Source organism: Undibacterium sp. FW305-107 (genome assembly GCF_058788535.1).
On sequence record NZ_JBYTAV010000002.1, the window covers coordinates 57,672 to 160,186 of the forward strand.

Sequence of the window (102,515 nt, forward strand, 5' to 3'; positions counted from 1 at the left end):
GCAGGATTTTTGCGACGAAGCCCGGTGTCAGGGCTTGCAGCGGCTCTGCTGCCAAAAACAGAGCCAGACGTTCCATGAGATTACGTAATTCTCTTACATTTCCTGGCCAGTTGTAGTCTTGCAGCAGCGTGACGCAACTACCTATTTCCGCATGCAGATTGGCGTGTGGCCTGACCCCCATGGCTGCCAGTGCATGTTTGAGACACCATTCAGCAAGGGGCAGCAAATCGTCGGGGCGCTGCCTTAATGCAGGCAGATGCAGACGCAATACGGCCAGACGAAAATACAGGTCAGCACGAAACTTTCCTTCTTTTACCTTGCTTTCCAGATCGCAATGAGTGGCGCTGATAATGCGTACATCCACAGGTATGGGGCGCATGCTGCCCACACGATTGATCTCGCGCTCTTCAAGTACGCGCAATAACCGGGTTTGCAAAGTCAGCGGCATTTCACCGATTTCATCCAGGAGTACCGTGCCTCTGTGGGCAATTTCAAATAAACCGGCGTGGCCGCCACGCTTGGAACCGGTAAAAGCACCTTCTTCATAGCCAAATAATTCAGATTCCAGCAAGCTTTCAGCGATGGCACCGCAATTTACGGCGACGAAGGGCTGGCGCGCCCGTGTGCTTTCCCTGTGTAGTGCCTGAGCCGCCAATTCCTTGCCAGTCCCGGTTTCACCTTGTAACAACACCGTTGCCGGGGAACGTGCAAATAAGGCGATGGACTTGCGGGTGGCTTGCATAAGGGCGGAGTCACCCCGCAAATCATTCAGACCATGCTTGGCGCGTAGTGATTCAGCTGCAGGGTGATGCCGTCCGCGGGCAGATTCCAGCCGTGTCAGACGGGCGATTTCGAGCGCGTCGTCAAAGGCTTGTCGTATTGACGTCGCGGAATACATGAAAATGCCAGTCAAGCCTGCTTCTTCAGCCAGGTCGGTGATCAGTCCGGCACCGACAATGACCTTGATCCCACTTGCTTTAAGTTCACTGATCTGGGCACGCGCATCTTCTTCGGTCACATAGGTACGCTGCTCCAGCGGGAAGCCGAAAGTCGTTTTGAAATCCGTCAGCTCAGGCATGGTCTCCTGGTAATTGATGAGGCCTATGGCAGGCGACACCTTGCGCGCCCTGGCCAGCGCCTGCATGACGTCAAAGCCGCTGGCCTTGGCGATGACGACCGGGACTGGCAGGCGGTTCTTGAGGTAGGCTCCATTCGAGCCTGCGGCGATGACTGCATCGCACCTCTCGGTTTGCAGACGTTCTTTCAGATATTGGGCAGCTTCTTCGAAACCCATGTGTATGGGCTCTATGTCAGCACTGACATCGTATTCGACCATGATGTCGCGGAACATGTCGAACAGGCGTGAGATGGACACCGTCCAGATGACTGGCTTGTCCTGATTATCGCGTATTGTCGGTGGATGTTTCATTAATGTTTCAACTGATGTTTCGATTCTCAATATGAAACGGTATTATGAAACAAAATTGAAGTCATGCACAGACTTTGTTCTGCCCTAAAAGAAAATAAGTGTTTGATTTATATGAGGTTGGCAAGGAAATGTCTTTGTCATCCTCAGGCTGGCACGCCGATTGCAATATGCAACCCAGAATCTGTTCATTAATCTGAAAGCATACACATGAGTACATACTCCGCAGGTGCCGCCTTCCGCAAGGCGATGCAGGAAGAATCCCCGCTGCAAGTCGTCGGTGCAATCAATGCCAACCATGCCTTACTGGCTAAACGTGCCGGTTTCAAGGCGATCTACCTTTCTGGCGGCGGCGTCGCTGCCGGTTCCCTGGGCTTGCCTGACCTGGGTATTTCCAATCTTGATGATGTCCTGACCGATGTACGCCGTATTACTGACGTTTGCGATCTGCCTTTGCTGGTCGATGTAGATACCGGCTTTGGTTCATCTGCCTTCAATGTGGCACGTACCGTCAAGTCCATGATTAAGTTCGGTGCTGCGGCTATCCATATCGAAGACCAGGTGGGCGCCAAGCGTTGTGGTCACCGCCCTGGCAAGGAAATCGTCAGCAAACAGGAAATGGTAGACCGCGTAAAAGCTGCCGTAGATGCGCGTACTGACGACAACTTCGTCATCATGGCGCGTACTGATGCGCTGGCAGTTGAAGGTCTGGAAGCCGCAATAGACCGCGCTTTGGCATGCGTAGAAGCTGGTGCTGACATGATTTTCCCGGAAGCGATTACTGAGCTGGCGATGTACAAGCAATTTGCCAATGCCGTCAAAGTACCTATCCTGGCAAATATTACCGAGTTTGGTGCGACGCCCCTGTTCTCCGTCGAAGAGCTGGCAGCGGTGGATGTAGGTCTGGTCTTGTATCCTTTGTCAGCTTTCCGTGCCATGAACAAGGCGGCAGAAAACGTCTATGGCGCGATACGTCGTGATGGTACGCAAAAGAATGTTGTCGATACCATGCAAACCCGTATGGAACTGTACGAGCGCATCAATTACCACGACTTTGAACAAAAGCTGGATGCACTGTTCGCACAGCAAAAAGCCAAATAATAATGATATAAGCTGTCCCACCCTTGTGCCACATCAAGCTGGCGGATGGGAACAGCCTTGAATATGAACCTCTGGAGAAATAATCATGACTGAAGCAGTTCCTTTCAAACCTAAGAAATCCGTCGCCCTGTCTGGCGTTACTGCTGGTAATACAGCCCTGTGTACCGTAGGCAAAACCGGTAATGACCTGCATTATCGCGGCTACGATATCCTGGACGTGGCTGACGCCTGCGAGTTTGAAGAAATTGCCCATTTGCTGGTCCATGGCAAATTGCCTACCGTCGCAGAATTGCGCGGCTACAAGGCCAAGCTGAAAGCCCTGCGCGGCCTGCCAGCGAATGTCAAGGCAGCACTGGAATGGTTGCCTGCATCATCTCACCCTATGGATGTCATGCGAACTGGTGTTTCTGCACTGGGCTGCGTATTGCCAGAAAAAGATGATCACAATAACCCTGGCGCACGCGATATCGCTGACCGTCTGATGGCTTCGCTGGGTTCCATGCTGCTGTACTGGTACCACTATAGCCATAATGGCAAACGCATAGAAACTGAAACCGATGATGAATCCATAGGCGGCCATTTCCTGCATCTGCTGCATGGTGAAAAACCAAGCGCTTCGTGGGAAAAAGCCATGCATACGTCGCTGATCCTGTATGCAGAACATGAATTCAATGCGTCCACGTTTACTGGCCGCGTTATCGCTGGCACAGGTTCAGACATGTATTCCGCCATCACTGGCGCGATTGGTGCCTTGCGCGGCCCTAAGCATGGCGGCGCAAATGAAGTCGCATTTGAAATCCAGAAGCGTTACGACAATCCTGATGAAGCAGAAGCCGATATCAAGAAGCGTGTAGAAAACAAGGAAGTCGTGATCGGCTTCGGTCATCCTGTGTACACCATCTCTGATCCACGCAACAAAGTCATCAAGGAAGTGGCGCGCAGCCTGTCCAAAGAAGCTGGCGCAATGAAGATGTTTGATATTGCTGAACGTCTGGAAACCGTGATGTGGGATATCAAAAAAATGTTCCCTAACCTGGACTGGTTCTCTGCTGTGTCATACCACATGATGGGCGTGCCGACTGCCATGTTCACGCCTTTGTTCGTGATTGCCCGTACTTCAGGCTGGGCGGCACACATTATAGAACAGCGTATCGATAACAAGATTATTCGTCCTAGTGCCAACTATGTTGGCCCCGAAGATCTGAAATTTGTTCCTTTGAATAAACGTAAGTAAGCAGAGGTTGCAATATGAAAGTGCAGGCAGATCTGTCCAGACTCAGCACCAGACGCGCTGCGAGGCAAGATCTGCCGCGCCTGCTGGAACTCATTGCCGATGATGATCTTGGCAAGAACCGTGAAGGCGTAGGCTCGGAGGACGCATGTTATGCCGAAGCTTTTGAGCGTATAACAGCCGATGACAATCAGTTTCTCATGGTGGCGGAACTGGATGGTCGCATCATCGCCATGCAGCAGGTCACTTTCATCCCTGGTCTGAGCAGGAAAGGTTCTACCCGCGCCATGATAGAAAGCGTGCGGGTCGATGGCTATCTGCGCGGGCAGGGCATAGGCCACTGGTTCATCGAGCAAGCCATAGCCCTGGCACGTGAGCGCGGTTGCCAGCTGGTGCAACTGACCAGCGACAAGAAACGCATACAGGCGCATAGGTTCTATGGAAGCATGGGCTTCACAGCATCACATGAAGGCTTCAAATTGCAACTCTGAACTGCTCTGAATCACCTTGAACTGCCCTGAACACCAAATACTAATATTTAAAAAATAGCGAGCCATGAATACTCAATTCCGCAAGCCACTACCTGGCACTACTCTGGACTACTTTGATACACGTGAAGCAGTAGATGCCATCGTGCCAGGCGCGTATGACAAGCTGCCATATACATCTCGCGTACTGGCAGAAAACCTGGTGCGCCGCTGCGACCCGGCTACGCTGACTGATTCATTGCGCCAGTTCATAGAACGCAAGCGCGACCTGGATTTTCCATGGTTCCCGGCGCGCGTAGTTTGCCATGACATTCTGGGCCAGACTGCGTTGGTTGATCTGGCTGGCTTGCGCGATGCGATTGCCCTGCAAGGTGGCGACCCGGCGCTGGTGAATCCCGTTGTACCTACCCAACTGGTGGTCGATCATTCGCTGGCGGTTGAATGCGGTGGTTTTGATCCCGACGCTTTCGACAAAAACCGTGCGATTGAAGACAGGCGCAATGAAGACAGGTTTGACTTCATTAACTGGACCAAGAAGGCATTCAAGAATGTTGATGTGATCCCGCCTGGCAATGGCATCCTGCACCAGATCAATCTGGAACGCATGTCGCCAGTCGTGCAGGTGACGGATGGCGTAGCCTATCCAGATACCCTGGTCGGCACAGACAGCCATACACCCATGGTCGATGCGCTGGGCGTCATTGCGATTGGCGTCGGTGGTCTGGAAGCGGAAAGTGTCATGCTCGGTCGTGCATCCTGGATGCGTTTGCCAGATATCATCGGTGTAGAGCTGACAGGCAAACCGCAGGAAGGTATCACCGCAACAGATACAGTGCTGGCATTGACAGAATTCTTGCGCAATCAAAAAGTCGTATCGTCCTATCTGGAATTTTATGGCGAAGGTGCATCCCACCTGACCCTGGGTGACCGCGCCACCATTTCCAACATGGCGCCTGAATTTGGTTCCACTGCGGCGATGTTTTACATTGATGAGCAAACCATCAAATACCTGAAACTCACAGGCCGTGATGATGAACTCGTCAAGCTGGTAGAAACCTATGCCAAAGAAACCGGCCTGTGGGCAGATACCCTGAAGAATGCTGAATATGAGCGCGTACTGAAGTTTGACCTGTCTTCCGTCGTGCGCAATATCGCTGGCCCATCTAACCCGCACAAGCGTGTGCCTACTTCAGAACTGGCAGCGCGTGGCATCAGCGGCACGGTAGAAAATGAGCCTGGCCTCATGCCTGATGGTGCCGTCATCATCGCTGCGATTACCAGCTGCACCAATACCAATAACCCGCGCAATATGGTGGCTGCCGGTTTGCTGGCACGCAATGCCAACAAACTTGGACTTACTCGCAAACCCTGGGTCAAGAGTTCACTGGCACCTGGTTCCAAGGCAGTGACCCTGTACCTCGAAGAAGCCAATCTCATGCCTGAGCTGGAGCAACTGGGCTTTGGCGTGGTGGCCTATGCCTGCACATCCTGCAATGGCATGTCGGGCGCGCTTGATCCTGTCATCCAGAAAGAAATCATAGACCGTGATTTGTATGCGACGGCTGTGTTGTCGGGTAACCGTAATTTCGATGGTCGTATCCATCCGTATGCACAACAGGCCTTCCTCGCTTCGCCACCGCTGGTAGTTGCTTATGCGATTGCTGGCACTATCCGTTTTGATATTGAGAAAGATGTACTGGGTCTGGATGCGGCAGGCAAGCCGGTGACTTTGAAAGACATCTGGCCGACTGACGAAGAAATTGATGCCGTGGTTGCTGCCAGCGTCAAGCCTGAGCAATTCCGTAAAGTGTATATCCCCATGTTTGCCAAGCAGGCAGATGATGGTGAAAAAGTCAGCCCACTGTATGACTGGCGTCCACAGACGACCTATATCCGCCGCCCACCGTATTGGGAAGGCGCACTGGCAGGCGCGCGCAGCATGAAGGGCATGCGTGCGCTGGCAGTCTTGGGTGACAACATCACGACTGACCATCTGTCACCATCGAATGCCATCATGCTCGACAGTGCTGCTGGTGAATATCTGGCCAAAATGGGTTTGCCAGAAGAAGATTTCAATTCTTATGCGACTCACCGTGGTGATCATCTGACTGCGCAACGCGCCACCTTTGCCAACCCGACTTTGAAGAATGAAATGGTCATCGTTGATGGCAAGGTCAAGGCAGGTTCACTGGCCCGCATAGAACCAGAAGGCACGGTTACCCGCATGTGGGAAGCCATAGAAACCTATATGGAACGCAAACAGCCTTTGATCGTGATTGCCGGTGCTGATTATGGCCAGGGTTCTTCGCGTGACTGGGCAGCCAAGGGTGTGCGCCTGGCGGGTGTAGAAGTGATTGTTGCTGAAGGTTTCGAGCGCATTCACCGCACCAATCTCGTTGGCATGGGCGTTTTGCCACTGGAGTTCTTGCCAGGCGTGAACCGCCTGACGCTGAACATAGACGGCACAGAAACCTTTGACGTCATAGGCGAACGCATGCCACGCGCAACCCTGACCCTGATCATCAACCGCAAGAATGGTGAATCTGTGGCGGTGCCTGTGCTGTGCCGCCTCGATACGGCAGAAGAAGTATCTATTTACGAAGCTGGTGGTGTCTTGCAGCGTTTTGCGCAAGACTTCCTGGAATCTGTCAAGGCTGCGTAAGTTTCATGCGATATATTTCCAGTGCTTTTCTTGATAGAAAAGTGCTGGATTTGATTTGAATTAAAAAGAGAAATTTTAAAGAGAAGTATATGGCCCACCTCCCACAAATCAAAATCCCGGCGACCTATATGCGCGGCGGCACCAGCAAGGGCGTGTTTTTCCGCCTGCAGGATTTGCCTGAGGCTGCGCAACAGCCAGGTGCAGCACGCGATGCTTTGCTGCTGCGTGTGATAGGCAGCCCCGACCCTTATGGCAAACAGATTGATGGCATGGGCGGTGCAACTTCCAGCACAAGCAAGACTGTCATCCTCTCGAAAAGCAGCAAGCCTGACCATGATGTTGATTATCTGTTTGGCCAGGTCGCTATAGACAAGGCCTTTGTAGACTGGAGCGGGAATTGCGGCAACCTGTCTGCCGCAGTCGGTGCCTTTGCCATCAGCGCTGGTCTGGTGGATGCTGAACGTGTACCTCAAAACGGTATCGCCACCATCCGCATATGGCAGGCGAATATCAGCAAGACCATCATTGCTCATGTTCCTGTGACTGAAGGAGCAGTGCAGGAGACTGGCGATTTTGAACTCGATGGAGTGACTTTTCCAGCAGCAGAAGTACAACTGGAATTCATGGACCCGGCAGCCGATGAAGAGGGTGCTGGCGGCTCCATGTTCCCGACCGGTAACCTGGTCGATGATCTCGACGTGCCAGGTGTGGGTACGCTCAAAGCGACCATGATCAATGCCGGCATTCCCACGATCTTCATCAATGCCGATGCCATAGGCTATACCGGGACGGAATTGCAGGATGCCATTAACGGTGATGCCAAGGCGCTGGCAATGTTTGAAACCATACGTGCACATGGCGCATTGCGCATGGGGCTGATCAAGGATATCTCTGAAGCGGCACAACGCCAGCATACGCCCAAGGTGGCCTTTGTTGCCAAGGCTGTTGACTACACGTCGTCCAGTGGCAAGCAAGTCCAGGTGGCTGATATCGATTTGCTGGTACGTGCCCTGTCCATGGGCAAGCTGCACCACGCTATGATGGGTACTGCAGCCGTGGCCATAGGTACTGCTGCTGCGATACCAGGCACACTCGTGAATCTGGCGGCTGGCGGTGGCGCTCGTACTGCGGTGCGTTTTGGCCATCCATCCGGCACTTTACGGGTAGGGGCAGAAGCTACGCAAGTCAATGGCGAATGGAGTGTTACCAAGGCCATCATGAGTCGCAGTGCGCGCGTGCTGATGGAAGGTTGGGTACGCGTACCCTCAAACTGACAAAATTTTGGATTTGAAACGAAGTAGCTTTATGCAAGTGAAAGTGCAGGCCTCGCCACGTGCCAGTGCCACTGTCCAAAAATAATAATTAATGCTCAGGGCCGACGCGAATGTTAAGAACATTTTGTGATATCGAAGGAGACAGCATGACCTACGCAGCGTTTTATCAGGAATCTATACAAGACCCGCAAGGGTTCTGGGCCAAAGAAGCGCAGTTGATAGACTGGCACAAGCCTTATGATAAGGTACTCGACCATAGCAAGCCGCCATTTGCCAAATGGTATGTGGGTGGTGAAACCAATCTCTGTCATAACGCAGTCGATCGCTGGCTGGCTACCCAGGCAGACCAGCCTGCGCTAATCGCGATTTCTACCGAAACCAATACTGAAAAAACTTATAGCTTTGCCGAGCTGCACGCAGAAGTGCAACGCATGGCAGCTATCATGCTAGGCCTGGGTGTGAAGCAGGGCGACAGGGTCTTGATTTATATGCCCATGATTGCCGAAGCAGCCTTTGCCATGCTGGCCTGCGCCCGCATAGGGGCTGTGCATTCTGTCGTATTTGGTGGCTTTGCTTCCAAGAGCCTGGGCACACGTATTGATGATGCCAAGCCTGTGCTGGTGGTATCAGCAGATGCGGGTATGCGTGGTGGCAAGGCTGTGCCTTACAAACCCTTGCTGGATGAAGCCATCACCCTGGCTGAACACAAGCCTGCACATGTCTTGCTGGTAGACCGCGGCCTTGATGCCATGCAACTGGTGGCCGGGCGTGATGTTGATTATGCGGCTGCAAGAGCGCAGCATATGGATGCTCAGGTGCCTGTGACCTGGCTGGAATCCAATACCATATCCTATGTCTTGTACACTTCAGGCACGACGGGCAAACCCAAGGGCGTGCAGCGTGATGTTGGCGGTTATGCAGTGGCACTGGCGTCGTCGATGAAGCATATTTTCTGTGGCAATCCAGGTGAAACCTATTTTGCGACATCAGACATAGGCTGGGTGGTCGGCCACTCTTATATTGTTTATGGCCCGCTGATTGCTGGTATGGCCACCATCATGTATGAAGGCACGCCGATACGCCCTGATGCGGGAATCTGGTGGAGCATAGTTGAGAAATACAAGGTCACGCGCATGTTCTCAGCACCGACTGCTGTGCGTGTACTCAAGAAGCACCCATCTGAGCTGATGCGCAAATATGATTTGTCTTCACTCAAAGCCCTGTACCTGGCAGGCGAGCCGCTTGATGAAACCACCTCAAGCTGGATCGCCAATGAACTGGGTGTCTCCATTATCGACAATTACTGGCAGACTGAAACTGGCTGGCCCATTTTGACCGTGGCACGAGGTGTGGAGCAGACTGCCACCCGTCTGGGCAGCCCTGGCATTGCCATGTATGGTTATAACGTGCGCATCATTAATGAAAACACGGGCGCAGAATGTGCCGCCAATGAAAAAGGTGTGGTTGCCATCAAAGGTCCGTTGCCGCCCGGTTGCATGCAAACCGTGTATGGCGATGACCAGCGCTTCGTCAATACTTACTGGTCCAATTTCTCTCACGAGCAGTTGTATTCCACCTTTGACTGGGGCATCAGGGATGCTGACGGCTATTACTTCATCCTGGGTCGTACTGACGATGTCATCAATGTTGCGGGACACAGGCTGGGTACACGCGAGATAGAAGAAAGTATCTCCAGCCACCCGCAAATTTCTGAAGTGGCTGTCGTAGGCGTTGAAGACAAGCTCAAGGGACAGGTGGCAGTCGCGTTTGCCATACTCAAAAAACCTGAACTTGCAGAAACGCCGGAACAAAAGCGGGCACTGGAGGCCGAGGTCATGAGCGTGGTTGACAAGCAGCTTGGTGCTGTCGCGAGACCATCACGCGTGCATTTCGTCAGCATGCTGCCGAAAACCCGTTCCGGCAAGTTACTGCGCCGTTCCATACAGGCGATTTGCGAGGGGCGAGAAGCTGGGGATTTGACAACGATCGAAGATCCGTCTTCCTTGCAGCAAATCCAGGCGGCACTGACTGCTTGAAAGTTTCGAAATTGGTAAGCTAAAAAAATAAAGGGAGTATTTGCTCCCTTTTGTTGTTTACATGAACATGTTCAGAGTTGCAGCGCCGCAGCCAGGGTTTTCACTTCCTCTTCTGACTCTTCCAAAATACTATTGAGCGTGCCATCGCCTACAACAAAATCGATTTCTGAAGAATACTGTTCTGACTCTTCGGCATAAGAATGGATATCCATAGGCGAATGCGTGGTAGCAAGTTCATTAGCCAGCAGCAGCGTGTCGCCCAGGGTTTCAGGGGGCATGGCGCGCAGACCAAACCAGAGAGCTTCAACGGCTTCCACCACTGCTTGCGGCAGCATCAGGCTCTTGATGACGGCACCGCCTATCTGCGCTTCGGACGATTCGCGGTCTATGATCGTGTCAGAAAAGGATGGTAAATCATCGACGCTGGAATCTGGTGCTGGCTCATCACGTTCCAGCAATGAGGGAAACTCATCCACCCGTGACAAGAGGTAAAAATTGCCCACCTCATGGACGATACCGGCAAACATGGCGGTATCAGGGTCTAGCTTGGTGATGCGCCTGGCGATGACTTGTGACAGGGCCGCAACCTGGGCAGTGTGTTCCCAGAGCTTATTCGTCATGACTTGAAGTTGCTTGTTTTTGCTGCTGCCAGCCAGTTGGCGCACGACCAGCGAAGCAACCACGGCACGCAGGGTGCGAAAGCCCAGCCGGCTGATGGCAGCCTTGACATTGGTGACATCATTGCCACGGTTGTAAGCAGCAGAATTGGCAATGGCCACCATGCGGGCGGCCAGGAAGGGCTCATTCAGGACTAACTTTGTTGCAGTATCTATACTGCAATCAGGATCATCCAGCGTTTGTTGCAGCTTCAGGGAAGCCGCCACATTCGTAGGGAAAACCAACTCCCCCCGTTTGGCTTGTTCAGCTATGCTGTTAAGCGCATCGATTTTATTCATCGCAGGTGTCTTTTGCACAAGTTAAACAAACATATGGTGGGCGCAAACCGCACCCTATCGGTCAACACTGCACTTGTTTGTTGATTAACAAATTCAGCGTGGCGTCACATTCATTGATAATGTTTGCAGAATGAAGTCATGAGATTTCATTCTGCTTCAGATAGTGATGCAGGTCAATCAAGCGATGGAAAATAAATCCAAACTCGCTCAATTTGTCTTTTGACTGTCTATCCACTTGTTCACTTTGGCTTCCAATAAGGCCAGCGGCAGGGTGCCATCGCTGAGTATCACGTCATGGAATTGGCGCAAATCAAAGCGCTTGCCCAAAGCTGCGCTGGCTTTTTGCCTGAGTTCGACGATTTTCAGTGAACCTATCTTGTAGCCCAGAGCCTGACCCGGCCAGGCCATATAGCGCTCGGTTGCCTGACGTGAGGCGGCTTCGCTATAACCCAGCGTGGATTGCTGGTATTGGATGGCCTGTTCACGCGTCCAGCCCTTGGAATGCAAACCGGTGTCCACCACGAGCCGGGTGGCACGCAAGAGTTCATCCGTCAGATGGCCAAGGTAGGCGCTGGGGTCGTTTTCAAACAAACCCATTTCTTTGCCCAGGGTTTCTGCATACAGGGCCCAGCCTTCGGTATAGGCATTATTACCACCGAACTTGCGGAATTTTGGGATGTCGAGTTCCTGTGATGTTGCTAAATGGAAATGATGACCCGGCTGCCCTTCATGCAGGTACAGGGTTTTCATGCCAGTGGTACTGTAGTCTGCAGGATTATTAATGACAGCCCAGAATACGCCCGGACGCGAGCCATCAAAGGCAGGCTGGGTGTAATGGTCAGATGCTGTCTGCTTGCTGATTTCCGGTTCGGCGCGAATGTCGAGCGCCGCTTTTGGCATCTTGTTAAACAGTTCTGGCAATTTGGCCTTGACCATTTTTTCTATCTGCCGGTAACCATCCAATACTTCTGCCTCAGTCTTGTAGGGACGATACTGGTTTTGCGTATCTATCCAGGCAGGCAAGCCCACCGGATCACCGGTGTAGCCCAGTTTTGGACCCAGGGCGACAAATTCATTTTGTATGCGTGCCACTTCTTTCAAACCTATGGCATGTATGGTTTCCGGTTCGAGATTGGTCGTGGTCTGGTCGCGTACCAGTGCTCGATACCATGTGTCGCCACCCGGCAAGGCACCAAAACCACTGCTGCTGCGACTGGCAGCCAGATAATCTTGCGACAGGAATTGATTAAACTGGCGCAATGCAGGCAAGACTTTAGTTGTCAGCGCCTGTTTGTATGCCTTGCTCAGGCGTTGCTTATCTGCCTCACTGAAATTGTCTGGAAAATTCTTGACTGGCGCAAAGTAGGCATGATCCTCCACCTTATCGGTCACCAGTTGCGCAAACTGGGGCAGGGTAGAATTGACCAGTGCCTTTGGCAAGACGATGCCGCGCTTCATACCTTCCCGCATATTGTCTGTGGCCTGGTTCATCCATACCGGTAATTGCGCCAGGCGGCGTAAGAAGACTTCGTATTGCTTGACGGTCTTCAAGGGTTGTGCGCTTTGTCCAGACGCAAAATGGGCCAGGGTGACAGGCAGATTGTCCATTTGATTGACTGGTAACAGGTGACCATCAAATTTGGCCATTTCCAGGTTGGACTTGAGTTCATAGTCCAGGCAGTCGTAGGTGACAGCATCGGCCGCTGATAATTGCTCGTGTTTGATGCGCGCCAGTTTGCTGGCAATATCCTTCCACATGGCGAGTTGTTTTGCCCTGACCGATGCAGACAGCGTCAAGGGCAGTTTGTCGTCATAACGGGTGTCACCGTTATAAGTGGCGCCTATGGGGTCAAAAGCGGTTTGTTTTTCATAATATTCGTCAGCCAGCTTATTTAGTTGCTGGCTCAGGTGCCGGCTTAATTGCGTATTTTGCGTAATTTCTTGCTGCCCGGATTGCGCAGCTGCAGCATGCTTATTTGTCGTCCTGGCATTGTCATTTGCGGCCATGACGCTGGTGCAACTGATCAAACCTGCAGAAATAAGAACACTTGATAATAAGCGCAACTTAAGCATAAGAGTTTCCTAAAGAATATTGAAATAAAATAGTTTGCAAGCATACCACTGTGCGGGCACAAGTTTGCTATGACCTTAGTGTGCGTATGGCAGTTCCCATGAGCGGAATCTTCTTTAAATAAAAAACGGTTTATCTGGCATTTTTTCATAAAGCTTTTTGAACTTTGACCGTTATCTGTTTAGATCACGCATATTCCATTTGATGATTCACCAATTCCGAAGTGCGTGCGGATGGAACTGATATCGGGCTGGCAAGCCATGCGTGGTCGCGTCCTTTTTTGTATGCGAGGGACAGACTATTGCATAAAAAATGGTCACGCCCTCGATATGCGTTCCAGGTTTTTCTCATTGACAGCTCAAGGCTGGAGCGCATCATGAAAATTGCTTCCTCGGATATTTCCCTTTCTTCACAACACGCTGCCACCACGACTCTGGAAACGCAGGAGAAGTTACGAGCATGGATAGGTAAGGAGCGCCCCGATTTTGAAGGCAGGAACGCTAATGGCCCGGCGAATTTGAGGAATGCATCCAGCAATGTACAAATCTCTGATGCCGGCAAGGCTGCACAGTTTGCGCCACCTGCGCCGCCAGCAATTCCGACGAGCTCTGCTGCACCAACCGATGCAGTTCAACAAGCCACAGATGAAGCCGAAAATGACCCGCGTATACGCCTGATCAGATACATCATAGAGCTCATGACCGGCAAGAAAATCAATTCCCTGAGTAGCGCTGATGTGCAGCCAGATACCACCGCACCGGCAACACAAGCAGCCGCTCAGCCTGCCCAGCCACCGGCAGAAGGCACAGCACAAAATCCGCAGCCAGCACAGAAAGGTTGGGGCGTAGAGATAGACAGACATCAATCCTACACAGAGACGGAGCAGACTTCTTTTCATGCCACAGGAAAAATCGTCACTGCAGATAATAAGGAAATCAGTTTTGATCTGTCGTTTGAATTAAGCCGTAGCTATCACGAAGAAAGCAATACCAATATCCGCCTTGGTGACGCTAAAAAAGTTGATCCCCTGGTTATTAATTTCTCTGGCAATTCTGCGCAATTGACCTCGCAAAAATTTGCCTTTGATCTGAATGGCGATGGCAAGAAAGAAAATATCTCTTTCGTTCAGGGCGCTGGCTTTTTGGCACTGGATAAAAACAATGATGGCAAGATCAATAATGGCAGTGAACTATTTGGCCCCGGTACCGGGAATGGCTTTTCTGAACTGGCCGCTTATGACAGTGATGGCAATCACTGGATAGATGAAAGCGATGCAATCTACCAGAAATTGAAAGTGTGGACCAAGGATGGTGCCGGTCATGATCAATTGCAGACCCTGAAGCAGGCCAATGTCGGTGCACTATATCTCGGTAATGCCAGCACTGACTTCGATTTAAAAAATGCACAAAATCAGTCTAATGGACAGATTCGATCTTCTGGTATCTGGTTGAGCGAAGATGGCAAGGCACATAGCTTGCAGCAAGTGGATCTGTCGGTGTAAATATGCTCTGACAGGACAAGTAAAAACAGCTCCGCGGGTTCAACTCCGGAGCTGTTTTTGCGTAGGCGATTAAATACCGTTTAAAACTCTTCCCAATCATCATTGGTAGCTGCAGTTGGCTTTTCCATGCTGGACGTTTTTTTGGCAGGTTTTTCTGCTTCTTTTGTTGGCGCCTTGCTGATTTTTAAAGGAGCTACTGCGGTTTTATGCGGTGATTTTCCACTCACCTTGCTTGCCTTGCTGACGGTGGGAGCAGGTGATTTTTTTGCCACGGCATCGAGCTTGAATACACTCACCGCCTGTGCCAGTGCGCCAGCCTGCTCCTGCATACTCTCGGCGGCAGCTGCAGCCTGTTCAACCAGGGCAGAGTTTTGCTGCGTCATTTCATCCATTTGGGTAATGGCGAGATTGACTTGTTCTATCCCGGCGCTTTGTTCCTGGCTGGCAGCAGTGATTTCACTCATGATGTCGGCCACATGTTTGATGGAAGTGACAATCTCATCCATGGTCAGGCCAGCTTCATCAACCAGTTTATTACCCAGATTAACTTTTTCTACCGAGTCGTCGATCAGGGTCTTGATTTCCTTGGCGGCGCTGGCGCTACGCTGTGCCAGGTTCCTGACCTCGGCGGCCACCACGGCAAAACCTCGGCCCTGTTCACCGGCACGGGCGGCTTCTACTGCTGCATTTAATGCCAGGATATTGGTCTGGAAGGCAATGCCATCAATAACACCGATGATGTCAACAATCTTGCCCGAACTATCCTTGATAGACCCCATCGTATTGACGACCTGGCCAACGATTTGCCCGCCCTTGGTAGCAACCTCGGTAGCAGAGATTGCAAGCTGATTGGCCTGGCGTGCATTGTCGGCGTTTTGTTTGACGGTGGAAGTGAGTTCTTCCATCGACGAAGCGGTTTCTTCCAGCGAGCTAGCCTGTGATTCTGTCCTGTTGGACAAATCGGCATTGCCGGAGGCGATCTCGCCAGAAGCCGTGGAGATCATTTCGGTACTGCTATGCACCTGGGTGATGGTCATGACCAGACTGTTATTCATATCTGCGAGGGCGCTCAGCAATTGCCCGGTTTCATCACGTGAGCGTACTTCTATGCGGCCGGTCAGATCGCCATTGGCCACCTTGGTGGCGACTTTGACGGCTTCATCCAGCGGGTTGGTAATCGAGCGTGAAATCCATGCAGCAAAGGCCGCACTGATGAGGAAGGCAATAATGCCCAGTATGATCATCAGGTTGCGAGAAAACATGATGATGCCTTTGATTGCTTCACCATTGGCACTCATGTCTTCTTTTTGTATCGCACTCAGTTTATCTATGTCGATCAGGGATTGTTTCAATGCAGGGAAGGTGGATTTCCCCATCATGGCGATGGCTTCATCTTTTTGATCCAGCTCGATCAGGTCACCGGTCTTGCTGAAAGCAGCCACAAAAGCTGCATTGGAAGCGACCAGTTTTTCAACCGCTTCTTTTTCTTTCGGTGCCAGGGCCAGTTTTCTTGAGATGTCAAGCAGGGCGTTTATTTTTTTCTTGTTTGCATCAATGGCAGCATACTGACTTGTCCGGGCTTTCTGATCTGGTGTAATAAATAACTCCAGCGTGCGACTGCCATTTTCCTGTATCAGGGCTGACATTTCCAGGGCACTGGTCACTCCCACCGCATCATCTTCGAGAATTTCTCTATTCCGGTCAGCGATTTCATTCAACCTTACCACGCTGATGACTACCATGAGCAACATGGTGAGCAAGGTCAGGCCGAAACCAAAGCTGAGACGTACCCTGATTTTAAAGTTACTGAAGTTCATGGTGATGATTCCTGTACAGATCAGTTTTTAGGGGGGCAGCAACAGCGAATTTAGGTTTTAGCATACCTAAAATTGCGCCGTTCTGCTAAGTAAATTGCTTGTTAGTCGTCGCGGTTGTCAGTTTCCTGACAAATTAGACAGACCCTTCAGGTAAAATCGGAGAAAACATGATCAAATTGAGGAATTATGAAGCTTGCAACATTGAAAGATGGTTCCAGGGATGGGCAATTGCTGGTGGTTGCCCGTGATTTAAAGACGGCAGCCATTGCGGATGGCATCGCTCCGACTTTGCAGCGTGCCCTGGATGACTGGAATTTTATTCAGCCCCAGCTTGAAGAATTATATAACCGCCTGAATTCTGGCCGGGCAGCCTATAGTTTTGAGTTTGAGCCAAAAAACTGCATGGCACCCTTGCCGCGTGCTTATCAGTGGGCTGATGGTTCATCCTACGTTAATCACGTAGAACTCGTGCGCAAAGCCAGAAATGCCGAGATGCCAGAAAGCTTCTGGCATGACCCCCTGATGTATCAGGGCGGCAGTGATGATTTTATCGGCCCTTGCGATGACATCGTCATGACTTCAGAAGAATGGGGTATAGATTTTGAAAGTGAAATTGCAGTTGTTACAGGTGATGTGCCCATGGGCGTCAAGGTACAGCATGCGGGTGAGCACATACGCTTGCTGATGCTGGTGAACGACGTGTCCCTGCGTAACCTGATACCGGCTGAGCTGGCAAAAGGTTTTGGTTTCTTCCAGTCCAAACCGGCATCCAGCTTTTCACCAGTTGCAGTGACGCCAGACGAGCTGGGTGAAGCATGGAAAGACGGCAAAGTCAATCTGGCTCTGCGCTCCAGCATGAATAGCATGCTGGTCGGCCAGCCAAATGCCGGCGTGGATATGGTGTTTTCTTTCCCACAACTGATCACGCATTTGTGCAAGACCAGAAATGCCAGGGCAGGCACCATCATCGGTTCTGGTACGGTGTCGAACAAGGATGCCAGCAAGGGTTATAGCTGCATCGCAGAAAAACGCGCGCTGGAAATGATTGCCGTGGGAGAGCCTGTGACGCCGTACATGAAATTCGGTGACAGCATCAAGATAGAGATGCTGGATAAAAACGGCAAATCCATTTTTGGAGCGATTGATCAAAGCGTAGTTGAGTCACATCTTTAATTGCTTGAGTTGGTTTGTGACGGTTTGTGGCGGTTTGCAAATTGCGCATCCCGCCCATAATTTTTTGGAGTCATCGCATGTCTTTGATCTTTTCTTATTCCCTGCGTGGCGCTGTCATCGCGGCCCTGAGTCTGGGTAGTGTGATAGCGCAGGCACAAATCAGGGTGGGCATCAATCTGTCCACTACTGGGCCGGCAGCGGCTATCGGTGCTTCTTCCAAAAATGCCATCATGCTCTGGCCTAAAGAAATTGGTGGCAAAAAAATTGAGTACATCATGCTGGATGACGCCAGCGACCCCGGCAATGCAGTCAAGAATGCGCGCAAGCTCATCACCGAAGAAAAGGTCGATATCATCGTCGGCCCGAATACCACACCCAGTGCATTGGCAATGCTGGAAACCGTGGCAGAAAACGAAACACCCATGATCACCCTGGCAGCATCGGCCAGCATTGTTGAACCCATGGATGTCAAACGTGCCTGGGCTTTCAAGATGCCACAAAATGATACCCATATGACGACGATCCTGACTCAGCATATGGCTGATAATGGTGTCAAGACGGTGGCCTTCATCGGTTTTGCCGATGCTTATGGGGAAGGCTGGTGGCGTGAGTTTTCCAAACTGGCTGAACTGCGGCATATCAAGATCGTCGCCAATGAGCGTTTTGCCCGCACCGATACCAGCGTCACGGGCCAGGTCTTGAAAATGATGGCAGCAAAGCCAGATGCAGTGCTGATTGCCGGTTCTGGTACGCCAGCGGTCTTGCCGCAAAAGACCCTGATAGAGCGTGGTTACAAGTCGCAGATTTACCAGACCCATGGCATCGCCAGCCAGGAATTTTTGAAGCTGGGTGGCAAGGATGTTGAGGGGACTTTATTCCCTACTGGTCCAGCAGTAGTGGCACTGCAACTGCCTGAAAAGCATGCAGTAAAAAAAATCTCCACAGAGTTTGTGCGCAAGTATGAAGCAGTCTATGGTGCTGGCACAACGACGCAATTTGCCGGTGATGCCTGGGGCGCGTACATGTTGCTGGCGAATGCAATTCCGGTTGCCTTGAAAACCGCACAGCCAGGTAGCAAGGCTTTCAGACAGGCTTTGCGCACTGCTTTGGAAAACACCAAAGACCTGGTCGTGCCTCAGGGTGTCATCAATATGAGTGCAAGCGACCATGTAGGCCTGGACCAGCGTTCACGTGTCATGGGCAAGATACAGGGCGGAAAATTTGTGTATGCCTATGGCGGTTAAAATCCAGTTGTGAATACTTGGAAGCGCGCTCAATTGATAGAAAATTGAGCGCGTTTTTTTATTGCCTCCCCAACTGGAAAAAGACATTTTTTGCCCCACTTTGCCCTACTGCAAAGCCCAGGTAAATAGGGCCGATAAAACTATTAAAACCTGCAAACAGGCTGGCACTCTTGCGCAGTGATTTGAACGAAATATCTTCACCCCTGTTCCAGACATTACCCGCTTCCAGCGAAGTACCAAGGAACAGGCTTTGTCCTGCCAGATCAAACTTTACTGCACGCAGCAGATATGTAACGCTGCCATAGACCATGAAGTCGCCGGTGAACTGATCTGGCTGGTAGGCTGATAATTGCTGGAAGCCACCCAGGGTAGAACCTATCCCGCGTACATCCGTGCCTTTCTGGAACAGGCCAGCCGCGTTCAATTTAAGGTTGATACTATGGTTATTGATGCTATTGGCCCAGGTAGTATTGATGGCCACTTCCTGGAAATTTTTACGGGTGTCACTGGTGCCCAGAAAAGCGCTGGCATCCACCTTGTAACCATAGCGGGGGAAGCTGGCATCACTGAGCTGGTCTATGACGACAGCCGACTTCAGGCCAAATTGTTGTAAATCAGCGCTGGGCAGGGATTCAACTTTCACGCTGCCATCTTCGTTTAACAGCAGATAGCCACCGATTTTAGGGCGCACGCGGTAATGGTTGAAATTCAAACCCAGTTTGGCTTCACCGAGTATGCTTTGTTCCCCTATGCGAAAACCGAGGTCCAGGCCCAGTTTGTCACTGCGGAAGTTGTATTCTGCAATACGGGTATTGCCGCTATATAAGTTCCTGGTGTTCTGGCCTATTTCTGCAAACGGTGCCAGGTACATGCCTTCACGTTCAAACACAGGCTGGCGTAATTCGGTGTGATATTTAATGCTGTTACCAAATTCAAGATCATTACGCCATTCGAGGCCGCCATCAGTAAGCCATGGCCGACGGTGGCCAACCTGCAGCTTGAAGCCGCCAGCACCTTCAAAGCCGCTGGACAAGGCCAGGCCAAAGCGCAGGAAGTGCGGACCCCAGTTGCGGCCATAGGCATTCACCCGTATGCCGTATTCACCATCGCGCTCGATCAGTTCATGGTTGACGCTGTCAAACTCGCGGGCATTATTCAGTATGGTCAGTTTGCGATTGATGTCTTCCGCCTTGTATTCTGTGCCTGTCCGTATGTTCAATTGGCGGCGTATATCACTCTCGGGTACTGCACCATTGGTGGTGATATCGACAAACTGGATTTTGATTGGCGGTAATTGTGGGTTCAAACGTATCTCATGTCTGACTGCATACATTTCTGGTGGCAGACTTAAGGTCAGCAGCTTGGCATCCAGTTCATGAGTCGCTTTTTCACCTACCTTGACGGCTTCTTTTGATCTGGCAAAATCCATGAATGTGATGTTGCCAAGACCTGGTTCTATCAAGATATCATTGGGGCCGAGCAGGGCTTTTTGTGCCTCTACATTTTGCTCGGTCAGAATGTTGACCATTTGCTGGCTGACATTGAACAGGGTGAGCAACTGGTCGCGCGGCATCAGTGGCGTACCTATGTTGACGGCGATCACGACGTCTGCACCCATTTGCCTGGCGATATCGACGGGCAGGTTCCTGACCAGGCCACCGTCGGACAATAACTTGCCATCTATTTCTATAGGGGCGAATACGCCGGGGGCTGCCATGCTGGCCCGTATGGCCTTATGCAAGGGGCCTTTGGTAAAGATCACCATCTTGCCAGTTTCCATATCTGTTGCCAGCGTGCGGAAAGGGATGGGCAAACGATCAAAATCAATGTCAGGCTGTAGATGGGCAGTCCAGTTTTGCAAGATTTCCAGAAACTGGCTGGCTTGCACTACGCCCGCGGGCAGGCGCACGCCATTCGCGCTCAGGCCCAGTGTGGCACCGAGAGGGTATTGTTCATCTTCCTCCCTGACGCTTTGCGGCAGATAACGTCTTTCTACTCTGTCTAAAGCGATATCGTTGAGCTTCAAAGCATCAAGACGGGTTTCAATTTCACTGGCAGAAAAACCGGCTGCATACAAACCACCAACCACTGCGCCCATACTGGTGCCAGCGATGCAATCTATAGGGATATGCAATTCTTCCAGTACCTTGAGTACGCCCACATGGGCAAAGCCACGTGCACCGCCACCAGACAATGCCAGGCAAATTTTGGGTTTCTTGAGCTGCGGCCCCTGGACGGTAATACTTTCTGCAGATGCAAGAGATGATGTTATCAAACAAGTGAAAAGACTGAAAACTACCAGTAATAATGATTTGTGCATGTTGTAATTGGTGGAAACATGGAATTCTTGGCTCAGGGTCTATATACTAGCGCATGCATATCAAACGATGCTAACCTAGGTCTAATTGCATAAGAGATTATCCTCGCCTTTACAAAAAAACTACCCATGAACCTACATCAATTGCGCTTTGTACGCGAAGCTGTAAGACAGAATTTTAATCTGACTGAGGCTGCCAAGGCCTTATTTACATCGCAACCCGGTGTTTCCAAGGCAATTATTGAACTTGAAGAGGAGTTGGGCGTCGATATTTTCACCCGTCATGGTAAACGCATACGTGGCCTTACTGAACCGGGCAGGGCGGTGTTGAAGTCGGTTGAGCTGATTATGCAAGAAATTGACGGGCTTAAGCGCATAGGTAAGGAATTCGCGGCGCAAGACAGCGGCAGCTTTACCATTGCCACTACCCATACTCAGGCACGCTATGCCTTGCCCAAGGTGGTGCAGGCCTTCATGCAAAAATACCCCAAGGTCAGATTGTCCTTGTTGCAAGGCAATCCAAAGCAAATTGCCGAAATGGTCATGCGTGACCAGGCTGATATTGCGATTGCGACTGAGGCCATCGCCGGATTTGATGGTTTGATTTCCTTGCCATGTTACCAATGGGAGCATGTCGTTGTCGTGCCGATTGAACATCCCTTATTGAAATTGAAGAACGTCAGTCTCGAAGAAATTGCCAATTATTCATTGATTACCTATGATGCTGCCTTTGCCGGACGCAGCAAAATAGACCATGCCTTCCAGATCCGTAATCTGAAGCCGGATATCTTGCTTGAAGCCATCGATGCAGACGTCATCAAGACTTATGTAGAGCTGGGCATGGGGGTAGGTATTATTGCCGGCATGGCCTTTGATGCTGAGCGTGACAAGAATTTACGCGCCATACCTGTGGGCCAATTATTTGGCATGAATGTTTCACGGGTAGCGATCAAGCAGGGCGCTTATCTGCGCAGCTATATTTATACCTTTATAGAGTTACTGAATCCTACCCTGAACCGTAAAATGATAGACAATGTCATGCAGGGGAATAAGGATACCTACGATTTATGAGCATGCAGGCATTGAGTAGCTGGCCTGCTGAACAACGCAGACAGGTGCGTGGCATATTGACGGATATTGATGATACTTTCAGTAGCCATGGCAAGCTGACAGTGGCCGCGCTGGCTGCACTTGACCGTTCGAAAATCGCAGGCCTGCGGCGTATAGCTGTGACTGGGCGGCCAACTTACTGGACTTTGCCTTTGTTAAGGCTATGTGATTTTGATGCCATCATTGCTGAGAACGGCGCGAGTGCTTTCTGGATAGATGGAGAGGGCAGGCAGCAGGCCATGTACTATGCTGACGCCCAAACCCGTGCGCAACACAGGCAGCGTCTGCTGGACTTTGCAGACATCATGCGCAGGCATTTTCCGAATGTATTACCCGCTGCTGATGCCGCACAACGCATAGGTGACCTGGCGTTTGATATAGCGGAAAATATTCCTGCGATACCGCTAACGCAATTGAATGAAGTCGTGGCCCTGATACGTGAACATGGTTTGCATGCGACCACCAGCAGCATCCATGCCCATGCCTCAGTTGCACCTTTCAGCAAGCAAAGCATGAGCCAGCGGGTGTTGCACGAAGTATTTGGCATCTGCGATGAAGTCGCAAAGACGACTTATGTATTTATTGGTGATTCTGCCAATGATGCCAGCATGTTTGCCCATTACCCGCTTTCAGTTGGGGTGGCAAATATCTACAAATATCTGGACAGATTTGAAGCCCACCCGGCCTATGTCTGCCAGTCCAAATACGGCGAGGGATTTGTAGAGCTGGTTGATTTTCTGTTGAAAGATAAAAATGAGTGAAAATAAAATGCGCGAATACTATGCGCAACGTGCACAGACCCTGGAAAAGGTTTACCAAAAACCTGAGCGCCAGCAAGATTTGCGTGAAATCCAGGGCAAAGTACTGGACGTATTAAAAGACCAGCGTGTGCTGGAAGTTGCCTGCGGCACAGCTTACTGGACTGAGCGTTTTGCGCCTGTGGCAGCGAGCGTTGTGGCAACTGACTATTGCCAGCCCATGCTGGATGTAGCGCAGGCAAAGACTTATCCTGAAGGTAAAGTGCAATTTGCTCTGGCCGACTTGCATGACTTGCCAGCAGCAACGGCAGGTCAGTACACGGCTTGCTTTGCCGGGTTTTTCTGGTCGCATGTCATGCGTGATGATCAGACCAGTCTGCTGGGTCATCTCAGTAAGGTGACAGGTAAAGGCACTACGCTGGTTCTGATCGACAATAATTATGTCGAAGGCAGCAGTACGGTCATCGCCCGCACTGACCTCGAAGGCAACACCTTTCAGTTGCGCAAACAGGAAGATGGCAGCAGGGTAGAGATACTGAAAAACTTCCCTACCGATAGTGCATTACGCAAGAAATTTGGCCCTGTCGTGCGCGATATCCGTATTTTCAGGAATACTTACTACTGGATGCTGACTTGCGTATTGAAGTAGGCCTTTGATGAAATGAGTTCTAGTATTGTCCCTCGAAAGCCTGCCGTGATACATTGCAAGTCGTTTAAATTTTTTCTGGAGTAATTCATGGATCTGCAAGCTTGCACAGAAGCGATACGCGCTAAAGTTGGTGATGATAGTGGTTTGAATGCCACCCTGAAATTTGATTGCGGTGATGAAGGCGTGGTATTTGTTGATGCGCTGGCGACGCCAAATACAGTCAGCAATGAAAATAATGAAGCTGGCTGCACGATCACCATTTCCCTGGAAAATCTGGCAGCTTTGCTGACAGGCCAATTGAATCCCATGAATGGCTTCATGATGGGTAAACTGAAAGTTTCTGGCGACATGAGTGTTGCCATGCGCTTGCAGACTGTGGTGTAAGTCTGGCCTGACAGACAAGCTTAATAAAGCGGCATTTCCTTTAGCGATGGCGAGGAAATGCCGTTTTCATTTTGGATTTGCTATATTGCTTTCCTCAAGGTATTTCCTTAAACCAGTGACATCGCACTCAAAGCCAATGCCGAAGTGCCGTCTGGGTACAGGGCATCATAGCAGCGTGTGCAACTGCTACAAAACAGGTGTGAACGCTTGACGAATTTATAGCGCAGTATCAGTTGCAGCTGTACGCCGCTGCAATGGGGGCAATGCTCACGCATATTACCTGCCGAGGGCGCATCCTCGGATTGAAAACCTTCTTCTAACATTACTCCTTCTATGACGTCGCGGGGATCAAGCTGCATCAGGATAAAATCTGGTGCGCGGGCATTACGCCTTTCTGAATAACCATCTTGCTGTTGGGAAAGTAGATGTGCACTGGCTGTCATCATGTTTAGCTCCTGGAATGACTTCTGCCGCTGCTGACAGTCAACAGGAGGGCAGACTTTCAATCTAGTAAAATTCAGGCATGAAGACAAGGACGATAGCGAGAAAAAATGAATTCGCAGAATACATTAGCCAATAAGATATGGACCTTGACTGTGCAACCCGAGGGCTGGGCCTGCGAAACTGTGGACGAACTCAGTTTGCTGGAGGCTGCCTTGCTGGAAGGTATACGCATCCCCAATTCATGCCGTAACGGTACCTGCCGCACTTGCATGTGCCAGATGCTATCAGGAGAAATTAGCTACCAGATAGACTGGCCCGGCCTGAGCCGGGAAGAAAAGCAGGAGGGCTGGATACTGCCCTGTGTCGCCCAGGCCTGCTCGGACGTGGTGCTGGATGTGCCAGCGGCAGTCAAAGTGTAGAGGCTGTCAGCACCATTATTATTCAGCATTACTGCATTGCCTGAGCTGCCCATCCAGGCGGCTCCAGCAGGCGGTGCTGGCTTCAGGCACAGGGTGAGGCACGCCATCATTATCTATCCTGGCCAAACGGGTATCCCAGGCCTTCACGCCTTTCTTATCCAGTTGTAGCCTTATGACCCAGCCACGGGTTTGCGGTTCATTGTCGAGTTCATCCATGACAAAATTGCCCAGGCTATAAATGACAGGTTTTCCCTTGTAATGTTCTACATCCTGTATCACATGGGGATGACCGCCTATGATGGCATCGGCACCTGCATCTATCATTACCTTCGCTAACTGACGCTGCCTGTCGACGGCAAGTTTGTCATTTTCCCAGCCCCAATGCATGAAGGGGATCACCAGGTCTGCACGATATTGCTGACGTGCCTTGCGTATATCGAGTACTACCTGTTCATCTTCACTCCAGGCGACACCGGCTGCGTGCGCTTCCGCTTCAAAGCTGCGTGGCATGTATTCGTTATAACCCAGCAGGGCAATGCGCAAACCTTTCTTTTCGATGATCAGCGGTGTATGCGCTTCACGCAAATTATTGCCACCGCCAAAGCGCTTGATCTGCTGCTGGTCGAGTAAACCCAGCATCTCCTGGAAAGCTGCACGGCCAAAATCACCGGAATGATTATTTGCAATCGACACTGCATCTACATGCTGCTTCAGGGTAGCGAGGGTACGGGGATGTGCGCGGAAGGTGAAATTCTTGTCGGCTGCATCGCCTGTCGTGGCCACTACACATTCCAGATTGACGACGCGGATGTCGGCATTCTTGAATAATGTGGCAAAGGCAAAGAACGGGTCTTTGCCATCAGCGATCATTTTGCCTGGTTTGCCATCAAGGACGACATCACCGGCAAACAATATGCTGACACTGTCGTCTTGGGCATGGGCTGTTTGTGCGAGCGTACTAGTCAGCGTGAGAGCCGCAAGCAGATGACTTAAACGTTTGAGATTTTTCATTGCTGTACCTCCTGCAAAGTGCAGCGGTACTGCAGTTCACGCTCTACATCACCAGCATAGATTGAATTTTGCGGCGTCAGAGGAATCTCTTTGCTGGTGACTTTGAAGGGCGGGCGGTAAGTCGCCTGATGGACAGGGACATCGCTGCGACGAGTCTGGAAATAAGCGTACAGCTTGATGTAGTCTATTTGCTGTGCCTTGCCAACCATGACCGCCTTGAATGTAAAACGTTCCCCTACATCAGTAGTCCTCACATCATAAGGGTCTTGCACTATCTGGCTTTCTATCGTTTGTTCGCTGCCAGCATAGCTGACATAGCAGCGCAATAAAGGTTTGGCAATACAGGGCAACTGGCTGCCCATCAGTAAAAGACTGCTGAATACAAAAAACCTGGCGTAGCTTTTCTTTATCCCTGCACTTTTCAAGCATCTTTCAACTGACCACATAGCTTTGCCGCCCTCAATTAGTCGAGCGGTGATTATCACAGGATTTGTCGGTACAGGGAAGTCTGCTTTTGTGTTTTTTATATGCCGCAACAGCATTCGGTTTTTCTATGCTGTTGCGATCATTTGCACATTCAGTACTGTTTGCTGTTTGCTGCAAACTTCAAATAATTTGCTGGCAAGGCAAAACGCTCGCCATAGCTGGCCTGCAATTCTGCGGCACGTTCAGCAAACCGTTCTGTGCCAATATGATTGATGAATTGCACTGCACCACCCGTCCATGCCGGGAAACCTATGCCAAAAATTGATCCTATATTGGCATCGCGGGTCGATTCCAGTACACCTTCTTCCAGACAGCGCAGGGTTTCTATCGCCTGCATGTATAAAAACCTGTCTTGCAGGTCGGCATAGGGCAGGCTGCATCCGGCCCTACCAAACAATGTACTTAGTTCAGGCCACAGATATTTCTTGCCACCGTCTGTGGGATACTCATAAAAACCTGCGCCAGCAGCCTTGCCAGCGCGTTGATGTTGATCAAGCATGACATTGATGATGGCGGCAGATGCGGGTGCCTGCCAGCTTTTACCTTCGGTTTCGAGATCCGCCTTGGTTTGCGCGGTGACATGGCGGGACAGACTCAGCGACACCTCATCCTGAACGGCCAGCGGGCCAACCGGCATGCCGACGGAGAGTGCCGCATTTTCTATGAGTGCTGCTGGCAAGCCTTCTGCCAGCATGCTCAAGCCCTCGTTGACAAAGCTGGCAAATACCCGGCTGGTGAAAAAGCCGCGCGAGTCATTGACGACGATGGGCGTCTTGCCTATCTGCAGTACATAGTCGTATGCACGGGCGATTGTTGCCTCACTGGTTTGCTTGCCCTTGATGATTTCCACCAATTGCATTTTCTCGACAGGCGAAAAGAAGTGTATGCCTATGAAGCGTTCTGGATTGCTGACTGCTTTTGCCAGTCCGCTGATTGGCAGGGTGGAGGTATTGCTGGCCATGATGCCATCGGCTGCCAGCATGTTTTCTGCTTCGCTGGTGACAGTCGCTTTGAGTTCGCGGTTTTCAAATACGGCTTCGATGATGAGATCACATCCTGAAAAATCACTGGCGCTTGCAGTAGGCTGTATCAGTTCCAACTGGTTCGCTGCCTTTTCTGCAGATAAGCGACCTTGCCCTACTTTTTTGTGCAGGCCGTTGGCAATATTGGTTTTGCCCTGCTCGGCTTTTTCCAGCGTCGGCTCTTTCAATACCGTATGTATGCCACGCGCTGCACTGACAGCCGCTATGCCAGCGCCCATCATGCCTGCACCTATCACACCGAGCTTGCTGACTTTGGATTTTGCGATGTCTCGCGGGCGGCTTTTGCCTGTGCTGATTTCCTGCATCTGGAAGAACAGAGTACCTATCATGTTCTTGGCAACCTGGCCCGTGGCGAGATGGGTGAAGTAGCGGCCTTCAATTTTCAGGGCATTGTCGAAATCAACTTGCGCACCTTCTACCATGGCTGCCAGTATGGCTTCAGGCGCTGGATAATTACCCCTGGTTTTTTCACGCAACATGGCCGGTGCCACCATGATCATTGGCAGCAGCTTGGCAGAGTTGGCTGCGCCACCGGGCAGTTTATGGGTTGCATCATCCCATGGCTGTTGTGTCTGTGGATTGGCCAGTATCCAGGCGCGCGCCTGCTGCAACATGTCTTCATTGCTGCTGGCGATGGCATGTACCAGGCCAGCCTTGACGGCTGCTGCTGGAGAGACCTGCTTGCCTTCCAGCAGATAAGGCATGGCTTCCTGCAAGCCCAGCAGGCGTACTGTACGCACCACGCCGCCAGCGCCCGGTAATAATCCCAACGTCACTTCAGGGAAGCCGATTTTTGTTTTGGCATTATCCAGGGCTATGCGGTAATGGCAGGTCAGCGCCAGCTCAAGTCCACCGCCAAGGGCGCTGCCATTGATGGCGGCAACAACGGGCTTACCGAGTTTTTCGAGTCTGCGCAGCACTGCCTTGTTTTTCTCCACCATCTCCAGGCAGGATTTGGCGTCTTGTATGCTGATGAGTTCTCGCAAGTCACCACCGGCAAAAAAACTGTCCTTGCCGGATGTCAGGATGACGCCGCTGAGTTGCACTTTTTCTTCTTCTAGCCGACCGACGGCAGATGCCAGTGCATCACGAAATGCCGCATTCATGGTGTTCACCGACAAGCCTGGCATGTCGATGTTGAGAGTGACTATCTGATGTTCGTCTTTGCTGTAATTGATCATGATGTTTGCTTTCCCGCTACATTTCTGGTTTAAACGCGCTCTATGATGGTGGCGATGCCCATGCCGCCACCCACACACAGGGTGATGAGGCCGCGCTTTAACTGACGCGCTTCCAGCTCATCAATCAGATTACCCAGCAACATGCAGCCGGTTGCCCCCAGCGGGTGGCCGAGGGCAATCGAGCCGCCATTCACATTGACTTTTTCTTCCGGTACTTTGAGGTCTTTCATGAACTTCATGACGACCGCTGAAAAGGCTTCATTGACTTCAAATAAATCGATATCTTCCACACGCAAGCCAGCTTTATTTAATGCTTTCAGAGTGGCGGGACCAGGACCTGTCAGCATGATGGTCGGATCGGTTCCTGTCACGGCAGACGCAACGATGCGGGCACGCGGATTCAGGCCCAGGCGTTTGCCCATGGCTTCGGTACCTATCAGGGCGAGGGCAGCACCATCGACGATGCCGGACGAGTTACCAGCAGTATGCACATGGTTGATACGCTCAATGTGCGGGTACTTGCGTATCGCGACGCTATCAAAACCCATTTTGCCCGGCATTTCAAATGAAGCCTTGAGCGAGGCCAGTGCTGTCATGCTGGATTGTGGTTTGATGAATTCATCTTCTGCCAGTATTACCAGGCCATTCATGTCGCGCACAGGGCGCAGGGATTTGAAGCGACCAGCAGCCCGCGCCGCTGTGGCTTTTTCTTGTGAGCGCAGGGCAAAGGCATCGACATCTTCGCGGCTGAATCCTTCCAGCGTTGCAATCAGGTCTGCCCCTATACCTTGCGGTAAAAAGTCAGTTTGCATGCTGGTTTGCGGGTCGGCTGCCCAGGCACCGCCATCTGATCCCATGGTCACGCGTGACATGGATTCGACGCCGCCAGCGACTACCAGGTCCTCCCAGCCTGAACGTACTTTTTGCGCCGCCAGGTTGACTGCTTCCAGGCCGGATGCGCAAAAGCGGTTCAGTTGCACCCCTGCCACTTGCCAGTCCCAACCTGCAGCCAAGGCGGCAGTCTTGGCAATGTCTGCTCCCTGGTCACCAACGGGGGTGACGCAACCCAGCACAACATCATCGATCAACGCAGTATCGAGCGACAGGCGTTGCTGCATATCCTGCATCAGGCCAGACAGCAAGGAGATGGGTTTGACACTGTGCAGTGAACCATCTTTCTTACCCTTGCCACGCGGTGTGCGCGGCGCATCAAAAAGATAGGCTTCAGTCATTTGTATTCTCCTGTCTGGCGGTTTCTGTATGAGAGGGATATGTGGCTTTATTGGTGCTCAAGTGTATGATGATACAATTAATAAAGCAAATGCTTGATTAAATGGTGTGCGTCTGATTTGACCACAGGATATGAGGAAAACACGCAATGACACAGAACATCATCAATAATCCTGAGTTTCAAGGCATGCTTAAAATGGTGATAGAGGAGAAAATCCCGTTTTGCCATTTGCTGGGCATGAAGCTGGACAGTTTTGACCCGGATACACCGCGCCTCAGCATAGGCATGCGGGACGAGTTATTAGGCAATTTTGCCCAGGGCATGTTGCATGGCGGCGTAATTGCCTCTGTATTGGATAGCGTGGCAGGTTTTGCCATCTTGCTCAAAATGGCGCAGCAAAACCCGCAAGATGATGTGATGTCGCAGATCAAGGAATTTGGCAAGATGAGCACGATAGATTTGCGTATCGATTATCTGCAACCTGGGCGCGGCAAACATTTTGTTGCGACTGCCGAAGTCACGCGGTTAGGCAAACGTGTCGCCAATGTCCTGATGGACCTGCGTAATGAAAAAGGTGACAGAATTGCGACAGGCGCAGCCGCATTCATGCTGCATGGCCGCGCCTGATTGCCTTTCTGCCCACTTGTACTAGGATATAGATACAAACTACAACAAGGGGGAGCAGCATGAGCATACGTCTGGAAAAAGCCAATGGACTGGCCACCATCATCTTTGATAATCCAAACTGCATGAATGTCATGGGAGCGGCAGAGATACGCTCCCTGAACCAGTTGACCGAGTTGTTGGCAGAAGACCATAGCATACGCGTCGTCATTATCCGTGCCGAGGGCAAGGTATTTGGCGCGGGAGGTGACATCGCCAGCTTCAAGCCAGGTGACCCGGCATCCCCCGAAGCCATACGTGAAATTGGCGCAGAGCTGAACCAGGCAATATTGCGCCTGCATAAACTTCCTGCCATCGTGATTGCCTCTGTCCACGGTGCGGTAGCTGGTGGCAGCATGGGGACCATGAATGCGGCTGATCTGGTAGTCGCAGCCAAGGGCACCCGCTTTAACATGGCTTATGCCAAGATAGGTGCGAGCCCTGATGTCGGTAATACCTGGTTCCTGCCGCGCCTGGTTGGCAACCGCAAGGCACTGGAATGGTTATTGTTTTCGGAAAATTTTGATGCCGATGAAGCCCTGGCTTTTGGCTTGATTAATCTGGTTGTACCACCAGAGCAATTGAAAGATGTAACTGAGAAGCTGGCCCTGAGACTACTGCGCGGCCCACAAGAAACTTATGCCAGAATGAAGCGTCTTGTATATCAGTCAGATGCAACTTCGCTCGAACAGCAGGTTAGCGATGAAATCGAGGCTTTTGCTTCTGTCACGATGACGCCGGACTTTGCCGAAGGGGTATCTGCTTTCCTGGATAAGCGGACCGCTCATTTTGGCTGCAAGCTGAATTAGCCGCTATTTTTGGCAATTACAGAGGTATATGACAGTTTTGTGACGAGTTTTGCGTCTTAAAGGTGACTTTTTCCTCTGAAACTGCAAGATAAATTGAGTGCGTCGTGTTTTATTTTACTTTTTCCCGAAATTCTGCGTATAATCGTTTAGTCGTTGAGATTCAAAGTGGTAGTGCAGTATCAGTCTGTCATTTCTTACTTGGTTGAAACGATCTATCGGGCATATGCCCACATTAACTGAAATAGGAAATTGTAATGGCAACAGGTATTGTTAAATGGTTCAATGATTCAAAAGGTTTCGGCTTCATCACTCCAGATGAAGGCGGTGAAGATCTGTTTGCTCATTTCTCCGCTATCCAATCTAACGGCTTCAAATCTTTGAAAGAAAACCAACGCGTTTCTTTCGAAGTAACGACAGGCCCTAAAGGCAAGCAAGCTTCTAACATCCAAGCAATCTAATTGCTGATTTGTTAGTCTGCTAATGTCTGGTATAGCACCAGATTTGCTCTAAAAAATCCCCGATTTATCGGGGATTTTTTTTTGCAAAAAGACAAAATTTTCTTCCCCGAATAGTTGCAAACTTATTTATACTCAATTTGCAGCAGTTACACTAAAGTTGTCCCTGATCAAGACTCTCGTTAAGAATTTTTGTATTCTTGTTCCACATTTGCCAGGAACGTTACAAGGGGAAAATAAGATGTTCAATCTGACAATCAGGTTAAGACTGATAGGTGTGATGGCTTTCATGGCAATCATGTTGGTCATTGGTGGATTGATGGGGGTTTATGGTGTCAGGAACAGCAATGCCGTCATCAAGGAAATTTTTACCAATCAATTACCCTCGGTCGAGGCGCTGGGGCAATCCCGGGTCTTTATGTTGCGTGCCCGTACTGCTATAGACAGGGCAATTGCTCATCCCGAATTTCCGGATAATGCGGAGACCATCAAGCGTTCAGAAGATTTTTTTAATCAGTCTGAAACATACTGGAAAAAATACCTGGCCTTGCCGCAAGATGCCGAAGAAAAAAAGATTTCTGATGAAGCCACTGCCTTGCGTGATAAGTACGTTAAAGATGCGCACTTGCCGATGTTCAATGCTATCAAAGCTGGCAACAAGGAAGAAGCCGACAACATCAACATGAAGTTGGTACCACCTGCCTTTAGCGCGTATGCTGACAAACTAGCCGCGCTCAGTGACTATCAATTTGCCGGTGCCGCCAGGTCGCTTAAAGAAAGTGAGAGTGCTTTTGCTACCTTCTTGTGGGTGGACATACTGGGTGTGATTGGTGGATTGGTTGCTGTATTTATTTCGGCTTACTTTTTGCTCGCTGCCATTTCTCATCCGTTGAAGCTGGCAATTGATCAATTTGAAGCCATAGGCAATGGCGACCTGACCCAGCAACTCAAACCTGCTTCCCGGGATGAAATGGGGCAACTGGTTTCTGCTCTGGAAAACATGCGCCAAAGCCTGATGCAAACCGTCACCATGGTGCGAAATTCAAGCGGATCTATTGCCATCTCTTCTGAGGAAATTGCCACTGGCAATATGGACTTGTCCAGCCGCACTGAGCAGCAAGCTGCCGGCATTGAAGAAACTGCTTCTTCCATGGAGGAACTGACATCGACCGTGCAACAAAATGCTGACAATGCACGTCAGGCCAATACCCTGGCATCGAATGCATCTGAAGTCGCCAGCAAAGGTGGCCAGGTCGTCGGTGATGTGGTGCATACCATGTCATCGATCAAAGAGAGCTCGAAAAAGATTGTCGATATCATTGGCGTCATTGATGGCATCGCCTTTCAGACCAATATTCTTGCCTTGAATGCGGCAGTAGAAGCTGCGCGCGCGGGTGAGCAGGGACGTGGCTTCGCCGTGGTAGCGACTGAAGTACGTAACCTGGCACAGCGCTCTGCCAATGCGGCAAAAGAAATCAAGGAACTCATCAGCAGCTCTGTTGATAAGGTTGAGGTCGGTTCACGCCTGGTTGATGATGCTGGCAAGACTATGAACGAGATTGTCATCTCTATCAAAAGTGTGGCTGACATCATGGCAGAAATTACTGCGGCCAGTGCTGAGCAAAGAGACGGCATTAACCAGGTCAGTATGGCAATTGGCAAGATGGATGAGGCGACACAACAAAATGCTGCCCTGGTAGAACAAGCCGCAGCTGCGGCAAGCAGCATGCGGGATCAGGCAAATAATTTGAATAATGCTGTCAGCATTTTCAAGATTGATGCCAGTGACGGTGCAGACAGCCGCAGTAAAGCGCCCGTTGTTTCTCCCGTAAAAGCTGTGCCCAAAGAAAATCCTGTTACCAAACGCGCAGTAGTCAAGTCGCTGCCTGCAGTTGCCCCAGCTGCACCGAAAAAGAATGCCAAAGCAGCACCGTCGTCTTCACAGGATGAATGGGAAGAGTTTTAAAAATGAGTTCTAGTGATTTTTCTCCGCATCAGATACGTGATCTTGATGCGGAGCAGTGATTCAGAAAAATTCAGAAATTCCTGCTCAGGATTTTTTCCAGTAATTCGGCTGACTGTAGGCATGACGCAAAAAGTCGATAAAGGCCCGTATGCGCAAGGGCAGGTGACGACGTTGGGCAAAGATCGCATAGATATCATTGCCCGGCGCATTAAATTCGTCCAGCACAGTAATCAGCTTGCCCGATTCAATTTCGGCACCCACTTCCCACATGGACCGCCAGGCCAGGCCCTTGCCTGACAGCGCCCAGTCATGCAAGACTTCACCGTCATTGCAGACCATATTGCCTTCCACCTTCAGCGTGACGTTCTTGCCATTCTGGCGAAATGTCCAGCCGCGCTGGCTGCCGTCAGCGCTGAAGGCCAGGCAATTGTGCTTGCTGAGTTCATCCAGGGTTTGTGGTGTGCCGTGGCGCTTGATATAAGCTGGCGAGGCGACCACCACGCGCTTGTTATCCGCCAGCTTGACGCCAATCAGGTTGGAGTCAGTCAGCGCGGCGATGCGTATCGCCACGTCTATGCCTTCGCCAATCAAGTCCACCACGCGGTCATTCAAACTCAGCGTCAGTTTCACGTCACGGTGTTCGCTCAAAAAGGAGGGCATCAGTGGTGCCACATGCTGGCGTCCAAAACCAGCGGGTGCCGAAATCGTCAGCGTACCGCTGGCGCGGGCGCTGCGTTCTGATACTGCACCTTCTGCTGCTTCCAGGTCGGCCAGTATGCGCTGGCAATCTTCGAGAAAGGCCTCACCCTCATTGGTCAGCGCCAGCTTGCGGGTGGTGCGTTGCAATAGCTTGACGCCCAGGCGTTCTTCCAGTGCATCCAGGCGGCGGCCTATCATGGCAGGAGCGACGCCTTCAGCACGCGCTGCTGCTGACAGGCTGCCCCTGGTTGCCACTTCAGCAAAAGTAGAGATTTGTTTGAACTGATCCATAAGAGCCTGGCTTCTTATCTGTTCATTTGCAACTAAAATGAAAAGATGTAGTGATGAAATTCGATGATTATAGTATTTTATATTGAATATACTGCTTTCATGATGATTGCTATTCAATTTTTTAAATTTACGGCTCAGCCCGCCTCAGGCACCAACTAAAACCATGCCCATCTCCGCCATTGCTTTTGACGCCTACGGTACCCTGTTCGATGTCTATTCCATCAGTGAACAGGCGGACAAGCTGTTTCCCGGCAAGGGGCGGGAATTGGCTGAGCTCTGGCGTGACAAGCAAATTGAATATACACGCCTGCGTACCATGTGCAGCATGTACAAGCCATTTTGGGAAGTGACACAGGATGCCTTGCTCTTCAGTTGTCAAAAGCTGGGGCTGGAGTTGAACCTGGATGCGCAAAATACCCTGATGGGGCAGTATGCGAGGCTGAAAGCTTTTCCGGAAAACTTGTCCGTCCTGCAAGCCTTGCAGACACAAGACATGAAGATGTCGATTTTATCGAACGGTAACCTGCACATGCTACAGTCGGCTGTTGATGCTGCTGGCATGCAGGGCATATTTAGCCATTTGCTGTCGGTAGAAGTCGTCAAAAAATTCAAGACCGCACCTGAAGCCTATCAAATGGCGCCTGATGTATTTGGTGTGCCAGCAAAAAATATCCTGTTTGTGTCCAGCAATTGCTGGGATGCCTGCTGTGCCACCTGGTTTGGCTACACCACTTTCTGGGTCAACCGGCAAAATGCACCGCTGGAACAACTGGGCGTCACGCCGCATGGCGAAGGGCGCACGCTGCAAGACCTGATTCCCTTCATAGCAAAACACCGCAACTGATTTCGTTTTAATTCATTTTTTCTGGAGACCACAATGACACAACTGACTTTACCTGAAGGCATGCAAATCAGCGGCGAAATCAAGCCAGGCTTTGCCGAGATTCTGGCACCGGAAGCACTGGCCCTGGTTGCCAAGCTGAGCCGCGCATTCGAGCCACGCCGTCAAGAATTGCTGGCTGCCCGCGTAGAACGTGCCAAGCGCCTGGATGCTGGTGAGCAGCCAGACTTCTTGCCAGAAACCCTGCATATCCGCGAAGGTGACTGGAAGATCGCGCCTATCCCCAAAGCACTGGAATGCCGCCGTGTAGAAATTACTGGTCCGGTAGAGCGCAAGATGGTCATCAACGCCTTTAACTCGGGCGCTGACAGTTACATGACAGACTTTGAAGATTCCAATACACCGAATTGGGATAACCAGATCACCGGACAGATCAATATGCGCGACGCCGTGCGCCGCACCATCAGTCTCGAGCAAAACGGCAAATCCTACAAACTGAACGACAAGATCGCCACTTTGGTCGTGCGTCCACGCGGCTGGCACCTCGATGAAAAACATGTGCTCGTCGATGGTAAACGCATCTCCGGCGGCATCTTTGATTTTGCCCTGTTCCTGTTCCATAACGCCAAAGAACAACTGGCACGCGGCGCTGGACCTTACTTCTATCTGCCGAAGATGGAGTCTCACCTGGAAGCGCGTCTGTGGAACGATATTTTTGTCATGGCACAAAATGAAATCGGCCTGGCGCAAGGCACCATCAAGGCGACTGTGTTGATCGAAACCATCGTTGCTGCCTTCGAGATGGATGAGATTTTGTATGAGCTGCGTGAGCATAGTTCTGGCCTGAACGCTGGTCGCTGGGATTATATTTTTTCTTGCATCAAGAAGTTCAAGAACGACAAAGACTTCTGCCTGGCAGACCGCGCCAAGGTCACGATGACAGCGCCTTTCATGCGCTCTTATGCTCTGCTTTTGCTGAAAACCTGCCACAAGCGTAATGCGCCAGCTATCGGCGGTATGGCTGCGCTGATCCCTATCAAGAACGATCCAGAGAAAAACGACATCGCCATGGGCGGCGTACGTAATGACAAAGCCCGCGATGCAACGGACGGTTACGATGGCGGCTGGGTAGCTCACCCAGGTCTGGTAGAACTGGCGATGACAGAATTCAAAAAGGTTTTGGGCGATGCACCTAACCAGATTTCCAAACAACGCCCTGACATCGAAGTCAGCGCCAAAGACTTGTTGAATTTCCAGCCAGAAACACCGATCACCGAAGCGGGCCTGCGTTACAACATCAACGTTGGCATTCACTACCTCGGCGCATGGCTGGCTGGCAATGGTTGCGTACCTATCCATAACCTCATGGAAGATGCCGCAACTGCAGAAATCAGCCGCTCACAAGTCTGGCAATGGATACGTTCTGCCAAGGGCAATCTGGAAGATGGTCGCAAGGTCACGGCCGACATGGTCCGTGCGATGATCCCTGAAGAATTGGTCAAGGTCAAAGAAGTGGCAGGCACAGGCCCAACTTATGACCGCGCTGCGCAAATTTTTGAAGAGATGTCGACTTCTGAAGACTTTGCCGAGTTCCTGACTTTGCCTTTGTACGAAGAAATCTGATCTTGTAGCAGTATTGCAGCCTTCTCCAAGACCGCAGGATGGCAAAAAAAGCGAGCACTCAGGTGTTCGCTTTTTTATTGCACTTTAGGAAAGTGCATCAATGATTTTTGAAAAACATGTTTAATTAATCAGTAAACCCAGGCATAAATTGCCAATCCATCACACATTTTAACAATAAGGCAATATAAGTTTGTTATATTGTTGCCACTGTGCCAGCGCGATTTTTGGACTGCTGCACAGCAAATCCGGGCAACCCCATACCTTAGAAAAGTGAGTGAAAAAATGAAACAATATGGAGCTGAATTTTTGGGAACATTCTGGCTGGTGCTAGGCGGCTGCGGCAGTGCCGTGCTGGCAGCCGCTTTCCCAGGTGTAGGCATAGGCTTGCACGGTGTGTCACTGGCTTTTGGTTTGACGGTGCTGACCATGGCCTATGCGATAGGCCATATCTCTGGTTGCCACCTTAACCCCGCCGTTTCTATCGGCTTATGGGCGGGTGGTCGCTTTCCAGCCAATAAATTACTGCCTTACATCGTCGCCCAGGTGCTGGGTGGCATCGTTGCCGGCGGTGTCTTGTACCTGATCGCCAGTGGCAAGGCTGGTTTTGATGTGTCTGGCGGTTTTGCTTCAAATGGTTTTGCCGAGCATTCGCCTGGCGGTTATTCCATGGTGGCTGCACTGGTGACTGAAGTGGTCATGACCATGATGTTCCTGGTCATCATCCTCGGCGCGACAGACAGCCGCGCACCACAAGGTTTTGCACCTATCGCCATAGGCCTGGGTTTGACGCTGATACATCTGATCAGCATCCCTGTCACCAATACTTCGGTCAATCCTGCCCGTAGCACGGGTGTAGCCATCTATGTCGGCGGCTGGGCTTTGCAGCAATTGTGGCTGTTCTGGGTAGCCCCTATTGTCGGCGCTGTGCTGGGTGCCGTCAGCTACAAGGCGATTGCTGGCGAGGCGAAATAAGCAGCGAGAAGATATGAGGCTGCACGCCTCGCACAACTCTTGTGCAGGTCCGCGAAATATCATGCAAAAATTGTCGGGTGTCATGCATCTGCAAATCTGACATGGTATTCTCGGACCTTCATTCTTTTTATGCTCATCATGTCCAGCAATCTCATTAATTCCGAAGATGTAATTTCAGCGACCGCAACCTGGCTGGACAAAGCCGTCATCGGTTTGAATCTGTGTCCGTTTGCCAAGGCCGTGCAGGTCAAACAGCAAGTGCGCTATGTCGTCAGTGAAGCGAAGACGCCAGAAACCTTGCTGGAAGACCTGGAGAGAGAACTGGAATTGCTGGCCGAAGCCAATCCGGATAAGATAGAAACCACTTTGCTGATTCATCCACTGGCATTGAATGACTTTCTGGACTTCAATGATTTTCTGGATGTCGCCGATGGCATGCTGGAAGAAATGGAACTGGATGGCATCTTGCAAGTCGCCAGCTTTCACCCCGACTACCAGTTTGCCGGCACCGAACAGGATGACATAGAAAACTATACCAATCGCTCGCCATACCCGACCTTGCACCTGTTGCGCGAAGAGAGCATAGACAGGGCGGTAGAAGCCTTTCCCGAAGCCGAGCAAATCTATGAAAAAAACATGGAGACCATGCGCGAGTTGGGTCACGAAGGCTGGCGCCGGCTGTTTTCCAAATACGCCAAAAAGTAATTCTTTATAAGCTTATCAAAATCATGCATATCAATTGAATTCTTATATTGATATGCAAATAAGTAATTTACGATTCTTGCATTTGCGCAATTTCCCTTAAGTAGTATGAAATGGAGATACTGGTAGGGTGTATCTATTTCCAAGTCATTGATTAACAACAGAAAAATCATCATATTTAATTCTATTTTGGCGATGAGTCACAAATCTGGTGAAAATCATCAATGATTTTTGCCGCATCCCCGGCGCCATTCTTCTCCACTTCCTTGCAAATCACTTGATTGAATAACCACGCTTCTGTAGAAAATTTGCTTTTGCCAATTGCTGAGCAGGCGTTTCTTCTGATTTTCTGCTGACAAGTGCCTTGTTATTTTGCAGAGCAACATGTACAGTAAGAGGTTGATTTTCCGCATTTTTCACCCTTTAGTCTTCTATCTCAGTTTCTATATCTATGGCTTTAATCGTCCACAAATACGGCGGTACTTCGATGGGTTCGACAGAACGCATCAAGAACGTCGCCAAGCGCGTCGCCAAATGGCATGATGCCGGTCACCAGATAGTCGTGGTGCCTTCAGCAATGTCTGGCGAAACAAATCGTATCATTGGCCTGGCAAAAGAAATCTCTGCCCAGCCTGATCCCCGTGAACTCGACATGATTGCCTCCACCGGTGAGCAGGTCTCTGTCGGTTTGCTGGCCATTGCCCTGCAGGCGATAGGCAAGAAGGCTGTGTCTTATGCTGGCTGGCAAGTTGCCATCAAGACTGATTCTGCCCACACCAAGGCCAGGATTGCATCGATTGATGAAGCCAAGGTCAAGGCTGACCTGGATGCAGGCAAGATCGTCATCATTACCGGTTTCCAGGGTGTGGATGAGCTGGGCAATATCACGACCCTGGGTCGTGGTGGTTCTGATACCTCTGCCGTGGCTGTTGCTGCAGCGCTCAAGGCGCAAGAATGCCTGATTTATACTGACGTTGACGGTGTTTATACGACTGACCCGCGCGTCGTATCTGATGCGCGCCGTCTGAATACCGTTACCTTTGAAGAAATGCTGGAAATGGCTTCGCTGGGTTCCAAAGTCTTGCAAATTCGCTCCGTCGAATTTGCCGGTAACTACCGCATGCCTACCCGCGTTTTGTCATCACTGACTGACCCATTAATACCGCTGGAAGAAGAAGCGAATTCTGGCACCCTGATTTCGTTTGAGGAAGATACACACATGGAACAAGCTACCATCACCGGCATCGCGTTTAACCGTGATGAAGCAAAAATCACCGTCTTGGGTGTACCAGACAGACCAGGCATTGCCTATCAAATCCTGGGCCCGGTTGCTGATGCCAATATCGAAGTCGATATGATCATCCAGAACCAGTCTGTCGAAGGCAAGACTGACTTTACCTTCACCGTGCCACGTGGTGAATACACCAAGGCCATGGACGTGCTGGAAAGCAGCGTCAAGGCGCATATCGGCGCGGGCAGCATCGTGGGTGACTCCAAGGTCTCCAAGGTATCCGTTGTTGGCGTGGGTATGCGCAGCCATGTTGGTATTGCTTCCCAGATGTTCCGCACCCTGTCGGAAGAGGGTATCAATATCCAGATGATCTCTACTTCTGAAATCAAGATATCTGTCTTGATTGATGAAAAATACATGGAACTGGCTGTCCGTGCCCTGCATAAGGCATTCGGTCTGGAAAGTGCTTAAAAATTTTTTCTGGTCTGACTGTTGACCAAAGTCATACAAGCAGCTATTATCACGGTCTCAATTACAGCTGAGTTTTTGGCGGTTGTAATAGTGTGGAGATGTGGCCGAGTGGCCGAAGGCACTTCCCTGCTAAGGAAGCATTTGGGGTAACCTGAATCGTGAGTTCGAATCTCACCATCTCCGCCAGCAATACTGAAAAAGCCCCTGGGTAACCAGGGGCTTTTTCTTTTTGTCTTTTACCTTCGCCTTTTTATTGCGGCATATGTCACGGTTGCTGTAAGGCTCTGCATAGTTTTGTGCTGGTTTGCATATGAAATTGAATTCTTTCATTAAATATAAAACCCCCTGAAAATCCACAAAAAGAAGCTTCTTTGAGCTAAGTCAGCGCATGTTTAGCGACCCATCCCACAATTTATGGAGTAAGGGCACTTCCGGCAACATGAGTTCCCACAATTTGACCACGCCCAGTCGCCGGTGCCACATCTTCTTAATCTCCGGGTTGCGTTGACTGATAAGTCGGGACGCACTATGAAATTTGTGCTTTGCAATACTTTGCCAGTGTGGCGAAATCCAGTTGTTAATTGAATTTGAATTAGAAAAGGTGGATGTAGTTGGCAAGCTGATCTACGATGACTAATGAGGGCATCAATAATATTTTGATGTTTATCCAAAAAAACATCAAAATAAGCAGAGTTCATTTCATCAATAGGCGCGAAATGAGTTTTAAATAGTGACGTTGATAAAAAGCGGCAGATAGGTCCGGCAAGTGCTGTCTGAACTTTTATGAATGAAATGTCACAAAAAATATTTTATTTTCTTCGACGTTGTTAAATCGAATTGTCAAATAGCAGAGTACTACCCCTGGGTCTTTGAAAGCAGCTTTAGTCGTCGGTATCAATGGTTATTCTTGTAGTCCAGCATCTGGCTGTGTCGCATAGATACCCAGGTATTTTGATGGGAGTTTGTGCTGATCCAGCATTTATCCAAATGCCATCGGAGAACATATGAGACTCACAAATTTACGCATAGGCACCAGGCTTGTATCTGGTTTCTCCCTGATATTACTATTGCTCCTCGGGGTCGCCTTTCTCGGGGTGCGTGGCATGACACTATCCAATGAGGCTTTGCATCACGTTGTGACCATCAATGTGAAAAAGATGGAAGTGCTTGAGGATATGTCGAAGTCCGTACATATAGTTTCCCGGGTGATACGCACGATCGCCTTGCTTTCGGACGAAGCAATGGCAAACAACGAGCAAAAAAAAATTGAGGACGCACGGGCTCACTACAACGCAGCATTTAGCATGCTGGAGAAAATGCCGCTGGATAATGCCGGGAAGGCTTTTGTTGCGAAAATAAAAGAAGACCAGGTGGCGGCAAGAGCGCTCAACGACAAGTTTTCTGAGATGGCCAAGACTAATAAAGAAGAAGCCACGATATTTTTGCTGAAAGTAGCAGGGCCAGCCAATGCCAGGTGGCAGGATGCGATTCAAGAGTTTATAGACTTGCAGGAAAAAAAGAATCAAAACGACGAGGAATCGGCAACCAGGGCATACAGCTCAGCATTGATTATGATGGTCATCATCACAGGTTTAGCTTTCATTTCTGGTGCTGCCATTGCCTGGTTTAGTACCCGTTCCATTACCGGGCCTCTTGCGATCGCCGTTGATGTAGCCAGGACAGTCGCCAAAGGAGATTTGACAAGCGACATTCAAGTTACTTCTACGGATGAGACAGGTCAGTTAATGCAGGCACTAAAAGAAATGAACGACAACCTGATCGACATCGTTGGCAAGGTTCGCAATGGTACTGATACGATCGCAACAGCCACGGGTGAAATCGCATCCGGTAACCTGGATTTGTCTTCAAGAACAGAACAGCAGGCTGGTTCGCTGGAAGAAACTGCTTCATCAATGGAGGAATTGACATCTACGGTGAAACATAATGCAGATAGTGCGCGGCAAGCCAATGAATTGGCGATTTCTGCATCTCAAGTTGCTATCAAAGGTGGTGCAGTCGTTACTGAAGTAGTGAGCACAATGGGATCTATTGATGCATCATCGAAAAAAATCGTCGATATCATTGGCGTGATTGATGGCATCGCATTTCAGACGAACATCCTTGCATTGAATGCCGCTGTTGAAGCAGCGCGAGCTGGTGAGCAGGGGAGAGGTTTTGCCGTCGTTGCCAGCGAAGTGCGCAACCTGGCGCAGCGGTCTGCTGCGGCAGCCAAGGAAATCAAAACTTTAATTAATGATTCGGTCGAGCAGGTGGAGATAGGCTCACGTCTGGTCAATCAGGCTGGCTCGACCATGGAATCAGTCGTCTCAAGCATACAAAATGTGACCAACATCATGGGCGAAATTACTCTGGCAAGTAAGGAGCAAACCACTGGCATCGAGCAGATCAACCTCGCCGTAACGCACATGGATGAAACAACACAAAAAAATGCGGCATTAGTTGAAGAAGCGGCAGCTGCTGCTGGTTCTCTGGAGGAACAAACACGTGTTCTGGCGCAAGTCGTCAGCATTTTTAGAATGCCTGGGCACCTTGCTGAATTTGCTCAGCAAAAGAAAACCAGTCAGCGTTTTGGGACAATGAGCACGGCAAAGGGAAAAAATAGCGCGGTCAAGCGCTTGTCCACAAATGCAGATTCGTCCAGACAAGCAAAATCAAATAGTGCCAGTGCGACCAATGAATTGGAAGAATTGTGTGACTCATAAGTGTTATTCAAAGAGATTAATGCAAAGATAGTCAAGTACGAAAACAATTGATGAGGACGATGTCAGGAGAAATTCGCTGGCGTGGATGTTGTTTGTCTGTGTCTGGGTGTTTTCCGGCCAATTCCCTCAAAAAATGATGGAGGAAATCAGTAGAACTCATTTCATTGACTTATTCGAAGCGTGATTTACCGGGTGGACAAGTTGTAAAAAAGTGATTACATTGAATAATCAATTTTCATTCAATCATTTTCCCAATATTAAAACGAGTTTTGTCTTATCAGGAATAAACCACTCACCGGGGGAGTATTCATGTCTGCAAATACCAAAAAATTCCGTTTGATTACGCGTAGCGACTTTGATGGACTGGTTTGTGCAGTCTTGCTCAAGCACCTTGACCTGATTGATGACATTCTGTTCGTGCACCCCAAAGACATGCAGGATGGCAAGATTGCGGTCAGCGACGCTGACATCAGTACCAATTTACCTTTCGTTGATGGCATCCATATGGCTTTCGACCATCATTTGTCTGAAACCCTGCGCAATGCAGAGGGTGGTGCCAGAAAAAACCATGTCATCGCACCAGAGGCTCCTTCCGCAGCACGAGTGGTATATGACTATTACGGTGGCTTGAAAGTTTTCCCTGCTTCCTGGGATGGCATGATGGCGGCTGTTGACAAGGGTGACTCGGCGCAATTCAATCGTCAGGAAGTTTTGCATCCCCAAGAATGGGATTTATTGAACTTTCTCATGGATGCTCGTACCGGTCTTGGGCGTTTTCGCGACTTCAGGATATCAAATTATAACCTGATGATGAAATTGATCGATCTGTGCAAAACACAGAGCATAGAAGAAATCATGCAAGACCTGGATGTCAGGGAAAGAGTGGACCTGTATTTCGAACATGAAGAGAAATGCAAGAAGCAAATCCTGGATTGTGCAACCGTGCATAAGAATCTGGTAGTACTTGATTTACGCAATGAGTCGACGATTTTTGCAGGGAATCGTTTTCTGATTTATGCCTTATTCCCTGAAACCAATATTTCTATCCACATACTCTGGGGTTTGAAAAACCAGAATACCGTATTTGCTACCGGCAAATCGATTTTGAATCGTAGTTCCAAAACCAATATCGGTCCATTGATGCTGGAATTTGGTGGTGGTGGCCATGAAAATGCCGGTACTTGCCAGGTTGGAAATGAGCAGGCAGCAGAGGTATTGGCGACCTTGATCAGCCGTATCAACCAGGATGGCTGACGATCTGGCTGAATGCTTTGGTTCAGAATTGTATTTGTATTCCATCTGGCAGGAATTTCGCATACCTGCTCAGGGAAGTGCTAATCTCGCTGGCTGCAATTGCGTAATGAAAATCCTCCGCCGTTTCGCCGGTTTTTTTTGCACCAAAGCGTTCATGGAATTTCCAGACGGACTCATTGCCTTTCCTGACATCGAAATGTGCGCTCTTAAATCCCAGAGCCAGTGCATAGTGATACACCATCAACGCAGATTCTATGGAACTGCTGCTGGCTGAACCTGCTTGTATGATCCAGGAACCCCAGCAGAATGAATCAGCTTGCTGATCATACAGGCGTACGGTACCTATATTATTGCCTTCCATATTTTGGATGATGAAGTAGATTTGCTTGTCATCACAGGCATATTTTTCCAGCCATTGCTCTTGTGGTTTGACATCGGCAGAGGTGGTGGAAATGAAACGGGATTTTTGTTCATCTGTGCGCAAAGCGACGATGTAGCCGGCGTCTGCTACGGTGGCATTGCGCATGACCAGTTTATTACCGGTTATTTTTTGTGGTTTGAGGAAGGCCGGCCCGGCAGCTAGCCCCTGATCTGCAAGGCGTCCGGCAATGCCTGCATGTAAGGCGCATGTCTGTATTTGTGCGGCTATACTGGCTAGCCCCTGTGATGGTGATGTTGGTAATGCTGGTGAAGCTGGTGACATGGTTCATTCATCTAAGGTTTTCACGATAGACGATTTTACTGTGCCGTTTGCCCGTCGTACAGGCAAACGGCAAGTTTGGAGCTTATTTCACTACCGGGACGGCATTGACGGTGATGTTCTTGTAGTAAATATGGCTGGTTGATTCAAAGCCTGAATCCAGGCCGAACAATATCCACAGGCTGCCATCGGCTTCGGTTTTTACATTCAAAGGTGCCTGATTGCTGAGTTTCTTCTCCATATAGGGTGCTCTGCCACAATCCGTACTGGCATTGCCTATGGTGCCCAGTACCTGGGCATACTTGCCCGAACCTGCCTGGCCGCCTCGGTCTATATTCATGACGAACTCATTGCCTTTTTGTATTGTCAGTGGTTCGATGGGGGATGCGCCGCCAAAAAACCAGACACTTTCACCAGGTGAACCGCCAACACCAAAGCAACCAGTGGCCACATTGGTGACGATGGTGGCTTGAAAACTTAAAGCGTATTCAGTGTTGGGTGCAAAGCCAGAGTATTTTTTCTTGATGTAAATGAACAGATCATCACTGCGGTTGGTGCCAAAAGTATACAGGCCCTTGCCACTGAAAGGCAGGGGCAGGGTGCGGTACTCAGTGACGATGTCAGTCGGTTTGGTCTCGCTGCTAAAGTCCGATGTGCCAAAGGCCCAGCCAGGCGGTTCACTACTGAAATCAGTGTTGATCTGGACTGGCAATGGCTTGGGAATATAATCACTGCTACCGCCGCAGGCAGTCAGCAAGGTCGTGATGAGAGTCGCTGCAAGGAAATGTAGGGGTATTTTCATAATGAAAACCGAAAAAGGGTTTAAGCGTTTGCCAGTTGGGGTGGTATGGCGAAAGAGAATAGCGGCCGGAAGAAATTAAATCGTTCTCGAAATGTCAGATAATTGTCTTCAATTTGTAAATCCTGCTTAGCGCTTATTCGGAAATTGTCTGAAAATTGTAAGTTGCGTCGCAGCAGTGGGCAAATTGCGTAAAATCGCGCGCTGCTCTACTACAATGCGGGCAAAGGAGAGATTTATGTTTCGTGTAATGTTGGTGGAAGATGACGCCAAGCTGGCAGCGCTGGTTGCCGAATACCTCAGGGAATACGAATTTACGATAGACATCGTCAGCCGTGGCGATGCCGCCCTGAGTCATTTTCAACAAACCTCACCGGATATTGTGGTACTTGATCTGATGTTGCCGGGTATGGATGGTATGGTCGTCTGCCGTCAGTTGCGCGCAATCAGTGCCGTGCCTATTTTGATCTTGACGGCGCGTGAGGATGCCTTCGATGAAGTTTCGGGTCTGGAGCAGGGCGCAGATGACTATGTCAATAAGCCCGTGCAGCCACGAATATTATTGGCCCGTTTACGTGCCTTGCTCAGACGTGTCAAGGAAGAGCTGGCAGATGAAAACGCTGATCTGGTCTATGGCGCATTTCGTGTCTGCCGTAGTGACCGCACCGTGTTCTGGCGCGATGAAACAGTCTCTCTGAATAGTGCAGAGTATAAATTATTGCTGGTGCTGGCCGAAGCCGCGGGCAAGGTCCTGTCGCGTAACGATATTCTGATACAGATGCGCGGCATAGAGTTTGATGGTCTGGACCGCAGCATCGATAATAAAATTTCCCGCTTGCGGCGCAAATTCGATGATCCGCATGCCGATAAAATCAAGACAGTCTGGGGAGAGGGTTATCTGTTCAGCCCGTCTGCCTGGGACTAGCAGATGAATCGCCTGTTCCTGCGTTTTTTTGCTTTGGTGATGCTGTCTGTCAGTGTCGCCACGATTGCCATCTATGTGTCCATCACTATTTTTTTTGGTGATCCTCTGGAAGAAGTCGCACAGCAGCAGGCATCCGGACAAATTTTATTATTGACTGAGTATGTCGATCAGGCAGGCCAGAATGAATGGCTGACACGCCTCAACAAAATCAGGGAAATCGCCCACACCCGGATGGATTTGATACCGTTGCAGCCGGTACTTGCAAAGCTGAATCAGGCAAGGCAGGCGCAACTGATGCGCGGCGAGGTTGTCATCGATGTTGCAAGCAAATCTTTTTACCGCCGTGTTGACCTCAAGGGCGAGCGCTACGTAGGCAGTGATGAAGAAGTCATTCATGCACAAGATTTGCCGATCGATGTTGCCCCCGTTCTCAAGACTGAAGCGCTGCGCTACATCATCGTGGCACTCTGCCTGCTGATCCCGATTGCAGTCTGGTCCAGCTCGCACTGGCGTGGCTTGCAGGCGCTGGAGAAAGTTGCAGATGAATTTGGTGCCGGTCATTTGAAGGTCAGGGCGCAAACCAAAGAGCGCGACAGCATACACCCGCTTGCACAGCGCATGAACCAGATGGCGGCTCGTATAGAGAGCTTGCTGGAGGCACAAAAAAATCTCTTGCATTCAGTTTCACATGAGTTGCGTACGCCTATTGCGAGACTGGAATTTGCATTGGAGCTATTGAGAAGCGCAGCAAAAAATCCACAACTGGAACCCAGAATGCAAGCCATGGAAGCCGATATCAGCGAACTCAATGTGCTGGTCAGCGAATTGCTGGATCTGGGCAAGCTTGATCAGGATGTCAGTCTGAATCGTAATGAATTTGACTTGAGCAATAGTCTTTCAGATTGCGTGGGCAGCTTGCAGCACGTGCTGGATGTACATCAGCTCAACAGAGATTTTTCTGAGGACCTGGGGACATATTGTGGTGATCAGCGCTTGCTGAAACGGGCAATCAGCAATCTCTTGCGCAATGCAGCCAAGTATGCCACTGCGCGCATCTGGCTACATGCCAGAAGAAGCGAAGATGGCGGCGTAGAAATCATTCTGGAAGATGATGGTCCCGGTATTCCGGCGGCGGAAAGAGAGCGCATTTTTGAGGCTTTTTACAGGCTGGACCGTAGCCGTGACCGCAGCACCGGCGGTTTTGGCCTGGGCCTGGCTATTGTGAAAAAAGCTATATCCGCACATGACGGTCAGATACTGGTGCAAGAAGGGCAATATGGCGGCGCCAGATTCATCATTTCTTTGCCTTTTTTTGCACCAGGAACAGCAATACAGCAGTAATAAATTCCAGGCTTACAAATTGATGACATTTGCCAGACAAGTTGGGGAAGACTCGCAACTGACTGCTATCTATCATTGCTCAATAATATTGCAAAGCGGTGTTTGCATTCTGATTCGCTCTGATCAAGGTCTGCCATGAAAGTATTGCATTTTTACCGCACATATCACCCTGATACTTTTGGTGGTATAGAGCAAGTGATACGGCAACTGGCGGTGGGAACTGCGCGCCTGGGTGTGGATGCAGAAGTGCTGACCCTGACACGCAAGCATGACAATCTGGAAATGGAGCTGGAAGGACACAGGGTACACAGAGTAAGGCAGAGTTTTGAAATTGCTTCAACAGGATTTTCCTGGCAGGCACTCTCGCGCTTCAGGGAACTGGCGAATAGTGCCGACATTATTCACTATCACTTCCCTTGGCCTTTTATGGATTTGATGCATTTGTTTTGCAGAATCAGAAAGCCAACTATCGTGACCTATCATTCGGATATTGTGAGACAAAAATTTCTGGAAAAAGTGTATCAACCTTTGCGCCACTGGTTTTTGAATGACGTGGACAGGATCGTTGCCACTTCGCCTAATTATCTATCCAGCAGCCCGGTCCTGAATCGCTATCGTGACAAGACTGAAGTAATCACTTATGGCCTCGACAAGGATATTTATCCTCAGCCATCGCCAGAACTGATAGACAAGTGGCAGCAACGCTTTGCGGGCCGCTTCTTTTTATTTGTCGGCATGCTGCGCTATTACAAGGGTTTGCATATTTTGCTGGAGGCTGTAGCCGATACGGATATGCCTGTGCTGATTGTCGGGAATGGGCCAGAAGAAGCTGCCCTGAAGCAGCAAGCCAGAGAGTTGAGGCTTGAGAATGTGCATTTTCTGGGAGCACTGCCGGAAGAGGATAAAGTCGCCTTGCTCAGTCTTTGCTATGGCGTGGTATTCCCTTCCCATTTACGTTCCGAGGCATTTGGTATCTCGCTGCTGGAAGGGGCGATGTATGCCAAGCCCATGATATCAAGTGAGATAGGAACAGGCACCAGCTATGTCAATATTGCAGGCGAGACCGGTATGGTGGTACCGCCAGAAGACGTGCTGGCCTTGCGGGCAGCCATGACGCGTTTGTGGGACAAGCCTGCACTGGCGGCGCAGATGGGGCAATTTGCACAAAAACGTTATCAGACCATATTCACTTCTGAAATGATGGCAAAGAACTATGTGCGTTTGTATGTTGATGTAATTTCTGGAAATACCAAAGAGCCGTAGAGCACATTGAGTGAATAGGATGAATAGAATGAGTTTCAGTATGGGTATTGATGTTGCGAAATTGGAAAGAGGTGTCTATGATGCGGATTTCTCACGCCCTTATACCTGTAATGCCACTTCGCTATTTTGATGATATCGACGATATTGAAGATGGGCCGGGTATACATACGACTACAATTGACCAGCATGAAATCTATAATATTTGCCTCCCTTTTTTGCGTCGCCGACCTTGCTTGTGCCCAGACCCCGGCGGCTAGCATGTTGCCGGACGGTAGTTCCGATATGTATATCGGCCTTGGTGTGATTTCCGAACCCAGTTGCGAAGTGGGTGGCGAACAAACCACGCGCATCATGCCCAATGTACAAATGCAGTGGAGTAATGGTGTTTTCTTACGTAACACCAATCTCGGCATGCATTTGAGTCAATCCAGTGCCTATGAGTATGGCCCTTTGCTGTCATATCAAAGAGGTTGCAGCGCATCAGCTGCGCGCAAGCTGGCAGGCTATGGTGATGTGGATGGCAGTTTTCAAGTCGGCGGTTTTTTTAACTTTCGCCCATTGAGCAATCTGCGTGTAGGTAGCAAATTATTATTTGGAACTGGCGCGGGCAGGAAGACGACATACTTGAATATAGAAGGACGCAGTTATTACAAAATAGCTTCCCATCATGGGCTTGCATTGTCTGCGGGCCTGACCTGGAGCAAACGCTACTACGATTCCGCCAATTCACGGTTTGATCCTAATCTTAGCGATGGATATCCTGTGTATGTCAATGGTTCAGGAAACAGTTTTACTGGCACGGGCAATGAAGTTCTTGTTGCAAAGTCAGGTAAAGACGTCGTGAACACAAATGCCAATGTCAGGAATGTCTACCTGGGCCTGAATTGGAACTGGGAGTTGAATTCGTCCTGGATAGTCACTTCGCATGTGACTGGAGTACACCAGTTTGACATTGACAGAGACAGTTTGTGGTTGGGTAAGAAAAATTACGTCACCGTGTATTCCGGCCTGGCATATCGATTTTAATTTTATATAAGCATGATCAATAAGTACGCCTCCATTTTTGTCCTGATGCAGTTAGCTTCAGTGCAGGTTTTTGCGCAAATAAATAGCGCAACGCCAGCCACGAAGCCAGCAGCGGCACAGGTATTGGAAAGCCAGGCGGATACTGAATGGATCAGCTACCGGAATGCGTATCGATTGATGATACAGTTTGAGAAATATGGCAAACCTAAGCATCTGATCCAAAACCATTTTCAGATATCCAGTAAGAACGGTAATCCTTTACCAGATACTCTGCAATTGCATCTTGTCAGCAAAAGCATGCGGCTTAGTCTGCCCCTGGATGTAGTGGGCCGTACCAATCTTCCTTTGCTGAAATCAGCTTATGATGAGAATGCTGAACTGGTCTTGAACCAGGCGTCAGGGCAAATCAGTTTTCAAAGTCGTATATCCATCGTTGCCAGGGCTGACGGCATTTACGAAATTGCTGAATTGCGTCTGGCGTGTGAGCAGGCACAGGCTTATTTGAAAAGCGTGGGAGATGTTAAAACCAGTGCCAAATCCTGTGTAGGTGTGAGATTTTCGTATCTGAAAAATCTGACCCAATCAGGGATCAAATTTAGAGGTGCCGATATGCAATTACATGCACTTGCATGGCAAGAGAATGGCGCCTTCCCCGACGAAAACAACAAAGCCTATAAAACGGTGACCCTGCGTTTTGCAGACACTTCAGAAAAAGGACAAGTGCTGGCACAACAGCCACCTGTAGCTATTGCGCCAGTCTTTGAGTGAAGCTTGCAGTTCCCGGCGTCTTACCAGCGACGCCAATGCCTGCCACCACCCCAGTATGGTCCGCTCCGGATAATAATCGGAGGAGGGCTGACATAGACACTGGATCCATATCCGTACCCATAGCCGTTATGTGCCGGTGCCACTACACAACCGGATAAACTCAGCATGCCAACAAGGATGCTGGCGATGGCAATGATGTTTCTTCGCATGATGTACTCCTGTTTGTACTGTTCGTACTATTTGTACCAGAACTCATTGAGTATCATTTTGCCAATGGAAATAAATGAATTCTGCTCTGGACTTAATGTTTGACAGGGCTATTGCGTTGACATCTTTAGTGTAAAACTCTGTTGCTGATGTTTCAAAAAATAATTTGTAAGAATTGACGTTGATTGCTTTTCGGAAATTCTTTGCAGGCATACAAGCAAGCAAAGATTTGACTAAAGAATTGCTGCGTCGCGGAACTTGATGCCATGTGGTATGGTCTTAGGTTTGTTCTTCACGACTATTGCCACAATAATATCTATATGCAAACCAACAGTATGACCTTGCGCCCGACTCTTTTGTCCCTGGCCATCATGGCAGCTTTTAGCCAATCCTCTTTTGCACAAACTGCAACTCCAGCAACCCCACCCAAGGCCGAATCTACTGAAAAAGCAGATGTCAAAACCCTGGAACCAAAGATGCAAAAAGTGGAGGTGCAGGGCGCGCGCGCTTATGACGAGCGCCGTCAGGATACTGCGACCAAGATCGTCGTCACGCAGGAAGACATCGTGCGCTATGGTGACACCACCGTCAGCGAAGTACTCAAACGCTTGCCAGGCGTGACTATTGGTGGTGTACAGGGCCGTGGCGGTGATATCCGTATGCGTGGCCTGGGTGCCGGTTATACCCAGATTATGCTGAACGGCGAACCCAGCCCTCCTGGCTTTTCGCTGGATTCTCTTTCCCCTGATCTGATCGAGCGCATAGAAGTGATCCGCGCTGCGACTGCAGACCTCAGCACTCAATCGATTGCAGGCACCATTAATATCGTGTTGAAAAAGACTGTGCAAACTGCGCAAAAGGAACTCAAGCTGGGTTTGTTTGAAGATGGCGGCAAGTATGGCGAAAACGTTAATTACCAGATTTCAGATAAAGCTGGCCGCATGTCGTATTCCCTCTCAGGTAATCTGAACCACGGACAATATGAGCGTCCTTCGTATTCTGATGAAGTTCGCACCGATGTGAGTGGCAAGCCTTATGTCAAAACGCATACCGATAGCCTGGGTTGGGGTACTTTCAATAACCTGGGATTTTCACCCAGAGTGAATTGGAATTTTGAAAACGGCGACACCCTGACTACGCAGAGCTTTGTCAACGCGAATCGCTTTGACGGCTATTTCAGTGAAGCGAGGACGACCACGATACTGGGTGACTTGCCATTTCCTCTTCGGGTAAAAGACGTCTTGCCGATTTATGTGAGCGACCTGCAAAAGGTGCACTCGGATTTCTCCATGTTCCGCACTAATTTGAACTGGATACACAAGCTGGCCGATAGTGCCAAGCTGGATGTCAAATTGGGTGTGAACTACAACAAGCGCAATTCTGATGTTGAATTGTGGGGCTATGGCCCGAGTAATGCGCAGATACTTGATCGCAAAACCAATTCAGGCGCGACCGACAAAGGTTTGACCATGAGTGGCAAATATAGCGCGCCATTCGTTCAGGATCATTCCTTTGTGTTTGGCTGGGATGGCGCATATAGCAAGCGCAATGAAACACGCACGCAAAATGATAATGTCAATTTTGTTGGTAGTACTTTGCGGGCGAATAATCTTGATGAAACCTTTAATGCCGATGTAACCCGCCTGGCTGTGTTCGCTCAGGACGAGTGGAATGTGACGAAACAATGGTCAGTCTATGGTGGTTTGCGTTGGGAAGGTCTGGATACCCGCAGCAGCGGCAGCACTTTTAACGAGGTCCACAATAAATCCAGTGTCTGGAGCCCGATACTGCAAACTTTGTATAAACTGCCAGACAGCAAGAACGACCAGATCAGACTGGGTATTACCCGTACCTATAAAGCACCGGATACCAATCGACTGATACCACGTCGCTTCATCTCGAACGATAACAAGAACCCCAACAGCCCTGATAGCATGGGCAATCCTAATCTCAAGCCTGAACTGGCCTGGGGACTGGATCTTGCGTATGAACATTATCTGCCAGGTGGTGGCATGCTGAGCGCCAGTGTTTTCCTGCGCAAGATCGACGACATTACACGCACCAAGTTGCTGCAGGAAGCGGATGGCACTTATGTGAGTATGCCGGTCAACGATGGTCAGGCAACCACCAGGGGCATAGAACTGGAAGCCAAGTTCCCTTTGCGTGCCATGATGGAGGGTGCACCAGCGATAGATTTCAGGGCGAACCTCTCTTTCAACTGGTCAAGTCTGGATAATGTACCTGGGCCGAATAATCGCCTTGATTCACAAACACCTGTCAGTGCCAATCTGGGTGTAGATTACAAGATGGATAAAATTCCTTTGACTATTGGTGGTAATGCCAGCTTCCAGAGTGGTGGTCCGGTGAATATTTCTGCGACACAGAGTTCTTATTCCGTGCCAAAGCGTGTGCTTGATGTATACGCTTTGTGGAAATTTGACCAGAAAACCAATTTGCGCGTGTCTTTGGGTAATACTCTGCATCAGGATAATATCAATGTAGGCACTTATACAGGCAGTACTGGCTCAGTGATCCAAACTAATGTCACACCAACTACAGTGACTGCCCGCGTCATGTTTGAGCATAAGTTCTGAAAATAATAAGGTTTAAAAAATAAACTGTAAAAAATAAGCTGTAAACAAGCAGGGGCACTTCATTACTGAAAGTGCCCCTGCTTGTTTTTGTGTATTTGGGTATTTCGTACCCTGGATTTTATAAAACCCGGGCCTGTTTATTTTTTGCTCTCCAGCTTGGGGCGACAGTAAGAAGGCAAATTACCGGCTGGCACTGTTGTCCTGTCTATTCCCTTGACCGTCATTTTTTCTGGTGGCGTACCCGTGGCACACACCCAGGCCACCGGCACGATAGGCGCATCTTCAACGACTGCAGGGCGCAAGGTCAGGACTTTGCCTTTCAGTACGCCGTGGGCGTTATTGCCAAAGGTGATATTGATTGCACCGTCTTGTATATCTACGGAGCTGACCAGGTTGCTGACGATTTTGTCAGCAACCGGCAAGCCGGCTGCAAGATTATCGACAGGAAATTTCTTTTCTGTCTGCCATGAGGCTGCCACTGGTTTCTTTGCAATATCGGCAAACTGTATGCCAATTTCCAACTGTTCCCTGACTATCTTGAACATATAAGATGGGACGGCCATGGCTGCCAAAATGGCAATGATGCCTACTACTATCATCATTTCCAGCACGGTAAAGCCTGAGTATTTTTTCATAAAGCTGATTTTCTCTTGTTTTCGTGAGTTTTTAGAAATATAGCGGATAAGCCTTGCTTATCACAATCTAAATATCACGACATTGTACTTGCCGCCCGATTGCCAAGGTCATGTGACGCAATATGCTATGACACAAGTAGCACTATCGTTGATAATGCGAACAAGCTAATTAGGGCTTACGCAAAATTGTCCCAGCAAGGCGTCAACGACGAAGACAGTACTTTAGTACGACTAGGCGCTGCAACGCAGCTGGGGCGGTTTTGCGTAAGCCCTGCCAATAATCTTTTGCATGATGAATGATCCTATCCCCTTATTCGGTTTCGCAACCAGCCTGCTGGAGCTGGTTTCCTTTGCCCTGTCTGTCATCACCGTCGCCCTGAATATAAGGCAGCTGCACTGGGCCTGGCTGTTTTCCATCCTTTCATCTGGCTTGTATGCAGCGGTGTTTTTTGATGCAAGGTTATATGGGGACATGGGTTTGCAGTTTGTCTTTATCGTCGTATCTGTATGGGGCTGGATCAACTGGCTGCGTGGCGATGATGAGCACGAACGCTTGCAAGTCACGCGTCTGGATACGCGTGGCAGATGGAATTCTTTAGGGACGGCTTTACTGGTTTTTGCTTTGCTGGCCTGGTTCCTTAAAACATATACTGATACCGACGTACCCTATGCTGATGGTTTTCTGACGGCAGGCAGTTTGCTGGGGCAGGTTTTGCTCAGTCGTAAAAAACTGGAAAACTGGCATGTCTGGATCATTGTCGATATCCTGTATGTTGGCCTGTATGTGTACAAGGGTTTGATGCTGACAGCACTGCTGTATGCAATTTTTATCATTATGGCCATCATAGGCCTGCGTGCCTGGAGCAAAACATGTCCTCAGTAAACCGTGTCGTTATATTGGGAGCGGAATCTTCTGGCAAATCCATACTGGCCGAGGCTTTGGCCAAGCATTACCAAACCGTCTGGGTGCCAGAATATTTGCGTGAATTTGTTGAGCAAAATCAGCGCGTTCCAAAGGCTGAGGAGCAAATTCTCATTGCCAGGACACAGGTGCAACGTGAAACTGAACTGGCTACACGGGCTAAGCAATGGCTATTTTGTGATACCGGCCCCATCATGACAGCGATATATAGCCGCCATTATTTTGGTGAGCCAGATGCAGAATTGGCTGAATTGGAGCTGTCGCATCAATATGATTTTTGCATAGTCACTGCACCAGACTTCCCCTGGCAACCTGATGGTCTGCAACGTGAATCTGCCTATGTGCGTGATCGCGTGCACCAGGAAGTACTGGATGTGCTGGATGAACGGGAAATCCCTTTCCTGTTGGTTGAAGGCAGTAACCAGTCCAGACTTGAACAGGTGCAGTTTGCCCTGTCTTTCCTGTTGAGTTAATTCAATAAAAAAGCACTGCAACCTTACGGAGGCAGTGCTTTTTTTGAGGCCTGGAACAGGCTTAGTTACTTTCCATCAGGCTCTTCAGATGATCAGCGCGGGCAGGGTGCCGCAGTTTTTTCATGGCCTTGGATTCAATCTGGCGTATACGTTCGCGCGTGACTTCAAATTGTTTACCTACTTCTTCCAGCGTGAATTCGGTACTGGTTTCCAGGCCAAAGCGCATGCGCAAGACTTTGGCTTCACGTGGGCTTAAAGAATCCAGTGCTTCTTTCAGTTTCTCTTGTACAGACGCCTGCATCGCTGCTGCCATCGGTGACAAGGTCATGCTGTCTTCGATGAAGTCGCCCAGTTGTGAATCGCCGTCGTCACCGATAGGCACGTCGAGCGAGACGGGCTCTTTAGCAATCTTCAGGATTTCCCTTACCTTGCCTTCTGGCAGGCCCATTTTCTCGGCAATCGCTGCCGGTTCTGGCTCCAGGCCTGTGGTTTGCAAGAGCTGGCGGCGCACGCGGTTCATCTTGTTGATGGTTTCAATCATGTGCACCGGCACGCGGATAGTGCGTGCCTGATCGGCAATCGCGCGGGCAATCGCTTGCCTGATCCACCAGGTGGCGTAGGTAGAGAATTTATAGCCACGGCGGTATTCAAATTTATCCACGGCCTTGAGCAAACCGATGTTACCTTCCTGGATCAGGTCCAGGAATTGCAGGCCACGGTTCACATATTTCTTGGCGATGGAAATGACCAGGCGCAAATTGGCCTCGGTCATGGCTGCTTTGGCTTCGCTGGAACGTTTTTCACCAGCCACCATTTGTTTGTTGATTTCACGCAGATCAAACAAAGGCAGGCAGACATTGTGTTCCAGGTCGATCAGTTTTTGCTGCAATTCACGGGCAGCATGGATATTGCGGCCCAGGATGGCGGCATAGCTGGAGGTGCCATTCACTTCCTTGTTCAACCATTCTGGATTGGTCGCATTCTGGCGGAAATGCTCAACAAAATAGGCACGTGGCATGCCGCATTTATTGACCATTAATTCCAGCATCTGCTTTTCAGTCTGGCGCAGCGTCTTCATTTGCTTGCGCAAAGAGTCGCACAGTTTTTCTGCGGTCTTGACGCTGAAACGCATGCCTTGCAGTTCACGTGTGATGGCAATCTGCGCCTGTTGGTAAGCAGGGGATTTATAGCCATCCGTGGCGCGGGCAGCCTGCATTTGTTCAAAGCGCATGGCGACAATTGCAAATTTTTGCAGGACCACATTTTTCATGTGCTGCAATTGTTCGTCGCTGATGCCGCTGGCATTTTCTGCTACTGCATCATCGTCGTCATCCAGATCGTCAAGATCGTCGTTGTCGCTGAGTTCTATTGCCGGAGTATCAGTTGCATCCGGGTCCAGCAAGCCATCAATGATGTCATCCACACGGATTTCATCTTTGGAAATCTTGTCGGCAATCGCCAGCATTTCTTGTATCGTACCTGGGCAGGCAGAAATCGCCTGTACCATGTCTTTCAAACCATCTTCAATACGCTTGGCAATTTCGATTTCGCCTGAACGTGTCAACAATTCCACGCCACCCATTTCACGCATATACATGCGTACCGGGTCAGTGGTGCGGCCAAAGTCTGAATCAACAGTCGCCAGTGCGGCGGCGGCTGCAGCTTCTGCTTCGTCTTCAGTGACGTTATTGGCGACGTTGTCGGTCAGCAGCATCATGGCGGCGTCAGGAGCTGCGTCATAGACGGCAATCCCCATGTCGTTGAGGGTGCTGATGACGCCTTGTATCATCTCAGCGTCAGCAACATCGTCAGGCAGGTGATCATTGATCTCGGCATGGGTCAGGTAACTGCGGTCCTTGCCCAGATTGATCAGCTTGGTCAGCTGCTTGCGGTATTGCTCCAGTTGCGCTTCCTGGCTTGCCGCATTGGCTGGTGTCGGTTTCTTGGCCTTGACACGTGCTGCGCGCTTCATCTCTGCGGATTCTGCTGCATTTAAAGCCTGGATTTCATCATTTTCAAAATGAAATTCAGAAGACTTGCGGCCACGCTTGGCTGGCTCGCGCATCGCTGGCAAGACATAGGCCGATGTGTCTATGTCCTTGATGCTGGTGACGGCCGCAGCGGGTGCAGCGGTGGCAATAGTAGCAGCAAGAGGCATGGAAACGGGTGTGACAACGTGTGTGACGGCGGCAGATGCACTTGTAGTTGCAGCAGGGCTGGCAGGAGCTAACGGCTTGAGCGTGACTACCGGTGCTGGTGGTGCCAGTTTGCCTGAGCCTATGCGTGCCTCGCGCTTGATGACAACAGGTGCGGCTGCCGTAGGCTGGTCTGCCAGCAATAGTTTTTTAGCCAGTTTGGGGCCTGTTTTACGGATGACGACTACACGTGGCTTGGCTACCTCTGCATCAGTGATGCTGTCAGTGGCTTCTGTCCTTTGAACGCTCTCTGCCATATTTGCCGTAGAGTCGGCAACATCGGCTGTTTTGTCAGCTATGACAGCAATAGCAGCAGACATGTCAGTATTGCTACTTTCGTCGCTATCAGTTGCCACTGATCCCGCTTCTGCGGACGTAGTTTCATCAGACGTATCGCTGCCATCGGCCATCGCAGCCTGTAATCTGGAACGGCGCTTGGTAATCACCGTCACTGGCGTTGTAACCAGTGTCGGTGCTTCCTCGATCGAATCCATAGGGTTCGATACGGGGACCACCATCTGTACAGTTTGTACTGTGGCCGTGCGCGCTACGCTGAGCGCGGGACGGTTCAGTTGCAGTTGCGGTTTTTTACCTAATGTCAGCGTTGAGCCTGTTTTTGTTGTAGGAGAAGTGTTTGAGTCAGTTAAGCTGTTTTTCATGTAACAAATTCGAATACGACAACAAATGCTTGTCAATGGTGTTAGGCAATAGCAAGGGCGAAAAAGCTGCTGGCGATCATCATCTACAGATCAACGGCAGGCGCGGCGCGGATAAAAAAGCCCGCTGGTAAAAGCGGGCCAGGTCATCTTGCTGAATCTGGGCCTCAAAAGAGACGAAAGGGCAGAATTATCCTCGGCTTAGCCATTCTTGACAAGCAAGACTTTGCTTTCTTTTGCAGAAAAATTCATCTGGCTGCTGAATGGGTATTGAAACCTGTGTTCAGACAAACTAGCCATACGACGCAATTATGCCAACTTTGCCTGATTTTGTAGCATTTTTGCTTGAAACTTCAATGGATGATCTACTTGGCAATGTTTGATGTAAATCAGAAGATTGGCTGTTCAGCTTAAAGAAATTGGACAAACTGTTAAGCTAGCGTCTTTGTGCCATCATTTGTTTTGTCGCCATGCACTTTACTTCCTGTTTGAAATCCGGCCTGCTCTATGTCTTATTTGGCTTGCCGCTAATCGCCGTTGCGCAGCCAGCTCAAAGAGTGCCCGATACTTTGGAACAAAGGCTGAAAGCCTGTACCGCCTGTCATGGTGCCGAGGGCAGGGCAGGCACTGACGGTTTTTACCCTCGTATTGCAGGTAAGCCAGCCGGTTATTTATATAACCAGCTACTTAATTTCAGGGAGGGCAAACGTGCCTATCCTGCCATGCGTCATATGGTTGCGCATATGTCAGATGCTTATCTGAAAGAAATTGCTGACTATTTTGCCAGCCTGCACCCACCTTATTCCGCGCCGCAAGCCAGTGAAGCGAATGCCACTTCGCTGGAGCAGGGCAGGCAACTGGTTATGCAGGGTGACAAATCACGTAATTTACCCGCCTGTGTTTCTTGCCACGGCAAGAGCATGACGGGTCTGGCGCCCTTCATGCCTGGTCTGGTGGGTTTGCCACGTGACTACCTGATTGCGCAACTGGGTGCCTGGCAAACTGGTAGCCGCAAGGCGCATGCGCCAGACTGCATGCAGCAAATTGCCAGCAAGCTCAAACCTGCAGATCTTGCCGCTGTATCAAGCTGGTTGGCGGCACAGACTGTGCCCAGCGATAGCACAGCGCCAGTGTTGAAAGCAACGGAGTACGGACTATTGCCAATGAAGTGCGGCAGTCTGTCCCAATAATTTTTATAACAAATCTATGAAAAAAATCCTCTTGTCCGCTTTGCTGCTTTTGCTGGCGTGCAGCGTTGCCGTAGCAGGTTTTGGCTATTATCTGGTCGATGATAAAAGTACTTCAAAGGTAAGCGCCAGCAGCTTGTCCGCAGCAGACCAAATCAGCAAAGGCGAATATCTGGTGAAAGCCGGTAATTGCATGGGTTGCCATACGGCGCGGGGCGAAGCTGCATTTGCTGGTGGCCGCCTATTGCAAACCGATTTTGGTAATTTCAATACACCGAATATCACGCCTGATACAAAAACAGGTATAGGCAGCTGGACTGCTGAAGATTTCTGGCAAGCCTTGCACAATGGCAAATCCAGAGATGGCAGTTTGCTGTATCCATCTTTTCCGTACACTAATTACACTCAGGTGTCGCGCGCTGATGCCGACGCCATGTATGCCTACCTGATGTCTTTACCCAAGGTGGAAAAGCAAAATCAGGCACATGAATTGCGCTTCCCCTATGACAAGCGGGCTTTGCTGGCATTCTGGCGTGCTGCTTATTTCCGTCCTGCCAGCTATCAGGCAGATAAAAGCAAGTCTGTAGAATGGAATCGCGGTGCTTACCTGGTCAACGGCCTGGGGCATTGCAGCGCCTGTCATAGCAGCCGCAATAGCCTGGGGGCGAATGCTGGTGTCAATGACTTATCTGGCGGTGAATTGACGAGCTGGTATGCACCGGCGCTGACGAATAGCCAGGAAGTCAGCCTGGCAAAATGGTCGCCACAAGAGTTAATCGCCTTGTTGAAATCAGGTGTCAATCGACATACTGCCGTATCCGGCCCCATGGCAGAAGTGGTGGCGGGCAGCACCCAGCATTTATCGGACGCGGATATCAAGGCCATGGTCAGCTATCTGCAGGCGATACCTACCGTGCAGGTCGCAGAAAAAGACACGCTCGACAAGCTAATGGCTGGGCCGGAACTAAGTGCAGAACGCATGGATGCAGTCATGAAGCAGGGTGGCGCATTGTATAAAACCCATTGCATGGACTGCCATGGCGCACTGGGTGAAGGTGTGGCAAATATTTATCCTGCGCTGAAGGCGAACCCTGGCCTGCTCGGTCACGCCTTGTCAAATCCGGTACGCATGGTTTTGTCTGGCGGCTTCCCTCCTGTCACCAAAGATAATCCCCGTCCCTATGGCATGCCACCGTTTGCCCATACGCTCAATGACACAGAAGTTGCCCTGGTACTCAGCTATGTGCGCAATGCCTGGGGCAATAAAGCTGACACGCTGACCTCGGCAGAAGTCAATCGCTATCGTACTGCAGCCATGGAATAAGTTTGCAAATTACAATTTGATGACAATTCACATACATTTTTAAACACACTTGTGCTTCAGCAGCTTTTACACTTGCCACAACTAAAAAAGATTTGCGGTGAGTGAATTGAAATCTGCCTTTGGCTTGACTTCCTGTTTTTTGACAGTTTTGTTGGCGGCGTGTGGTGGTGGCACGAGCACCAGTGTGAACTCTGATGTAGTGACGTCAGTGAACGGACTTGCATTGTCCGGTACGGCAGCAACAGGATTGGCGTTATCCGGCGCCCCTGTCAATGCCAAATGTCGCACTGGAAGTGGCACCACCACGTCAGCATCAGATGGCAGTTACAGCTTGACGGTGGCGAGTGGTGTCCTGCCATGTGTGCTGCAAGTCAGTAATCCGGCTGATGGTAAAAAAATGCATGCGATTGCAATCAATGCGGGCATCATCAATCTGACACCTCTGACTGACATGTTGTCGACCCGCCTGATGCACGGTGACATGAGTGCCGTATTCACAAATCCCGATGCTGCGGCGATAGAAAAAGCGGTGACCGCCAGTACCATCAAACAGGCGCAAACTGATGTCAGCCTGGCTTTGCTTGGCTACGTCGATCTCAGCAAACTTGGCGACTTTTACAGCACGCCCTTGAAGGCGGCAACCGCAGCCAATGCCAGTGCCGGTGATGCGCAAGACAAATTGCTGGATAGCCTGAAAGCAAAAATGAGCGCAGCTCAGCAAAGCCAGATGCTGGATTTGCTGGCGAAAGCTGCCGCCGTCGGGCTGCCGCTGGATAACCCAGATCTGAGCTTCAAACCGACACTGGAACTCATGCCGATGAGCGCAACTGTCGCGACCAATGGCAAACTGAGTTTTGCTGCCGCCACCAATTACCCACCAAATGTGCGTTACATCCGCCAGCCTGTGAAATGGTCAGTCCAGGAAAGCAATGGCGGCAGTATCACGTCCAATGGCGAATATACAGCACCGGATAAACCTGGGATTTATCACGTTACGGTGCAAAGAGAAGATTTTCCGGCGCTGAGTGCCACAGCCACAATCACGGTAGGTAGTGCATCATCCCCGGTGTTTACGCCTTATCTGAATGTCGAAGCCAAGAGCGTCAGCTTAAAAGCCGGATCCCAGTATTTCTTTTCTGCGGGGATTAACTATCCGCCAGGCATTTACTATATACGCCAGCCTACCACCTGGTCTTTGGTCGAAGCCAATGCCGGCACGATAGACATACTTGGCGCTTATACTGCACCTGCGCAGCCTGGTATTTATCATGTCCGCGTTCAGCGTGATGACTTTCCCGAGTTGACGGTAATTGTTGAAGTGATCGTCATATAAAGGATAGGAGCAGGGCTCAATCCTTGTTGTTAGAGGATGAAAAATGCTATAAAGAAGCAATTTCAGTTAAGATTGTTACTTTATAAATCTTTTTCATCATATGCGATCGACTACACTCGCCTTACTGCCAGCACTTGCGCTGAGCCTTTCTTACCCTGCCCTTGCCGCCAATAATATAGATCAGCCCAGTAAAACTGCTGGTCCCATCAAGAGTCTGGCAGTTGACCAGAAATCAGATGCCCGTTATGTGATAACCACAGTGCCCGCTGAATCAGCCATGGAGCGCTTTGAGATGAAAGATGCTCAGGGGCGCAATATTGCCTATGTAGCGATGACAGATGGTGATGTCGGTGGCGTGGTGTTTGTCGACAATAAACTCACAGGTACAGTTTCCAAGCAAGACGCCCTGGCATTTTATAGCTGCCGTGGCTATACCTCAGCCATCAAATACCATTGGGCCAAAGATGCCAATGCCTGGGTAGAAGGTTTGCTGGCTGCCAGCCAACCAAGTACTGCTGTCAACCTGCAGTTCTCAGGCAAATCAACATGGCGCAGTATCGTTGAAGTGGTCAATAATCCTTCTTTGTCGCAAATCGGTTCTCTGGTGGATATCGGTACCAATCCATTTGGCATTTTGCGCAAACTAAACAGCGCACGCGAATCCATGGCTGAGCGTGAACTGTTTGAAAAAACCAGATTACGTCTGCTGGATGTCACTACCGGTACCAGCGAAGACAGGGTGGCTGAGATCATTAAACCAGAAGACGTTTCTTTTGCAGTTGGTGGTCTGGTCATGGCTTACCCACGTTTTTCTGTTGAATATTTTATTGCTGACGGAGCAGTGAAAGCGATACAGCAACCGTCCTTCCATTTCTTGTCCCATAAACAGGCTGCATTGTTTTATGTACCAAATACAAAATGGGAGATGTGCACACCAGAAAACTGGAGAAATGCACTGCCAGTAGTAAATACTGTGCCAGTCACGATCACAGAGCCAGCCAAGCCAGGTGAAGCAAAATAAGAGTCTGATCTGATCGTCCTGGAGAAATGAGGAATCTGATTTGTTACATTGCGATCTCGATCACATCACGATAACTGCCCCTGATCTTGCATCAGGTGCAGCCTATGTCAAAGCACTATTGGGTGTAGAACCACAACCAGGGGGCGAGCATGTGCGCATGGGTACGCACAATATGTTTGTACGTCTGGGGCCTGCATTATTTCTGGAAATTATTGCGGTCAACCCTGATGCAGTCAAACCAGGGCGGCCACGCTGGTTTGCGCTTGATACTTTGATGCAGGATAGCAAGCCTCGCTTGTCGAACTGGGTTGCACGCACAACGGACATACAAACGGCAACAAGCCAGACGCGGGAAAATCTGGGTAGCATAGAACCCATGAGCCGTGGCAGTAACCACTGGCAGATCACGATACCGCAAGATGGCTCTTTGCCTTTGGATGGCATTGCGCCCGCCTTGATTGAATGGCAAACTGCAGCACATCCCGCAACAGGCATGCTGGATCAGGGCATGAGTCTGCTTGAACTGGAATTGCTGCATCCGGACGCAACCAGAATTTCCCAACTGATGCAGGACTTGAACATGCAAGGCAGCATCACAGTCAAGCAGCTGTCAGCTGGGCAGCTTCCGCAATTAATTGCCCACATCATGACACCACTAGGATTGCGGATTTTGTCTTGAACATGCTCAGCCTGACCTGCCGCTGGCTGCCTTGTCTGGTTGTTGCATTGGCCAGCCCTGCGCAAGCGAGAGAAAGCATCTGCTATGGAACAGTATCCAATGGGCGGCTGGAGGCTGGTGTCAACCTGCCAGCGACTGGTACTAACTTTTCTGCTTATAGCGCACTGGGCGTAAGTCTGGGACGAACTTATGTGCATTCCACTGTTGCAGATATTATTACGCAAGCCTATCGACAACTTGAGCAAGCTGCCAGTGATAAAGTCTTTGTATATGGCGAAACTGGCTGGAAAAAAGGCGGCCCCATGCGGCCTCACCGCACCCATAAAAATGGTTTGTCAGTCGATTTCATGATGCCAGTGATTGACGCCAAGGGTATGTCACGGCCTTTGCCTGGAAATATGGATAACAAGTATGGCTATGATATTGACTTTGATGCGCAGGGCCGCTTTGGTGACTATCGCATAGATTTTGCTGCTTTGGCTGAGCATTTATATCAGCTTGACCTTGCCGCAAAAGCCAGGGGAAGGGGACTGGCACTGGTGATTATTGACCCACCGTATCAGGAAAAATTATTTGCCACGGCGCGCGGACCGTATTTGCAAACACATTTAAAATTTATGAAGGGAAACGCCTGGGTCAGGCATGATGAGCATTATCATGTTGATTTTGATTTGCCCTGTAAAAAGAATTCGGCTTAATACCTGACGACCTGAGTTTACCTGATCATGCCCTGGACCTTTGCCCATCCCTTCGCCATACTTCCTCTGCGCCGTCTTGCACCACAGCGTTTCAATCTGATGCCTTTGGTTATAGGCAGTGTTGCACCGGATCTTGGTTACTATGTATTTGCTTTTGACCTGGCCACGCTGGCCCATCAATGGCTGGGTTTGCTACTGGTGTGTCTGCCTTTGGGGTGGGGCGTGTTCATGTTCTTGCGCCTGATGCAAGCCCACTTCATCTACCTGCTGCCGCAGATACAAAGACAGGCACTACAGGCACATGTCTCGCTGTCCCGGAATTTGTCTGGTGCGCAGTTTATCTGGATTTCTCTGGCGTTGATACTGGGGGCTATAACCCATATAGTCTGGGATGCATTTACCCATGCGAGTGGTTTTGCTGTCGCTTACTTTGATATGTTGCGCTTACCGGTAGAAGTGGCAGGTGTTCATACCCGCGTTTTTCATGTGCTGCAACACTTAAGTACGCTGGTGGGAGTAGCAGGACTGGCTTATTGTTATGTGCGATGGCTGAAGAAATTGCCACATATCGTCATACTGGAGCCCAAAGAGAGTGATCAGTGGCGTTATATTTTACTTGCCAGCACTGCACTGACCGCATTCTTGCTGGCCTTGCCACTGGCCTTTGGCATGTCAGGTATGGCAAATGGCAGTCTGGCGAAAGAAGCTTTCGTCTTTCGCCTGGCCCTGTGTTCAACCAGTTGCTTTGCCGTGCTGCTGACCATTGCTGCCTTGCTCATTGCCAGGGCCAGGACAGCACCCACAATACAAGACTGAATCCTTAGCCTTTACATGGGATTCAAATTCCAGTTCAGGACTTCCCCTTTTTTATCTGTGACGGTCGTCATTTCCTTGAATATCCTGGCTTGCAGGCTGTCTGGCAGTCGCACAAAATCCACGCTGTTGACGTAACGATCACCGCGCATAAAGGCCCAGGTGAAAAATTTCATGGCGGCGGTGGTTTGTTGTGCGTCCTTCGCACGCTGTTGCATGACGATAAAAGTACCCATGGTGATAGGCCAGGTTTTTTGACCTGCTTTATCAGTCAGCATTTCTTCAAAATTGGCATCGGTTTTCCAGCTGCTGTTTGACAGCGCGGAAGAAAATGCTTCTGCAGACGGCGCAATGAATTTGCCATCCCGATTTTGCAGCAGGGCATAGTCAATTTTTTCCTGGCTTACATAATTAAAGTCGATATAACTGATGGCATACGGTGTTTTTTTGAGTGAGCCAGCAATATTGCTGCTGCCTTTGACCTGGATCAAATGGCTGTGGCTGTTCCATGGAATGATAAAGTTTCTGCCGTACTTCGTTTGCCATTTTTTGCTGACCTTGCTCAGGTAGTCAGAAAAATTATAGGTCGTGCCCGAACCATCCTGGCGTACGATGACCTCGATATTTTTATTCGGCAAACGCAGGCCGGGATTGAGCGCGGTGATTGCTGCGTCATTCCAGAGCGTGATGTCACCAGAGAAAATACCTGCCAGGATTTCGCCGGTCAGGCGCAATTCAGCGGACTTGATGCCAGGTAAGTTAATGACAGGCACCACACCAGAAATGGCAGAGGGAAACTGTATTAATTTGTCTTTCTTAAGGTCTGCCTGGCTAAGGGCTGCGTCACTGGCACCAAATTCTACGCTGTTTTCCTTTATTTTCTTGATGCCTGCAGATGAGCCGCTGGCTTGATAGGTAATGGTCGTACCACCATTTTTGCTATAAGCATCTGCCCATTTCTGATACAGGGGCGCTGCTGCGGAAGAGCCTGAGCCTTGAATTTCGGCATGAGCATTAGTAAGAACAGCAAGGGGAGAAAGGAGTAAAGCCAGTGGGAAGAGTAAAGAGTTGCGTGTAATCATGATAAAAGATAAAGCTGGAGAGCGAGGAAACTGGTGATGCGAAATGGCGCGGATTATCTCATGTCATGAGAAATTTCTCCTGAAAGATCATTTTTCCGTAATGAGCCTGTCATTTCTAATGGCTATGCTTCTTCCTTGCATATCAACAATAAATTGTTTATATTGTTTACATGTTTTCTAATTTGGAGGCTGGAATGGTAACCGCAGCAACGAAAAAAGTAAGTACTGTAGTAGCAGGTGCAGAGAAAAAAGTCGTGGCCCTTAAAAAATCTCCTGTTAAGTCCACTGTTGTGGCTGTCAAGAAAAAAGCAATCAGCAAGCCTGCTGTAGAAGCCAAAGCAGCTGAAAAAATTCCTGCTAAAGCGCCTGTCAAAGCCCCGGCGCGTGCCAAACCTGCCGCCAAGGTTGTGGAAGTCAAACCTCTGGTAGAGGTCGTAGCAGAAAAGGTCAAAAAAGCCAAGCTCGTGCGTGATAGTTTCACCATGCCGGAAAGCGAATACGCAGCTTTGGGTGCGGTCAAAAAAGCTTGCCTGAAAGCTGGCGTCGAAGTCAAGAAAAGTCAGTTGTTGCGTATTGGCGTTGCCCTGTTGAGCAAGACTGATGTGCCTGCCTTGAAAAAATTGATCGCTGGTCTGGCACCGCTGAAGGCGGGCAGGCCAAAGAAAGAGAAATAATTCAATTTTTCTGAAATGCAGTGCATGCAGGGAAATGGCGCTCTGAAAAGAGCCTCGTCACTGTTTTTGCCGCGCATTTATCCGGTTTCACCTGTGCAATCCCCGCCTGACATATGCCAGACGGGGATTGTTGTTTTTTTTGACTTGTCATAAAACCGACATCGTACTGTCATCTTGCTGAAGTAATCCTTGATTATTCTTCGTTCGTCGGATCAACGAACAACATGACAAGGACGATGAATGCGATTACTCACGATACCCGCCGATGCTAATCCCAGTTTTTCCAAGCTTAATCTGAGCCTTGCTACTACGGCAAAAGAAGTCAAAGAAGTGCAACGCCTGCGCTATAAAGTATTTATAGAAAGCATGGGCTTGTCGGCTTTGTCCAATCCAGATGGCCTGGATAAAGATGAATTTGATGAACACTGCGATCACCTGATCGTACGCGACTCCAAGACCCTGAAAGTGGTAGGCACCTACCGCATACTGGGGCCAAATGCAGCCCGCCAGCTGGGCCGCTATTATTCTGAAACAGAATTCGACCTGTCCCGCTTGCAACATATACGTAATAGCGTGGCAGAAGCAGGCCGTGCCTGCATCCACCCTGATTATCGCAGTGGTGCTGTCATCATGTTGCTGTGGGCTGGACTGGCCGCCTATATGCGCCGTGAGCGCTGCTCGCACCTTATCGGCTGCGCCAGTATCAGCCTGACTGATGGTGGCCAGAATGCCGCTGCGATATACCGTGGTTTGTCTGCCGCAGATTTTTCTCCGCTTGAATACCGCGTTACGCCTCACACGCCTTTCCCGCTCGATGAAATTGATAGCAACTCGACTGAGGCGCGCATTCCACCGCTGTTGAAAGGTTATCTGCGTGCTGGTGCCTGGGTGTGCGGTGATCCTGCCTGGGACCCTGATTTCCATAGCGCTGATTTATTCGTCATGTTGCCACTGGCGAATCTGGATGACCGTTACGCACGCCATTACGGCACAGGGGAGCAATAATCATGAAACCAGCCGATCAGTTCTTGAATAGCAAATTGTATAAAACCGGTAAGAAAGAAACTCAGCGTTTCCGCACTATCTGGATTTCAGATTTGCATCTAGGAACGAGCGGCTGCCAGGCGGCAAAGTTGCTGGAATTCTTGCGTGCCACCGATTCAGATACGCTGTACCTGGTTGGTGACATCATCGACGGCTGGCAACTCAAGCGCCGCTGGTACTGGGACCAGACCCATAATAACGTAGTGCAGACTGTCTTGAAAAAAGCCAAGAAAGGTACGAACGTCATTTTCGTGCCTGGCAATCATGATGAATCGATACGTCAGTTCATTGACCTCGATTTTGGTGGCATCAAGATCAGGGATGAACTCGTGCATACGACAGCTGCAGGCAAGCGTATGCTGGTCTTGCATGGCGACAGGTTTGATGGCGTCATCGCCTGTGCAAAATGGCTGGCCTATGTCGGCGACAGTCTGTACACCATGATCCTGAAATTCAATCAGATCTTTAATAACTGGCGCGCCCGCGCTGGCATGCCTTACTGGTCGCTGTCACAATACCTGAAGCAAAAGGTCAAGAACGCAGTCAGCTATATCACGCAGTTTGAAGATGCTCTGGCGGACGAAGCACGACGCAAAGGCCTGGATGGCATTATCTGCGGTCATATCCATAAGCCAGAAATCCGCGATATAGGCGGTATCCTGTATTGCAATGATGGTGACTGGGTAGAGAGCTTGTCGGCCCTGGTGGAAGATGCCAAGGGTGAACTCAGGCTGGTGACCTGGCATGACATCTGCCACCCGGAGCATGTGGCAGATGCAGTGGCAGATACCCATGCGGAAGAGTCTGAACTGGAGACAGTTGCTGGCTAAGTTCAGGTGGCTGCTGCCGGTTTGAACCACGACCAGATACGCAAACCAAACTGGTTGCAAGCCAGGCCACCGAGCACCAGCAGACCAGCGCAGATTTTCCACCAGAATAAAGTCTCGTTCAATACGATAGAAGCTGTCAACATGCCGACCACCGGCACCAGCAAGGTGAACGGCGCTATCGTGGCTGCTGGATATTTGCGCATCAGCCATGACCAGATACCAAAACCGACTATGGTATTCGGGTAAGACTGGTAAGCGATCGCTCCGATTGAAGTCCAATTCAATTGCGTATACGCAGCTTGCCAGGCGTCCATGCCTTCCATCATATATGACGCCAACAGCAAAGGCGGGCTGGCAATGGCTGAACCCCACACCACCATGGACAGGGGGTTAACCACACCTATCTTCTTGGTAACGATATTGGCGATACTCCAGCACACTGCGCCTGCGACCACCAGCAGGAAGCCAATGATGGTTGCCTGCGCTTCCAGATGCATGGCTACCAGCGCCATGCCGGACAAGGCAATCAGCGCTCCCAGCACTTGCACGAATTGTGGTTTCTCACCCATGATGACAACAGCCAGGCCCATGGTGATAAATGCCTGCAGCTGCATGACAAGGGATGCCAGGCCAGCAGGGAAGCCCAGCTTGATACCGCAAAACAGTAAGGTGAACTGGAAGGCAAACTGGAACATGCCATAGGCAATCACCCACTTCCACGATGTTTTTGGAAGGGGAACAAAAAATATCAGGGGCAAGGCAGAGAAGATAAAGCGCGATGCGGTGAACAGCACAGGCGGCAATCCTTGCAAGCCGATTTTGATGACTACGAAATTGATGCCCCAGGTGATAACTGCAATCAGGGCGGCAAGGATGTGCGTGGGTTTCATCGTGCTTTGTGGGTAAAGACGGTCCTACATACTAACAGCAAGCAGGATTTGCTGCAGAGAGCCAGTATTTTTACCTGTGACTAAATGAATTTCAGGAACGCTTATTTAACCACCAGGTCAGGAGACATGATGGCCTTCAGATAGGTTTGCACGATTTCGTTTTCACGCTGTTTTTGTGTGATCCACCAGACATTACCCTTGCGTACACTGTATTCTTGCAAGGGATGTCCAAGCAATTCAGCCGCTACCTGACCCAGGTAGGGCTGGTGGCCAATGATGAGTACAGGCTCACGGCTGTTTGGCCAGTTGGCAGCGCTCAACACATCGCTGACTGTGGCTGCCGGACCAAGTTCCGGCATGACCTTGTATTTCCTGCCGCAGGCGATGAGGGCTTCAGCCGTGTCTCTGGTACGTATGGTGGGGCTGGCCAATATCCTGCAAGTTTCAGGCAGCGTGCTATCGAGCCAGAAAGCAATTTTGCTCGCTTGCTTGTTTCCTTTGCCAGTCAGTTTTCTGAATTCATCAGTCAGTTCAGCCGTTGCCGGTTCTGCTTCTGCATGACGCCAGAGTATAAGATCCATTATTACTCTTCCACCTCAGATAAGGAACCCAGGGTTTGCATCAAATGTTGTTGGGCGCAGAAGCGGACTTGTTTGGCGCGGGTTTTCTTGCGCTCGTAACGACCATCCGAATCCAGTGTCCAGGCATTCACATTATCTTTCAGATAGGGTTCCAGGCCTTCGGAAATGACACGTTTTTTCAATGACTTTTCCAGTACCGGGAAAGCAACTTCTATGCGACGGAAAAGATTGCGGTTCATCCAGTCAGCGCTGGCCAGATACACGTCATGCGCGAGATCATTACGGAAGTAATAGATACGACTGTGCTCCAGGAAGCGGCCTATGATGGAACGCACCTTGATATTTTCTGACAAGCCAGGTACACCAGGGCGCAAGGCGCAGGCACCGCGTATGATCAGGTCAATTTTCACACCATCTGCCGACGCAGCATATAGTGCACGGATAACAGATTCATCGAGCAGGGCATTCATCTTGGCGATGATGCGGGCAGGGCGGCCTTCACGGGCTATGCGTGCTTCATTACGTATGGCTTTGATGATTTGCGGTTGCAGGGCAAATGGTGCCAGCCACAGATAATCAAGTTTTTTAGGTTTGGTCAAGCCAGTCAGGTGGATGAAAACTTCATTGACTTCTGCCGCCATGCCCGTGTGAGCAGTCAGCAAACCAAAATCAGTATAAAAGCGCGTGGTGGACGGGTGATAATTACCCGTGCCCAGATGGGCATAGTGACGCAAAACACCGCCTTCTTCGCGGCGTATCACCAGTGCAAGCTTCGCATGGGTTTTCAGGCCAACGACGCCGTATACAACCTGGGCGCCAGCGCGTTGCAATTTGTCGGCCCAGTTAATATTCGCTTCTTCATCAAAGCGTGCCATCAATTCGACAATGACGGTGACTTCCTTACCCAGCCTCGCAGCAGTGATCAGGGATTCCATCAAATCAGAATTCATGCCAGTGCGGTATATGGTCTGTTTGATGGCGACTACGCTAGGGTCCTGCGACGCTGAGCGTATGAAATCAATGACGGTCTGGAAAGGCTGGAAAGGATGATGCAAGAGTATGTCTTGCTTGCGCAGCAAAGTGAAAATATCAGCATGCGCATACTTGCCAATGGCCTTGGCAGAGAAAGGCGGAAAGCGCAGGTTCGGTTGTTTGACGTGATCAACCAGTTCACCCAGCCTGACCATGTTCACCGGGCCATCGACAGGATACAAGCGGTCGCTATCGAGTGAAAATTGCTCAAGCAGGAAGCGAGACAGATTTTCGGGGCAATTTTTTGCGACTTCCAGACGTACTGCGGCACCAAACTGACGGGTTTGCAATTCACCTTGCAAGGCCTGGCGCAGATTCTTGACTTCTTCTTCATCAACCCACAGGTCGCTATCACGGGTGACGCGGAACTGTGAATAGTTGATCACTTCACGACCATTGAACAAATCTTCAATATGCGAGTGTATGACCGAAGACAGTAGGCAAAAAGCCATGCCGTCGTTCGACAATTCATCTGGCAGGCGGATGATGCGCGGCAGAACGCGTGGTGCCTTGACGATGGCAATGGCTGTACCGCGACCAAAGGCATCTTTACCTGCCAGCGAAACGATGAAGTTCAAGCTTTTGTTGACCACCTGCGGGAATGGATGGGCCGGGTCCAGGCCTATCGGGGTCAGCAAGGGCCTTACTTCACGTTCAAAATAGGATTTCACCCAGGCGCGTTGGGCTTCATTACGCTCGGAATGACGTAACAGGTGTATGCCTTTTTTAGAAAGTTGCGGCAGGATTTCCTGGTTCAGCAATTCATATTGTCTTTTCGCCAGTTGATGACATTCATCGCTGATGCGTTTGAGCATGGCCTGAAAGGTGGGGTGCTGCACCAGCTCGCCATCAATGGTGTTTTGTGCTAACAGGCTGGCGACCCTGACTTCAAAGAACTCATCCAGATTGCTGCCAACGATGCACAAATACTTCAGGCGCTCCAACAGGGGGATGCTGCGGTCTTCTGCCTGCGCCAGGACGCGCCAGTTGAAGGCGATTTGTGACATTTCCCTGTCCAGAAAAATCACCGAACGTGACAATTCCGAGGCCACTGGTTTGACTGGCTTGCTTACCGTCTTGATTTCAGTGTCCGGCTTCTGTTTCATTTCTTCCGGCGCTGTTGTTGAAGAAGGTGCTTCCTGATTTGGCATAGTTTTTTGCATGTCATAAAGGCCGTCATATATATACGCAAACATTCTAGACGTCTTAAATGACAAGTTTATGACATAAAAATGATAACAAGTACAATTATTTCACAGGCTTTGCTTCAAGTCATAATCTTGTCATATTTGGCTTGTACAGTGCGCTTCGTAGTACCGAATACTGTTATTTAACTCTGAGGTGAACATGCAAATCAAACGTGTTGTCAAAACTCTCATCGCTGCAATTGGCGTGGCTGTAACATTTGGCGCTGCTCAAGCCGCCGACATTACAGGCGCTGGCGCGACTTTCCCATATCCAATTTATGCAAAATGGGCAGAAGCTTATAAAAAAGCCAGTGGCAACGGTCTGAACTATCAATCCATCGGTTCCGGTGGCGGTATCAAGCAAATCAAGGCAAAAACTGTCGATTTCGGTGCTTCTGACATGCCTTTGAAGGCAGAAGAGCTGGAAACAGAAGGTCTGGTGCAATTCCCGGCCATCATCGGCGGCGTGGTTCCTGTGGTTAATCTGGATGGTATCGCTCCAGGCAAAATGAAGATGACAGGTGAAGTACTGGCCGCCATCTACATGGGCAAGATCACTAAATGGAATGCACCAGAAATCGCAGCCATCAACGCCGGTCTGAAATTGCCAGCAGAAGACATCACCGTGGTACACCGTTCTGACGGTTCTGGCACTACTTTCCTGTGGACAGATTACCTGACCAAAGTCAGCCCTGAGTTCAAAACTGCTGTTGGTTCTTCCACAGCCGTTAAGTGGCCAGTTGGTGTAGGTGGCAAGGGTAATGAAGGTGTGGCTTCCAGCGTCAAGCAAATCAGAAATTCCATCGGCTATGTTGAATACGCCTATGTGAAGAAAAACAAGATGACTTACACCTTGTTGAAAAATGCTGATGGCCAGTTCGCTGAACCAGATGATGAAAACTTCAAATCCGCTGCTGCTGGCGCTGACTGGAACAAAGCACCAGGCATGTATCTGGTATTGACTAACCAGCCTGGCAAAATCACCTGGCCTATCACTGGTGCTTCTTTCATCCTGTTGCACAAAGCACAGGCTGATGCTGAAAAAGGCAAAGAAGTATTGAAGTTCTTTGACTGGGCATTCAAAAACGGTGGCGCAATGGCTGCTGAATTGGAATATGTTTCCTTGCCAGCACCGGTGGTCAAACTGATTGAAGATAACTGGAAAGCAAAAGTCAAAGACGCTTCCGGTAAAGCACTCTGGTAATAAAAAGTTTCAACCTGTTCAGAAATTGAACTAAACGATCAAGGTAATCCGGAACTATCCGGATTACCTTCCGGTGGAAAAGACACCCATGACTACCCAAATGTCCTCCGTCAACATGACTGCACCAACTGCAATCTCACCCGCTAATAACGCACTACCGCAGGCCGGTCAGATCGACCTTGCGAAAATGGCTGCAGTAATGCGCCGCCAGCGTTGGCAAGATTTCTTTTTTCATAAACTGACCTTTACTTTCGCCGCCCTTGTGATGGTGGTGCTGGTCGGTATTATTATTTCTTTATTCCTGCGCTCGATTCCGGCGATGAAGGAATTTGGCCCGTCATTCATCTGGACCATAGAATGGGATCCGGTCAATGACAAGTTTGGTGGCATGATCGCCATCGTTGGCACTTTGGTGACATCGGTCATCGCCTTGCTGATTGCCTTCCCGGTCAGCTTTGGTATTGCCTTGTTTTTGACTGAGATTTGTCCTAACTGGCTCAAACGCCCACTGGGTACGGCGATCGAATTGCTGGCTGGTGTACCCAGTATTATTTATGGCATGTGGGGTTTGTTTGTATTCGCACCGCTGTTCTCGCAATATGTACAGCCAGCCCTGGCTGCTACGCTGGGTAAATTGCCGGTGATTGGTGTGCTGTTTTCCGGTCCCATGATAGGCATGGGCATGCTCTCAGCCGGTATCGTCCTGGCGATCATGATTATCCCATTCATTTCTTCAGTCATGCGCGATGTGTTTGAAGTGGTGCCGCCGGTATTGAAAGAATCTGCTTACGGCCTTGGTTGCACCAAGTGGGAAGTAGTGCGCAAGATCGTACTGCCATACACAAAGATAGGTGTGGTGGGTGGTGTCATGCTGGGCCTGGGTCGCGCACTTGGCGAAACCATGGCAATTACCTTCATGATCGGTAATTCGCATCACCTGTCCTGGTCGCTGTTTGCTGCCGGTAATAGTATCGCTTCCACTCTGGCAAATGAGTTTGCAGAGGCAGAAACAGTCTTGCACACATCTTCCTTGTTCTTGCTTGGCCTGATTTTGTTTGTCATCACTTTCTTTGTATTGTCTGCTGCCAAACTGATGTTGCTGGGCTTGTCCAGAAAAGAAGGAGCCAAATAATGGAAAACTCAACAATGCAATCGGCCAGCAACCCGGTGTACCGCCGCCGTTTGCTGATGCATAAACTGGGCATAGGTTTGTCGTCATTTGCCATGGCACTGGGTATATTCTTCCTGATGTGGATATTGTTCACCCTCATGACAAAAGGACTGAGTGCCGTCAATGTAGCCATGTTCACAGAGTCAACGCCTGCCCCAGGCAGTGATGGCGGCGGTTTGATGAATGCGATCTTTGGTAGCTTTGTGATGGTCGTCAGTGCCGCCCTGATCTCAACACCTATCGGTATCCTGGCTGGTATTTATCTGGCAGAGTATGGCGATAAAAGCTGGTTTGGTTTCGTCACACGTTTTGTGACAGACATCATGCTCTCTGCACCGTCCATCGTGATAGGTTTGTTTGTGTATGCGATCTATGTTGCGCACGTCAAGCATTTTTCTGGTTGGGCTGGCAGTATCGCTATTTCATTGATTGCCATTCCTGTGGTTGTCCGTACTACCGACAATATGCTGGGTCTGGTGCCGACCAGTTTGCGTGAAGCTGCGTTTGCGTTGGGTGCACCCCGCTGGAAAGTAGCTTTGCTGATACGTTTGCGCGCCGTCAAAGCAGGTGTCGTAACTGGTATTTTGCTGGCTGTGGCACGTATCTCCGGTGAGACTGCGCCTTTGTTGTACACCGCTCTCAGCAATCAGTTCTTCAATGCCGACATGAACAAGCCTATGGCCAATTTGCCTATGGTGATTTACCAGTTTGCGATGAGTCCATACGACAACTGGCGTGAACTGGCCTGGGGGGGCGCATTGCTGATCACCTTCAGTGTCCTCGGTTTAAATATTTTGTCGCGTACTTTGTTTAACCAAAAAACACAGCATTAATACTGACCTCGATATGACTACTACTCAAGACAACCAACAGAAAAAAGCAATCGAAATCAGCGGGCTGAATTTCTTTTACGGTGCAACACGTAGCCTGCGCGATATCAACCTGAATATCTATGACAAAAAAGTCACTGCCTTTATCGGTCCATCCGGTTGTGGCAAGTCGACTTTGCTGCGTACTCTGAACCGCATGTATGACCTGTATCCCGGTCAGCGCGCTGAAGGCAATATCATTTACAACGGTAAAAATATCCTTGACGCAGATCAGGACATTAACCTGTTGCGCGCTCGTGTGGGCATGGTGTTCCAGAAGCCGACACCTTTCCCTATGTCGGTATATGACAATATCGCTTTTGGTGTGCGTCTGTATGAAAACCTGTCCAAGGGCGAAATGGATGAGCGCGTTGAATGGGCACTGAAAAAAGCTGCGATCTGGACCGAGGTTAAAGACAAGCTCAACAAGAGTGGCCTGAGTCTTTCTGGTGGTCAGCAGCAGCGCCTGTGCATTGCCCGTGGTGTTGCCGTAAAGCCGGAAGTCTTGCTGCTGGATGAACCAACCTCAGCGCTCGACCCTATCTCTACAGTCAAGATCGAAGAACTGATCAATGAGTTGAAAGAGGAATACACCATCGCCATCGTTACTCATAATATGCAGCAAGCGGCGCGTTGCTCTGACTATACTGCCTATATGTACCTGGGTGAACTGGTCGAATTTGGTGAAACTGATCATATCTTCATGAACCCAGTGAAGAAAGAGACTCAAGACTATATTACTGGCCGTTTCGGCTAACAACGACGCACGGTGCACATACTTATCCATGCAAATGCGTGGATAAGTGATGCTGCATAAAACTGCGACGTTTACGTTTACATTTTGCAATTGCGCATTCAGGAGAAACCTGTGACAGGCGAACACTCTTCAAAACAATATGATATGGACCTGGAGACAATACGCTCCAAGGTCTTGTTGATGGGCGGCTTGGTGGAAAGCCATTTTCATGATGCCATGTCCTGCTTCCGTACCGGTAATGCAGTGCAGGCAGAAGCCGTGATCCAGTCTGACCTCGAAGTCAATCGCCTGGAAGTGGCGCTGGATGATATGTGCAGCCACCTGATCGTCAAGCGTCAACCCGCAGCGAATGACTTGCGTACTGTCATGGCGACCGGCAAGGTCATTACTGATCTTGAGCGCATAGGCGATGAATCAACTAAAATTGCCCGTATCTCCAGGGATGCGGCAACCAGCAAGCGTGGCGTACCCATGTTCAGCGGTTATGAAACCGTACGAGTGCTGGCCAGCAGCGTGGCAGACATGTTGCACCAGTCTCTGGATGCGTTTGCCCGTCTTGACGGTGGCAAGGCTGTGCAATTGATTGCACAGGATGCCTTGATCGACAATGATTTCCGCTCCATCATGCGCAATCTGATTACTTTCATGATGGAAGACCCAAGTACAATATCATCTTCCCTGGATGCTCTGTGGGTGGCCAAGGCGATAGAGCGTATTGGAGACCATGCCAAGAACATTGCAGAACATACGATTTACATCGTTGAAGGCAAGGATATCCGTCATTCAGATTATGTAGCAAACAAGCAGGAACAACAGAGTTAATTATTAATGATGGCTACAGACACAACAATACTCATCGTAGAAGATGAACCGGCAATCGTAGAACTGGTCAGTTTTTCCCTGCGTGCAGCAGGCTGGAACACTTTTGCCGTCAACACGACAGCAGAAGCCTGGGAATATTTGCAGCGCCGCACGCCGCAATTGATTTTGCTGGACTGGATGTTGCCTGATCAGAGTGGTTTGCGTCTTTTGTCGAAGATACGCTCAGACCGTCAGTTTAATGAAATTCCCGTCATCATGCTGACAGCAAAAAGCATGGAAGAAGACAAGATCGCGGGCCTTGATCACGGCGCGGATGATTATGTGACCAAGCCTTTCTCACCACGTGAACTGACAGCCAGGATCAAGGCGCTGCTGCGCCGCAAGAGCCCTGAGCATGCCCAGACAGCCCTGACAGCGGGCCCCGTTGTACTTGATCCAGTCAGTTGCACGGTCAAGATAGAAGACAGCAAGGTCGATATTGGTCATGCAGAATACAAATTACTGAAATTCTTCATGGCACATCCAGAGCGCGTATTTTCGCGCAGCCAGTTGCTCGACAAAGTCTGGGGTGACCATGTCGTCATCGAAGAGCGTACGGTAGACGTTCATGTACTGCGTTTGCGTAAAGTCTTGAAGAATGCTGAATCCCTCATCAAGACCGTGCGTAGCGTTGGCTACATGCTGTCTGAAAAATAAACTGGTACATCCGGTAATGCTATTTGCTGTATAGCGCACTGCATCACCTGTATGCAGTGTGGCATGGCTTTTCCTGTTTGGGAATTGACTGCAAACATTGCTCACTGATATCAGCAAAACCTATATCATTACATTTGCGCATTATATTTCAAGCAATAAAGAGGACCCTCAGGACACACTATGTCTCCACGCCTTATTTTCTGGATTTCTGCATTTGTACGTATCTTCCTGGTTCTCATGGGAGCCGCATCTGCTATCTATCTGTGGGGGCCTGTGACAGGTTTGGTATTGGGATTGATCGGTATGGTCACCCTGTTTTGTGTCCAGCTATTTTATTTGCAGCGCCTGGCTGACTGGCTGGACAATCCTAACAGCTCACGTTTGCCTGATGGCTGGGGTGCCTGGACTGACATATTTTCACGCCTGTATAAATTGCGCCGTGATGATGAAAAGAACCAGGCTGAACTGGCAGAGTGGCTGGCACGTTTTCGCCAGGCAATGACGCTTTTGCCTGATGGCGTTGTCATTATGGATGATGTATTGTTTCTGGAATGGTGCAACCCGGCAGCGGAAAGCCATCTGGGCCTGAGCCATGCGCAGGACAAGGGCATGCGCGTGACCAACCTGGTACGCAGCCCTGAATTCATGGATTACATTATCCTCGGACGTTATGAAACACCCTTGACGCTGTCCTTCCGTGACCGCAAGCTGATTGCCCATATCATCCCGTTTGAAAACCGCCGTCAGATTCTGGTGACCCATGATGTGACTGAATCAGAACGCATAGACATGATGCGGCGCGACTTTATTGCCAATGCCTCGCATGAGCTGCGCACACCGCTGACTGTCATCAATGGTTTCCTGGAAATTGCTTCCATGCAGGTTGACCTGGATAACCAGACCCGCAATATGCATCTGAAACTGATGACAGAGCAGGGTGAGCGCATGCAGCGTCTGGTAGAAGACATGCTGACCCTGACCAGACTGGAGTCCGTTGATTATCCGCCGCGGCCTGAGCGTATCAGCATGCAGGGTTTGCTGGAGCAGATCATGCAGGAAGCGCATGCACTGTCTGCTGGCAAGCACAAGATCACGCTGGAATGCACAGGCCCGGACATCCGTGGCAGTAATGATGAAATACGCAGTGCACTGACCAATCTGGTGACAAATGCGATCCGTTATACGCCTGAAAACGGCAACATCAAGATCAGCTGGATAGATACTGCGAATGGCCCCAAATTTGCGGTGCAGGACGATGGCATAGGTATTAGTGCCGAACATATCTCGCGCCTGACTGAACGCTTTTACCGCGTCGATAAAAGCCGTTCCCGCGAAACCCAGGGGACTGGTCTGGGCCTGGCGATTGTCAAGCATGTGCTGCTCAGGCACAAGGCGAATTTGTTGATCGAATCTACGCCGGATGTGGGTAGTAAATTCTGTGTGCAGTTTCCGGGTTCTGTAGTTAGTGTATAAAACCAGTACATAAAAAAGCAGGGCCCTAAAATAAGAAAAGCCGCTTATGCGGCTTTTCTTATTGTTGACCTTGCTGATACACGCGTAGCAGCTCGGAAACCAAAATGCCATTGATTTTCATGCCACTAAGTTCACTGCTCTCTATGAGCACATCTTTGAATGAGATATCGGCGAACCGACAGCCTTCCATATCAACACTACGGAAATTACTGCCGCGTAGCTGTACCTGGCCGAAGTTGGAGCCAGTCAAATCCATATTATGAAAATTCCTGCCCTGCAAAAGTTTGCTGTCTTCCATCGCTTGCCTCTTTACATTGAAATTGATGATCACCCACTGCCGTGACAGTGAGCAGGTAAGAATGTCAGCCGTTTAGATTAATTGGCTGAACGCAGCAGGGCTTGGGTTCTTTCCTTCAGCCATTCCAGTGCAGCACCGCTGACACGTGGCGACAGGCGCTGCAAGACTGTAGTATGGTAATCATTGAGCCATTTAATTTCGTCTTCGCGCATTAATTCTATAGTGATGCAGCGAGTGTCTATAGGACAGAGTGTCAGGGTTTCAAATTCCAGGTACTCACCAAATTCGGTTTGCAAGGCAGGCACGTTCAACAGCAGATTTTCTATGCGCACGCCCCATTTGCCAGGGCGGTAGATGCCCGGCTCATTGGATGTGATCATGCCAGGTTCCATCGCCATATGCGCTTCTGCTATTGCGGGGGAAATGCTCTGCGGGCCTTCATGCACATTCAGGAAATAGCCTACGCCGTGACCAGTGCCGTGACCATAGTTAACGCCGTCGGCCCAGATAGGCGCGCGCGCTACCGTGTCAAGCATGGGTGACAGTGTGCCACGTGGGTAACGCATTTGCGAAAGATTGATCATACCCTTCAATACCAGGGTGAAATCACGCTTTTGCGCTTCTGATACCTGGCCTACGGGTACCACGCGGGTAATGTCCGTCGTACCATTCAGGTACTGACCACCAGAGTCGATGAGCAGCAGGCCATCACCTTCGATGACGGAGTGCGATTCTTTGGTTGCACGGTAATGTGGCATGGCACCGTTGGCATTGAAGCCAGCAATGGTATTAAAACTGGGTGAAACAAAGTGCGGCTGGCGGGCACGGGCAGCGCAGATTTCTTCGTCTATGGTCAGCTCAGTGATGCGTTGCTTGCCTAATGTATCTTCCAGCCAGGTGAAGAATTCACATAGTGCTGCACCATCCTGTTCCATGGCTTCACGAACAAACTGCGCTTCTTCTGCCGTCTTGCGGGATTTGGCAAATACAGATGGGTTGATCGCTTCGATGACTGTGACGCTTGTCGGAATACTTTGGCGGAAACCATAAGTGATCCTGCGCGGGTCTATCATGATACTGCTATCTGCAGGCAGGGCTGCCAGTGCGGACGCTGCTTCGCTATAGTCTGCCAGGTTAACGCCATCTTTTGCCAATATGGCTGCCAGTTCTGCCGGGACTTTTCCTTCGGATACAAACAGTTTTGCCTCAGTCTGGCTGATCAGGGCATGGCCAACAAATACCGGGTTATAGCTGACATCTGCACCACGCAAATTGAAGATCCAGGCCAGGTCATCGACCGTGGAAACAAAGTGCCAGTCTGCGTTTTTGCTTCGCATCTGCTCGCGTATCATCGCCAGTTTGTTGGCGCGGGCGACTACGGCATACGGTGCTGCATGTTCATAGATGGCAGCCTGCGGCAAGCTGGGGCGTTCGTCCCACACTTTATCTAAAAGATCGTGGCTGGTATTGAATGTGATGCCCTTGCTTTGCAAAGCCTGCTCCAGTGCCCTGGCAGTTGCCAACCCCAATACAGCGCCATCTACGCCAACAGTTTGCCCCGCCTGCAGATTGCTGGCCAGCCAGTCTATGTACAAAGTAGCTGCTGCCGAGGCGATTTTCATCATCTTGATGCCAGTTGGTGCCAGTTCTACCTCTGCTGAACTCCAGTAGCGGCTGTCTACCCAGAGGCCTGCGAAATCAGCAGTAACGATCAGCGTACCTACCGAACCAGTAAAACCAGAGAAATAGCTGCGGCCCTGCCAGCGATCAGGCAAATACTCTGACAGATGCGGGTCGGAAGATGGCACGATGTAGGCATCTAGCCCCTGTGCCTGCATGGCAGCGCGTAATTGCACCAGGCGGGCAGGGATGGGAGATGTGATGGCGGAAGGGCTAATAGGGCTGTTCATGGATGTACTTCCAAAGCAGGATAGACAGGAGTGAGGATAAGTTTAATACGAAGGCACTGTAAATACAGGTCGAGTTTGGCTGCATTGCTTAAGTTGTTGCTTAAATGCCAGCACTCGTCTGGATGAACAAAACCGTAGAGGAGTATACCTAAAATATATTAGATATGAGCAAGTATGCCGATTTCTTTAGTTTTTCAGGAATCGCCGCATAACATGCGGGGCAGGCTCATTCGGATTGGCGTGGGAATATTCAAGCTCGGGCGCGAGTTCAAACTCGAATGCGGCATACAAGTCCAGCAGACGGGGCTGGTCGCTACGCACTCCCAGACGTAATTCTTCTATGCCGGATGCCTGGGCCGCATGAATGACGGCTTCCAGCAAATGCTGGGACAGGGCTTCACCCCGAAAAGCGGGCAAGACCCCCATGCGCAGCATTTCCCAGCAATTATTTTCTGTATCCAGCGGCAGCCAGCGTACCGAGCCCACTGGTTCATCATCCAGTAACAGGACAAAGCCGCCACCCTGCATTAAATCATTGCAGACGCGCTCACTGCTTTCATGGTGGCCGCTGGAGGTAGCGGCCACCTTGTCAGTCCAGCAAGTGCGGGTCAGATGCGCGATGAGTTGCGCATCTTCGATAGCAGCTTCACGGACAACAATATTCATACGTTGCTGGCAAGATATTAACGGACACGCATGCCAGGCTGTGCACCAGGCCAGGCTTCCAGTATATACAGACCTGGGTTAGCCTTTTCATCTGCAGCCGATGCTGCCAATACCATGCCTTCTGACATGCCAAACTTCATCTTGCGCGGTGCCAGATTCGCCACCATGACGGTGAATTTGCCTATCAGTTGTTCTGGCTGGTAAGCTGATTTGATGCCTGAGAACACATTGCGGGTGCGGCCTTCGCCCACGTCCAGCGTCAGGCGCAAGAGTTTGTCTGAACCCTCTACATGTTCGCAATTGACGATCTTGGCTATGCGCAGATCGACCTTGGCAAAATCATCAATCTTGATTTCTTCGGCCAGTGGTTCGATGTCAGAAGCTGCAACTTCTGCAGTTTCAGAGGCAACTGCGGTCACTGGCGCTGGTGCATCAAACAAGTCGTCAAATATCTTCAAATCTACCCTTTGCATCAAATGCGTGTAAGGATTGATTTTGTGCAGATGTGGCAACGGCGTAGCAACATCTGCCCATTGCAACGGGGCGATATTCAATTGTGTTTCTACCTGTGCTGCCAGTTGCGGCAAGACCGGTTTCAGGAAGGTGGTCAGGATGCGGAAAGCTTCCAGCAAGCGGCTGCACACTTCCTGCAGCTTGGCATCGTTCTCTGGCTTTTTCGCCAGTTCCCAAGGCTTGTTGGAATCGACATAGGCATTCACCAGATCAGCCTGTTCCATCGCAGCGCGCAAGGCTTTGCCGTATTCACGGGCTTCAAACAAGGCTTTGATTTCTGGCGCTACATTGCGCAGATTGTTGAGGAAGGCATCATCAGCCGTTGCCCAGTCAGTTGCGACGACGCCATCAAAACGCTTACTGATGAAACCGGCAGCGCGGCTGGCGATGTTGATGTATTTGCCGATCAGGTCAGAATTGACACGCGCAACGAAGTCTTCCGGATTCATGTCCAGATCTTCAACCTTGGCATTCAGTTTGGCGGCGAAGTAATAACGCAGCCATTCAGGGTTCATGCCGATTTCCAGATAGCGTAGTGGCGAAATGCCAGTGCCGCGTGACTTGGACATTTTTTCACCAGAGACAGTCACAAAACCATGGGCATACACATTGTCTGGTGTTTTATAACCAGAGAACTTCAGCATCGCTGGCCAGAACAAGGTATGGAAATAGGTAATATCCTTGCCTATGAAATGAATTTGCTCGGTCGTCGGGTCAGCCATGAAGGCATCGTAATCACGACCTGTCTTGCCGAAGTAGTTTTTCAGCGAAGCCAGGTAACCAACAGGCGCATCCAGCCAGACATAGAAATATTTGCCTGGTTGGTCAGGAATTTCGATACCAAAATAAGGCGCATCGCGGCTGATATCCCAGTCGCCCAGGCCGCCTTCACCTTCCAGCCATTCCTTGCATTTGTTCGCCACCTCGGATTGCAGGCGATTGTCTTTCAAAGCCCAGCCGCGCAAGAATTCCACGCATTTTTCATCAGACAGTTTAAAGAAGAAATGCTCAGATGACTTCATGATCGGTGTTGCACCGGTCAGGACGGAATAGGGATTCTTCAATTCTGTAGGCGCATACACGGCACTGCAGACTTCGCAGGAATCGCCATACTGGTCTTTGGCACCACATTTAGGGCACTCGCCCTTGATGTAGCGGTCAGGCAGGAACATGTTTTTGACCGGGTCAAAAAACTGTTCTATGGTTTTGCTGGTGATAAAACCGGCAGACTTCAGTTTGCGATAGATGTCCTGCGACAACTGATGGTTTTCTTCGCCATCAGTTGAATGCCAGTTATCAAACTGGATATGGAAACCATCAAGGTATTGTTTGCGTCCGGCAGCGATCTGCGCCACAAAAGCCTGTGGCGTGATACCGGCTTTTTCAGCCGCTATCATGATAGGTGCACCGTGTGCATCATCCGCGCCGACGAAATGTACCTCATGACCCGACATTCGCTGATGCCTTACCCAGATGTCAGCCTGGATATATTCCATGATGTGACCAAGGTGGAAGGGCGCATTAGCGTACGGCAGGGCAGTGGTAACAAACAGCTTACGGGTCATGGTTGATGCACTTTTTATGAACGGACAAGAGCATTATTCTAACAGCGAATGCACATATTGCAGCCGCTATGCCCTGATCCGAGGGGATAGTAAGGGGATTTTCGTATTGTTTTGCCAATGGATGCTGTTCAAACTACCCAGGCACCATTCCTGTAGACAACTTCATCATCCAGTTTTACCGCTTCGGTAACGGCGAAGACATCAACATGATGGCGGCCTTCACCGCGCTTGATATGCGGTTTGGCATAGCTGCCATGCTTGGCGCCCAGGGACAAATGGACGCCGCACATGCGCTCATAAGTGCCTATATCGCGCACGGTCTTGTCCTTGGAAAAGGCCTTGTTCATGCCAAAACCCAGTTCGCGCACCCAGACCACGCTGTCGTCCGCCCTGATATTGGCCAGCACCTGATCAAATTCAGGCGTGGAATTGATGGTATTCGTGACCTGGCCTTTTTCCACGACCAGAGTGATCGGCTGTGTCGGGCGATTGACGGTAAATGTCGTATCGCCAAAAGCAAAGATGCGGATTTGACCATATACATCTTCAAGCGCTACCGATTCTGTGAACACTTCACCGATGGGAAATTGACCGCCGACATTATTCATCTGGCGATAGTCGCCGACATTGAGTTTGGCTGGTTCAAAGCGGCCGCTGAAGATCAGTTCGGCACCGCCACTATCAACGACGCCACCGCTGGCGCTATCGATTTTTTGTTTGAGCGCATTGCCAGTACCGCGATAGTAGTTGGCATCGTAAGCCAGCGACTCTATGTAATACAGGTTTTCATCACCTTCCATGCGTGCAAGATGAGGATGTTCTATCACTTTCAGGCCGCGCTTGAATAACTCCACCCGTAGTCTGTAAGCTTCGAGGCGAAAATTGGTGGACTGTACCAGTACTGCCAGATCAGATGCATGCAAAGCATTCAAGGTCGATAAAATCAGCTCAGGTGTCTCTGCATCAAAATCGATAAAGCGCGCATTGGGCAAGCAAGCACGATAGGCATTGGTCAGTGCCACCGCCAGAGGGCTGCGCTGGTCGTACACGACCACAGCCTGATGCTGATCAGTATGTTCAAAGGCCAGTTGCAGAACATCGCGCAGATGTTGCTCTGCCATTGCTACTGCAGATGCAGGCAAGTGTTCCCGTGTGTGATCTGTATCGGTATTGCTTGTGGAAGTGGTCATGATTCTGCCGGTGCTTGTTCTTTGCCAGGGATGGTAAGCACTTTTATCTGTGTGGTAAGCCTGAGCTGGGGACGCTATTTTAGCGCCTAATACCTTAGTATGGATTTGATTTAGCCCATGTTTCAAGGCATTATGCTTAACTTTATGGAAATAAAGTGTATATAAAATCACAAAAACCATAAATTAATTGTGCACAATAAATGATAGTCAAATGCCTGATGGCATATTGCTCATCAAAAATATAAATTTATAGGGAATGAAAATGATCGCCAAGCAGTTTTTAAAGTGGGTAATAGCCTTTTTTGTCGCAGTCTTTAGCCATTTTGCTTATGCGCAAAATGCAGCAACTGAGGCAGAGGTCAAGGCAGCATTCGACGAAGCAAAAAAAGTCATGCAGGCTGGCCCTGCCGAAGTCAAAATGATAGATCAGGCTGTATTGAAAGTACCTGCCGGCCAAATATTCATTCCCATGCCTCAGGCGGGCCGCATCATGCGTGCCATGGGCAATTCTTCTGATCCCAGCTTGCTTGGTGCCATTTTTCCCGAAGACGGTAACTGGATGATCGTGGCGCGTTATGAAAAAGCCGGCTATATCAAAGATGATGATGCCAAAGACTGGAATGCCGACGACTTGTTGACGAGTCTGAAGGAAGGTACGGAAGAGGGCAATAAAGAGCGTCGTCAGCGCGGCATCCCGGAAATGCAACTCGTGGGCTGGGCTGAGAAACCTAATTATGAAGCGGCAACGCACAGGCTGGTATGGTCAGCGATTACCAAAGACAAACAAGGCAACAATGACAGCCAGGGTGTTAATTACAATACTTACGCGCTGGGCCGTGAAGGCTATATCAGCATGAATCTGGTCACTGCATTGAACGATTTGCCACAACAAAAAGCCATCGCCAAGGATTTGCTGGGACATCTGGAATTTTCAGATGGCAAGCGTTACAGCGATTTCAATATCAGTACTGATAAAGTTGCTGAATATGGTTTGGCAGCGTTGGTGGCCGGTGTTGCAGCCAAGAAGCTGGGTTTGTTTGCCATCATCTTCGCTTTCTTTGCCAAGTTCGCCAAATTGGCGCTGGTTGCCGTGGTAGGCTTGGGTGCATTGATAAGCAAGCTGTTTGGGCGCAAGAAAGCTTGAATTTTTAGTTATTTGAATTGCGGGCAAGGATAAAATAAAAAATGATGAAGTTGCTGCTCCTGCTGTTTTCCGGCGTCAAGTTTAGCAAGTTGCTGACCTCGGGCGGCACCATGATTATTTCTGTTGCACTCTATGCCTGGATATTTGGTTGGTGGTATGCCGTGGGATTTGTCTTGCTCATGTTCGTGCATGAAATGGGACATTTCATTGCTGCCCGCCAGCGTGGGCTGGATGTGGGCTTACCTACCTTCATCCCTTTTCTGGGTGCCTGGATAGAATTGAAAGACATGCCGCATGATGCAGAAACCGAGGCATATATTGGCCTCGGCGGGCCATTGGCAGGTACTGTCGGGGCTATCCTGTGTTATTTCCTGGCCCGTAATTACAATAGCGATTTATTGATGGCGGTAGCGTATTCAGGCTTTTTCTTGAACCTGTTCAATATGATACCGCTGTCCCCCTTTGATGGCGGGCGCATTACGGCCGTGCTGACGCCGCGGATCTGGTTTGTCGGCGTCCCCGTTTTGCTGGCTTTGTTTTACTACCGCCCAAGTCCGATGCTTATCATCATCGGTTTTCTGGCATGGCCACAATTGTGGCGCGCCTGGAAATACGATCCAGAGGCTGAAGAGAACAAGGCTTACTACAATATGTCTGCACAAGTACGTTTTACCTATGCGGCTTATTATCTGATTTTGCTGGGCTTCCTGGCTGTCATGACCAATGATGTGCATGAGATGGTGCAGGCGGCGCGCCAGGTGAAAGGGATGTAGTCCGATTGCCTTGCAAGGTGTCAGGCTTGCAGGGTTTTCTGATTGAAGGCGGGTCTTAATTTATTCGCCTGTTTCTACGCAGCCCTTGACCATAGTCTCGTTCCTATGCCTTAGCCGCTTGCACGCATTCACTTCTATCCCACCTCGCTTTTCAGCGCTGAAAAGATGGTATTTGTTGCGCTACCATTTCTCTTCCAAAATTCCAGGTAGAAAAGCAATTTCCCGCAATATCTCGCCATTTTTGCAAAAAAATCATGAGTTTGATTGATATGGGAACTGCCTGATGACCAAGCCAGTTTCATAGCAGAGATAAGTAAAAACCTCTCGTTTTTCGCATGGCTCTATTGATAATGTTTAGCCTTGACGCTCATTATTGATAGCGCTACCATTTGTGCATCAATACTTCACTCAGCTTTGTCATTATTTTTGATGAAAAGAACCATGCCCATTCCTTCAAGTACGCCTGTCCTCGTCAATTTACAAGTCATCCCGGTTGCTGGTCATGACAGCATGCTGCTCAATCTTAGTGGTGCGCACGGGCCATTTTTTACCCGCAATATCGTGATACTCAGCGATAGCCTGGGTAATACTGGTGTTGGTGAAGTGCCAGGTGGCGAAGCGATACGGCAGACCATACTTGATGCCCGTGACTTGCTGATAGGTAAAAGCATAGGTGATTATCAAGGCATACTGAACCGTGTGCGTGATGCCTTTGCACACAGGGATAGTGGTGGGCGTGGTAACCAGACTTTTGACTTGCGCATTGCTGTTCATGCCGTTACAGCACTCGAATCTGCCTTGCTGGATTTGCTGGGCAAGTTCCTGGAAGTGCCGGTGGCAGCCCTGCTCGGTGAAGGGCAACAACGTACGGCTGTAAAAATGTTGGGCTATCTGTTTTTTGTTGGTGACCGCAGGCGCACTGAACTTCCTTACATCAGCAACCGCGACGCCGATGATGACTGGTTGCGCTTACGCCATGAAGAAGCCATGACACCACAAGCTATTGTGAAGCTGGCCGAAGCTGCCTATAAGCGTTATGGTTTTAATGATTTCAAACTCAAGGGCGGCGTCTTGCGTGGCGAAGATGAAATGGAAGCTGTCACTGCATTGGCAGAACGCTTTCCACAGGCGCGCATCACCATCGATCCTAATGGTGGCTGGTTACTGAATGATGCCATACGCCTGTGCCGTGATAAGGCGGATGTACTGGCTTATGCAGAAGACCCTTGTGGCGAAGAAGGAAGTTTTTCAGGCCGTGAAGTCATGGCCGAGTTCAAACGTGCAACGGGCTTGCCAACGGCAACCAATATGATCGCCACTGACTGGCGTGAACTTGATCATGCAGTGCGTTTGCAGGCAGTGGATATCCCATTGGCTGATCCACATTTCTGGACTATGCGCGGGGCCGTCAGGGTCGCGCAGTTGTGCCAGCAATGGGGGTTGACCTGGGGCTCGCATTCCAATAATCATTTCGATATTTCTCTGGCTATGTTCACCCATGTAGCCGCCGCGGCACCTGGTGAAATCACGCCAATTGATACCCACTGGATCTGGCAGGATGGCCAGCGGCTAGGCAAGCAGCCTTTGCAAATTATTGACGGCATGGTGCAGGTACCGCAAACGCCGGGACTGGGTGTGGAGCTGGACATGGCCGAAGTAGAGCGCGCGCATCGCCTGTATCGCAGCATGGGGCTGGGCGCACGGGATGATGCAGTGGCAATGCAATACCTGATACCTGGCTGGAAGTTTGACCGTAAAAAACCTTGCATGCTGAGATAAGGACCTGTTTACGATCTGTAGCGAGCGTCAGCGGGGTTAGGGTAACAAAAACGCAGCGCAAAAAGCGGAATGTACTCTAAGTACATGAGCATTTTTAGCAGCACATGAGCCCCGATCACGCTCTCGCAGTAAGATCATAAACAGGTTCTCAGACATTTTCCTGATCCATGTCCTGCGCTGGATTGCCTGGACTTCAACTATTTATGGGTACCTATTCCATGCGAACATCACGATTGCTGCGGGCACTGCGGCCATTTGTCAGCAGCTTCTTATTCCTGCTTATAGGTTTGTATGCGGGATTGCATACGGATATGCTGCAGGCAGCACAAACTAGTCCCGCTATCCTGGCGCGCAGTACCTATGACTTCAACCCTGGCTGGAAACTATTTGTCGGCGATGCACCAGGCGCAGCCAGCCCTGCATTTGATGATGTTAGCTGGAAGGCGGTTACTCTGCCACGCGCATGGAACGAAGATGAAGCCTTTAAAAAAGATATCGCTGATTTGTCGACTGGCATCGTCTGGTATCGCAAGCGTTTCAGTTTGCCTGCCGGTGCTTTGGCGGGCAAGGTCTTCCTTGAATTTGAAGGCGTGCGCCAGGCGGCAGAAATTTTTGTGAATGGCAAATCCCTTGCCTTGCATGAAAACGGCGTCATGGCCTTTGGCGTCGATATCAGCGAGGCCGTGACTGAGGGTGCAAATACCATTGCAGTGCGCACCGACAATGCCTGGGATTACCGTGAAAAAGCGACTAACCAGCGCTATCAATGGTCTAACTATAATTTCAATGCGAATTATGGTGGCATCCCCAAGAATATCCGCCTGCACCTGAGTGGCCGCCTGTACCAGACCTTGCCCTTATATTCCAATCTGGGTACTACCGGCACTTACATCTATGCGCAGGATTTTGATGTGGCTGGCAAGGCCGCCACGATTACTGCAGAGTCCCAGGTCAGGAATGAAACGAGGGTAGCCAGCAAGCTTGTCTATGAAGTTGTCATCACTGATCCAGATGGCAAAAAAGTCGCTGCATTTGCCAGCCCGGCACTAACTATAGACGCTGGACAGACTGCGAATGTAAAAGCCGCAGCACGCGTAGGCAAACTGAATTTCTGGAGCTGGGGTTATGGCTATCTCTACGATGTCAGCACAACGCTGAAAGTGAATGGCCGCGCGGTGGATACCGTACACACCCGCACCGGTTTTCGCAAAACTGAATTTGCGAATGGCATGATCAAACTGAATGACCGTGTACTGCAAGTGCACGGCTATGCACAACGTACTTCGAATGAATGGCCAGCAGTTGGCATGTCAGTGCCACCCTGGTTAAGCGACTATAGCAATCAGTTAATGGTAGAAAGCAATGGCAACCTGGTGCGCTGGATGCACGTGACACCGTGGAAGCAGGATGTGGAATCTGCCGACAGGGTCGGGCTGATACAAGCCATGCCAGCAGGTGACTCTGAAGCAGATGTCGATGGCCGTCGCTGGGAACAAAGGGTGGCATTGATGCGGGATGCAGTCATTTATAACCGCAATAATCCCAGCATTCTTTTCTATGAATCCGGCAACAAGGGTATCAGCGAAGCCCATATGCGCGAGATGAAAGCCATACGTGATCAGTATGACCCATATGGCGGGCGCGCTGCTGGCAGCCGGGAAATGCTGAATAGTCAGGTGGCGGAATATGGCGGTGAAATGCTCTACATCAATAAGAGTGCCAGGCTGCCATTCTGGGCCATGGAATATTCGCGTGATGAAGGTCTGCGAAAATACTGGGATAACTACACTGCCCCGTATCACAAGGATGGTGATGGCCCTCTGCACAAAGGGCAGGATGCCAGCATCTATAACCGCAATCAGGATTCCCATGCCATAGAAGATGTGCAGCGCTGGTATGACTACTGGCGTGAGCGTCCGGGCACTGGCAAACGGGTCAGCAGCGGCGGCGTCAATATCGTTTTCTCTGATACCAATACCCACCATCGCGGTGCAGAAAATTATCGTCGCAGTGGCGAGGTTGATGCCATGCGCATCCCCAAAGACGGCTTCTATGCGCATCAAGTTATCTGGGATGGTTGGGTGGATATTGAGCGGCCACGCATACATATCATTGGCCACTGGAATTACACGCCAGCGACCACCAAAGCAATCACGGTAATATCCAGCGCGGATGTAGTGGAATTGTTCCTGAATGGTAAATCCCTCGGCAAGGGTGAGCAGAGTTCGCGCTTCCTGTTCAGCTTCAAGGATGTGAATTGGCAGGCTGGCGAATTGCGTGCCGTTGGTTATGCCGCAGATGGCAAAAAGCTTTGTGAAACCGTATTGAAAACAGCAGGTGAGCCAGCTGCCTTGCGTTTGAACGTTAGGTCTGCACCAACGGGTTTGCGTGCCGATGGCGCAGATCTGGCGCTGGTGGAAGTCGAGGTGGTTGACGCAAACGGCCAGCGAAATCCTGTGGCATTGAACCTGGTTGATTTCAAACTGGATGGTCCGGCAGAATGGCGCGGTGGCATCGCGCAAGGTGAAAATAATTTCATCCTGTCCTCCAGTCTGCCAGTGGAGGGCGGTGTCAATCGCGTTTTGATACGCAGCACTACCCAGGCCGGGAAAATACGCCTGACAGCCACCGCTGTCGGCTTGAAATCAGCCAGCCTGGAAATTACCTCAATTCCGGTGAAAGTGAATGCCGGTCTGGGCACGCAATTGGCCAGTGCGCAATTGCCTTCCTACCTGGGACGTGGCCCGACGCCGGCTACAGCTTCATTCAAAGCATCACGCCTGGCGATGGATATTGCAAAGGTCACAGCGGGTAGTAATGTCGATGCTACAGCAAAGTCTTTTGATGACGATGAAACTACCGCCTGGCATAGTGGCAGCCTGCCGGGTGAGGCATGGATAGCCTATGAACTGATGCGTCCCGCCACCCTGACAGAAGCAGTTTTCAAATTCACTGGCTGGCGCGAGCGCAGTTACCCCATACGTATCAGCGTCGATGGCAAGCTGGTGTATGAGGGATTGACACCCAAGAGCCTGGGTTATGTCAGCCTGCCTTTGAAAGCTGTACAGGGCAATGTCGTCAAAGTGGAATTGACCGGTATGGCAACGGACAGTGATAGGGCATTTGCCATGCAAGAGGTCGCTAATCAAAAGAATACGGATACTGGTGCCAAAGTCGTTGCCAAAGGAGCGCTGTCGATTATTGAGGCAGAGTTCTATGAGACGCTGCATTAAATAACAAGAACAGTTAATCTACTGTGACCAGCAGATTAATTGTTCTTGGTTATCAAAAGCTGGGCTTGTTCACCATCAAAAAGTACACACCTATCATGGCAATGAATGCAGGGTAGCCCAACCATTCCCATATCTTTGCATAGCGCCAGTACTGCTCTGGCAGCACAGTAGTGTTGTTGGCGTCCGCGACTTCGAGCATGGCTTTCATGCGTATTTGCAGCCACACCACGGGCAACCAGCAGGCACCGGCAAACAGATAGAGAACAAAGGACCACATGATCCAAGGCGTACTCAAGGGCCAGCTTGCCATGTGGACCATGGCAAAGCCAGTCAGGGGCTGGATAATTACGGCTGGTGTTGTAAAACACCAGTCAGCCAGTACGACCAGCCGCGCGACCACGACTTGCGCCTTGAATTGTTTACTGCGATTGGTAAAGAACATATAAAACGCCGAACCAAAACCGGTGCCAACCAGTAAGACAGAAGACAAGACGTGCAGGGTTTTAAGCAAGAGATAGGTATTCATTTTGTGTCTTTTCGTGCGTCTGTTTTATTAGCAAATAAATAAGCGAGTAATGCCAGTATGGGCAAGTTTTTCAAGACTGGACCAAAGGGATGTAAATAATACTCAGGCGAATAAATCGCAATGATGCCGCTATAGCCAACAATCAGGGCAATTTGCATCAACCACAAAACGCGCCTGGGCCAGAGCAGAGTAGCCAGACCCAGGCATAGGTCCAGAGTCGATGCGGCCATCAGCATGAACATCGCAGGTGCACCACTAAGACCCAAAGGCTGCAATAAAGCCAGACTGCCGGAGATGGGGTAAAGACCAAACGACACTGCGGCAGTGACAAACCAGACCAGAGCCAGCACATAGCGAAACAATGGCAGGCTCCAGCCTGCAATCGCGCTGCTGGCCAGCATGTTGGCAGGGATGCCAGTGAACCAGTCTTTATGCGATTTCGCTGGCCTGCTCAGATGCGCAGCAAAGTCGGTGGCGTCAGCGACATTGTCTTGCTCCAGCATGCGCAAACTGTCTGGTGTCAGCACATTTTGCGGTAACAGCCTTGCTGCGCTGGCAGCCATGCGCATGAGGGGCATGGGGATAGAAAACATGCGTTGCTCAGGCATGTCCATGACCAGGCGATAAGTTTCCAGCATGCGCCGGTAAGACATGGCTTGCGGGCCAACGGTATTCAAGATCATGCTGTGACGGTTTTCATCGGCGAGCCAGATGGCGATTGCTGCACACAAGTCATCTACATGCACGGGTTGCAATTGTTGTTCACCACGACCTGGCAAACCAAGTACAGGCAGGCTGGCCATGCTGCGGAATAACTGGCTGCTGCCACCATCAATGCCAACCACCAAAGAAGGGCGCAGGATCAGATAACTGAGGCCGCTGGCCATGAGCGCCTTGTCAGCAGCACGCTTGCTTTGCATATAGCCTGTCATGGCTTCTGGATGTTCAGTTTCGTTTGCAGCACCCAGAGCAGATATTTGAATGATGGATTTAACGCCGCATCTGGCTGCTGCATAAAACAAGGCAACAGGTGCGTCGCGATGAATGGCATCGAAACTTAGTTCTGTTGTTTCATTGAGTATGCCGACAGCATTGATGATGACATCAATTTGCCCAAGGCTGCGCAGACGTTTTTCCCAGATGGCAGGCTCGATATCATGCACATAATTGATCGCTATTTCTTGCGGATCAGTCAGGCGTTCTGGCAGTTTGGGTTTGCGTACGCCATGACATATTTCATGTCCTGCATCTTGCAGAGCCCGGCTGATATGGCGACCCAAAAAACCTTGGCCGCCGCAGATAAGAATTTTCATGATGAAGCTTATTTAATTGTGCATTTACCTTCTTTGCAGGCGCGGCTACGTTTTTCAGTGCGCCTGGCGGCAATGCGTATGATGGCACTTGCAAATACTTCAGAAACCCAGTGGCGATTTTTGGCGAAATACTCATAACCCCAATTGCAGATGGGTTTGAGCAGGGGCCAATTGCTGGCCGCAGTCAGCCAGCCCAGGCCTGCGGCGCGGTAGGAGAGGTGTATGACTTCTACCCCAGTCACCACTGTGCCGTCTGGTTTGATGCCATGGATGACGCGCATCACTTCTGCCAGATTCACACCATATTTTGCAGCATCAAAACCAACTGCTGAAGCATCAACGAAATTTAATTTATTCAATTGATCACGTTCACGCAAGTTGTCCATTTCCAGCTTGCAGATAGGGCAGGAGGCATCATACAGCAGGGTCAGTGGATAGTCGCTCATTTCAGGTTCCCTCACTTTTTAACTTTTATTTCTGACATTTCTGTCTAAACAGAAATTTATCTTCAAAAAAAATGCGTGAGCATTTTTTTTATGCGGCGATGGCTTGCACCACTATTGCTTGTCATCTCCGCGCACAAATTTTTGTACTGCCGCACCCATCTTCAAGAGCTTCATCAAGGTGTTCGGTTCCAGTCGCAGCATTTCATCGGTCCAGGTGGTGACGGTCTTCATCAGCGCCAGGGTCTCGGCAATACGTAATTGCGTGGCCTTGTCTTCCTGATCCAGATCAGGGCTATCCAGGCATTGCTGCAAGGTAGTGATGGTGGGATTGAATTCCCTTTCCTTGCGTTCACGTACTACTGTGCGGAACAATTCCCAGACATCCAGCGATGTTTCATAATGTGCCCTGCGGTCACCCATGACATGCGCCAGTTTCACCAGCTTCCAGTTTTGCAGCTCTTTCAGCGAATTTGATACGTTCGACCTTGCTACACCCAGCGTATCTGCAATTTCTTCTGCCTGCATGGGGCAGCCCACGATATACAGCAGGGCATGAATCTGGCTCACGGTACGGTTAACACCCCATAAGGTGCCCATTTCGCCCCAGTGCAGGATAAATTTTTGTTTGACGGGTGTAAGTTCCATGATCACAGTGTAGTTAATTCCCTTATTTCAGTCAAGACAGAAATAAAAGAATTATCAATTTCCTTAATCAAAAGATAAAATTGCCCATAATGAGGACTTACGCAAAATTGTCCCAGCAGGTCTATTGCTTTAGGAAACCTCCCTTGTAAGGGAGGTTCGTTTCGTCGGCAGGCAACATGTTGCCTCAATTCCCGACTGCACCGTAGCGACGAAGACAGTACTTTAAGTACGACTAGGAGCTGCAACGCAACTGGGGGCGGTTTTGCGTAAGTTCCAATAATAAGACTTAAATCTAAGAGGGGCATAGATGGATGATTTGCACGCCGTATTAAATTTCTGGTTTGGTCTGGATACCGATGATGCCAAAACCGCGCAATCCCAGGCCAAACTATGGTGGTCCAAGAGCGATGATCTGGATGCCGCCATCAGGGACGGTTTTGCCAACCTGACTGAGCAGGCCATGCAAAAGGAATTAACCGGTTGGGAAAACACAGCAGAGGGCCGACTGGCCCTGATCATTCTGTGCGACCAGTTCCCCCGGAATATGTACAGGAACACGCCAGAGTCATTCGCCTATGATGCGCAAGCCAGGGCTTATTGCGAAGCAGGCTTGCAAGCGCAGGCTGATCGCCAGTTGCGTCACATACAAAGAGTTTTCTTTTACCTGCCGCTGGAACATTCAGAATCGCTGACCGACCAGGACAGGGCAGTAGCTTTATTTGATGCCTTGCGCCAGGAAGTGCCAGAAGGACAGCGAGAGCCTTTTGAAGGCTTTTATCAGTATGCCGTGAAGCATCGCGCAGTCATCCAGCGCTTTGGCCGCTTCCCGCACAGGAATGCGATTTTGGGACGGGCATCAACGGCCGAGGAAGTAAAGTTTTTATCTGAACCGGGTTCGTCTTTTTAAAAAGTGGCAGCAGATTACTTCGGAGTACTCGAACATGATTCAACAACTTGCAGCACCGGGTGTTTTCCTTACTGAAGTGGATGGTTTCTCCAGTTCAGTGGTGGCGGTACCTACCGGCATACCTGTCTTTGTGGGATATACAGCCAAGGCCGGTGGTGCAGGTAAGCCCGCATGCATTTCATCCCTGGATGAATACATCAGTATATTCGGTGGTGCGCCGCAGATAGCGTATGACTACGTGAGCAATACTCAGGCCACACCGCCATACCAGGCTAATAAAGCTGCGCCAGCTTTCGACTTATATTTTGGCTTGCAATTGTTTTTCAATAATGGCGGCGGAGTTTGCTACATACTTTCTCTTGGTACTTATGACGAAGTAATTGCTGCGGGTACTTTTAACAAGGATGCTTATAACAATGCGTTGGCCATCGCTGCTGAATGTACAGAGGCAGATTTGCTGGTCATGCCAGATGCTGTGCACCTGAGCCTGGATGACTGGGCCAGTGTGTCGCAATTGGCATTGCAAAGCTGTGAACAATCGCAGCACCTCATGTGCATACTGGACGTACACAATGGTTATTTGCCTGCAGATGGCAGTGCGCAAGACCCCATCACAGGCGGTACAGGCAGCGGTGGCTTTTACAGGATTACGGGGCTGGGTGAGGAATTCAATCAATATGGCGTCAGTTATTATCCATGGCTGAATACGAATATCGTCAATATCAGTGACATCGATTACAGCTGGGTTTCAGCCAGTACCTTGCCTTTGCTGGTAGCAGATTTGAATGCAGAAGCACCGATTTTATTTCCTCCTGGTTCGCCAGGTATTTCTTCATCGAAATTACAGGCTTACCTGAGTATCGTAGCCTCACTGACACAGGCAGCCGATGCAGTGGCCATTCGCCAGCGCCACCAGAGCCTGATGGCTGTCTCTCCACTGTATCAATCCTGCATCAAAAATATAGCGACCAGCGTCAATCTGTTGCCGCCTGCTGCTGCAATGGCAGGTGTGTATGCGCGTACTGATCATACCTTTGGTGTGTTTCAGTCACCAGCCAATACAACCATCATCAATACCATTTCTCCTGCGGTAATGATTGACGACCAGGAGCAAGCGGCTTTAAATGTGCCTCTGAATGGCATGGCTGTGAATGCCATACGTACGTTTCCCAACTACGGTTTGCTGGTCTGGGGAGCGCGCACTCTGGCAGGGAATAGTAACGACTGGCGCTATATCAATGTCCGACGCACCATGATCATGCTGGAGCAATCGATTAAAGCTGCTTTGCATGCCTATGCGTTTCAGGCCAATGATAGCCTGACCTGGAATAGTGTGAATGCCACAATCAGCAATTTCTTGAACGCTCTCTGGAGAGACGGCGCTCTGGTTGGCAGCAAGCCAACGGAGGCATATAGCGTTAGTGTCGGGCTGGGCAGCACCATGACCGGGCAAGACATACTGGATGGGGTAATGAATGTCTCAGTTTCAGTCGCGGTGGTGCACCCGGCAGAATTTATTGTCCTGACTTTCCGGCAGCAAATGCAAACTGGCTAACAAGATTGCGAATGCCCGTGACTATGCCGGGCATTTGTTCAATCATGGCAATCAGTCATAGCCAAATGTCGCCGTACCCTTGCTCAAATTGCGAGGTGCAGGCGGTGCTTTTGGTACGAAATTGAACTGGAATTTGACATTGCTGGGGCCTTCGTTTGCCACCTGCACGGTTTGCGCCAGTGGCTCGCCAAACATATTTGGCGCCCAGGCTTTGACCTCATATTTGCCGGCTGGCAGGTTATTGAGGGCTACACTGCCCGATGCATCGGTCTTGGCAAAATAAGGTGTATCAACCACATAGATAAAGCCACGCATCCAGTCGTGGAAATGGCAGACCAGGGCAACTTCACCAGGTTTATCAAACAGGATAGGCGCAGGTTCTTCTTTCTTGTTATTCACGCGTAGTTCAAAAGTCTTGGCTGGGGAAAATGACTTCAGGTGATGCTCGTGATTGTCCTTGTTAGGAAATCGCACTTGTGTACCACTGCGTATGACGGTAAGGAAAGGGCTGAAAGCATAATTTTCTTGCGCCACTATGCTGGTTTCACCAGGTTTTTTCGCAGGCGAAGGCGTGTCCAGTGGTGTCGCGAACAGAACGGCGTTACCCATGGCCTGCCCGTTCTTGTCGGTCAAATGCCCGACCAGCAAGCCAGCCTGGGCAGTCAGGGAGTAAGAAAGTAAACCCAGTGCAGACAATGAAAGGCAGAATTTGCTGCGAGAGTGGGGTTTTGCTTGAATTTGCATCAATTTCTCCTGATTTTCTTTGTAAAAAATAAATGGGCGCAGAACCATTATGCTTGAACTTCATTGGACGGGGAAGTTTGCGTCTCTTCAAATATGCCCACTTACAACAAGCCTGTCATCAAGGGTATTGCAGCCTGGATGTACAAATTGCGCTAGACTTGCAGGATATCTATGGAGAATTGCATGAGTATTACAGTTGACGACATTAAAGCCGTATTGGCAAAAGTGATAGACCCAAACACCACTAAGGACCTGATAACAAGCAAATCCGCCAAAAATATCAAGATAGAAGGCGCAGATGTGAGCCTGGATGTGGAGTTGGGTTACCCGGCCAAAAGCCAGTTTGAATTGATACGCGCTGCCGTTGTGGCAGCCATTGCAGCTTTGCCAGGTGTGGGCAAGGTTGCAGTCAATGTGACTTCAAAAATTATTGCCCATGCTGTGCAGCCGGGCATCAGGCTCATGCCTAACGTAAAGAATATTATTGCTGTAGCCTCAGGCAAGGGCGGGGTTGGCAAATCGACTACCGCCGCCAACCTGGCCCTGGCCCTGGCCGCTGAAGGCGCAGCTGTTGGCATCCTGGATGCCGACATCTATGGCCCTTCGCAACCCATGATCATGGGCATCTCTGGCCGCCCTGAAACGGTCGATGGCAAAACCATGGAGCCGCTGGAAAACCATGGCCTCCAAGTTTCTTCCATAGGTTTCATGATAGATCCTGACGAGCCCATGGTCTGGCGTGGGCCCCTCGTCACCCAGGCCTTGCAGCAATTGCTGGGGCAGACCAACTGGCGTGATCTGGATTACCTCATTGTCGATATGCCACCTGGTACGGGCGACGTACAACTGACCCTGTCGCAAAAGGTGCCGGTCACTGGTGCAGTCATCGTCACGACACCGCAAGACATCGCCTTGCTGGATGCGCGCAAGGGTCTCAAAATGTTTGAAAAAGTCGGTATTCCTATCCTGGGCATAGTCGAGAACATGAGCATCCATATCTGCTCTAACTGTGGCCATGCTGAGCATATTTTCGGCGAAGGTGGTGGTCAGAAAATGTGTGCAGACTTTGGTGTTGATTTCCTTGGCGGCCTGCCTTTGACAATGACGATACGCCAGCAAGCTGATTCAGGCACGCCTACAGTGGTTGCCGAGCCTGAAGGGAAAATTGCTGGCCTGTATAAAGATATCGCCCGCAAAGTCGCTATCAGGGTTGCTGAAAAAGCCAAGGACATGACAAGCAAGTTCCCCACTATCACCATACAAAATACCTGAGGTGCAGGCGAGTATGGACAAGCAGGCTGACTATGCTTACATGCAGCAGGCACTTGAGCTGGCTGGCCGCGCCACCATAGAAACTTCGCCTAACCCCAAAGTGGGTTGCGTGATCGTTCGCGATGGTCAGGTGCTGGGGCAGGGCTGGACACAGCCGGTAGGGCAGGCGCATGCAGAAGTGCAAGCGCTGCGCGATGCTGCTGCACAAGGCCATGACGTGCGTGGTGCCACTGCTTATGTCACGCTGGAGCCCTGCAGTCATTTTGGCCGTACGCCACCCTGCGCAAATGGTTTGCGTGATGCTGGCATCACACGCGTGGTTGCTGCCATGCAGGATGCCAATCCACAAGTAGCAGGGCGCGGCTTGAGTATCCTGCGGGAAGCAGGTGTCGAAGTTGAGTGTGGTACTTTTCCTGGTCTCGCCTTGCAAGCGCGGGAATTGAATATAGGTTTTTTCCAGCGCATGGAAACCGGCAAGCCCTGGATTCGGATGAAAGTTGCTGGCAGCCTCGATGGCGTCACGGCACTGGCGAATGGGCAAAGCCAGTGGATTACCGGGCCGGTGGCAAGGCTGGATGGCCATCACTGGCGTGCGCGTGCAGATGCAATTTTGACTGGCATAGGCACGGTGCTGGCAGATGACCCCATGCTGAATGTAAGGGGTGTGGACACACCGCGTCAGCCCAAAAAAATCATTGTCGATTCACATCTGCGCATCTCGCCGCAAGCCAAGGTGTTGCAAGGCGGCGCCTTGATCGTATGTGCTGTGCCTGATGCTGAAAAACAGGCGCAACTGGAGCAGGCGGGGGCAGAAGTAATTTGTCTGGCAGATGCGAATCAGCAAGTGGATTTACCAGCTTTGATGCAAGAATTGGGACGCAGGCAAATCAATGAATTGCATGTGGAAGCCGGGGCGACCCTGAATGGGGCATTGATCAGACAGGATTGCGTCAATGAATTATTGCTGTACCTGGCTCCCAAGCTTTTGGGGAGTGGGGCTGGTTTATTTAATTTGCCTGAATTGACCCATGTGGATCAGGCCAGGATTTTGCAATTTCATGAAGTCAGCCAGGTAGGTGAAGACTTGCGAGTGCTTGCCCGATTCAAGCAATCTGAGTGATCCGGAAAACCGAGTTGAAAAACTGAGGCGGAAAAGAAAAAAGGATCGTTGAATATTCAACGATCCTTTTTAAATGGTCGGAGTACAAGGATTCGAACCTTGGACCCCCTGCTCCCAAAGCAGGTGCGCTACCGGGCTGCGCTACACTCCGAAAAACTGGTCTGTCATTTATTTATTTTAGTCGATTCAGCTTAAATCAGCCACAATCTGAATCTGCTGAAATAAAAGGGATCGTCTGTGACGATCCCTAGAATTTGGTCGGAGTACAAGGATTCGAACCTTGGACCCCCTGCTCCCAAAGCAGGTGCGCTACCGGGCTGCGCTACACTCCG

88 protein-coding genes and 3 tRNA genes (1 of these 91 only partly in view) are annotated in these 102,515 nt (G+C 50.1%); 59 read left to right on the plus strand and 32 right to left on the minus strand.

Features of this window, described 5'->3' with window-relative positions; translation table 11 throughout:
- A protein-coding gene (prpR, locus tag AC3WQT_RS04305; protein WP_492702603.1) for a propionate catabolism operon regulatory protein PrpR crosses the window boundary here: on the minus strand, positions 1 to 1,429 show its 5' portion. Its footprint begins 188 nt before the window's first position; 1,429 of the gene's 1,617 nt are visible here — the first part of the coding sequence; it begins with the start codon at positions 1,427 to 1,429; the stop codon falls past the left edge of the window.
- 207 nt (positions 1,430 to 1,636) lie between these two features.
- Here prpR and prpB point away from each other — a divergent pair, with 207 nt between their 5' ends.
- From prpB to AC3WQT_RS04335, 6 genes are all read left to right on the plus strand, one after another.
- Entirely contained in the window at positions 1,637 to 2,527 is an 891-nt protein-coding gene (prpB, locus tag AC3WQT_RS04310; RefSeq protein ID WP_492702604.1) for a methylisocitrate lyase, read from the plus strand.
- An 85-nt stretch (positions 2,528 to 2,612) separates the two neighbouring features.
- On the plus strand, positions 2,613 to 3,761 hold the full coding sequence (gene prpC / locus AC3WQT_RS04315; RefSeq protein ID WP_492702605.1) for a bifunctional 2-methylcitrate synthase/citrate synthase: 1,149 nt from the start codon (positions 2,613 to 2,615) through the stop codon (positions 3,759 to 3,761).
- Positions 3,762 to 3,775: 14 nt separating this feature from the next.
- Complete coding sequence (locus AC3WQT_RS04320; RefSeq protein ID WP_492702606.1) at positions 3,776 to 4,249, plus strand: GNAT family N-acetyltransferase; 474 nt, start codon at positions 3,776 to 3,778, stop codon at positions 4,247 to 4,249.
- A gap of 64 nt (positions 4,250 to 4,313) precedes the next feature.
- Entirely contained in the window at positions 4,314 to 6,908 is a 2,595-nt protein-coding gene (acnD, locus tag AC3WQT_RS04325) for a Fe/S-dependent 2-methylisocitrate dehydratase AcnD (RefSeq protein WP_492702607.1), read from the plus strand.
- A gap of 89 nt (positions 6,909 to 6,997) precedes the next feature.
- On the plus strand, positions 6,998 to 8,182 hold the full coding sequence (gene prpF, locus AC3WQT_RS04330) for a 2-methylaconitate cis-trans isomerase PrpF (RefSeq protein ID WP_492702608.1): 1,185 nt from the start codon (positions 6,998 to 7,000) through the stop codon (positions 8,180 to 8,182).
- A 146-nt stretch (positions 8,183 to 8,328) separates the two neighbouring features.
- The gene (locus AC3WQT_RS04335; RefSeq protein ID WP_492702609.1) at positions 8,329 to 10,218 is read left to right on the plus strand and encodes a propionate--CoA ligase; all 1,890 of its coding nucleotides are present in this window, start codon (positions 8,329 to 8,331) and stop codon (positions 10,216 to 10,218) included.
- A gap of 71 nt (positions 10,219 to 10,289) precedes the next feature.
- Here AC3WQT_RS04335 and AC3WQT_RS04340 read toward each other — a convergent pair whose 3' ends face one another.
- Together AC3WQT_RS04340 and AC3WQT_RS04345 are read right to left on the minus strand one after the other, a co-directional pair.
- Positions 10,290 to 11,174, minus strand: a complete 885-nt coding sequence (locus AC3WQT_RS04340) for an HDOD domain-containing protein (RefSeq protein ID WP_492702610.1) — start codon at positions 11,172 to 11,174, stop codon at positions 10,290 to 10,292.
- A gap of 207 nt (positions 11,175 to 11,381) precedes the next feature.
- Positions 11,382 to 13,247 (minus strand): DUF885 domain-containing protein, encoded by a 1,866-nt coding sequence (locus AC3WQT_RS04345; protein WP_492702611.1) that lies wholly within the window; start codon positions 13,245 to 13,247, stop codon positions 11,382 to 11,384.
- 374 nt (positions 13,248 to 13,621) lie between these two features.
- On the opposite strand from AC3WQT_RS04345, the gene AC3WQT_RS04350 reads away from it, so the two are divergent.
- Entirely contained in the window at positions 13,622 to 14,746 is a 1,125-nt protein-coding gene (locus AC3WQT_RS04350; RefSeq protein WP_492702612.1) for an SPM autocatalytic domain-containing protein, read from the plus strand.
- Positions 14,747 to 14,826: 80 nt separating this feature from the next.
- Here the strand turns inward: AC3WQT_RS04350 and AC3WQT_RS04355 are convergent, their stop codons facing one another.
- Entirely contained in the window at positions 14,827 to 16,563 is a 1,737-nt protein-coding gene (locus AC3WQT_RS04355) for a methyl-accepting chemotaxis protein (protein ID WP_492702613.1), read from the minus strand.
- A 186-nt stretch (positions 16,564 to 16,749) separates the two neighbouring features.
- Here AC3WQT_RS04355 and AC3WQT_RS04360 point away from each other — a divergent pair, with 186 nt between their 5' ends.
- Both AC3WQT_RS04360 and AC3WQT_RS04365 read left to right on the plus strand, forming a co-directional pair.
- On the plus strand, positions 16,750 to 17,736 hold the full coding sequence (locus tag AC3WQT_RS04360; RefSeq protein WP_492702614.1) for a fumarylacetoacetate hydrolase family protein: 987 nt from the start codon (positions 16,750 to 16,752) through the stop codon (positions 17,734 to 17,736).
- A gap of 77 nt (positions 17,737 to 17,813) precedes the next feature.
- Positions 17,814 to 18,980, plus strand: a complete 1,167-nt coding sequence (locus tag AC3WQT_RS04365; protein WP_492702615.1) for an ABC transporter substrate-binding protein — start codon at positions 17,814 to 17,816, stop codon at positions 18,978 to 18,980.
- Positions 18,981 to 19,038: 58 nt separating this feature from the next.
- Here AC3WQT_RS04365 and AC3WQT_RS04370 read toward each other — a convergent pair whose 3' ends face one another.
- The gene (locus tag AC3WQT_RS04370; protein WP_492702616.1) at positions 19,039 to 21,255 is read right to left on the minus strand and encodes a patatin-like phospholipase family protein; all 2,217 of its coding nucleotides are present in this window, start codon (positions 21,253 to 21,255) and stop codon (positions 19,039 to 19,041) included.
- Positions 21,256 to 21,426: 171 nt separating this feature from the next.
- On the opposite strand from AC3WQT_RS04370, the gene AC3WQT_RS04375 reads away from it, so the two are divergent.
- The 4 genes from AC3WQT_RS04375 (at position 21,427) to AC3WQT_RS04390 (ending at position 24,198) form a co-directional block, all read left to right on the plus strand.
- Positions 21,427 to 22,368 carry a CysB family HTH-type transcriptional regulator gene (locus AC3WQT_RS04375; protein WP_492702617.1) on the plus strand — a complete coding sequence of 314 codons (942 nt, stop codon included), beginning with the start codon at positions 21,427 to 21,429 and terminating at the stop codon, positions 22,366 to 22,368.
- On the plus strand, positions 22,365 to 23,168 hold the full coding sequence (locus AC3WQT_RS04380) for an HAD-IIB family hydrolase (protein ID WP_492702618.1): 804 nt from the start codon (positions 22,365 to 22,367) through the stop codon (positions 23,166 to 23,168). The genes AC3WQT_RS04375 and AC3WQT_RS04380 overlap by 4 nt, the downstream gene beginning before the upstream one ends.
- Positions 23,161 to 23,814, plus strand: coding sequence for a class I SAM-dependent methyltransferase (locus AC3WQT_RS04385; protein ID WP_492702619.1), 654 nt, complete (start codon positions 23,161 to 23,163; stop codon positions 23,812 to 23,814). The genes AC3WQT_RS04380 and AC3WQT_RS04385 overlap by 8 nt, the downstream gene beginning before the upstream one ends.
- An 87-nt stretch (positions 23,815 to 23,901) precedes the next feature.
- On the plus strand, positions 23,902 to 24,198 hold the full coding sequence (locus AC3WQT_RS04390; RefSeq protein ID WP_492702620.1) for an SCP2 sterol-binding domain-containing protein: 297 nt from the start codon (positions 23,902 to 23,904) through the stop codon (positions 24,196 to 24,198).
- Between the two features lie 107 nt (positions 24,199 to 24,305).
- Here the strand turns inward: AC3WQT_RS04390 and AC3WQT_RS04395 are convergent, their stop codons facing one another.
- Complete coding sequence (locus AC3WQT_RS04395; RefSeq protein WP_492702621.1) at positions 24,306 to 24,644, minus strand: hypothetical protein; 339 nt, start codon at positions 24,642 to 24,644, stop codon at positions 24,306 to 24,308.
- Positions 24,645 to 24,749: 105 nt separating this feature from the next.
- Between AC3WQT_RS04395 and AC3WQT_RS04400 the strand changes: the two genes are divergently transcribed.
- On the plus strand, positions 24,750 to 25,061 hold the full coding sequence (locus tag AC3WQT_RS04400) for a 2Fe-2S iron-sulfur cluster-binding protein (RefSeq protein ID WP_492702622.1): 312 nt from the start codon (positions 24,750 to 24,752) through the stop codon (positions 25,059 to 25,061).
- Between the two features lie 18 nt (positions 25,062 to 25,079).
- Here AC3WQT_RS04400 and AC3WQT_RS04405 read toward each other — a convergent pair whose 3' ends face one another.
- The 4 genes from AC3WQT_RS04405 to AC3WQT_RS04420 form a co-directional block, all read right to left on the minus strand.
- A complete protein-coding gene (locus AC3WQT_RS04405; RefSeq protein ID WP_492702623.1) occupies positions 25,080 to 26,072 on the minus strand; it encodes a CapA family protein in 993 nt (330 codons plus the stop codon).
- Positions 26,069 to 26,434: a hypothetical protein gene (locus AC3WQT_RS04410; RefSeq protein ID WP_492702624.1), complete on the minus strand. Its 366-nt coding sequence runs from the start codon at positions 26,432 to 26,434 to the stop codon at positions 26,069 to 26,071. Before AC3WQT_RS04410 ends, AC3WQT_RS04405 begins: the two co-directional genes overlap by 4 nt.
- Positions 26,435 to 26,649: 215 nt before the next feature.
- On the minus strand, positions 26,650 to 28,782 hold the full coding sequence (locus tag AC3WQT_RS04415; RefSeq protein WP_492702625.1) for a 3-hydroxyacyl-CoA dehydrogenase NAD-binding domain-containing protein: 2,133 nt from the start codon (positions 28,780 to 28,782) through the stop codon (positions 26,650 to 26,652).
- 29 nt (positions 28,783 to 28,811) lie between these two features.
- Positions 28,812 to 30,014: an acetyl-CoA C-acetyltransferase gene (locus AC3WQT_RS04420; RefSeq protein ID WP_492702626.1), complete on the minus strand. Its 1,203-nt coding sequence runs from the start codon at positions 30,012 to 30,014 to the stop codon at positions 28,812 to 28,814.
- A 146-nt stretch (positions 30,015 to 30,160) separates the two neighbouring features.
- Here AC3WQT_RS04420 and AC3WQT_RS04425 point away from each other — a divergent pair, with 146 nt between their 5' ends.
- From AC3WQT_RS04425 to AC3WQT_RS04440, 4 genes are all read left to right on the plus strand, one after another.
- Complete coding sequence (locus AC3WQT_RS04425; protein ID WP_492702627.1) at positions 30,161 to 30,640, plus strand: thioesterase family protein; 480 nt, start codon at positions 30,161 to 30,163, stop codon at positions 30,638 to 30,640.
- A gap of 59 nt (positions 30,641 to 30,699) precedes the next feature.
- Positions 30,700 to 31,485 carry an enoyl-CoA hydratase/isomerase family protein gene (locus tag AC3WQT_RS04430; protein WP_492702628.1) on the plus strand — a complete coding sequence of 262 codons (786 nt, stop codon included), beginning with the start codon at positions 30,700 to 30,702 and terminating at the stop codon, positions 31,483 to 31,485.
- A 254-nt stretch (positions 31,486 to 31,739) separates the two neighbouring features.
- Positions 31,740 to 31,943, plus strand: coding sequence for a cold-shock protein (locus AC3WQT_RS04435; RefSeq protein WP_007878889.1), 204 nt, complete (start codon positions 31,740 to 31,742; stop codon positions 31,941 to 31,943).
- Positions 31,944 to 32,181: 238 nt separating this feature from the next.
- Positions 32,182 to 33,906 (plus strand): methyl-accepting chemotaxis protein, encoded by a 1,725-nt coding sequence (locus AC3WQT_RS04440; RefSeq protein ID WP_492702629.1) that lies wholly within the window; start codon positions 32,182 to 32,184, stop codon positions 33,904 to 33,906.
- 84 nt (positions 33,907 to 33,990) lie between these two features.
- Here AC3WQT_RS04440 and AC3WQT_RS04445 read toward each other — a convergent pair whose 3' ends face one another.
- On the minus strand, positions 33,991 to 34,896 hold the full coding sequence (locus AC3WQT_RS04445) for a LysR family transcriptional regulator (protein WP_492702630.1): 906 nt from the start codon (positions 34,894 to 34,896) through the stop codon (positions 33,991 to 33,993).
- Between the two features lie 163 nt (positions 34,897 to 35,059).
- Here AC3WQT_RS04445 and AC3WQT_RS04450 point away from each other — a divergent pair, with 163 nt between their 5' ends.
- The 8 genes from AC3WQT_RS04450 to AC3WQT_RS04485 all read left to right on the plus strand — a co-directional run bounded on the left by AC3WQT_RS04450 (position 35,060) and on the right by AC3WQT_RS04485 (position 44,713).
- Positions 35,060 to 35,740: a haloacid dehalogenase type II gene (locus AC3WQT_RS04450; RefSeq protein ID WP_492702631.1), complete on the plus strand. Its 681-nt coding sequence runs from the start codon at positions 35,060 to 35,062 to the stop codon at positions 35,738 to 35,740.
- 33 nt (positions 35,741 to 35,773) lie between these two features.
- Positions 35,774 to 37,360 carry a malate synthase A gene (aceB, locus tag AC3WQT_RS04455; RefSeq protein ID WP_492702632.1) on the plus strand — a complete coding sequence of 529 codons (1,587 nt, stop codon included), beginning with the start codon at positions 35,774 to 35,776 and terminating at the stop codon, positions 37,358 to 37,360.
- A 282-nt stretch (positions 37,361 to 37,642) separates the two neighbouring features.
- On the plus strand, positions 37,643 to 38,332 hold the full coding sequence (gene aqpZ / locus AC3WQT_RS04460; protein WP_423000622.1) for an aquaporin Z: 690 nt from the start codon (positions 37,643 to 37,645) through the stop codon (positions 38,330 to 38,332).
- Between the two features lie 138 nt (positions 38,333 to 38,470).
- Positions 38,471 to 39,037 carry a DUF1415 domain-containing protein gene (locus tag AC3WQT_RS04465; RefSeq protein ID WP_492702633.1) on the plus strand — a complete coding sequence of 189 codons (567 nt, stop codon included), beginning with the start codon at positions 38,471 to 38,473 and terminating at the stop codon, positions 39,035 to 39,037.
- A gap of 448 nt (positions 39,038 to 39,485) precedes the next feature.
- Complete coding sequence (locus AC3WQT_RS04470; RefSeq protein ID WP_492702634.1) at positions 39,486 to 40,736, plus strand: aspartate kinase; 1,251 nt, start codon at positions 39,486 to 39,488, stop codon at positions 40,734 to 40,736.
- Between the two features lie 94 nt (positions 40,737 to 40,830).
- A tRNA-Ser gene (locus tag AC3WQT_RS04475) sits at positions 40,831 to 40,922 on the plus strand.
- 818 nt (positions 40,923 to 41,740) lie between these two features.
- On the plus strand, positions 41,741 to 43,459 hold the full coding sequence (locus tag AC3WQT_RS04480; protein WP_492702635.1) for a methyl-accepting chemotaxis protein: 1,719 nt from the start codon (positions 41,741 to 41,743) through the stop codon (positions 43,457 to 43,459).
- Between the two features lie 309 nt (positions 43,460 to 43,768).
- Positions 43,769 to 44,713, plus strand: coding sequence for an exopolyphosphatase (locus AC3WQT_RS04485; RefSeq protein WP_492702636.1), 945 nt, complete (start codon positions 43,769 to 43,771; stop codon positions 44,711 to 44,713).
- A gap of 22 nt (positions 44,714 to 44,735) precedes the next feature.
- On the opposite strand, the gene AC3WQT_RS04490 is transcribed toward AC3WQT_RS04485, so the two are convergent.
- Together AC3WQT_RS04490 and AC3WQT_RS04495 are read right to left on the minus strand one after the other, a co-directional pair.
- Positions 44,736 to 45,416: a GNAT family N-acetyltransferase gene (locus AC3WQT_RS04490; RefSeq protein WP_492702637.1), complete on the minus strand. Its 681-nt coding sequence runs from the start codon at positions 45,414 to 45,416 to the stop codon at positions 44,736 to 44,738.
- 82 nt (positions 45,417 to 45,498) lie between these two features.
- Positions 45,499 to 46,215 carry a hypothetical protein gene (locus tag AC3WQT_RS04495; protein ID WP_492702638.1) on the minus strand — a complete coding sequence of 239 codons (717 nt, stop codon included), beginning with the start codon at positions 46,213 to 46,215 and terminating at the stop codon, positions 45,499 to 45,501.
- 235 nt (positions 46,216 to 46,450) lie between these two features.
- Between AC3WQT_RS04495 and AC3WQT_RS04500 the strand changes: the two genes are divergently transcribed.
- The 5 genes from AC3WQT_RS04500 (at position 46,451) to AC3WQT_RS04520 (ending at position 51,535) form a co-directional block, all read left to right on the plus strand.
- A complete protein-coding gene (locus tag AC3WQT_RS04500) occupies positions 46,451 to 47,137 on the plus strand; it encodes a response regulator (RefSeq protein ID WP_492702639.1) in 687 nt (228 codons plus the stop codon).
- A 3-nt stretch (positions 47,138 to 47,140) separates the two neighbouring features.
- Positions 47,141 to 48,478 (plus strand): ATP-binding protein, encoded by a 1,338-nt coding sequence (locus AC3WQT_RS04505; protein ID WP_492702640.1) that lies wholly within the window; start codon positions 47,141 to 47,143, stop codon positions 48,476 to 48,478.
- Positions 48,479 to 48,613: 135 nt separating this feature from the next.
- Complete coding sequence (locus AC3WQT_RS04510) at positions 48,614 to 49,741, plus strand: glycosyltransferase family 4 protein (protein ID WP_492702641.1); 1,128 nt, start codon at positions 48,614 to 48,616, stop codon at positions 49,739 to 49,741.
- 186 nt (positions 49,742 to 49,927) lie between these two features.
- Positions 49,928 to 50,767 carry a MipA/OmpV family protein gene (locus AC3WQT_RS04515; protein WP_492702642.1) on the plus strand — a complete coding sequence of 280 codons (840 nt, stop codon included), beginning with the start codon at positions 49,928 to 49,930 and terminating at the stop codon, positions 50,765 to 50,767.
- Positions 50,768 to 50,779: 12 nt separating this feature from the next.
- Positions 50,780 to 51,535, plus strand: coding sequence for a hypothetical protein (locus tag AC3WQT_RS04520; protein ID WP_492702643.1), 756 nt, complete (start codon positions 50,780 to 50,782; stop codon positions 51,533 to 51,535).
- Positions 51,536 to 51,555: 20 nt separating this feature from the next.
- On the opposite strand, the gene AC3WQT_RS04525 is transcribed toward AC3WQT_RS04520, so the two are convergent.
- Complete coding sequence (locus AC3WQT_RS04525; protein WP_492702644.1) at positions 51,556 to 51,744, minus strand: hypothetical protein; 189 nt, start codon at positions 51,742 to 51,744, stop codon at positions 51,556 to 51,558.
- Between the two features lie 318 nt (positions 51,745 to 52,062).
- On the opposite strand from AC3WQT_RS04525, the gene AC3WQT_RS04530 reads away from it, so the two are divergent.
- Complete coding sequence (locus AC3WQT_RS04530; RefSeq protein ID WP_492702645.1) at positions 52,063 to 54,336, plus strand: TonB-dependent receptor plug domain-containing protein; 2,274 nt, start codon at positions 52,063 to 52,065, stop codon at positions 54,334 to 54,336.
- A gap of 137 nt (positions 54,337 to 54,473) precedes the next feature.
- Here AC3WQT_RS04530 and AC3WQT_RS04535 read toward each other — a convergent pair whose 3' ends face one another.
- A complete protein-coding gene (locus tag AC3WQT_RS04535; protein WP_492702646.1) occupies positions 54,474 to 54,971 on the minus strand; it encodes a pilin in 498 nt (165 codons plus the stop codon).
- 292 nt (positions 54,972 to 55,263) lie between these two features.
- Between AC3WQT_RS04535 and pnuC the strand changes: the two genes are divergently transcribed.
- The gene (pnuC, locus tag AC3WQT_RS04540; protein WP_492703104.1) at positions 55,264 to 55,854 is read left to right on the plus strand and encodes a nicotinamide riboside transporter PnuC; all 591 of its coding nucleotides are present in this window, start codon (positions 55,264 to 55,266) and stop codon (positions 55,852 to 55,854) included.
- Positions 55,842 to 56,366 carry an AAA family ATPase gene (locus AC3WQT_RS04545; protein WP_492702647.1) on the plus strand — a complete coding sequence of 175 codons (525 nt, stop codon included), beginning with the start codon at positions 55,842 to 55,844 and terminating at the stop codon, positions 56,364 to 56,366. The genes pnuC and AC3WQT_RS04545 overlap by 13 nt, the downstream gene beginning before the upstream one ends.
- Positions 56,367 to 56,427: 61 nt before the next feature.
- On the opposite strand, the gene rpoD is transcribed toward AC3WQT_RS04545, so the two are convergent.
- Positions 56,428 to 59,220 carry an RNA polymerase sigma factor RpoD gene (gene rpoD, locus AC3WQT_RS04550; protein WP_492702648.1) on the minus strand — a complete coding sequence of 931 codons (2,793 nt, stop codon included), beginning with the start codon at positions 59,218 to 59,220 and terminating at the stop codon, positions 56,428 to 56,430.
- Positions 59,221 to 59,687: 467 nt separating this feature from the next.
- On the opposite strand from rpoD, the gene AC3WQT_RS04555 reads away from it, so the two are divergent.
- The 7 genes from AC3WQT_RS04555 (at position 59,688) to AC3WQT_RS04585 (ending at position 66,275) form a co-directional block, all read left to right on the plus strand.
- Positions 59,688 to 60,407 (plus strand): c-type cytochrome, encoded by a 720-nt coding sequence (locus AC3WQT_RS04555; RefSeq protein ID WP_492702649.1) that lies wholly within the window; start codon positions 59,688 to 59,690, stop codon positions 60,405 to 60,407.
- A 16-nt stretch (positions 60,408 to 60,423) separates the two neighbouring features.
- On the plus strand, positions 60,424 to 61,728 hold the full coding sequence (locus tag AC3WQT_RS04560) for a c-type cytochrome (RefSeq protein WP_492702650.1): 1,305 nt from the start codon (positions 60,424 to 60,426) through the stop codon (positions 61,726 to 61,728).
- Between the two features lie 97 nt (positions 61,729 to 61,825).
- Entirely contained in the window at positions 61,826 to 63,061 is a 1,236-nt protein-coding gene (locus tag AC3WQT_RS04565; RefSeq protein ID WP_492702651.1) for a hypothetical protein, read from the plus strand.
- Between the two features lie 100 nt (positions 63,062 to 63,161).
- Entirely contained in the window at positions 63,162 to 64,082 is a 921-nt protein-coding gene (locus AC3WQT_RS04570; RefSeq protein ID WP_492702652.1) for a hypothetical protein, read from the plus strand.
- A gap of 40 nt (positions 64,083 to 64,122) precedes the next feature.
- A complete protein-coding gene (locus tag AC3WQT_RS04575; protein WP_492702653.1) occupies positions 64,123 to 64,761 on the plus strand; it encodes a VOC family protein in 639 nt (212 codons plus the stop codon).
- A 2-nt stretch (positions 64,762 to 64,763) separates the two neighbouring features.
- A complete protein-coding gene (locus tag AC3WQT_RS04580; protein ID WP_492703106.1) occupies positions 64,764 to 65,459 on the plus strand; it encodes a penicillin-insensitive murein endopeptidase in 696 nt (231 codons plus the stop codon).
- A gap of 27 nt (positions 65,460 to 65,486) precedes the next feature.
- Positions 65,487 to 66,275 (plus strand): DUF4184 family protein, encoded by a 789-nt coding sequence (locus AC3WQT_RS04585; RefSeq protein WP_492702654.1) that lies wholly within the window; start codon positions 65,487 to 65,489, stop codon positions 66,273 to 66,275.
- Positions 66,276 to 66,286: 11 nt separating this feature from the next.
- On the opposite strand, the gene pstS (AC3WQT_RS04590) is transcribed toward AC3WQT_RS04585, so the two are convergent.
- The gene (pstS, locus tag AC3WQT_RS04590) at positions 66,287 to 67,354 is read right to left on the minus strand and encodes a phosphate ABC transporter substrate-binding protein PstS (RefSeq protein ID WP_492702655.1); all 1,068 of its coding nucleotides are present in this window, start codon (positions 67,352 to 67,354) and stop codon (positions 66,287 to 66,289) included.
- A gap of 194 nt (positions 67,355 to 67,548) precedes the next feature.
- On the opposite strand from pstS (AC3WQT_RS04590), the gene AC3WQT_RS04595 reads away from it, so the two are divergent.
- From AC3WQT_RS04595 to AC3WQT_RS04605, 3 genes are all read left to right on the plus strand, one after another.
- Positions 67,549 to 68,028, plus strand: coding sequence for a hypothetical protein (locus tag AC3WQT_RS04595; RefSeq protein ID WP_492702656.1), 480 nt, complete (start codon positions 67,549 to 67,551; stop codon positions 68,026 to 68,028).
- 240 nt (positions 68,029 to 68,268) lie between these two features.
- Complete coding sequence (locus tag AC3WQT_RS04600) at positions 68,269 to 69,033, plus strand: GNAT family N-acetyltransferase (RefSeq protein ID WP_492702657.1); 765 nt, start codon at positions 68,269 to 68,271, stop codon at positions 69,031 to 69,033.
- A gap of 2 nt (positions 69,034 to 69,035) precedes the next feature.
- Positions 69,036 to 69,902, plus strand: a complete 867-nt coding sequence (locus AC3WQT_RS04605) for a UDP-2,3-diacylglucosamine diphosphatase (RefSeq protein WP_492702658.1) — start codon at positions 69,036 to 69,038, stop codon at positions 69,900 to 69,902.
- A 2-nt stretch (positions 69,903 to 69,904) separates the two neighbouring features.
- Here the strand turns inward: AC3WQT_RS04605 and AC3WQT_RS04610 are convergent, their stop codons facing one another.
- The 3 genes from AC3WQT_RS04610 to ppk1 form a co-directional block, all read right to left on the minus strand.
- On the minus strand, positions 69,905 to 70,792 hold the full coding sequence (locus AC3WQT_RS04610; RefSeq protein ID WP_492702659.1) for an EamA family transporter: 888 nt from the start codon (positions 70,790 to 70,792) through the stop codon (positions 69,905 to 69,907).
- Between the two features lie 101 nt (positions 70,793 to 70,893).
- Positions 70,894 to 71,373, minus strand: coding sequence for a phosphohistidine phosphatase SixA (gene sixA / locus AC3WQT_RS04615; RefSeq protein WP_492702660.1), 480 nt, complete (start codon positions 71,371 to 71,373; stop codon positions 70,894 to 70,896).
- A 2-nt stretch (positions 71,374 to 71,375) separates the two neighbouring features.
- Complete coding sequence (gene ppk1 / locus AC3WQT_RS04620) at positions 71,376 to 73,511, minus strand: polyphosphate kinase 1 (protein ID WP_492703107.1); 2,136 nt, start codon at positions 73,509 to 73,511, stop codon at positions 71,376 to 71,378.
- A gap of 241 nt (positions 73,512 to 73,752) precedes the next feature.
- On the opposite strand from ppk1, the gene pstS (AC3WQT_RS04625) reads away from it, so the two are divergent.
- The 7 genes from pstS (AC3WQT_RS04625) (at position 73,753) to phoR (ending at position 80,584) form a co-directional block, all read left to right on the plus strand.
- Positions 73,753 to 74,796, plus strand: a complete 1,044-nt coding sequence (gene pstS / locus AC3WQT_RS04625) for a phosphate ABC transporter substrate-binding protein PstS (RefSeq protein WP_492702661.1) — start codon at positions 73,753 to 73,755, stop codon at positions 74,794 to 74,796.
- A gap of 187 nt (positions 74,797 to 74,983) precedes the next feature.
- A complete protein-coding gene (gene pstC, locus AC3WQT_RS04630; protein WP_492703109.1) occupies positions 74,984 to 75,928 on the plus strand; it encodes a phosphate ABC transporter permease subunit PstC in 945 nt (314 codons plus the stop codon).
- The gene (gene pstA, locus AC3WQT_RS04635; protein ID WP_422950471.1) at positions 75,928 to 76,800 is read left to right on the plus strand and encodes a phosphate ABC transporter permease PstA; all 873 of its coding nucleotides are present in this window, start codon (positions 75,928 to 75,930) and stop codon (positions 76,798 to 76,800) included. The genes pstC and pstA overlap by 1 nt, the downstream gene beginning before the upstream one ends.
- 13 nt (positions 76,801 to 76,813) lie before the next feature.
- Positions 76,814 to 77,593 carry a phosphate ABC transporter ATP-binding protein PstB gene (pstB, locus tag AC3WQT_RS04640; protein WP_492702662.1) on the plus strand — a complete coding sequence of 260 codons (780 nt, stop codon included), beginning with the start codon at positions 76,814 to 76,816 and terminating at the stop codon, positions 77,591 to 77,593.
- A 111-nt stretch (positions 77,594 to 77,704) separates the two neighbouring features.
- Complete coding sequence (gene phoU, locus AC3WQT_RS04645) at positions 77,705 to 78,415, plus strand: phosphate signaling complex protein PhoU (protein ID WP_492702663.1); 711 nt, start codon at positions 77,705 to 77,707, stop codon at positions 78,413 to 78,415.
- A 9-nt stretch (positions 78,416 to 78,424) separates the two neighbouring features.
- Positions 78,425 to 79,111, plus strand: a complete 687-nt coding sequence (gene phoB / locus AC3WQT_RS04650) for a phosphate regulon transcriptional regulator PhoB (RefSeq protein WP_492703110.1) — start codon at positions 78,425 to 78,427, stop codon at positions 79,109 to 79,111.
- 180 nt (positions 79,112 to 79,291) lie between these two features.
- Positions 79,292 to 80,584 (plus strand): phosphate regulon sensor histidine kinase PhoR, encoded by a 1,293-nt coding sequence (gene phoR, locus AC3WQT_RS04655; protein WP_492702664.1) that lies wholly within the window; start codon positions 79,292 to 79,294, stop codon positions 80,582 to 80,584.
- A gap of 58 nt (positions 80,585 to 80,642) precedes the next feature.
- Here phoR and AC3WQT_RS04660 read toward each other — a convergent pair whose 3' ends face one another.
- The 5 genes from AC3WQT_RS04660 to AC3WQT_RS04680 all read right to left on the minus strand — a co-directional run bounded on the left by AC3WQT_RS04660 (position 80,643) and on the right by AC3WQT_RS04680 (position 86,726).
- Positions 80,643 to 80,882, minus strand: coding sequence for a pentapeptide repeat-containing protein (locus tag AC3WQT_RS04660; protein WP_492702665.1), 240 nt, complete (start codon positions 80,880 to 80,882; stop codon positions 80,643 to 80,645).
- A gap of 77 nt (positions 80,883 to 80,959) precedes the next feature.
- Positions 80,960 to 82,792, minus strand: coding sequence for an aminopeptidase P family protein (locus AC3WQT_RS04665; RefSeq protein WP_492702666.1), 1,833 nt, complete (start codon positions 82,790 to 82,792; stop codon positions 80,960 to 80,962).
- A 186-nt stretch (positions 82,793 to 82,978) separates the two neighbouring features.
- Positions 82,979 to 83,458: a GNAT family N-acetyltransferase gene (locus AC3WQT_RS04670; protein WP_492702667.1), complete on the minus strand. Its 480-nt coding sequence runs from the start codon at positions 83,456 to 83,458 to the stop codon at positions 82,979 to 82,981.
- Between the two features lie 17 nt (positions 83,459 to 83,475).
- The gene (gene metG / locus AC3WQT_RS04675) at positions 83,476 to 85,536 is read right to left on the minus strand and encodes a methionine--tRNA ligase (RefSeq protein WP_492702668.1); all 2,061 of its coding nucleotides are present in this window, start codon (positions 85,534 to 85,536) and stop codon (positions 83,476 to 83,478) included.
- Between the two features lie 128 nt (positions 85,537 to 85,664).
- Positions 85,665 to 86,726: a hypothetical protein gene (locus tag AC3WQT_RS04680; RefSeq protein ID WP_492702669.1), complete on the minus strand. Its 1,062-nt coding sequence runs from the start codon at positions 86,724 to 86,726 to the stop codon at positions 85,665 to 85,667.
- Positions 86,727 to 86,988: 262 nt separating this feature from the next.
- Between AC3WQT_RS04680 and AC3WQT_RS04685 the strand changes: the two genes are divergently transcribed.
- From AC3WQT_RS04685 to AC3WQT_RS04700, 4 genes are all read left to right on the plus strand, one after another.
- Entirely contained in the window at positions 86,989 to 87,870 is an 882-nt protein-coding gene (locus AC3WQT_RS04685; RefSeq protein WP_492702670.1) for a DUF2167 domain-containing protein, read from the plus strand.
- A gap of 41 nt (positions 87,871 to 87,911) precedes the next feature.
- Entirely contained in the window at positions 87,912 to 88,643 is a 732-nt protein-coding gene (locus AC3WQT_RS04690; RefSeq protein ID WP_492702671.1) for a site-2 protease family protein, read from the plus strand.
- A gap of 441 nt (positions 88,644 to 89,084) precedes the next feature.
- Complete coding sequence (gene gudD / locus AC3WQT_RS04695; protein WP_492702672.1) at positions 89,085 to 90,422, plus strand: glucarate dehydratase; 1,338 nt, start codon at positions 89,085 to 89,087, stop codon at positions 90,420 to 90,422.
- Between the two features lie 218 nt (positions 90,423 to 90,640).
- Positions 90,641 to 93,655 (plus strand): DUF4982 domain-containing protein, encoded by a 3,015-nt coding sequence (locus AC3WQT_RS04700; RefSeq protein WP_492702673.1) that lies wholly within the window; start codon positions 90,641 to 90,643, stop codon positions 93,653 to 93,655.
- Positions 93,656 to 93,707: 52 nt separating this feature from the next.
- On the opposite strand, the gene AC3WQT_RS04705 is transcribed toward AC3WQT_RS04700, so the two are convergent.
- The 4 genes from AC3WQT_RS04705 to AC3WQT_RS04720 form a co-directional block, all read right to left on the minus strand.
- Complete coding sequence (locus tag AC3WQT_RS04705; RefSeq protein WP_492702674.1) at positions 93,708 to 94,181, minus strand: DUF2269 family protein; 474 nt, start codon at positions 94,179 to 94,181, stop codon at positions 93,708 to 93,710.
- Positions 94,178 to 95,494 carry an SDR family oxidoreductase gene (locus AC3WQT_RS04710; protein ID WP_492702675.1) on the minus strand — a complete coding sequence of 439 codons (1,317 nt, stop codon included), beginning with the start codon at positions 95,492 to 95,494 and terminating at the stop codon, positions 94,178 to 94,180. Before AC3WQT_RS04710 ends, AC3WQT_RS04705 begins: the two co-directional genes overlap by 4 nt.
- An 8-nt stretch (positions 95,495 to 95,502) precedes the next feature.
- Positions 95,503 to 95,940 carry a thiol-disulfide oxidoreductase DCC family protein gene (locus AC3WQT_RS04715; RefSeq protein WP_492702676.1) on the minus strand — a complete coding sequence of 146 codons (438 nt, stop codon included), beginning with the start codon at positions 95,938 to 95,940 and terminating at the stop codon, positions 95,503 to 95,505.
- A 111-nt stretch (positions 95,941 to 96,051) separates the two neighbouring features.
- Positions 96,052 to 96,585: a GbsR/MarR family transcriptional regulator gene (locus AC3WQT_RS04720; protein WP_110254021.1), complete on the minus strand. Its 534-nt coding sequence runs from the start codon at positions 96,583 to 96,585 to the stop codon at positions 96,052 to 96,054.
- Between the two features lie 307 nt (positions 96,586 to 96,892).
- Here AC3WQT_RS04720 and AC3WQT_RS04725 point away from each other — a divergent pair, with 307 nt between their 5' ends.
- Positions 96,893 to 97,492, plus strand: a complete 600-nt coding sequence (locus tag AC3WQT_RS04725) for a DUF924 family protein (RefSeq protein ID WP_492702677.1) — start codon at positions 96,893 to 96,895, stop codon at positions 97,490 to 97,492.
- A 34-nt stretch (positions 97,493 to 97,526) separates the two neighbouring features.
- Entirely contained in the window at positions 97,527 to 99,047 is a 1,521-nt protein-coding gene (locus tag AC3WQT_RS04730) for a phage tail sheath family protein (RefSeq protein WP_492702678.1), read from the plus strand.
- Positions 99,048 to 99,098: 51 nt separating this feature from the next.
- Here the strand turns inward: AC3WQT_RS04730 and AC3WQT_RS04735 are convergent, their stop codons facing one another.
- Positions 99,099 to 99,791, minus strand: a complete 693-nt coding sequence (locus AC3WQT_RS04735; protein ID WP_492702679.1) for a methylamine utilization protein — start codon at positions 99,789 to 99,791, stop codon at positions 99,099 to 99,101.
- 183 nt (positions 99,792 to 99,974) lie between these two features.
- Here AC3WQT_RS04735 and apbC point away from each other — a divergent pair, with 183 nt between their 5' ends.
- Positions 99,975 to 101,063 (plus strand): iron-sulfur cluster carrier protein ApbC, encoded by a 1,089-nt coding sequence (gene apbC / locus AC3WQT_RS04740; protein ID WP_492702680.1) that lies wholly within the window; start codon positions 99,975 to 99,977, stop codon positions 101,061 to 101,063.
- A gap of 13 nt (positions 101,064 to 101,076) precedes the next feature.
- Positions 101,077 to 102,183, plus strand: coding sequence for a bifunctional diaminohydroxyphosphoribosylaminopyrimidine deaminase/5-amino-6-(5-phosphoribosylamino)uracil reductase RibD (gene ribD / locus AC3WQT_RS04745; protein ID WP_492702681.1), 1,107 nt, complete (start codon positions 101,077 to 101,079; stop codon positions 102,181 to 102,183).
- Positions 102,184 to 102,257: 74 nt separating this feature from the next.
- Here ribD and AC3WQT_RS04750 read toward each other — a convergent pair.
- Both AC3WQT_RS04750 and AC3WQT_RS04755 read right to left on the minus strand, forming a co-directional pair.
- Positions 102,258 to 102,334 (minus strand) — tRNA-Pro (locus tag AC3WQT_RS04750).
- Between the two features lie 104 nt (positions 102,335 to 102,438).
- A tRNA-Pro gene (locus AC3WQT_RS04755) sits at positions 102,439 to 102,515 on the minus strand.

Coding starts and splice junctions, on each gene's coding strand:
- prpB (WP_492702604.1), top strand. CDS start 1,637: ATGAGTACATACTCCGCAGGTGCCGCCTTCCGCAAGGCGATGCAGGAA.
- prpC (WP_492702605.1), top strand. CDS start 2,613: ATGACTGAAGCAGTTCCTTTCAAACCTAAGAAATCCGTCGCCCTGTCT.
- AC3WQT_RS04320 (WP_492702606.1), top strand. CDS start 3,776: ATGAAAGTGCAGGCAGATCTGTCCAGACTCAGCACCAGACGCGCTGCG.
- acnD (WP_492702607.1), top strand. CDS start 4,314: ATGAATACTCAATTCCGCAAGCCACTACCTGGCACTACTCTGGACTAC.
- prpF (WP_492702608.1), top strand. CDS start 6,998: ATGGCCCACCTCCCACAAATCAAAATCCCGGCGACCTATATGCGCGGC.
- AC3WQT_RS04335 (WP_492702609.1), top strand. CDS start 8,329: ATGACCTACGCAGCGTTTTATCAGGAATCTATACAAGACCCGCAAGGG.
- AC3WQT_RS04340 (WP_492702610.1), bottom strand. CDS start 11,174: ATGAATAAAATCGATGCGCTTAACAGCATAGCTGAACAAGCCAAACGG.
- AC3WQT_RS04345 (WP_492702611.1), bottom strand. CDS start 13,247: ATGCTTAAGTTGCGCTTATTATCAAGTGTTCTTATTTCTGCAGGTTTG.
- AC3WQT_RS04350 (WP_492702612.1), top strand. CDS start 13,622: ATGAAAATTGCTTCCTCGGATATTTCCCTTTCTTCACAACACGCTGCC.
- AC3WQT_RS04355 (WP_492702613.1), bottom strand. CDS start 16,563: ATGAACTTCAGTAACTTTAAAATCAGGGTACGTCTCAGCTTTGGTTTC.
- AC3WQT_RS04360 (WP_492702614.1), top strand. CDS start 16,750: ATGAAGCTTGCAACATTGAAAGATGGTTCCAGGGATGGGCAATTGCTG.
- AC3WQT_RS04365 (WP_492702615.1), top strand. CDS start 17,814: ATGTCTTTGATCTTTTCTTATTCCCTGCGTGGCGCTGTCATCGCGGCC.
- AC3WQT_RS04375 (WP_492702617.1), top strand. CDS start 21,427: ATGAACCTACATCAATTGCGCTTTGTACGCGAAGCTGTAAGACAGAAT.
- AC3WQT_RS04380 (WP_492702618.1), top strand. CDS start 22,365: ATGAGCATGCAGGCATTGAGTAGCTGGCCTGCTGAACAACGCAGACAG.
- AC3WQT_RS04385 (WP_492702619.1), top strand. CDS start 23,161: ATGAGTGAAAATAAAATGCGCGAATACTATGCGCAACGTGCACAGACC.
- AC3WQT_RS04390 (WP_492702620.1), top strand. CDS start 23,902: ATGGATCTGCAAGCTTGCACAGAAGCGATACGCGCTAAAGTTGGTGAT.
- AC3WQT_RS04395 (WP_492702621.1), bottom strand. CDS start 24,644: ATGATGACAGCCAGTGCACATCTACTTTCCCAACAGCAAGATGGTTAT.
- AC3WQT_RS04400 (WP_492702622.1), top strand. CDS start 24,750: ATGAATTCGCAGAATACATTAGCCAATAAGATATGGACCTTGACTGTG.
- AC3WQT_RS04405 (WP_492702623.1), bottom strand. CDS start 26,072: ATGAAAAATCTCAAACGTTTAAGTCATCTGCTTGCGGCTCTCACGCTG.
- AC3WQT_RS04410 (WP_492702624.1), bottom strand. CDS start 26,434: ATGGGCAGCCAGTTGCCCTGTATTGCCAAACCTTTATTGCGCTGCTAT.
- AC3WQT_RS04415 (WP_492702625.1), bottom strand. CDS start 28,782: ATGATCAATTACAGCAAAGACGAACATCAGATAGTCACTCTCAACATC.
- AC3WQT_RS04420 (WP_492702626.1), bottom strand. CDS start 30,014: ATGACTGAAGCCTATCTTTTTGATGCGCCGCGCACACCGCGTGGCAAG.
- AC3WQT_RS04425 (WP_492702627.1), top strand. CDS start 30,161: ATGACACAGAACATCATCAATAATCCTGAGTTTCAAGGCATGCTTAAA.
- AC3WQT_RS04430 (WP_492702628.1), top strand. CDS start 30,700: ATGAGCATACGTCTGGAAAAAGCCAATGGACTGGCCACCATCATCTTT.
- AC3WQT_RS04435 (WP_007878889.1), top strand. CDS start 31,740: ATGGCAACAGGTATTGTTAAATGGTTCAATGATTCAAAAGGTTTCGGC.
- AC3WQT_RS04440 (WP_492702629.1), top strand. CDS start 32,182: ATGTTCAATCTGACAATCAGGTTAAGACTGATAGGTGTGATGGCTTTC.
- AC3WQT_RS04445 (WP_492702630.1), bottom strand. CDS start 34,896: ATGGATCAGTTCAAACAAATCTCTACTTTTGCTGAAGTGGCAACCAGG.
- AC3WQT_RS04450 (WP_492702631.1), top strand. CDS start 35,060: ATGCCCATCTCCGCCATTGCTTTTGACGCCTACGGTACCCTGTTCGAT.
- aceB (WP_492702632.1), top strand. CDS start 35,774: ATGACACAACTGACTTTACCTGAAGGCATGCAAATCAGCGGCGAAATC.
- aqpZ (WP_423000622.1), top strand. CDS start 37,643: ATGAAACAATATGGAGCTGAATTTTTGGGAACATTCTGGCTGGTGCTA.
- AC3WQT_RS04465 (WP_492702633.1), top strand. CDS start 38,471: ATGTCCAGCAATCTCATTAATTCCGAAGATGTAATTTCAGCGACCGCA.
- AC3WQT_RS04470 (WP_492702634.1), top strand. CDS start 39,486: ATGGCTTTAATCGTCCACAAATACGGCGGTACTTCGATGGGTTCGACA.
- AC3WQT_RS04480 (WP_492702635.1), top strand. CDS start 41,741: ATGAGACTCACAAATTTACGCATAGGCACCAGGCTTGTATCTGGTTTC.
- AC3WQT_RS04485 (WP_492702636.1), top strand. CDS start 43,769: ATGTCTGCAAATACCAAAAAATTCCGTTTGATTACGCGTAGCGACTTT.
- AC3WQT_RS04490 (WP_492702637.1), bottom strand. CDS start 45,416: ATGTCACCAGCTTCACCAGCATTACCAACATCACCATCACAGGGGCTA.
- AC3WQT_RS04495 (WP_492702638.1), bottom strand. CDS start 46,215: ATGAAAATACCCCTACATTTCCTTGCAGCGACTCTCATCACGACCTTG.
- AC3WQT_RS04500 (WP_492702639.1), top strand. CDS start 46,451: ATGTTTCGTGTAATGTTGGTGGAAGATGACGCCAAGCTGGCAGCGCTG.
- AC3WQT_RS04505 (WP_492702640.1), top strand. CDS start 47,141: ATGAATCGCCTGTTCCTGCGTTTTTTTGCTTTGGTGATGCTGTCTGTC.
- AC3WQT_RS04510 (WP_492702641.1), top strand. CDS start 48,614: ATGAAAGTATTGCATTTTTACCGCACATATCACCCTGATACTTTTGGT.
- AC3WQT_RS04515 (WP_492702642.1), top strand. CDS start 49,928: ATGAAATCTATAATATTTGCCTCCCTTTTTTGCGTCGCCGACCTTGCT.
- AC3WQT_RS04520 (WP_492702643.1), top strand. CDS start 50,780: ATGATCAATAAGTACGCCTCCATTTTTGTCCTGATGCAGTTAGCTTCA.
- AC3WQT_RS04525 (WP_492702644.1), bottom strand. CDS start 51,744: ATGCGAAGAAACATCATTGCCATCGCCAGCATCCTTGTTGGCATGCTG.
- AC3WQT_RS04530 (WP_492702645.1), top strand. CDS start 52,063: ATGCAAACCAACAGTATGACCTTGCGCCCGACTCTTTTGTCCCTGGCC.
- AC3WQT_RS04535 (WP_492702646.1), bottom strand. CDS start 54,971: ATGAAAAAATACTCAGGCTTTACCGTGCTGGAAATGATGATAGTAGTA.
- pnuC (WP_492703104.1), top strand. CDS start 55,264: ATGAATGATCCTATCCCCTTATTCGGTTTCGCAACCAGCCTGCTGGAG.
- AC3WQT_RS04545 (WP_492702647.1), top strand. CDS start 55,842: ATGTCCTCAGTAAACCGTGTCGTTATATTGGGAGCGGAATCTTCTGGC.
- rpoD (WP_492702648.1), bottom strand. CDS start 59,220: ATGAAAAACAGCTTAACTGACTCAAACACTTCTCCTACAACAAAAACA.
- AC3WQT_RS04555 (WP_492702649.1), top strand. CDS start 59,688: ATGCACTTTACTTCCTGTTTGAAATCCGGCCTGCTCTATGTCTTATTT.
- AC3WQT_RS04560 (WP_492702650.1), top strand. CDS start 60,424: ATGAAAAAAATCCTCTTGTCCGCTTTGCTGCTTTTGCTGGCGTGCAGC.
- AC3WQT_RS04570 (WP_492702652.1), top strand. CDS start 63,162: ATGCGATCGACTACACTCGCCTTACTGCCAGCACTTGCGCTGAGCCTT.
- AC3WQT_RS04580 (WP_492703106.1), top strand. CDS start 64,764: ATGCTCAGCCTGACCTGCCGCTGGCTGCCTTGTCTGGTTGTTGCATTG.
- AC3WQT_RS04585 (WP_492702654.1), top strand. CDS start 65,487: ATGCCCTGGACCTTTGCCCATCCCTTCGCCATACTTCCTCTGCGCCGT.
- pstS (WP_492702655.1), bottom strand. CDS start 67,354: ATGATTACACGCAACTCTTTACTCTTCCCACTGGCTTTACTCCTTTCT.
- AC3WQT_RS04595 (WP_492702656.1), top strand. CDS start 67,549: ATGGTAACCGCAGCAACGAAAAAAGTAAGTACTGTAGTAGCAGGTGCA.
- AC3WQT_RS04600 (WP_492702657.1), top strand. CDS start 68,269: ATGCGATTACTCACGATACCCGCCGATGCTAATCCCAGTTTTTCCAAG.
- AC3WQT_RS04605 (WP_492702658.1), top strand. CDS start 69,036: ATGAAACCAGCCGATCAGTTCTTGAATAGCAAATTGTATAAAACCGGT.
- AC3WQT_RS04610 (WP_492702659.1), bottom strand. CDS start 70,792: ATGAAACCCACGCACATCCTTGCCGCCCTGATTGCAGTTATCACCTGG.
- sixA (WP_492702660.1), bottom strand. CDS start 71,373: ATGGATCTTATACTCTGGCGTCATGCAGAAGCAGAACCGGCAACGGCT.
- ppk1 (WP_492703107.1), bottom strand. CDS start 73,511: ATGAAACAGAAGCCGGACACTGAAATCAAGACGGTAAGCAAGCCAGTC.
- pstS (WP_492702661.1), top strand. CDS start 73,753: ATGCAAATCAAACGTGTTGTCAAAACTCTCATCGCTGCAATTGGCGTG.
- pstC (WP_492703109.1), top strand. CDS start 74,984: ATGGCTGCAGTAATGCGCCGCCAGCGTTGGCAAGATTTCTTTTTTCAT.
- pstA (WP_422950471.1), top strand. CDS start 75,928: ATGGAAAACTCAACAATGCAATCGGCCAGCAACCCGGTGTACCGCCGC.
- pstB (WP_492702662.1), top strand. CDS start 76,814: ATGACTACTACTCAAGACAACCAACAGAAAAAAGCAATCGAAATCAGC.
- phoB (WP_492703110.1), top strand. CDS start 78,425: ATGGCTACAGACACAACAATACTCATCGTAGAAGATGAACCGGCAATC.
- phoR (WP_492702664.1), top strand. CDS start 79,292: ATGTCTCCACGCCTTATTTTCTGGATTTCTGCATTTGTACGTATCTTC.
- AC3WQT_RS04660 (WP_492702665.1), bottom strand. CDS start 80,882: ATGGAAGACAGCAAACTTTTGCAGGGCAGGAATTTTCATAATATGGAT.
- AC3WQT_RS04665 (WP_492702666.1), bottom strand. CDS start 82,792: ATGAACAGCCCTATTAGCCCTTCCGCCATCACATCTCCCATCCCTGCC.
- AC3WQT_RS04670 (WP_492702667.1), bottom strand. CDS start 83,458: ATGAATATTGTTGTCCGTGAAGCTGCTATCGAAGATGCGCAACTCATC.
- metG (WP_492702668.1), bottom strand. CDS start 85,536: ATGACCCGTAAGCTGTTTGTTACCACTGCCCTGCCGTACGCTAATGCG.
- AC3WQT_RS04680 (WP_492702669.1), bottom strand. CDS start 86,726: ATGACCACTTCCACAAGCAATACCGATACAGATCACACACGGGAACAC.
- AC3WQT_RS04685 (WP_492702670.1), top strand. CDS start 86,989: ATGATCGCCAAGCAGTTTTTAAAGTGGGTAATAGCCTTTTTTGTCGCA.
- AC3WQT_RS04690 (WP_492702671.1), top strand. CDS start 87,912: ATGATGAAGTTGCTGCTCCTGCTGTTTTCCGGCGTCAAGTTTAGCAAG.
- gudD (WP_492702672.1), top strand. CDS start 89,085: ATGCCCATTCCTTCAAGTACGCCTGTCCTCGTCAATTTACAAGTCATC.
- AC3WQT_RS04700 (WP_492702673.1), top strand. CDS start 90,641: ATGCGAACATCACGATTGCTGCGGGCACTGCGGCCATTTGTCAGCAGC.
- AC3WQT_RS04705 (WP_492702674.1), bottom strand. CDS start 94,181: ATGAATACCTATCTCTTGCTTAAAACCCTGCACGTCTTGTCTTCTGTC.
- AC3WQT_RS04710 (WP_492702675.1), bottom strand. CDS start 95,494: ATGAAAATTCTTATCTGCGGCGGCCAAGGTTTTTTGGGTCGCCATATC.
- AC3WQT_RS04715 (WP_492702676.1), bottom strand. CDS start 95,940: ATGAGCGACTATCCACTGACCCTGCTGTATGATGCCTCCTGCCCTATC.
- AC3WQT_RS04720 (WP_110254021.1), bottom strand. CDS start 96,585: ATGGAACTTACACCCGTCAAACAAAAATTTATCCTGCACTGGGGCGAA.
- AC3WQT_RS04725 (WP_492702677.1), top strand. CDS start 96,893: ATGGATGATTTGCACGCCGTATTAAATTTCTGGTTTGGTCTGGATACC.
- AC3WQT_RS04730 (WP_492702678.1), top strand. CDS start 97,527: ATGATTCAACAACTTGCAGCACCGGGTGTTTTCCTTACTGAAGTGGAT.
- AC3WQT_RS04735 (WP_492702679.1), bottom strand. CDS start 99,791: ATGCAAATTCAAGCAAAACCCCACTCTCGCAGCAAATTCTGCCTTTCA.
- apbC (WP_492702680.1), top strand. CDS start 99,975: ATGAGTATTACAGTTGACGACATTAAAGCCGTATTGGCAAAAGTGATA.
- ribD (WP_492702681.1), top strand. CDS start 101,077: ATGGACAAGCAGGCTGACTATGCTTACATGCAGCAGGCACTTGAGCTG.